Here is a 115,343-nt window from a genome sequence, read left to right on the forward strand (position 1 = left end):
GGTTTTTTAATCTCTGTAGACAAGTCTCTGAAAAACAAGGGGTTTGTCGACATCCTGAAGAGAGTGCCGTAATGGCACTCTCTTTATCTTTTTCGATGGTGATTAGATTGAATCCATTTGAAAAAAAGCAAGCAAGCTGATTGCACATATAGATAAACGGTGAAAGAGTAGAACAGATTCCATCCTTTGTACGTAAAAACACCAAAACAGACAAAGATCCATTCAAAGCAGATGCCAAAAAATGAGCTAATCAGCACATAGAGCGCGGTGGAGATACCTCTAATGTGCAACCGTTCGTAAAGATATATATATAAGTAGGCAAAGGGCGGATAAATGAACTGCAATACAACATCCATCAATTCGACCTTAGGGGTATCATTGATATCGTAATAATCGAAAGGGGCTTCCCCGACCAGGACATCCATGATTTTGGCGGAGGTGAGGCCAAATACCAGGATCATGATGATGATTGTGGGCGGAAATTTTCTTCTTAAGGGGATGAGTAGTGCGTTGCTACAGATGAGCGTAACAATAATAAACCATTCCCTACTACCGAAGTGTTCAGGCAGGGGCAGGATGCTCATCGGGGGTACACTTCTTTCTCGGTTAAATGACGAAACCCTTTCATGATTAATAAACATACGAGAAGGAATACGAACCAAGCGGCTATCAATCCTGTTATCTGCCAGTTTGTAAATATCAGAATACCGACCGATCGTAGCGCAGCATCAATGAAAGCAAGAATAAGCGCGCAAGCAAATGCCGCAAAAATTTTCACTAAAAACGTATGCAATTTTAAGTAAATCTGCAGAAAAAATAAGATGAGAACAGGATATAGGATAAAGCGGATAAACATATATGAAATGGCTTTCTCGCTATCAGTTGAGACTGAAATCAGATTCAAATTCGCGGAGATGATGCCGAACACCACGATGTGCAAGTATACCACGATCATAAAATTAAAAATAAGTTCGTTAATGAGCATGTTTTTAGGCAATAAAACGATGACCATAAGAACAATGATCGTAGCAGATAGGCAGGTTGCAAGTATCATAAGGCGCTCGTCTCTTTCGTGTATAAAAGTAAGGGTTTACCATAGGATCGCCCAGTTGGAAAATCCTTATTCTGGATGGGTACCCTCACAAAATCTAGAGGAGAAGCCGAATATATTAAAAGTAAGATTTTAAAGGAGGTAAATTATAAAATGAGAAAAAAATGGTTAGTCATCGCATCCTGTGTACTGGCAACAAGCCTAATGGCGGGATCGGCATTGGCAAAAACGGAAAATGGCAATGGCGCAGTGAAGAAAGCGGAAGTATCAGATGAGGGCAATGCTGGTTCGGTAAAAGTAAACGTTGATCTCAAGGTGAAAGTTGATGAGAAAGAGACCGTTACATCCGATACTTATGGAAGTCAAGGTCACAATGGATACAAGGGACTGCTCAACGCGATCAATAATGTGAAGGACAAGCCTGCCGGGGCTGTTATTGCTGATCTTCTATTGACGAAGTACGAAACTCACCTTACAGCTGAAATGAAAGCTGAACTTGAGGCGATTAAAGAGAAGGACGCGGCTTTGTCGGCAGTTGCCGATATGTTGGATAAGAACGGAAGCGTAACTGATGCGGTTTATGTGCAAAAAGAAGCGATTACCGCTAATATTACCAATCTTGATTCTTACAAAAAGCTCGGCAAATTGTATGAGAAACTAGGAAAAAAAGGCGTGAAATTGTATGTGAACGGTGAAGAGCCTTCTTTTGAAGTAGCTCCGTTCATCCGCGAAGGCAACACGTTAGTGCCGTTCCGGGCTATTTCCGAGGCTTTAAAAGCAACTGTGAGCTGGAACGCAGAAGAGCGTTCGGTTACCGTTACACGCGACGGTATCACAGTGAAACTCTTCATCGATAGCAAGACTGCTACAGTCAACGGCAATGAAGTGACGTTAGAGGTTCCGGCGGCTATTGAAAACGGCAGCACGGTTGTGCCTGTTCGTTTTGTGAGTGAAGCCTTAAAGGCAGCCGTGAAATGGGAGTCCGAAACGCAATCCGTAGTCATTTACGAGGAATAGTCAAGTTTGATTAAAAGCCAAGAGCCATCGAGTTAGTTGATGGCTCTTTTTACTTTTTTGGTGGCATGATGACGGATTAAAATGATGTAAATCACGTCGAGAATCAGGATGAGAATATATAAAATCAATAGAAGTATCGATTTTGGATAAAGGGAATAAAACAAGATGGACGCGCAAAGCGTTCCGGCCAATTTGGAATAACCGATATAAATGGATTGCCCCAGCGTTCCTTGTCTTATCAGCATGACAATAAAGAGTAAAGACATCATAAAATTCATACCGAATCCGGAATACTTCCCCTCCCAATCATGAAATTCCAATGTGATCCCTAGATTAATAAGAAAAGCAGCGGCAAGTGAAGAAAACAAGATGGCGTATTTATATCTGAAAGCGGAAGGGAATATCCCCTTGGAATACCGTATGAATAAAAGCAGGATGATACAGTCTAACCCAAACCAAATGACATTAATCGTAAATTGGACCGGTTCGTAAGGGAACATAAAGGAAAATATAGCTTCCCATGTTATATTCGCACATAATGCAGCAAAGGGTATACCGACTTTACGGTCTTCCAAGCTTTTCAAAATGATCAGGATATAGGTGATTGTCCAAAAAAAGCCTAAACCCATTTGCAGAAGCCGTTCAACGGGGAAAGGAAGCAGTTGCTCCATCATATTCTTTCACGTCCCTTTATGAATGTTAGTAAGACCATATGATGAATCCGGACGAGTTATGAGTCGAATTTAAGAAGCTGGCACCCGTGAGGGTGCCATTTGCTATTGTATAGCGTTATTCCCTCTTCTCGCGCTTAGGTGCTTTCTTTGCTTTGGAGCATGTCAGGCAGTACCGCCGACCGTAGGATTTGGCATAGGTGACGATTTTTTTAATGATGGCCTTATCTTCCAATTTAGTGAACGGACAAGGGTCGGGACACGTGTTTACTTCCAAAATCCATGGCGTCAGGCTGCTGTCTACGGCGATATCGAGTCCGAGTTCATTCATGGCCGGATAGGTGCGGCTGAACTGTGCGGCTGTTAATCGGGCCAGATGATGCATCTTCCGAATAAGGTCATCTGTCTTTTCTTTTCCTGCTTCCGGTTCAATCAGGTCGATCGCAGAGAAAATCGTGCCGCCCTGGCTTCCGTTCGTTACTGCTTTACGAGGATGGGCGACACGTCCAGCCGTTCCGGTACACTCCCACTTGCCTTTTGGATTTTTCTGAATCATAACGCGAAAATCGAAGGGGCGCTCTTCATGCCGAAGCACGTGGATGCCTTTTTGAATTAAATAGGGTTTATGCCCGATGCGCCGCTGTATCGACTGGAACAGGTCATGAAATGTCTTGAAAATCAATGCTCGTCGGCCGCTTTGATATTGGAAAGCATCCTCTTTCTTCTCAACCCGCATGACACCAATGCCCAGCGATCCCCGGTCGGGTTTCACATACACCATTCCGTAGCGCTTCAGCATGGCATATAGCCGATTGCGGCTGAAGGGGCGAGTAGTAGGGATATGCTTTGCCAATTCCCGATTGTGCAGCAAGAGTCGGGTCTTGACCAGTTTGCTGGATACATATTTTTGCGTATTCTGCATGGACCATAACCTCCTTTTCCATGAATAACTAATTATTTATCATCATACGGAAATGTCTGAATATAGGTGATAACTGGGAAAAGAACGCTGCGCTTGCGGGACGCATATGGTATATAGACAAAAGTCCTGATGAAATCGGGAGGAAGGCAGCGGTGTCCATGCAAACAAGTCTTCAGGAAATTCAGGAAACAATCGGTCGGATGGAACGACAGTTTCCTTGGTATAAGGAACAAGTTGCCTTTCAACGAGGGAAGCGGGTAGGGGATGCAGCTTTGGAGAGTTTGCCTCTGATTACGGCTTCCATGTTGGAGGCGCACTATTATGCAGCGAATAATCCTATGGCGGAGCGCATCGATCTCCATCGTTATCGGACTTCGGGTACAAGTTCCGGTCGGCGCAAAACGATTTTTTACTCGGAGTCCGATGAAGAAGCTTATATGCGGATCAAGCTCGAGGTTTTCCGCACCATTCTTGGAACGGGTACATATCGGACAGCGCTGGCCGATATGGGTACAGGGCATGCGGAGGCGACAGCTGTAGAAGTATTTCGCCGATTGGGCATGGAAGTGGAGTCATTGTCGTTTCAATTGCCCATTGAACAGCATATCGAACGGTTAGCGAGCTTTAAGCCAGAAGTTCTATATACGATGCCATCGATTTTGGATCGCATACTGCTTGCATCGGGCGACCCGGCAGCATACGGAATCCGCCATATCATTCTGGTCGGGGAAATTGCTTCACCGGGCTGGAGAAGCCGTGTGGCGGAACGGATGGGTATTGGCGTGGAGCAAATTACGGATACGTATGGCTCCATCGAGATTGGGACAATCGCTTATTGGTCCCATGTGCATGGCAGATATTTGTTTGCAGAGGGAATCATTGCCGAAGGGGCCGGCACGGATGCGCTTGGGGAAGATTTGGAGCCGTTGTCGGACGAGAAGGAGCAGGTGCTTATCTTGACGTCGACAGTGAGAGATTCCTTTCCTGCTCTGCGTTATGTGACCTACGATGTTGTGCGTGACCTGCGTCCCATCCTGGTGAATGGCTCACTTAGGCAGAGCTTTCAAAGCATGGTGAAAAGAATCGGACCGGATCTAAAGCACGGTGAAAAAATTAGCATTTACGACATCGAGGATGTGGTCTACCGCCATCTGAGCGAAGCGAACGTCCGGGTAAAAGTATCGGGGAATTTGCTCCAAGTGTATGTGTATAGCCCAAATGCGGCTCCTACCGTACTAGCGAGCATTCGAAACGATTTGGAGCACCGGATTCCCGAAATAGGCACGATGATTCAGTCCCGAATTCTTGAGGGGATTCAAGTCAACGGGGCTGCTTTTGACGATTCGCTTACGCGGAGTGCAGTTAAAAACAAAAAAATATTTTATACGTAAAGGAGGGATGCATAATGAAACTCGAGGGAGGTATCGCTCAGGCGATCGGCCGTACGCCGCTTATTCGACTTCAGCAGCTGTTCCGCGAGGAGCCGTTTCAAGTATTCGGCAAGCTGGAGTGGATGAATCCCGGCGGGAGCGCCAAAGACAGGCCTGCCTTATATATGATCCGGGAGGCCATACGGCGTGGGGAGATTACAAGCGATAGCGTCATCGTGGAATCCAGTTCGGGCAATCTGGCCATTAGCCTTGCACAGTTGTGCTGCTATCTGGGGCTTCGGTTTATTTGTGTCGTGGATCCGCGTACTACAGAGCAGCATAAGCAGATTATCCGCAGCTTCCACGGGGAAATCGATGTGGTGACGGAGCCGGATGCGGAGACGGGGGAATTCCTGCCGGCGCGAATCCGAAGGGTAGGGGAACTGGTCCGGCAAATACCGAAGGCTCACTGGACCAATCAGTACGGTAACCCAGACAACGCTTTAGCCCATGCGGAGACGACAATGCAAGAAATCGGGGAGCAGCTCGGGCCGATCGATTATTTGTTTTGCGGTGTTAGCTCATGCGGAACGATTCGCGGATGTATGGAAGCGATTCGCAGCCGTCAGTGGCCTACGAAGATTGTTGCGGTGGATGCGGAAGGCAGCGTCATTTTAGGAGGGGAGAAGGGTCCCAGGCGATTTCCCGGGCTAGGTGCCGGGATCACGCCCGGTCTTTACCGGCATGATGTGGCGGATCTCGCCCTGCATGTATCCGACGTCGACTGTGTACGTGGCTGCCGTGAGTTGGTGCGCTATGAAGCGATTTTGGCAGGGGCCTCGTCGGGAGGCGTGATTTCGGCTGTGCGCAAGCTGAGCGACAGCATACCCGATGGAGCCATTTGCGCCGTGATCCTGCCGGATCGGGGCGAGCGGTATTTGAATACGGTCTATAATGATGAGTGGGTAAAGCAGGAACTTGGCTATGATCCCGGCTCCTTCAGCGGAGGATTAAGCCATGATTTATTTGCATGATGATCATATTCGTCAGATCGGCACCGATTGGCGACAATTAACCGACATCATCCGGGATGTGGTGCGGATTAAAGATAACGGGGATTGCGTGTATCCTTTGAAACCCTATTTGCGATTCCGCGAGCCGGCCAATCGGATTATTGCCATGCCGGCTTTTGTCGGGGGCGATATTCATTTAGCAGGGATCAAGTGGATTGCCAGCTTTCCGGGTAACGGTCGCTTGGGCTTGCCAAGGGCGCATAATACGATCATATTAAATCATCCTGCTACTGGGGAACCTGTTGCATTTATCCACAGCGGTTTGCTAAACGGGTTACGGACAGCTGCAGTCAGCGGAGTGATGCTTGATGCTTATTGCGCAGCTAAACAGCCATCGGAGCTGCGGCTAGGGATCATCGGATGGGGGCCCATTGGTCGCTTGCATCTTGATATGTGCGCCGACTTGCTAGGGGAGAAATTGAAGCGGGTCATGATATTTGACTTGAAAGGGATTGACCTGCGCACGATACCTGAAGGCATTCGAGCGATTACCGAAATTGTCGACGATTGGAGATCTGTATACAGAGCTGCCGACGTGTTGGTTACTTGTACAGTGGCTACGGAAAGATATATCGACGAGGCGCCGCCTGTTGGATCGCTGCTGCTCAATGTATCGCTTAGGGATTATAAACCGGAAGCCGTGGCACAGGTGAAGGCGGTCATTGTCGACGATTGGCGCGAGGTATGCCGGGAAAATACGGACATAGAGCTGCTGCATCTCCGGTATGGTTTGAAGGAATCCGGCGTCCGTACGTTATCGGATGTCGTTTGCCGTGACGGACTGGCTGAAATCGCTGCAGAGGAACCGGTTTATTTCAACCCGATGGGCCTCGGCATATTCGATATTGCCGTGGCGGGTTTCTATTGGCGAGAAGCAATGCGGCTCGGAATGGGTGTGGAGCTTGGAAGTTCTCGCTAGCCGTTGAGAGAATCAGGGGGTGCGCTGGCCTTTAGAGGCGGCGCCCTTTTTGTGGTACAGGAAATTGAGAATTCATTTTCGAACTACATATTTGTTCGTGGGCGTGTGGCTGATGTTTATTCTTAGGGGGTCCGTCTACAGGTTGATTTGTTCCTTTATCCACATTTTTGCCCACAATGTCCACAGATGCCAAAGTCCTGCTGTGCATAACTTTCCTTAGAGATGTCAACATATCCACAACTCGATATATCCACAAGTAAATGAATGGGACTAGATGACCTCAGCTTTATTGGTATGGTAAAATATTCCCATAAATTATAAGATCAGAAGAGAGGGAGCTTTAATTAAACGAGAACATGGCATTTACTCATCCGAACGTATGGTTACTTATTTCGACGCGATATTTGCGATCGCATTAACGCTGCTGGTTATCGAAATTAGAATACCGGAGCACTCGCAACATGAAAATCTGTTGATGATTCTAGGGCATGAGTGGCCCAAGTTCATTAGCTTTCTGATCAGTTTCATGATCATTTCCGTTGTCTGGTTCAATCATCATACGATGTTCCATTACATCAAAAAGATCGATCATATGCTCATATTATTGAATATGGTCTTACTTCTGAATGTCATAGCGATTCCATTTTGTTCATCAATCCTTGGAGAGTTTGCCGAGGCGGGCGACGAGAATTCCAGAATTGCAGCGCTTGTTTACGGCGGATGGATTACGCTGGGGGGAATCCCTTTTAATTTAATCTGGAATTATGCGCTGAAGCACAGAGAGCTTTTACACGATGGCTGTGATATGGATGATTTATTCAACATGAAGAAGCATTTTTTCCGGGGACCTTTTTTATACTTATTTGTAACTTTGTTGGCCTTGCTGAATGCCTGGGTCAGCATCCTTGGATTTGCTTTCCTTATCATTCTTTACTTCTTGCCTGCGACGCTTTGGATTAGGAAAGAGAAGCGAGGAATTTCCAATTAAATCTGATTCATAAAAATTTTAAGCCAACTTTTATCTCGGATTCAGCTTCCATTCTCAGTTTGTTCATAATTGGGGTGTAAGCTTGTTTCGAAGGATAAGGATAGGAGTGGGCAAGAGATGATGATAAAAAAATTAGCCGGTCTGTGTGTCATTATTCCAATGTTACTAAGCGGTTGCGGTAACCAGCCGTCAGCAGGAAGTGCAGCTGCTGCAGCAAGTACGGAGCAGCCAGCGCAGCAGCAAAGCCAGAATCCTGCGGCAAGTTCCAAGCCAGGCGGTCAGAATAGACCCGCGATGAGTCAGCAGCAGCGCCAAATGTTTGGAACGTTCCAAACGCTGCTCCAGATGGATAAAGCCGAGGGGCTCGCCATTACGAAGGAGCAAGCGCAGGATATGCTGCCGACGGCTCAAGATATCGTCACCAAGGGCGAGCTGACCGACGATAGCAAGACGAAGCTGCTTGAAAAGCTAACGGATACGCAGAAGAAATTCGTCGAGGATGCGGCAACGCGCATGAATAACCGAGGCAATGGCGGCAATGGCGGCAATGGCAAAAAGAATGCGGATGCCGCAGGTTCGGTGAAGAATGCCGATCCATCCGCCCAACCGGATGCAACTCAGCCGCAGGACGCAGCAGGGAAAGATCAAGGCCAGCAGCCAACCCAAGGACAAGGTCAAGGCAATGGCAAGCAGTCTGGCACTCCAGGCAACGGAAACGGAAATGGAAATCGCCCGGCCGGCGAGAAGCGAGATCCGGGTAAGCAATTGATTGAGCTATTACAGAGTAAAGTGAATTAATGGACTTAGAAGAGCCCCGCTTAAGGCAACTTAAGACAGGAGGCTCTTTTTATTTTATAGAAATAATGCATGAATCCGATTTGGTGTAAATAGGGATCTCCTTCAATCTTTCTGAATCTTAAATGTGCTATAATCTTCTTAGATTTTCCAAACAGCAGAAAACAAAGAAAAAGGGGCGTAAACAATGAATCGTAAAAATGTGATCACAATGGCTGGCTTATTCGTGCTAGGACTGGTTGGCGGAGCTGGTCTTATGTTGAATAACACAGCCTACAACGCGGTTAAGCAAGCAGTTGGCGGAGAGAGTACGGTAAACGCTGTAGGAAATATTCAAGGCGCAGCTGGCACCGTGAATATCAACGTGCAATCCATGGATTTAGAAACGGCGATGATGGCCGTTCAATCCAACCGGGCAAATTTATTGGAGGAGCAGCTCAAAACGCAAATCGAGGAGGTTCAAAAGAAAAATAAGCAAATTGCATCGCTGAATGATTTGCTGGCAGCTTTGAAATCGATTAGACCTGCGAATGCGAATGATGCTGTGGCATTATCGGCCGACATCACAAGCAAATTTGCGGCGGCAGGCGTTACGGCTCCTACTGCCGCTAAGCTGAAGCAAGGGGAAATCGACAAACAGATGGACACCATTCGCGGGCAGATCGACAGCATGAGTAACTCGCAACAGATGGATATGCTTCGCTTGCAATCGTTGTCAAATAAACGCAATGAAGCCTTTGACTTGATGACGAATTTCATTAAGAAGATGGCGGATAGCCGCAGCAGCGTTATTGGCAACATGAGATAGTGCAATGCAATCCATTGCCATATTGTTAAGAGATCAACCGCTTCTATATGGAGTGCCGTTTCACGAGCTGGAGACCGCTGCAGCCAAGATGGAAACATTAGTTGTTCCTGCCGGGGGGCGATTGATCGAAGAAGGCGCGTTAGAAGAGACTTGTTACCTGATCACTGGCGGCCAAGTGCGCGTCGTGACGAACAATTTAATCGGGGAAGAAGTGACGCTTGCAGAGTTCGGTCCCGGATCGGTAATCGGAGAAATCGGACTGTTGTGGAACGAGCGCCGAACCGCGGGTGTGATGGCTTTATCGGAGGTTACTGCCGTATGTTTGCGGCGGGAGGCGTTCGCACAATTGGCGGAGGCAAGTCCATTATTCTATGAAAGTATTCGCATGTTCGCGGAGATTCGGTATGTGCATGGTCTGCTGCGCAAAGCTTCGATCTGGGCGCCGATTCCGGATTCGGAGCTTCGCGGCTTGGCTGAAATTACAGTAAGGCGGCAAGTCCGGCGCGGTGATGCCGTGATTCGCGAGGGTGATGCGTCCGAATACTTATATATGATCGGCTCGGGTCGCTTTGAAGTCAGCGCATCCGGCCGCAGGATAGCGGTACTCAGTGCAGGTGATTACTTCGGGGAATTGGCGCTCATGTCGGATACTCCGCACGCTGCGATGGTTAAAGCTCTAGAGGATGGCGAGCTGCTCTTGATGGGAAAAGCCGAATTTGCGTATGTTTTGCAGCAATATCCGCCGATTTTGCACCAATTTGCTGAGGTTGTCCACATTCGGCGCCCGGATATAACGCTGTCAGATTGGTATGCATCTCGATTATCGATCATGAGCGATGTGCCGGATCCGTCTTCGTCCGAGAAACAGCCGGATCCCGACTCCATGATGTCGGCCAGGTTGAAACGGTACTGGGTAGACGGGATGTTGGGTATGAGCGGCTTGTTCATCTTGCTGACGGTGATGTCGATTTGGCAGAGCCATCCGATATGGCATATAGCGGCGCTTGTCGTCGGGGGCTTCGTAGGACCGGTTTCGTTCGTCCTGTATATGAGAAGCGCCCAATTGTTAGGATTCGGTTTCTCACGCTTAGCCTGGATATTCGTTGCTACTGCAATTGTCGCTATCCCATTAGCCTGGTGGCTGGAAAGACTGTGGGTTTTTCAGGGAAGCGCGGAGGCTTCCTTCGGCCATTGGCAAGCTCCGCTAGCGGTGGCCGTCATCGAAGAAATAGCCAAACTGCTAATCTGCAGTTGGCTGTTGAGGTTGAAGCGGCATCGCTTCTTAATGGATGCAGTCGTGTTCGGTGCGGCCGCAGGGATGGGCTTTGCTGCTGTGGAGAGCGTTATTTACGGCTGGTCGCATTGGTCGAACGGCTCGACGATCAGTATGCTGGCGGTATTAGCCGTAAGAGCGCTGCTCTCCCCCTTTGGCCACGGGACGTGGAGCGCCATTGCCGCCGTAGGGCTATGGTATGTACTGACGAAGGGACAGCTGCTTCGCTGGCAGTCTGCACTTCTGGCGATGAGCTTTTTTGCCATCGCTTTGCTTCTACACTTCTTGTGGGATTATCAAGTGGCTAGCGGCTTCTGGCGCATGCTCCTCATGCTAGCTGTAGGCGCAGCAGGCCTTCTCGTCCTTGCCGCGCTGCTTCGCTCAGGCCGCTATGCAGAGCAGCAAGCGCTGCTGCGCATGAACCCCGGGCTGGAGCCGACCGTGCCGTCGGCTGCCAGGCGTGCGGAGCAGCTGCAGTGCGAGGCATGCGGCACGCAGTCGCCGGCTGTTGCGCGCTACTGCGCACGCTGCGGGCAGTCCTTGCGCCTGCGCGCATGAACAAGAGCACCGTCCCGGAAGGGATCGGTGCTCTTGGCTGTTGTAGAACCTTATACCCGCTGAAGCGTTAGATGCCAGCTGTCGGAGCGGCTTAAAGATCGGGTGTTTCTAGCTGTGTTCACTGCACTGACGAGTAGAAAAATCGTAACCGCAGACCCGGTCGTATTGTTAAACAATACTTTATTGGGTCTCAAATCCCCAGAGCCACCTCTTGCGATAAACGTACCAGGAGAGGGCTGCGCCTCAATTTTAATAGCGAAAGCATCATTGTTAAATAAAAAGTTAAGATCCCTCAAAATGAGCTTTTGTCGATTTGGTACGTTGATCACGATTTGCTGGAGCAAGATCGTTTTACGAGCTCCCACAGCAATTGAAGCATTTCCGCCGACGATGCCATTAAGTTGAAACAAATTGTCCACCCCCAAAGAACTTGTACGAACTTGCAATTTAGCATATTCAACAAGTTCTCATAAGGAGAGGGTGAAAGCATATCATTCGGTGAAAATGGTGTACTGCCTTTTAGGGTTACGCTACATATTTCTCGAGAAGGTTCCAGTAATTCTCTTTCCAACCGTTCGCCAGATGCTCGCCTTGACCTTCCGGAAAACCGCTATGGTCAAAAATCAGCAGGGTGTCGGCGCCGTGCTCCTTAAGTTCGAATTTGACGATCGAATAGATGCCAGCTTCCCAATTTGCCGCTCGCCATGCTTGTACGATTCGCTCATTAGGGATAAGTTCAATATTCCGGCCTACGATCATACCTCCGAAACAAGAGAAGGTTCCTCCGGCTTCCGGGCTAATATCGGTTGGAGCGCCTCCTGTGACCTGGCTGAATTGCTCGGAAACGGTCAACGCTTCATAAACGCGAGCGGGGCTTGCTTTAAACGTAACTTCTTGATGGATTGATGTGATAGACATCCTTGCGTTCCTCCCATGTAGATGTTGACAGTAGTGATATCGAGCGAGGTATTAACCGGCAACGCTTAACTGCTTGTCCTTATTGATCAACCATTCTTCCAGTTGTAATACCGTCATGCTCTTCAGCATATCGGCATGGTCATGAATGGCATGGTGCCACATAGCAGCTTCAACCTTGTAGCGATTTTCGTCCTTAGCTGTAAATCCGCAATTGCAAGATAATGTAGTCATTATATAATCTCCTTTTATTCCAAATGGTGGTTTAATGCATAGCCTTAACGGACCAAGGATCGATGCCAGGATCCCGGCCTTCCGCCAAAGTTTGAAGGCGCACGGTGTAGTGACTCCAGCCCTGCACGTGAGAAGCGACTTCTTCGACCGGCAGGCCGTAATGCGTCAGTATGAGAAGTGTGCCATTGTCCTTAGGCGCAAAGCGGAACTCCACCGTGCTTGAACCGGGAGGAACAATCTTCGACTTCTCCCATCCCCAGCTCATCACAATCTTCTCGTTAGGGATGATTTCTTGATACTCGCCCATGGCAATGTCATGGCCATTGACATCAATGCGGTACTTACCGTTGATAGCGGGCTCGAGCAAAATATGGCTGCCCATCCAACGCACCATTTTTTCCGGATCGGTAAAAAAGGTGAACAGGATCTCCGGACGGCATTCGATGAACACCTCTTTGACGATCTGTTCGTTATTTTGAATCTGACTCACGTTGTTTCTGTCTCCTTTCTTCCTCTTCTGCAGCTTCCTTCAGGCGCATCAAGCTATCATCCCAGAAACGGTCGATATACTGTTTCAATTCGGCAAATCCTTCCCTCCTAATGGAATAATACCGTTTGGTTCCGTCTCTCCGGACAACGACCAGCCCGGATTCCTCAAGAACCTTGAGATGCTGCGAAACTGCTGGAGCTGAAATGTCAAAGTGTGAGGCAATGGCGCTTGAGGTAAGCTCCTCATTGCGAACGAGATATAGAATATCCCGGCGCCGCGGCTCGGTAATGGCGTGAATGACTTTTTCGATCATGCGATTATTTTAGCATACACTTAATTAAGTGTAAACTTAAATTATGTTTTTTTGGTTTGTTATATTTTGGCTTAGGTTAGTGAAATTATTTATGGATTACTTAATTTACAAAGTGTAAATTACTTCACAATTTAGTCATTTGGTTGTATAATGAAACTGTTCTTAAGAAGATCAAATATCCAAAATTCCAGAAGGAAAGGTCTGATATACAATGGGACGTTTAAGTGGAAAAGTAGCGATCATTACTGGCGCAGCGCTCGGTATGGGTGCGGCGGAAGCGAAGCTTTTTGCTGAGGAAGGCGCTAAAGTGGTAGGCACGGATATCAAGGACGATGTGCTGCAGGAGGTCATCGCTGAAATCAATGCAAGCGGCGGCGAAGCCATCGGCTTTAAGCATAATGTCGCTTCAGAGGAAGAGTGGAAGCAAATCATTCAAGAAACGGTGAACGCTTTCGGTAAAGTGGACATTCTCGTGAATAATGCGGGCATTTCTTCCACGAAGACGATCGCGAATATCGAGATGAGCGAATGGAATCGCGTGATGGATATTAATTTGTCGGGGTGTGTGCTTGGGATGAAATATGCCATTCCTGAGATGCAAAAAGCGGGCGAAGGCTCAGTCGTTAACATTTCTTCCATCGGCGGCATCGTCGGTATGGCCGGATCAAGCCCTTATACAGCAGCCAAAGGCGCACTGCGTGCCTTGTCCAAATCTGCCGCGGTAGAGTATGCGAAGCAGAACATTCGCGTCAATTCCGTGCATCCGGGCATTATCGTCACGCCGATGACGGAGCCTTCTATGAAGGATGCAATGCCGTATTACCAAACGTTTACGCAGCTTCCTTACTTCGGCAAACCGGAAGATGTCGCTTATGGCGTCTTGTTCCTAGCCTCTGATGAATCCCGCTTTATGACAGGCTCGGAGCTTGTTATTGATGGCGGTTGGACTGCGCTTTAAAATTTAGAAAATGAAAAACCTCCAAATCCTGCTTAAAAACGCGGTTTTGGAGGTTTTTTGCTTTACGACACCTCTACAGGTGCCCGCCTTTTCGAACAGGGATTTGTTTATAGGGTCCCCGGATCGACAGGTTCATCAGATGAGCGGCGATTTCCTCTTCGGCATATGGCATATTGTTAGCGATCCACCAAATGACGACTTCCAGGAAAGCAGACTCTACATACTTGACGACAATTTCTCTAGTAGCGGTTAAATTGCGGTCATCCGGTTCGGTGAAATCCACTCCTCGGGATATGAACTCATGGATGACCTGTTGAAGCGAGGCGGCGAAATAAGGCACCCGATTTCGAACCAAGAGCGCGTAATAGACATAGAAATTCTCCGCGATTTGATGAAACAACCGCACGAAGCTGGGATGCGGCTTCCCGCTTAGCATGTCGAATTCAGCGGGATCGCTGTCAGTAGCGAACAGCATTTTATGCCGCAGATCCTCCAAGATTTCGTCAATATACGTTTCGACAAACGTTTGCTTATCTTCAAAATGCAGATAGAACGTGGCTCGTTTGATGGTAGCGCGGTCTGAAATTTCTTGCACCGTGATCGACTCGAAATCCCGTTCCTCCATTAATTCAATTAGTGCTTTCCTTAGCAGCTGGTGCGTCCGGACGACGCGAGGATCTTTTTTCTTCATGTTCATTTGGTGTGATCCTTACTTGGTTTAAAGGGTTTTTATTCAAAGAGCATTGTATCGCGTTTGCCATGGTCTGTAAAATGCTTAGCAAAAACATTTCGGGGGAGACGGAGTTCCGTCGCTCGATGATGAAACGGTTTGCCCAGCGGGTGCCTCTTCAAAGGCGACAAGCGCGTGAGTGGCATGGCTAAGTATAGCGCCTGCACGGGTAGAAGCGGCTACTAAGACTGCTTCGAAAATTTCTTCGCGCGTCCCCCCGAGCGCTTTGTATTTTTTTACATGGTTATCGATACAGTAAGGGCAGCCGGTTACATGAGCAACAGCGACGGCGATGAGCTCTTTCATTTTCAAAGGGATCGACTCCGAAGTGTGGTAGATATCCTTCTCGAAAGATAGAAAGGAAGCGGCGGCTTGCGGTGCAAGCTTCATAAGATCAGGGATTCGATTTAAATTAGAGCTGTCGTAATAAGGGTTCACGGTTATACCTCCCATAATTAATTCATCGATTTACGTATGATTTTATGGGATATCTGCCGCGAGTTCTGTGATAAAATCACACTTGCTGCTCCAAAATATCAATCAGAATGCCGCGGTTCTCGATTGTAATTTTTCCTCTGCTTAATGCGATAGCGCCTTTATTCGCGAATTCGTTCAAAATCCGTGTGATGACTTCACGGGCGCTTCCCAGTTCAATTGCCAGCCGCTCGTGCGTGATTCTTACCGAGGCACTGGAGGCTGTAGAGGATGCGATCAAATATTCTGCAACGCGGTAGGGAATGGATTGAAATGCAACGTTCTCGAGCAGAGTCGTCACGCTTGTCATTCGCTCTACAAACTGCTTGTAGATGAACTTTCGTACAGAAGGATAGGTGTCCATCCAAGCGCGAAATAAAGCGACGGGAAGCAGCAAAACATCCGTTTCGGTTTCAATTGAGACTGAAGCTTCATACTCCGTTTCGCCTAAAATGCTGGCCATCATAAGCACACAGCATTGGCCGCTGTGCACACGATACAACGTGATTTCTCTGCCGGCCGCGCTTAATTTGTATACGCGGACCCATCCGCTAAGTATAAACATGGCATGATCCAACACATGCCCTTCACGGATGTTATGCGGAGTGGAGGGCTGAGCGGTTAACGTTTCGGCGAATTGCCAATCGGTATGCGGGATATTTGCGAAGCAAGGGAACGCCTCTCGGATTTGCTCAATCTGCTGCTCGTTCATAGATAAGCTCCTTAATGGATGAGGATTTATTGTAATTCTGCACAAAGTACCCGAGTCCCTTCCAGAAATTACCCTGCGCCAGCCGCTGATGATTTTCACATAATCACTGTCCGCAAAGTGGCATATTAGTATCAAATCCACTGACACAGGGAGGAAAATGTCTCATGAACTACATACGTATCATAGTGATGGTAATAGCTATGCTGTTGGGGCAAGCAACACTTGCCTCTGCAGATGGAACTTACCATTTTGGCTTTAAAAAAGCTTCAAAAGGGCAGCTTCCCTCAATTGATGAGGAAGGCTTTAAGCCGCTTCTCCAGAAATATGGCGCTATTTTTACAGGAGACTTGGCGGCCAAAGAGCTTTATTTGACCTTCGACAATGGGTACGAGCAAGGCTATACCGGCAAAATTTTGGACGTGCTCAAGGAAAAGCAGGTGCCGGCAATCTTTTTCGTAACAGGGCATTATATCAAGACGGAGCCGGATTTATTGAAGCGCATGGCGCAGGAAGGCCATCTTATCGGCAATCATTCGTGGAGCCATCCGGATATGAGCCAAATATCCCCGGACCGTATCCAAAAGGAACTGGATCAGGTCAAAAGCGGTGTGGAAGCCGCAACGGGACAGAAGGAAATGCGCTATCTTCGCGCTCCGCGGGGGATTTTTAACGACCGGTCCTTGGCTGTCAGCAAGCAATTGGGCTATACGAATGTGTTCTGGTCCATCGCGTATCGGGACTGGGAACCGAAAAATCAGAAAGGTTGGCAATACGCTTATCAAAATGTGATGGCGCAGCTGCACCCGGGAGCTGTCATCCTGCTGCATTCGGTCTCCAAAGATAATACGGAAGCACTCGGTAAAATTATTGATGATGCGAGAAGCCAGGGCTACCAGTTCAAAAGCTTGGATGAGATGAAGATCCGTACGCCGTAGCATCCATAAGAGCATGAGATAAGACAGGCACCCTAAAAGGTGTCTGTTTGGCATTCCTCAAAGTCGGATTCTGAGCTACAATAGAATCATAGTTTTGTAGTAGAGGAGGGCCGCTCGTGTCTTTCGTATTCAATGCCCATGAATATCCGGAAACACCGGGTTGTTACCTGATGATGGGCGAGGCGGGAAACATACTCTATATCGGCAAATCTATTAATCTGCGCAATCGGCTGCGCTCGTATTTTCAGCATTCCGATACCCGCAGGAAGATCCGGCAAATGGTCCGGGAAATCGCCAAGATTGAAGTTGTGCTCGTGAATAATGAAGCGGAGAGCTTGCTTCTTGAAAATAATTTGATTAAGCTTCACAAACCGCCTTATAACCGAGCCTTAAAAAAAGAAAAAAGCGGCTATGCCTACCTGCAGCTAACCAGAGAGCCTTTGCCAAGGATAGAAGTCTATTATCGGAATCAGCGCTCATTACCGGAAAAGGAAATGGTGTCGAGGGGCGCCTATCAGCGGCTTGGTCCCTATAAAAGCAGAAGGTTTCTTGAAGCGCTTATGGAATTTGTGACGAATCATTATGGTCTGCGTTCTTGTATGACGCTGCCCAAGCAGGCCTGCTTGCTCTACCATATTGGCAAATGCAGTGGCGTCTGCGCGGGTCATATTTCCCAAGCGGAATATGTGGATAGAGCTCATCAAGCCGCAGCTATGCTGGCCAATGAAGGACGAGCTCTGATCGAGGCAATGACGGCCAAGATGGAGGCCTACGCCGAGAATCTTCAATTCGAAAAAGCTCAGAATATGCTCCTCCATATTCGCAATTTGGAGCAAGTCCCCGAGAAGCAAATTGTCGACCGCGAGGATATGATCAACCAGGATGTTATTTATTTTGGGGACCGAGGCGTGATCGTAGCCAAAGTCCAGGAAGGCATGCTTCGTGAATTCCAACTATTTGAAATGGATACGGCCATACAAGGTACTGAGTGCGATCGGTTTCTTTTATCCTTATACACAGAACAGTGGCCGGATGAAATTATTCTTAATACGATAGGCGATATCCGCCAGGTACGTGCATTCATGCGTCGAAGAGGGGCCAAGAATCTTGCGATTACGCTGCCCAAACGTGGCGTCAAACACGATCTGCTTCAGCTTTGCAAAAACAATTACGAGTACCGAATGAGCGTACAAGTGTAAAATCTATGTAACAAACCCCTGCCGTTTCCGGTAGGGGCTTGATGTTTTATGCGTCTTTATTTAGATAATTCTCAATCGCTGCTTCCGATTTCTTTTGCTGCAGCCAGGTTGTGGAGAGCGTCGATATTTGTTGATTGGTCAGTGTTTGCTTAATTTCTGCTTTCTTTTCGTCCAGTGTAGGGGTAGAAGCGGCTTTATGGTCAGTTACCCGAATGATGTCATAGCCGTTTGCCGTTTGAATGGGGGCGCTTGTTGAGCCCGGTTTCAAGGCGAAGGCCGCGGTTTCAACGGCAGGATCAATACTTCCGCTCCCGCTGGAGATATACCCCAGATCTCCGCCTTTATCTTTAGTGGCTGTATCCATGGATTTCTCCTTCGCCAGAGTCGCGAAGTCCCCTCCATTTTTCAATTCTGCCGCGATGGCATCCGCTTCTTCCTTGGTCGCAACGGTAATGTGGGACGCTTGAATCTGTTCAGGCGTTTTCAAAGATTCAAGATTTGCATTATAGTACTGTTTAATCTGATCATCGGTGATTTTCACTTGAGGTGATAAAATCTTATTCAAAAGAACCTGCGTTTTTAGATTTTTTTTCAAGTCGTCCAATGTCATTCCATAGGAAGTCAATGTTTGTTGGAACTCACTATCGGAAGCAAACGATTTCCGGACGGATGCAAGTTCATTATTAATATCATCATCCGTGGCTTGGATACCTGCCTTCTTGGCTTCCTGATTAATAATTTCATCGCTGATCAAAGAATCGAGCGTTTGCTTCCCGCCGCTAGTCAGCATGGCATCATAGAGCTGGGTATTGCTTATATTGACGCCATTTACCTTGGCTACGGGCGTTTCTTTCAAGGTGCTGGCGCTTTTCAGAACTGGGGGGAAGAAAATCGCATAGATAATAAGTGCAACGATCAATAGGCTTGTTATTACAACCCATTTTCGATCTGCTTGCTTAATATTCATTTATTTGTACTCCCTTCTTAATCCGCGAGATGTAAATCTTTCTGAAACCATTATGCCTAACGATCCTGAAGATGAGTTGAAAGCAAACTGAATGTTTGGTGAATGCAGGCCCTTAATTTGACATGGGGGTTTTGAATTTAATTTGTATGCAAATTAATTGTTGACAATGTTAAATGGAGTTGTTAAGATGTAATCATAAAGATTGTTAACAATTAAATAGGAAACAAATAATGTGTAATTGATGACCGAAGATAGCATTTATCAGTAAAAGGAGGAGATGGATATGCATCACAAAGCAATCATTATCGGAACCGGACCTGCGGGGCTTACCGCTGCTATATACTTGGCCCGCGCCAACCTTTCGCCGCTCGTGATTGAAGGGGTTCAACCCGGAGGACAGCTGACAACGACAACTGAAGTGGATAATTTCCCAGGCTTTCCGGATGGAATTATGGGACCGGAGCTCATGGAGAACATGCGCAAGCAGGCATTGCGATTCGGTGCCAACATCGTCTCGGGCCGGGTTGTAGGCGTTGATTTATCCAACCGCCCTTTCACTTTGTCCTTAGAGGGTGGCGGTGAGTTGACGGCTGATTCCGTCATTATCTCCACGGGAGCATCCGCCAAGAAGCTTGGCATTCCCGGAGAGAACGAAAACATCGGCCGCGGGGTCAGCACATGCGCAACTTGCGACGGGTTCTTTTTCCGGAATAAGAAGATCATCGTCATCGGCGGAGGCGACACGGCTATGGAGGAGGCGCAGTTCTTAACGAGATTCGCATCCGAAGTGCGCGTCGTTCATCGGAGAAATGAACTGAAAGCATCAAAAATCATGCAAGACCATGCCCGCGGCAATCAGAAAGTTGCTTGGAGTTTAAACCGGACACCGCTTGAAGTCGTTTCGGGTCCACTCGGTGTAATAGGACTGAAAGTGCTGAACAACGCTACCGGGGAGGAAGAAGTTCTGGAGGCAGACGGTATTTTCCTCGCGATCGGTCATACGCCAAATACAGGTTTTCTCGATGGCCAATTGCCAACCGATGAGCTTGGCTACCTGAAAGTCATTCCGGGAACCTCACAGACTGCAGTGCCGGGGGTGTTTGCCTGCGGAGACGTACAGGACCGCATTTATCGTCAAGCTATCACATCTGCAGGGAGCGGCAGCATGGCAGCGCTGGATAGCGAAAGATTCCTTTCGGAATTGCAGTTTCACGAGACAGTCGTACAGATTTAATTCACATATAAAACAAATAGGAGGCTTTTAAACATGACACAATTACAAGAACGCACAGGGGTAGCGACATTAGGCGGAAATCCGATTACATTACTGGGGCCGGAGCTTAAAGCAGGGGATCAAGCGCCAAACTTTACAGTGAACAAAGATCTGATGACCGAAGTCAGTCTTTCGGATTATGACGGTAAAGTGAAATTGATTTCGGTCGTTCCATCCCTCGATACGGGGACTTGCGATGCGCAAACGCGCCGGTTTAATGTTGAGGCTGCCAAACTGGGTGACAATGTCGTGATCCTTACGATCTCGGTGGATTTGCCTTTTGCTCAGAGTCGATTCTGCTCGATTGCCGGCATCGATAAAGTCGTTGCGCTTTCCGATTACAAACACCGCGCTTTCGGTGAGGCGTACGGGGTATTAATTAAAGAAGTTCAGCTGGATCAACGGGCTATCTTCGTGTTGGATGCCGACAATAAAGTTCGCTATGTGGAGTATTTAAAAGAAATGAGCGCGCATCCGGATTATGAAGCTGCATTGGATGCTTTGAAAGAGTTAGTATAAGGAGAAAGTAAAAAGAAGGCTCTACCCATTGTCGGATTTCGGCATGGGTAGAGCCTTTTTAACTGGAGTAAGTTATTGAAACGAAGGCTTGGGTTTCGCAGTAGACGTTACCCGGGCAGCTTGCGGGCTTTTGCCGCTTTCCTTCGTGTTGCGGGTTTTGATTTTATTTTTCCAATAACTCATAATGATAGATGTAATCGCGATGGATAGAATCGAGTACATCCCTTTCAGCAGGCCTGCGGTCGATAAGCTGATCAATACAACCAGACAATCGATGGCAAAATTGACCTTGCCCGGGTCCCAGTTCAACTTACGCTGCAGGTAGAGTGCGAGAATTTGCGCCCCACCCAGCGAGGAGCCGTTCATGAACAGCAAGCTGACGCCAAATCCGATACTGACGCCGCCGAAGACAGCGCCTACGATGTCCGAAGGGTGGCAGCATATGGTCCACTAGAGTCGTCATGAGAGTTAGCGTAATAACGGAGCCGATGGAGTAGAGGGTAAATCTCCAACCCATGGTCATCGCCGAGAAGAGGAAAAAGGGAATATTCAATGCCAGGAACGCTGTCACGAAAGGGAAGTGAAGCACATAGGACAGGCTGAGCGCCAGCCCAGCGGTACCACCGGTTACGGCGTGCGTGTGCTTGAGTACAATTAGCCCGATCGCCGTAAGCATACAGCCAAGCAGTATGCACATACATTTACGCATCATAATCAGCTCTCCAATCTGGAAATTCGTGTATGAATCATGGAAATTTCATTCATTTGTTACCTTTTCTCACATGATATAATAGGAGAGCAAGGGGCTTATATAGAAAACTGAACAGAATGGATGCCGTAATTCGTAAGATTGCATCTTTTTTGGCTAAAAAAACTTCATTTTGAAGGTTGGGTTATTCGAGTGGATCCATTAGACATTGCTCTCCTCAAATTGTTGCAGGAAGATGGGCGGATGACGGTAAGCGAGCTCTCCAAAAGACTGTCCCTCAGCAGGCCCAGTGTATCGGAACGGATACTACGATTGCAGGAAAAGGGAGTCATTCAAGGGATAAGCGCCAAAGTATCTCCGGCTGCGGTGGGCAGGAACACCATCGTGTTCATACAAATCAGCGAACTCAAAATTTCATACCATGAATTCGAACAAAAAATCGCCAAGGACCTCGATATCATCGAGTGTCACCGCTTAACCGGAAGAATCGACTACATGCTCAAAGCAGCCGTCGGCAGTATGACTGAGCTCAATCAGCTCGTGGAGCGGCTCATGATCTATTGCAGCTTGAACACGTCGGTCGTCTTGGCATCGCCTGTGGCGAATCGGCTGATACTGCCGAAGGAGAAATGAAAAAAAGAACTCGATCCACCTTGGGGTGGATCGGGTTCTTTTTTTGGTGGGTTGGTAACGGCTTACTGGTGAGAAGGGATGTGGTGAGTCATGTGGGAGGAGGGGTTGTAGCGGCCTTTTTGGGCGTTACAGGTGAGGAGGAGCGGAGAGTGCGAGTTTGTAAGGTCTTTGAGGGGCGTTACAGGTTGGAAAAGCGGGGTTCCACGCGGGGAAGAGGGTTGTAGCGGCCTTTTTGGGCGTTACAGTGAGGAGGAGCGGGAAGAGCGAGTTTGTAAGGTCCTTGAGGGGCGTTACAGTTGGGTGTGAACTGGGATTTGTTGCGCAGATAGGCTGTTACATGTAACGTGTTAAAGATCTCAAAAATAAACAACAGGAAAACCTCCCGCTAATATGCCGCAAAACCCCTCTTGGTAGCAATTAGCAGGAAATTCTACAGGTAATTATAGCTTGAACATAGGCCGCATCGCATAAACGGTTGAATTAACAGGAGGAATTCCTGCTATAGGCTGCCAGCTTCAGATGGTGAGTAAAATTAGCTGGAGGTTTTCCATCTATGCTTACTGAGGGACATAGTGGAGCTGACCAAGCCGGGCGCGGCTGACGCCGCCCGGCTAGATCAGCTTGCTGCCCTTGTGCATGGCGGTGCCGCACAAGGGGCACGCCTTCGCCGCGCGCTGCGCTTCCTGCGGCGAAGAGATCCGCGCCCAGGCGTTGCACCGCTCGCCTGGGCATACCCAAGCCGCGACCCGCTCGGCCGCGGCTCTTGGCTTCGCCCCGGCAGCGGCTTTGCCGGCTGCCGTAACAACAACAGCCGCCTGCTTGCCGCGGCTGGCTGCAACCCCAGTGTCCGCGCCAGGGAACGCGGACACAAGAAAGCGGGAAGGCTCAGCCTTCTTCCCGCGAAAAAACAATGGCGAGCTGATCAGCAGCTCCGCCTTCGCCCTGGTGACGGCGACATACGCGAGCCGCCGCTCTTCTTCCAGCGCGGCGCCGGCCTTGTCGCGCTTAGCAACACCCGCCATCTGTACATCGTCCAGATGGCCCGCCTCTAGTGCCGAGCTATGCGGCATGTTGCCCTCAATCGCGCAGAGCAAATAAACGATAGGGAATTCCAGTCCCTTCGATTTATGAATCGTCATGAGCGAGATTTTGTCCGCGGCATGCTCTCTTTTCAATAAACTCATTTCGGTGCGTTTTTCCGCGACCTCCTGGATAAAATATAAAAACTGCTCCACCGTATCGAAACGCTTGGCTGACGATTCCAGCTCGTCCAGCGTTTCCCGCAGCATTTCCCGGTGATGCGTGAGCTTGCTGCGCTTGTTCGTCTCCAGGAACGCGTCATAGAAATCTTTCCGGATCGCTTGGATCCCATCAAGCGGCTTCATTTCCGCAAGCGACTTGATGAGCCGTATCCGGTTCTTCAGTTTTTCTTTTTGAAAATCCTTCAGCTGCGGCAAGCCGAGCAAGTGGATGAGCGGCCACTTTTTAGCCTGAACGGCTTCTTGCTCTTGAATAATCCGCATCCCCTGCTCGCGCCCGATATACAGGCTCGGCAGCACACCTTCCATCGCCTCAAAGTTGCGCCGCTCATGGGCAAGACGGAGGTGGTCGATGATCGGTTTCACCATCCATTGATCATAGAAGGAGTCGGTGCTGCCGTAATCAACGAATGGCAGATTGTGAAGGATCAGCTGCTCAATAATCGCCCGGCTGTTGCTGGCCGTCCGATATAATACGGCGATATCGCCGTAGCTGCCGCTGTCTGTCTCCACTCTGTTCCGAATATCGCTGATCAGCCACTCTGCTTCGTCGTCACTGCTTGTCGGCCGAATGTACTGGGGCTTGACCTCGCTCTGCTTGGTCGCAAGGAGTGTCTTGTTTTTACGCTGGACGTTATGCCGGATGATCGCATTACCCAGACCGACAATGCTGGAAGATGAGCGGTAATTGATATCGAGCGTAACGGTTTTGGCCGTTTGATACTGCTCATGAAACTGTAAAATAAATTCGTTCCGAGCCCCATTAAATGAGTAAATGGTCTGGTCATCGTCCCCGACAACCATCAAATTCTGATGGTGCTGCGCAATCATTTTGATGATTTCATACTGTACAGTATTCGTGTCCTGAAACTCATCGACACTAATATATGTGAATTTTCGCTGAAGCGAGCGCAGCACATCGGGCTGTTCTTTCATCAACTGATAAGCTTTGACCAAAATATCATCGAAATCGAACTTATGCTGCTCCATTTTCCATTGTTCATATTGCATGAAAATTTGCTTTACTTCCTGCTCTTCTTCCGTCTTCTCCGGGAGGTCTTCGACCTCGATCAGCTGCATTTTGTAGGAGGAAAGCAAGGAAATCAGCACCTCGGGCTGGTAGGTGTCCTGCAGTCCCATGCTCAGCATGATGCGTTTAATCACGATCTGCTGATACCTGCTGTCACTGAGGATGTCCTGATTGAAGCCATTCATCCGGAGCGTTCGGAGGCAGAAAGCATGGAACGTTCTGACCTGTATGAGACTAGACAAGCTGCTATCAAGCCCTGGCATCAGGGCAAGCCGCTCTCTCATTTCTTCTGCCGCTTTCTTCGAGAAAGTAATGAGCAACAGATTTCCCGGATGAACACGGTGAACTGCGAGCAAATAGGCGACTCGGCAGACCAGAACGGTCGTTTTCCCGGATCCTGCACCGGCCAGCGTAAGCAGAGGCCCTTTGAAATGGCGAACAGCCTGAACCTGCGGTTGGTTCAATAAGATCCCCTGCGTCTCCAAATCACGGAAAAAGTATGCATCGTCGTCATCTGTATCTGACACAAAATCTCGGCTAGTCGTTAATTGCGCCATACGCGCATGCGGGATGGTCCGGTTACCGGGAAGACCGGCGCCGAACGGTGTCGGGTGTAAAGTATGTTTCATCATGTCATCACCTGCTAATGCGTTACTTAGAATATACATTCTACCACATTTGCAAATGAAGTAGGGGAGTGTCATATTAACAAGTAACACGATGTTTCGTTCCTCCCAAAGCGAAAGGAGATCTGCACGCATGATCCTGTCTAACGTCAAGGAAATATGGAAGCAGTTTCTGAAGCATGATGTGTTAGGGCTTTCTGCGCAGTGTGCGTATTATTTTCTGTTATCGTTGTTTCCGTTTCTTATCTTTATTATCAGTCTGCTCGGATACTTGCCGTTTTCCACTAAGGACGTCATTGCCTTGATAAGAGAGTATACGCCGGGCGCCGTGGCAGGGTGGTTGGAGGAGACGGTTGCTAGTCTGCTGGATGTGAAGCGGGGAGGCACGCTTTCTTTCGGTTTGATCTTGTCGCTAGGCAGCGCCAGCGCGGCGATGAATTCCATTGTACTTGCCGTAAACAAAGCGTACGGGCTTCCTGAGCGGAAAAGCTTCATTCACTCGCATTTTTTAGCGGTGCTGTTGACGCTGGGGATGCTGATTGTCATTGCTTCGGCGCTATTGTTAAGCGTGTTCGGGCAATGGATCGGCGTTTGGTTGCATACGCATGTCCATGTGCCTGCGGCTCATATCCATATTTGGAACAATTTTCGCTGGATCGTTAACTTCATCATTGTGTTCATTGTCTTCATCGGCATTTATTACATAGCCCCGAATACCTGTTTAACGTGTAAAAGCGTGCTCCCAGGCGCGCTGTTCGCTGATGTTGGCTGGCAGGGCACATCGCTGGGGTTCTCGTACTACGTGAACCATTTTACGAACTATAGCGCTACTTACGGCAGTCTTGGCGGCGTCATTGTGCTGATGACGTGGTTTTACATATCGGCATTGATCATTATCGTCGGCGGTGAAATTAACGCCATGGGGCACATGCGCAGGCAGCTTAAGAAATCATAGATAGCGTTTGAAAAAGAAATAGACCTCTCTCTGAGTCATTCAGATGGAGGTCGTTTTTGTTGGCTGGTTGGCAGAGGCTCCCTGTGCCAAACTAACTTTCCTTAAGGATAAGCGCGATTTTCCGCGTTAAAAGGTGAAAAGTCCATGAATGGGGCGACTTAGTACTGTTTTTTAGCGTTAAAGTCGTCAGTTATATTGCCACCTGAGCATTAATGGAAGGTTAAGCAGGTTTTTCATTGTTAAAGTGTCTTGGAAGCATGAGAGGCCGGGAATTAGCGCTGTTTTTCCGCGTTAACCACGGTAGATTCACACATCCGCACGTCTGCCGGCAGGGTACTAGAACGGCTTAATTCCGTACTCCTCGATCTTCCGATACAGCGTCGTGCGGCCGATTTGCAGGAGCGAGGCCGCCTTGCTAAGGTTCCAGGATGTCTGCTTCAGCGCCCGCTGAATCGCTGCGATCTCCACGTCGCGCAGCGACATGGAGGCAGCAGTTGGCACATCTGCGGAAGCCCCAACTGCCGAGCTCGCAGGCTCAATGTCATCGAGCCTAATATGCTGCGCGCCGATCGGTCCTCCTTCCGCTAGGAAGCAGGCCTGAATCAGCACGCTGTTCAGCTCCCGCAGATTACCGGGCCACGCGTGCTGCAGCAGCTTTTGCTGCGCCTCGCTGGTCAGAATCGGCGTCGCGTAGCCGCTGCGATTCAGCAAATGAAGCGTCAGGCTCAGCAGGTCCGTTCTTTCGCGCAGCGGCGGCAGGTGAAGTTGGATGCCCTTCAAGCGGTAAAACAAATCCGCGCGAAACCGTCCAGCCTTCACCTCCTCCGGCAAATTCCGATGCGTCGCCGCGATGATGCGTGTATCGACGCGCCGGCTCTTGGTGGCGCCTACCGGTGTGATGGTGCCTTCCTGCAGCACGCGAAGCAGAGCGGCCTGCGCGCGAAGCGACATGTCCCCGATCTCGTCGAGGAACAGGGTGCCGCGGTGCGCGGCTTCGAACTTGCCTTTGCTGCCGTCGCGGCTCGCGCCGGTGAAGGCGCCGCGCTCGTAGCCGAACAGCTCGCTCTCGACGAGCGTATCGGGAATCGCGCTGCAGTTTACGGCAACAAAAGGCTGCGCTGCGCGCGCACTCGCCGTATGGATCGACTGCGCGAACAGCTCTTTGCCGGTGCCGCTTTCGCCCAGCAGCAGCACAGGATGCACCGTGAGCGCGGCCTTCTGCGCGAGCTCTTTGGTCTGCACGAAGCCGGGACAGGTGCCGGCGATGTCGTGGAACCCGTACAAGCGATCTTCGTCCGCTTGTACGGGTTTTTGAACGGCGACGGAACGCCAAACCTTGTGACGTTCGTCCAGTAAAGTCTCCACCGCGAAGCCCTTGGCGCCGGTGAACTCCCGGCCAATCGCGTCTTTGCCCAGAATCTGAAGCGCAGCTTGATTCGCCCGCAGGATGCGATTGTCGCTATCGAGGGACAGCAGCGGCATGGCGTGCTGTCCCATGGTATAATCCAGCTCCTTCAACGTAAGGAGATGTTCTTTTTTGGATGCTTCCAGCAGCAACCGATTCTGCAACGAATCGGCCGCCAGACACGCGAGTATTAGGGTGTAAGCGTGGTAGCTTTCCCTTTTGCCGCTAATATTAATGACGCCAAGCAGCTCGCCCGTCGGACTGAACACGGGGGCCGATGCACACGTCAGAAACCGATTAGCTTCGAAATAATGCTCCTCCGCATGAACGCGAACCGGCTTTTGTTCCGTTATGGCGACGCCGATGGCGTTCGTGCCTTTTCGCTTTTCGTCCCACGAAGCGCCTACTTGAAGTTGTACCCTCTGCGCTTGTGTGGCGAAGTCCGGGTCGCCCACCGCGTGGATAATCGTACCCTGCGCATCGATCAGAAGCGCAGTTTGCTTCGATTCCTGAATGAAGCGGCTGCAAGTATCGAACACCTGCCGGGTATGCGCAATGATCGGTGCATTTTGTTTGACAAGTTCCCGAAGGCCGTTCTCGGCAATCAGGACATCGTGAACGGGCTCAAACGGTTTGAGCCCATATTCTTGACAACGCTTCCACGATTTTGCGGTTATGTCTGAGAAGTCGGTAGTGAACAGAGATGACAATCCAAACACCTCCAACCCGAAGATTCACGTTTCTGATTTAATCATAGCATAAAGCCCGGGCGATGGGATAAGCGGTCGGACGATTGTACCAAAATGAAACATCTCGCTGTTCCATAACGTGACAACCGATTCGCTCTCATTCGGATCAAAGGCCTTTCCTTAAGCCTTTTTTGAAGTTGGCACGGTTTATGCTAAATGTATGACGAGGCTAATGAGGCCAACTTCACTAAGAAACCCGAAAACTCTAAGGAGGCTGTTACGATGATTTATGCGCAACCTGGACAACAAGGATCGAAGGTCACGTTCAAGCAGCGGTATGGCAACTTTATTGGAGGTTCATGGGTAGAGCCGGTCAAAGGGCAATATTTTGAAAATGTTTCCCCGGTGAACAATCGGATTTTCTGCGAAATTCCCCGTTCGACGGCGGAGGATATTGAACTGGCGCTGGACGCGGCGCATGCGGCTAAAGAAGCCTGGGGACGCACCTCTGTCGCTGAAAGAGCGAATCTGTTAAATAAAATCGCTGATCGGATGGAGGCGAACCTGGAGCTGCTCGCCGTTGCCGAGACCTGGGATAACGGCAAGCCGGTCAGAGAAACGCTTGCAGCCGACGTGCCGCTGGCAATCGATCATTTTCGTTACTTCGCTGGCTGCATCCGTGCGCAAGAAGGCGGACTCAGCCAACTCGACAACGATACGGTGGCGTATCATTTCCATGAGCCGCTGGGCGTAGTCGGCCAGATCATTCCTTGGAATTTCCCACTGCTGATGGCAACATGGAAGCTTGCACCTGCACTTGCTGCCGGCAACTGCGTCGTTCTGAAACCAGCGGAGCAAACGCCTGCGTCCATCCTTGTCTGGTTGGAATTGGTCGAAGACCTGCTGCCGCCTGGCGTGGTCAACGTTGTAAACGGTTTCGGGCAGGAAGCTGGTAAACCGCTTGCGTCGAGCAGTCGAATTGCGAAAATCGCATTCACCGGCGAGACAACGACCGGCCGTTTGATCATGCAATACGCCTCCCAAAATATTATTCCCGTCACACTGGAGCTGGGCGGCAAGTCGCCGAACCTGTTCTTTGAGGACGTCATGGCGCAGGACGACGCATTCTTGAACAAGGCGATCGAAGGTTTTGTTTTGTTTGCGCTCAACCAAGGGGAAGTATGTACATGTCCTTCCCGTGCACTCATTCAAGAATCCATTTATGATGCATTTATGGAAAAAGCTTTGAAACGCGTGGCCGCCATTAAGCAGGGCAATCCGCTGGATACCGAGACGATGATCGGCGCTCAAGCTTCGACCGAGCAGGTTGAGAAGATTTTAAGTTACATCAATATCGGACAGCAGGAAGGCGCCGAATGTTTGATCGGCGGGGGCCGTGCTGCCATGAGCGGGGATATTGTCGACGGTTATTATATTCAGCCGACTGTGCTGAAAGGCCATAACAAAATGCGCATTTTCCAAGAGGAAATCTTCGGGCCGGTCGTATCGGTTACGACATTTAAGGATCAAGAAGAAGCGCTGGCAATTGCTAACGATACGCTGTACGGCTTGGGCGCCGGAGTCTGGACGCGCGATATGAACACCGCTTACCGCATGGGCCGCTCCATCGAAGCGGGTCGCGTCTGGACCAACTGCTACCACGCCTATCCGGCTCATGCTGCTTTCGGCGGCTACAAAGTGTCGGGTATCGGTCGTGAAAATCACCGTATGATGCTGGATCATTACCAACAAACCAAGAACTTGCTTGTCAGCTACAGCCCTAACGCGCTGGGATTCTTCTAAGAGGCGGCGGACGCTATGGCGGACACGGAACCCGTCGTTCTAAAAGTCATTTGCACCGATGCCGCTTCGCAGCTGATTGATACGCTGCAAGCGAAGCATGGGCCTGTGATGTTCCATCAGTCCGGAGGCTGCTGTGACGGCAGCTCGCCGATGTGTTATCCGCAGGGGGAATTCCTCCTTGGCGATCAGGATGTGTTGCTGGGCGAGATTCACGGCGCCCCGTTCTATATGAGCAAGGCACAGTACGAGTATTGGATGTACACGCAGTTGATCATCGATGTGATCCCTGGACGAGGCGGCATGTTTTCCTTGGAGGGACCCGAAGGGCTGCGTTTTCTCACACGCTCGCGTGTGTTTACACCAGAGGAGCTGGCGATCCTGAAATTGCCGTAAGTCTACTGACCGAAGAAGCTGTTTGAAAGTCATGCGCAGGCCATGATCTTCAGGCGGCTTCTTTTTTTACGTCCGGGCACAGGACGGTCGTTAGCCCTTTTTCTTGACATAATATCCTTTTGTGAAAGCGTTCCATGCCTTTTGCAATTTACGATCGTTTTGCTGGCCGGCGAGTTCCATGCATTCAATCTAATCGATTAACGAACATGGGTCGTTATTAGAGCATAACTTTGACGCTAATTTATTGGGATGAAGGTTCAAGAGGGGCTCGAACGAACAAAGGTCCTAAATTTAAGAACAATAGAGTCAATTTCATAATTCAAAAGCCTTGCCACATAAGGGTTTGCAGCATCAAAGAAAACAACTACCTCCCCAAGTCTAATTTTGGGGTGTTAGGGAATTGAATGGACTTCCCAAAAAAAACCACAAAAGAAATCACTTTTGTTGATAAGTCTCTCGCCTGAAATATGAAATTCGCAGTTTTGTTAATAATTTCTGTAATGGTTATAACTCCTTGTGGACAAAACGGACTTTTATTATGAAATTGACTCCATATGGTCTTAAATTGTTAATGATATCGCCGTGCGATAGCCCAAGCTCAGCATCTGGCATCATTACCGGTTATGAGGGCGGAACATTCCGGTTTTCGGCTGCTGCCCCAGCATGACATCGCGAGAGCGGTTGTCCCTGAGCAGTTTCGGCTGCTTTTGCGACAGTTTTTTATTTCATGGAAGTCATAAATTCCTGGAAGGCAGGAGAAATTAATGAAAAATGTCAAACTATGGAGGGGGCCTCATCTTGAGTCATACAGCAAATAAACTGTCCATCTTCGCGCTGGGGGGCGTAGGCGAAATTGGCAAAAATATGTACGTCATTCAATACGCCGACGATATTGTCGTTATCGATTGCGGGTCCAAGTTTCCGGATGAAAGCTTGCTGGGGATCGATTTAATCATTCCGGACATTACGTATCTCATTGAAAATAGTCATAAAGTCCGGGCTTTGATCATCACACACGGTCACGAGGACCATATCGGGGGCTTGCCCTATATTTTGAAACAATTAAATATGCCCATTTATGCAACCCGATTAACGCTTGGGCTTATCGAGGTCAAGTTAAAAGAGGCCGGGCTGCTGGCGGATACGGAGCGGATTCTGATCAACTCGGATTCGAGTCTGACATTTGGATCGATAACGACAACTTTTTTCAAAACGAACCACAGCATTCCTGATTGTCTTGGCGTCGTGTTCCATACACCGGAAGGCAATGTCGTACATACGGGTGATTTTAAATTTGACCTGACCCCGGTAAACAACCAATATGCGGATCTTCATCGGATGGCCGATATCGGTAGGAACGGGGTGCTGGCGCTCTTATCCGAGAGCACGAATGCAGAGCGTCCGGGCTTCACGCCGTCAGAACGCCTAGTTGGCGAATCGATTACGGAAGCTTTTATCAAAGCCAAGCAAAAAGTGTTTTTATCCACATTCGCTTCGAATGTTCATCGGCTCCAACAGGTCGTAGTTGCTGCGCTGCTGACCAATCGCAAATTGGCGCTGCTGGGACGCAGTATGGTGAATGTGGTCAAAATTGCTTCCGAGCTGGGGTATCTTACCATCCCCGAAGGCATGCTGGTTGAAGCCGGGGAAGTGAACCAAATGGCGCCTGAGCGCATCGCGGTGCTATGTACCGGGAGTCAGGGAGAGCCGATGGCTGCGCTGTCCCGGCTTGCGAGCTCCAATTACCGGCAGGTGGAAATTTTGGCTGGCGACACCGTCATCTTGGCGGCTTCCCCGATTCCAGGCAATGAGCGAAATGTATCGCGGACCATCGATAATCTGTTGCGGTTGGGGGCCAAAGTCATTTACGGTTCCGGATCGGTTACCGGCATGCATGTTTCCGGACACGCCAGCCAAGAAGAGTTGAAGCTTATGCTGTCGCTAATGAAACCGACTTATCTGATTCCGATCCACGGTGAGTTCCGGATGCTTCATCATCACGGTCTATTAGCGGAGCAGGTAGGTGTAGAGCCGGCCAATATCTTTATTTTGAATAATGGGGATGTAGTCGATATCGAGCAAGGCGAAGCGCGCCAAAGCAGAAAAGTGACTGCGGGGAACACCCTTGTAGACGGCTGGGGCATCGGCGATGTAGGGAATATTGTCTTGCGCGACCGCAAGCATTTGTCCGAAGACGGTATTCTTGTTGTCGTCATCACGCTTAGTAAAGCAGAGGGGCGTATTGTGTCTGGACCTGATATCATCTCTCGCGGATTCGTTTATGTGCGGGAGTCGGAGAGGCTTCTGGATGAGGCTAGCCGTATCGTTGCGGACACGATTACGAAACTGCAGGCAGAGAACGTTAGCCAATGGAATTCGCTTAAAATCAGTGTGAAGGAAACGCTAGGCCGGTTTCTATATGACCAAACGGGAAGACGTCCCGTCATTTTGCCCATTATCATGGAAATTTAGCTCGCCTTTTTCCAAGACCCTCCAAGACCAAAGTCCAGTCTCAAACTAAACCAGAGTCAGTTATAGAGGCTCTTTATTTTAGTTAAACTGGAAATAGATAAAAATTAAGGATCGGTTTGGAGGCGCGTCGAAATGGAATGGATAAGCACGCTCTTTGAGCAATATGGGTACTATGTGTTATTTCTCGGATTATTTACCGAATCGATAGCCTTGCCTTTTCCGGGGGAATTGGCAATGGCTGTATCCGGTCATATGGCTGCGCTGGGGAGTTTTCATATCCTATTCGTCTTCCTATGCTCTTATCTGGGAGCGATCGTGGGTACGATAATCACGTATTATCTGGGCTATAAGCTGGGCACTCCGTTCTTTGAAAAGTACGGCAAGTTCTTTTTTATGAACCAGGAGCGAATCGCTAAGATTACACAATGGTTTGATAAATATGGGAATAAGCTGCTGTTCGTCAGCTATTTTATCCCCGGGCTGCGGCATTTCACGGGCTATGTGTCCGGCATTCTCAAAGTACGGTTACGCACATTCTGCTTGTATAATTTCACGGGCGGATTTCTGTGGGTGTTGACTTATGTCATGATCGGCCACCTGTTCGGCCATAAAATAGAACAATTGCTCCACCTTATTTCACACTATGCCACGGTTGCTATTCTGGTTGCGGTTATCGGAGTCGCGATTGGATTCTACGTGAAACAAAATAAATCAGCGATTGTGAACTGGATACGAGCTCGCAGAAAGCCGAAAAAAGTCGGCGGCCGTGCGGCAACCCGGAGAATGAAACCAAGATCGTTCGACAGGCCTTGAAATAAGGGGGCAGCTCAGCCCCTGGTAATCGGTATGCGTCATATCCTCATAAAGCAGCATTCACATTTAATTTCCTCTTGCTTACGGCAAACGATACGATGGCCACAACGAAACTCAGTAAAATCGTCCCGCTTGCGACCCACGGATTATATTGAACTGTAGACATTGAAGTCACGACTGCGCCTCCCAATCCGGCACCTGTTGCGAGTCCTAAATGAATAACGGAAGTGTTTAAGCTTAGAACCAAATTGGAAGATTGAGGCGCCTGTTGGATAAAGTAAGTTTGGATGGCGGGAGCGATGACGAACATGGACAAAATCCATATCGTAATCACCGCTATGCCAAGCGTAAATGATGCGCTAAGCAGCGGTAGCAAGGCCAAGGATAAGGCCTGAGCTGCCAATCCGTATAAAATCATTCGTACGGCTCCCCATTTGTCTACGCCATAACCGCCTATACGAGAGCCAATCGCGCCAAAAACTCCAAAAACCAGCATCGCAATCGCGATATCGGACGTATTCATCCGAAGGATCGTTGCCAGAAAGGGGGTCAAGTACGTATACATGACCGAGCCTCCGGCTTCCCTGAAAAAGGTGACGAACAGTCCGGCGAGAATGACCGGATTGGCCAATATGAGGAACTGCTGTTTGAATGAGACCGGAGCATCCCCTTCGATTTCAGGAAGCAGATAGATCATTCCAATCAGGATGAACAAGCTGATCATCGCGAGCAGGATAAAAATAATCTGCCAATTAAACCAATGGGTCAAAGCGATACCGATTGGGACGCCAAGCACCATGGCGCTGCTAAATCCAAGAATTACCGTACCCATCGCACTTCCGATTTTTTCGACAGGCACTAATTTACTAACGGATCCGAAAGTGACAACGAGGTATACGCCTGCGCTCAGCCCCAAAATTATTCGGGATACAAGCAGCAGTGTAAAATTGAAGCTTCCGAAAGAAATCAAGCAGCCTAGGATGAATACCGATAAGGAAGCGATCAGCATTTTTTTACGCCCTACTCGGGAGGTTAACGATACCAGGATCGGGGTTCCAATGGCAAAAGCCAGCGAATAGGCCGTAATTAATTGTCCGGCAAGGGCAACTGAAATGCCCATCTCGCCAGCAATCACATTTAGAATTCCGGCGACTACCAATTCGGATGTGGCGGTCAGGAAGACTCCTAAAGTAAGAAGATATATAAGCATACGTTTCATAATCATGTTCCTTTCTGTCGACCCTTTTTAGGTGAATCGGGAACATGGCTAGCTCATGAGTCCCGCAATCGCTGACGCCGCCACGTCTGGCAGCGCGCTTGTTGATTTAGATTATAATGGAGCAAGTGAAACGATGTAAGAACGCAAAGTATTTGGATATGATCCAACTATTTTGATTTACTAACTAAAAGTAAGCTTGCGGCGGCCTTTTTAACCTGCAAAAAGTTATACCTAAATGATCAAACCTATTGGATTATTCCCCTGGAATCCCGATGATAGAATGGTCTTCTAGACTATTTAAGTAAAGGGGAATGACTATGATTGCCAGAGATGACTATCCTCGCCCGCAATTTGTTAGAGACGCTTGGATGACCTTAAACGGAACTTGGGACTTTGCTGCAGATGATAGGCATGTAGGTCTTGCAGAAAGATGGTACGAGACTGATTCGTTCGACCGAAAAATTTGTGTCCCGTTTACTTATCAGAGCCAGTTAAGCGGTATTCAAGAGCATACATTTCATGATGTCGTTTGGTACCGGCGCTCATTTAAGATTCCTGCAGAACATTCGGGAAATAGAGCCATCCTTCATTTCGGAGCTGTTGATTACGATGCGAAGGTATGGGTCGACGGTCAACTCGTATGCAGCCATCAGGGGGGCAATAGTTCATTTTCCGTCGATATCACGGACGTTTTGAAGGGTGAAGAACATAATATCGTAGTGAGAGCGCAAGATTATTTCGAAGATTTAACACTGCCGCGTGGGAAGCAATATTGGAAAGAAAAGGGCGAAGTCATGTGGTTTACCAATATGACAGGGATCTGGCAATCGGTATGGATCGAGTTCGTGCAAAACGTATACTTGGAGCGTGTTCGCTTTACGCCGCATCTGGACACGAATGAAATTGAAATCGAAACTTTCATCGAAGGCTTAGCGAGGGGACAGCACGTCGATTTGTGCATAGAGATCACATTTGAAGGTGCTTTTATAGCGAAAGAGATCATTCGGGCCGGGGACGAGGAGAGCAGGCGTATTCATCTAAAGGATTTCAACGATCACGGGTTCGGGAGATGGTGGTCGCCGGAAAAACCTAATTTATACGATGTGCAATTTACGTTGCTGCTGGACCGCAGTCCCATCGATCGGGTGACAAGCTACTTTGGCGTTCGCAAAATTTCCATTGAGAATGGAAAAGTATGCCTCAATAACAAGCCGTATCAAATGAAGCTGGTGCTGGATCAAGGCTACTACCATGACGGTATCTTGACTGCGCCTTCGGATAATGCCATTCGTCTTGATGTAGAGTTATGCAAACAAATGGGTTTTAACGGAGCAAGGAAGCACCAGATGGTAGCCGACCCTAGATACTTGTACTGGTGTGACAGGCTTGGTTTGCTCGTGTGGGGCGAGATGGCCAATGCCTACAAATACTCGGAGTCTTATGCTTACAAGATGACTAGCGAGTGGGGTGAAGTGATCAAGCGGGATTATAATCATCCGTGCATTGTTGCCTGGGTGCCTCTGAACGAAAGCTGGGGAGTTCCGGACATCTGGAATAATGCTAAACAGCGCCACCATGCGATGTCTTTGTACCATTTTACCAAATCGGTGGATACTACTCGTCTTGTTCTCTCGAACGACGGCTGGGAACATTGTTTATCGGATCTGTGTACGATTCACGATTATGCACATGACCGGGCGGTCCTGATGGAGCGATATTCAAGTATCGAACAGGTAATGAGCGATTTACCGGCCAAAAAATTCATTTATGCCGAAGGGTATCAATATGGCGGGGAGCCGGTACTGGTCACGGAGTTCGGGGGTATTAACTTGAGAGTACTGCCTGAATCGCCCGTTGTTACGCCGTGCGCTGCCGATGAGCGCCAATTCCTGGGGCAGCTGGTGGATGTCATACACCCCATGGTTGTGTCCGGAATGCTGCAGGGGTATTGTTATACGCAATTAACCGACACGGAGACGGAAATTTGCGGATTGCTCACTTGGGACCGAAAGCCTAAAATTCCGCTCAGTTTAATTCGGCGTATCAATGAAGGAGAGCTCGTAGACGAGTTATAATATTGTAAATTTTGGAGACAATCATTTCCGAGCCCCCTGACTCCGCTATGGACATATCTATGCTATATTTGGATGACAGGATAGGAGGAATGGTGAGTGCCTAGGATTCGGCAATGGATAAGCTACAGCTTTCAATGGCAAATCAGGTTTCTTCGAAAATTTACGGTCAAGGAACGGTTGTTTCTTACCTTTCTGACGATCTCGATCATTCCCCTGGCAATAGCGGCAGGAGTGTCCTTTGTATACTCATATAGCGATACTATGCAAAAAAACGAATCCACCTCGATGCAGCTTATTCAGCAGATTAGAGTCAACACGGAATTGCTGATGGCGAACTATGAAGCCTTGCTTCAGGCGGTAGCCAATGACGATATGATCCAGAGCGGCATGAAACAGGCGGCAAGTCTCAGTAAACTTCAGCAATATAGCTTGGACGATTCGATAAAGAAGATGCTGAATGCCAAGTTAATGAACAATCTGGCTGTCGAAGGAATAACCGTTTCACTGCTTGACAATGAATACGCCATGTTTGCCGGCAGCCGGATGGTTCCTCCAATATATACGGACACCAACTTGTATAAACAAACGATTTCAGACTCGAAGAAAGGCTTTACCTGGCTCCCTCCTCATCTTAATGAAGTGGAGGGATTTTTCCAGACGGGAAACAAAATATTGAGCGTTTCCATGCCGATTCAGGATCGCTGGAGGGGAACAAACTTCGGTATGGCCGCACTTGCCATCAACCCAAGCGTGTTTAGTCATATTTTCGCCGGTCTGGCAGAATCTGAACTAGGAAACGTCGTCATCATAGACAATTCCGGGACTACCGTATATACCGACAAGCCAAGTGAATGGGGAGAGCCTTACCAGGATGTGCAGCTGGCTGCGTCGCTTCGCGATGATTCCCGGGATAAAGGCAGGTTTGATTACAAGACTGCGGATGGGAAGAAATTCATGATTTCGTTTACCAAGATCAGAGAGAACGGGTGGACCATTGTAAATGAAATATCTTACGATTATTTGCTAAGCAGCATAAGAAAGATTAATTTGTTTACGATTGTCCTATCCATTTCTATTATGGTGTTGTGCGGATATGTGGCTTTGCTAGTGTTCAAAAGCATATTCGGCAGTATTTATGCACTGATGCAATCCATGCGCAGCCTGGAGAAAGGAGATTTTCAGCTCTCGTATTCACCGGAAACGGGGAGGGATGAAATTCAGCATTTGACCGCATCTTATTATCGGATGGTCGAACGGTTAAACGATGTGATTAATCAATTGTATCGGGAAAAACTCATCAAGCAAGAGATGCAAATTAAAGCTTTGAAAGCGCAAATCAACCCGCATTTTTTATACAATACGTTAGAGACGATCTCCAGCTTGGCTAAAATCCACGGCGTGCAACCCATCAGTCGAATGACGACTTGGCTGTCGCAAATCTTTCAATACAGCATCGCCGGAGAGGAAGATTTTGTCGCTCTAAGAGATGAAATTCGTATCTTGGAAAACTATCTGAAGATCATTCATATTCGTTTTGGGGACAAGATGTCTTTTGACATTGAGATTTCGGAGGAGTTGCGCGATTGCACCGTTCTCAAGCTGATCCTGCAGCCTCTTGTAGAGAATGCCGTGCTTCATGGGATCGAACCAAAATTGGAACCGGGAAATATCCGAATCCGGGCACTAAAGCGAGAACGCCTGCTCCATCTCTCTATTGAAGATGATGGTGTCGGTATGAATGCTGAGCGCCTCGAAGAGCTAAAAGGCATGCTGACGGCAGTTGAGGAGCAGCAGCATAAGTCTTTGAACGGAATCGGTCTGTTGAATGTGAAGGAAAGGCTATGGCTCATTTATGGGCGAAGCTCCGGACTGGAGATATCCAGTAAGGAAGGAAAAGGAACGGTCATCGAAATTTCACTGCCTCTTTCCGGGCAATTATGAAATGAGTGAAAGCCATGTATAGAGTGATGCTTGTGGAAGATGAAAAGATCATTCGAGAAGGACTTAAGATATCCTTGGACTGGGAACAGTTTGAATTGTCCGTTGTCGCTGAAGCAAGAGACGGAATTGAAGGGCTGGCGATCGCCCGTGAGGTTCGTCCGCATCTGATCTTCTCCGATATTCGCATGCCCGGCATGGATGGCCTTGAATTCGCGCAGAACGTTCTGCAGGTGCTGCCGGATGTGAAAATCATCATCATTAGCGGATATAAAGATTACGATTACATCCGCCAATCGCTGCAATTGGGCTTGTTCGATTATTTGCTGAAACCGATCGACCAGGAAGAGCTCGAACGCGTCGTTCAGAAAGCCGTCCAGCAAATTCATAAAGACGAGTCCAGCAAGCAGATGAACATTGAGACCAATTCGCTTATTCGACAAAGCCGGAATGTCCTGCACTCCGCTATGTTAAATCGGCTGACTCTAGGTGATCTTGACCCGTTGCAGCTCCCTAAGACGGACCCTTTCCTGCAGGGTCTAACCATGGAGAGCTATATGTGCGCTGTACTGCGTATCGAAAATCTCCAAGAAGCCGTTCGCGGTCGGTTTGAAGGGGATGAAGCCGCGCTTCTGTTCAGCCTGTTGAATATTTGTGAAGAGTCTGCAAGCAAGGATACGTTCGTTTTTCAACAATATGGCCTGAACAAACAGATTACATTGCTCAAAGGTATGAAATCATCCAGTGAGGCTAAGGAAGCGGAGCACTTTCTGCAATCCTGCCGGCGTCTTCTGGCTAATATCAAACAATTTGGCAAGATTGAGGCCAATATCGGCATAGGACAAGCACATTCCGGATGGAAACGGATCCACAGTTCCTATGTCGAAGCTTGCGTCGCTGTCGAGCAAACGACTTTCGCTGAACACGGTCAATTGAAGCTTGCAGAGACTAAGTCCGTGCACAAATCAACCGTTCTGACGACCCCGGAATTCGAATCGCTCCTGCAAGACGCTATCAAACAAAGGGATGAAGAGAAGATTAGGGGCTTTATCACCGCATTGTTTCATTCAACGGAAGCAAGGAATGCTACCCGGAAAGAGGTGTTTGACACCATGGGTAGGATGGTTGCTTTCGTCAACCAGATCCACCCTCATGATGAGGACTTGAACCGCGGTAAAGATTATTTGATGAATCTTGAATTCAATCTATTCCGTTCTTTCGATTCCATAGAGGAGATCATAGGCTGGATGTATGAGTATGTTGCGGTTCGTCTTAGTGGCGGAAACCCTGTTTACCCGAACTCGCACGTACTCATTCAGCGTTTGAAAGATTATGTGACAGATAATTTCAGCTCCGACCAGGTTTCGCTTTCCTTCTTATCCGTCAAGTTTGGTATGAGCATCTATCAAATTTGCCGCTTGTTTAAACGCGAGTTTGGTGTAAACTTCCACGTCTATCTGACTGAACTGAAAATGCAGCGGGCCAAAGAATACTTGCGCGGCACGTCGATGTCGGTGCAAGATATTGCATACCTGGTCGGCTATAAAGAGTTGAAATACTTCTTTAAGGTGTTTAAAAAACAATCGGGACTAACTCCCTCTGAATATCGCAACCATCGTTCTTAACCTAATTTGTCTAATTCGTCGCTCATCTAGAGCGACTTTTTTTGCTAGTCCCCCAAAAGTGACGCAAACCTTCGAAGTTAATTCCGATTACTTTTGGGGGAGCCCCCACATATCTATACAGTTTAATAGTGCAAAAAGGTATACCTCATAGGTCAAAAGTGTCGGATAATATCGAATCGAACCGGATGCTATAATCGGGTATATCCATTGATAGTACTAAATTAACATGAGAGGGAGGGATAAGGATGCCTGCAAGCAGTAATAGGTTAAGCAGCAGAATGGACCGGTGGGCGCCAATGATCTTCATAGCACCGACCGTGATCGTCATTTCCTTTTTAATGATCATTCCGTTCATATACTCTGTATACTTGAGCACACTATCCTACAAACTGACGCTGCCTTCCAAAATGATCCATTTTGCGGGGGTTGAAAATTTCATTACTATATCGAAGGAACCCGCATTTCGGAAAGCCATCTGGTGGACGTTCGAATTCGCCGCGGTTGCAGTAGTCATACAAGTTACAATTGGCATGGCGATGGCGCTTGTATTGAACAGCAAGGCATTCGGAAAGAAGAAGAACGTATTCAAGAGTCTTTTTATCATGCCGCTTATGCTCGCCCCGATCGTATCGGCAAAGATGTGGTCGTTACTATTTCAAGTCATTTACGGGCCGATCAATTTTGTTGTGACGCAGCTCGGTTTTTCGAAAATCAGTTGGAGCGGTGAAGTATTGCCGGCCAAACTATCCATTCTCCTTGTTGATATCTGGCAAGCATCGCCTTTCTGCATGTTAATCCTGCTAGCTGCATTGAAAACGGTGCCAAAGGAATTGACAGAAGCGGCAATGATAGATGGGGCGGGTCCCGTCCATATCTTCTTCCGTATCACATTGCCACTCATTCGCAATTTTATCGCGCTCGTCGTATCGATTCGCGTTATGGATGCTCTTCGTGTGTTTGATAGCGTTGTTGCCCTCACTAACGGTGCTCCCGGAGGGGCGACGGAGACGCTGGCTACTATAACTTACAAGACAGCTTTCCGTTATGCGGATATCGGCGCCGGCTCGGCAGGCTCCATCTTGTATTTCCTGTTTATCGTGGTGTTCTCGCTTTGCACCTTTATCCTTCTGCAGCGTAAGGCAGTTACCAACTAGAGGGGAAATCAACCATGAAAACTACTGTGAATCGCCTTGTTGTCGCTGGTTTCCTAAGCCTGTTTACGTTATTCTTCATGTTTCCCATTTATTGGACGTTGACTACATCCATGAAGCCGAAAGAATCAATCATCAAGCTTCCTCCCGAATGGTTTCCGCTTCATTTTACTTTTACGAACTATTCGGATGTTTTCACTCAGAATCATCTCCTGCATACATTTTTCAACAGTTTGATAGTTGCGTCCGTTACAACCGTGATTACTGTTGTCATAACCGCTTTAGGGGGATACGGTTTTTCCAGATTTCGCTTTCGAGGAAGAAGCTTCTGGGTATATACGACCATTATCGTGCGGATGATACCCGGACTGCTCTTCATCATTCCGTATTACGTCATGTTTCAGAAGGTTGGATTGCTCGACAAGCTATCGGGGTTGATTATTGTAGATGTAACTGCTGCTCTGCCGCTGGCCATTTACTTATTCATGGGATTTTATAACGAAATGCCCTCCGAAATATTCGAATCCGCCACAATGGACGGTTGCTCCGAATATGGGAAATTTACCAGAGTAGCTTTGCCGCTGGTTACCCCGGGCATTGTCGTTACTTCCATTTTAGTATTCATTGGCGCTTGGAATGAGTTCTCTTTATCCCTGATATTAACGTTCTCCGACGATAAGAAGCTGCTCCCGCTTGCCATCAGCAGTCTGATTGAAGTGCAGAAGGATACGCCCCTTGGGACGCTTGCAGCTGCAGGAACGATCGCCATGATACCGACGGTGATCCTGTCCTTGACAACACAGAAATATATCGTCGAAGGCTTCACGGCAGGCGCCGTTAAAGGGTAGGGGAGCAGCGCTATTCTTAAGGGAGGTGATTTCGTACGGCGAACAGATAGGAAAGCTGTATGAATAGTTACTGATAACAAGTCGATTGAGTCGATCAGGAGGGTTGAATATGGTAAAAATGATTAGTAAACGGAGTTTTATGTTGCTAGGCACAGCTATTATTGTGAGCGGCGTCATGTCGGGCTGCACGTCAGCAAAGAATGATGCCGGTACGGGGGATAAAACGAAAAGTTCCAATGAGGTGGCCAGCCCTGCTGTTAAAGTAGAAGGTCCGGACGTGTATGGGATCAAACTGACGGACATGGATGCAGGCGGTACCCTGAAGAATCAGTATAAAGGTAAAAAGATCATTGTCGCTACGATGGCTGGAGATACGGAAAAGGCGCTTAAAGACGCAGCGGAATATTTCCAGAAGGCATCCGGGGCGACGGTTGAGGTTCAAAGCTTCCCCGCGGAATCGTATATGGAGAAAATTCAGCTTGATTTGCAGGCTAACAAATCTTTCGATGCGGTTGTCATGCCGGTTGCGCTCATTCACGGTTTTGCCGAGGGAGGACTTGTACAAGACCTGAAGCCTTACATTAATAACAAAGATCTCGTTAGTCCGAGCCTTGCTCTAGACGATTTTATTCCGAGCCTGCTCGATATCTATGGCAATTATAAAGGGAAACTGGTAGCATTTCCTTACAAGCCGGATTCGCAAATATTCTTCTATCGGAAAGATATTTTTGAAGATCCTAAGATGAAAGAAAGCTTCAAGGCAAAAACCGGGAAAGAGCTAACCGTGCCCCAAACACCGGAAGAAATGCTGGAGGCAGCCAAGTTCTTTACCAAGAGTGTAAATCCTGATTCGCCTGTTACCTATGGGTATAGCACCATGGCCGACAACACATCCAGTCGCTGGATCTGGACGAATCGTCTTGCGGCATTCGGTGCCAAAGATATTGATAAGGATTTCAAGCCGGCATTTAACAATGAAGCCGGTCTGAAAGCGCTGCAATTTGCAGTAGACTTATCCAAGTATGCGCCAAAGGAACTTCTTACCCTGCATTGGGACGAAGCGAACACCTTGTTTACCAATGGCGAAGTAGCCATGATGGAACAGTGGCCCGGACTCATGCAGGCGGCGGAGTCGGATAAATCGAAGGTGAAAGGCAAAGTAGGGTACGCTGTGACACCTGGCGGGGCACCAACTATGGGTGGATGGTCCGCAGCAATGACTTCCTCTACGAAAAATCCGGAATTGACCTATAAGTTTTTGGAGTATATCACTTCAAAAGATTTAGAAGTGTTGAAGATCAAGAACAACATGGATCCGACCCGAACATCAAATTATATGAGACCCGAATTGAAGAAACAGTTCCCTATGTATCCGACCTTGCTGGATTCGTTAACGAAAGGAAAAATATTGGCTGACCCTGACGTTCCGTTTGTCTCTCCGAAGCTCAATGATATCATGGAACTTAATATCCAATCTGTCTTGCGCGGTGCGATTCAGCCGAAGAATGCATTGGAGAATATGGAGAAAGGCTTCACTGAAGTCATTGCCTCTACCGGGATCACTAAGAAATGAGTTAAGACAGCCTCTTTTGTAATTGTACCAAAATTATGCGTACAGAAAAGCAGAGAACTTGTGCCGAAAGGGCATGGTCCTCTGCTTTTTGCTGTGATTATATTCGGCAATACCAGGCCCAGCAGCTATCCAAAAATGAGCAGCTTTCGTTTCTGATACCTATCGTTAGAAAGTCTTTAATGAGCTTCATTCATTCGCTATAATGAAACAAAGCTCCGCAAAGTCCAGATAGGAGGCGTTGTCAGTCCGTTATGATAGTAATCACTCATTGGATCGGTTTCGTTCTTGGTATGATGATCGTTGTTTCCACCATCGGAAGTATTATTGATACGTTGATCGTAACTCGAAGTGTTGAATCTCGAATTACTATCGTTTCTTGGGAGATAACCCGTTATATTTTCAAATTGCTCTCCTACAGAACCACGCTCTACGAAAAAAAAGACCGATTGCTTTCCTTCCGCGGACCTGCATCGCTCCTGACAACCTTGGGATTATGGATCGTATTGTTTGTTATAGGCTATGCACTGATGTTCTGGCCATTTACTGAGGGAAACTTCGCGACAGCACTTAAGCTCTCAGGCTCTTCTTTCTTTACACTTGGTGTTGTTTCCTCACCGGATGGGGGCCCGACAGTATTGGAATTCGCAGCTGCGGCTACCGGAATGATTACAATCGCCCTTCAGATTGGGTATTTGCCAACCTTATATAGTTCATATAACAAACGAGAAGCTCTTGTAACGGCATTAAGTATTCGCGTTCGCAGAATTGCATGGGGCCCGAACATTCTCAAGCATCATTATAAAGAAAATGAGATGTCCACTATGCCGACTTTATTTGCGGCTTGGGAAATTTGGGCTGCCGATATTACCGAATCCCATGTCAGTCACCCTTGGCTCATGGTATTTCGCTCTCCACATAGAATGAACTCATGGGTGACAACATTGCTTTCTGTTATTGATGCAGCAGCTCTCTATTTGATCTTGAATCCCTCTCAGGCTCCTGCAGAAGCAAGGCAATGTCTTCGTGCCGGCATCACCTGTTTTCAGACCATTTCGGATTCAATGGGATTCACCGATGAAGTGAGCAGAGCTAATAGTCCGCAGGAAGCAACGCTGAGTTATGAAGAGTTTTTGTATGGTCTTCAATATTTGGAAACCAGCGGTTTTCCTATCGAGATATCCAAAGAAGAAGCTTGGCAACAGTTCCGCGCTATGCGCGCAAAGTATGAATTGTCCGCTTATGAATTAGCCGATTTCGCCTTCGCAGTCCCTGCTCCTTGGTCTGGCATGCGGGATAAAATGACTCCAGAGACCATACTCCCTACGATTCCATTGCCGAATAAAATCTAATCATTCATCCGTGTCTAAAGACCTCGATAGTCTTCTGTGCCGCTTCGCGGCGGGGAGGACGTGTGGCTCACTATTCTTAGCGAGTTCGACCCTATGGGACGCTGATCGACGCCGGAACGACGCGTAGAAAAAGGCAGTGTGGTGAGCCAGAGCGAAGCAATAGTGATTGTTTCATCGTTACAGACGTAGAAGTAAAATGGAATCGTGCCCATAAGCATTTCCATCGTTACTGATTTGAAATGGGCAGATGTCACACCTAATTTCCCCCTTAGTCGCAAATGGAGGGGGTTACATGCAAAAAAACCGTCAGGTGATAACAACACCCTGACGGTTTTTCTTAGTTAAATCCGTTCAACTTTCAGCAGGTTGGTCGTGCCGGATTTTCCAAGCGGAATGCCGGCGGATACGATCGCTAGATCGCCCTTTTTGACGTAGCCGAGTGTCTCCGCCTGCTGGATCGCGGAGCGGATCAACGCGTCCGTGGAGTCGCAGGTTTCTCCGTGAATCGGGATCACGCCCTGCACCATGCTCAAGTAATTGATCGCATATTCGTTCGACGTAATCGCCAGAATGGGCGACTCCGGGCGGTATTTCGCGATCATGCGCGCAGTGAAGCCGCTCTCTGTTGGCGTGAGTATCGCTGCTGCGTGCAGCTTGTTCGCCGACGATACAACGGCCTGGCACAGCACCTCCGTCACTTCGTTATTCGACTCGAGCTGCGCGTCGACCAAGGAGCTGCGCTCCATCGTCTGCTCGACGCGTTCGGCGATGGTCGCCATCATCGTCACGGACTCGACGGGATACTTGCCTGCGGCCGTCTCGCCGGAGAGCATCACGACGTCGCTGCCGTCGAGCACGGCATTCGCAACGTCGCTCACTTCAGCGCGCGTAGGGCGCGGATTCCGCTGCATGGAATCGAGCATTTGCGTCGCTGTAATAACCGGCTTACCTGCCAGATTGCATTGGCGGATCATTTCTTTTTGGGCGATCGGCACTTCCTCCGTAGGAATCTCTACGCCCAAATCGCCCCTAGCCACCATGATGCCATCGGAGGCTTCAAGGATGGAAGCGAAGTTTTCCATGCCTTCTTCGTTCTCGATTTTCGAGATAATCGGCGTGAAGCCCGCGCCGTGCTGCTCCAGAATATGGCGGACTTCCCGGACGTCGTCCCCGTTACGAACAAACGACATCGCGACAATGGAGATATTCTCCTCCACGCCGAATTTCAAATGCATAATGTCCCGTTCCGTCACTCCCGGCAAGGAGGTGCGGACACCGGGCAAGTTCACGCCTTTGCGCTGCTTCAGCACGCTTTGATTCAGGACGCTGCACATAACTTCGGTGCCGTCTATCGTCTCTACTTGCAGCTCGATCGAGCCGTCGTCGATCAGCACCAGATTGCCCGGCTGCACATCCTGGGGAAGCCCCGGGTAGTTAACGGACACGCGGCTGGAATCGCCGATGATCTGTTCGGTGGTGAGGACGATCGTGTCGCCTTTTTGCAAATCGTAGGAAGCGTCCTTCAGTTGTCCGATTCGGATCTCGGGTCCTTTAATATCCATCAGAATCGGAATGGTTACGCCGAGCTCACTGGCGGCTTGGCGCACTCTCGCGATGCGTCCGCGATGCTCGTCCAAATCGCCGTGGGCCATATTCAGCCGGGCAACACTCATGCCGGCGCGGATTAGTTCTTTGAGAGTAGGGACGGAATCGCAAGCGGGTCCCATGGTGCAAATGATTTTCGTTTTACGCATGGTGGAAGAACTTCCTTTCGTGTAGGACTTTCGATTTTCGATTTTGGCTTCATTTTAGACCTATTTCTCCCCAAGTTCTATGAAATATAGTATGCTATATATACTATAGTATGAAATGGGGTTTCGGCATGCGGGTCACGACGTTCACGTATGACAAAACGAGCAATTGGTACATCGAAGAGCAGGCACATAATCCATACTGGACGCTCGTTCTGGTTACTTATGGCAAGTGCGTATATTGGATTGGCGGGGGTAATGCCGAGAGGAAGCAGGTGCTCGAGAAAGGGCAATGGCTGCTCATTCCAAGCGAAACCCCCTATTATGGAAAAAGTGTGCCTACGCTGCTTCATGAGAAGTATGTAGTACAATTTGCCACGGATGGACTGGTCGAACCGCTACCTCTCTTACAATCGAGGACGCACGAGAGCAGGATGACAGGCAAGTACGATTTGATACTGGACCGTCTTCGTCTCATGCTTCAGCAGTGGCAAGACAAACAGCCCTATTATCAGACGCTGTGCGAAGCGCTGCTAAAAGAGCTGTTTGTTCATTTGCATAGGGAGTGGGATCAGGCCGAATCCACGAACGCCACTGTGCAATTAGTCGAGCAGATGAAAGCTTACATTCAGAATCATTATCGCGAGCATGTGACCAAGGAGGCCTTAGCCATCTGCATTAGCCGTTCGCCGAACTATGCCGCCTCTCTCTTTAGCAAGGTGACTGGACAGACGATCAGCGATTTCGTGAACGCCACCCGGATCAAAACGGCCGTCTACATGCTCAGACATTCCGCGCTGACTGTAGCGGAGATTTCGGAATTTATCGGTTACAGCGACCCGTCTTACTTTTACAGGGTATTCAGACGACTGACGGGGCTAGTGCCTACGGACTTCGTTGCTGACCGTGAAACGGTACGTAAGTAAGGGGCTAGCGTATTAAGATTACATGGTACCGCCGCCACGCCTCACTTCAGGCGGGATTTGCTCAGGCCCCTTATCGATATTGCGATAAATGAATGTGCCGACACTCGCTTCATCGAACTTCTGGAGCTGCATCGTTTTGGTCCAAGCCGTCACGACGACTTCCTGATCGCTCGGTACATCCGGGTTGGGTACAGCAAGTACGCCGGCGCCGGCTTTCTTGAAATTGGTCAGATAGCGAAGCTTGTCCAACAGATCGGCGTTCGCATCCGGATGATAGTAAATAATAATGTCGCCATGCTCCAAATTATGGACAAGCTTCTCATAAGGAGGCTTTTCCGTATAAAAGCCAAACTTCAAATCATGCGGGCTATGCGTGCCGGAGGTTGGAATGGTCATTTCGTATTTCAAGGGCATTTCAGAATGACCGCGACCGTAATCCTTGTCGGCTGTTACCTGAATAGGCGCGTTGAAGTTCAGCTTTTCGATGCTGTATTTGGTAGAAGACTGCTGGATGAGTGAAGTTCCGATGAACAAGACGGCTAAAGTCAGAAGGACATGGGAGATCATCAGCATCTTTCTATATTTATTTTGCAGGACTTGCTTTTCCGCCTTTTTCAATCGGCTTGTATTCGCCTTGTTCGTTCGGATCGCCAGCACGTAGCCGACAATCGCAAGAACAACGATCATAATGCCTATATAGAGTAAAATGGAGATGAGATCGGGGCCCTGCTGCATTGAAGAATGGTCCATTAGACATAAACTCCTTTGGAAAAGTAATAAAATAAAGATATCAACACTACATATTGTAGTTTTGTTGGAGGGAGAAGTCAAACGGGTTAAAGTGGCAGCAGCCGTTTAGCACGCAGTGAGGCTCTAAAAAGTAATTGCTAAGGAATGGGGAAGTGTGTACAATGAGAATAAGCGCTTAACCTATTGTTTGTAAAAACATATCTTGCTTATCTATATTTTTTATGAAACGCTTAAATATTACTTTTAACGGTATCATTTGCCTCATGCTTGTTCGATACCATCAATCATCGGTATCGGTTCGAATGAATGGAATTTCGGCTCGAAAGATTAAGCGCTTAATTTATTTTGTGGGTGATATCTATGGGAACAATCCGGTTAACGATGGCTCAAGCTTTGCTGAAGTACTTGGATCAGCAATATATTTCGATTGACGGTGTTAGTACCAAGTTCGTTCATGGTGTATTCGGTATTTTCGGTCATGGCAATGTTACCGGGATCGGAGAAGCGCTGGAGAGAAGTCCGGGAAGTCTGACGTACATACAGGGCAAAAATGAACAAGGCATGGTTCATGCTGCAACCGCTTTCGCAAAACAAAACAACAGGACGCAAATTTATGCTTGCACAACTTCAATCGGCCCCGGAGCTCTAAACATGGTCACGGCAGCGGCTACGGCGACTGTCAACCGGATTCCGGTGCTGCTGCTTCCCGGAGATAACTTCGCGACGCGACAGCCGGATCCGGTGCTGCAGCAGCTCGAAGTGAGCGGAGATTATAGCATCTCCGCGACAGATGCATTCAAGCCGGTCAGCAGATACTGGGATCGGATCGTTAGGCCGGAGCAGCTGATGTCTGCTGTGCAGCAGGCTATGCGGGTATTAACGGATCCTGCGGAGACAGGGGCGGTGACGCTCGCCTTGCCGCAAGATGTGCAAGCGGAAGCTTATGACTATCCGGAAGCGTTTTTCGAGAAGAAAGTTCATTTTGTAGAGCGGAGGCTGCCGTCGCCGGACGCGCTCGGACGGGCGGCAACTGCGATCGCGGGCAAACGGAAGCCGCTGATCATCGCGGGGGGAGGCGTCCTTTACTCCAATGCGATGCAGGAGTTGCATAAGTTCGCTCATGCGTTCGGTATTCCGGTCGCCGAGACACAAGCTGGCAAGAGCTCGTTACCTTGGAACGATGAGCTGAATGTCGGGGCCGTCGGCGTAACGGGAACGCTGGCCGCTAACTTGATTGCGAAGGAGGCGGATGTGATTATCGGAGTCGGCACCCGGTATTCCGACTTCACGACTTCTTCCAAGACGGCATTTGCGAACCCAGATGCGGTATTCGTGAATATCAATATTAGCGGTTTCGACGCATACAAGTTATCCGGGGTCGCTTTAACCTGCGATGCCAAAGAAGGGTTAGCCTCGCTGCGGGAAGCGCTTCAAGTCCTTCAATACCGAAGCGGTTACGCCGTGGGGGAAATCGCTTCGCTCAAGGCGCAGTGGGACGCCGAGGTCGACAGGTTATATGGATTGGAGTGTACAGAGGGTTTATCGCAGACCCGGGCACTGGGAATTATTCAAGAGACCCTTGCACCGAACGCCGTTATCGTATGTGCGGCGGGCAGCCTTCCGGGCGATCTTCACCGCCTCTGGCGACCGGCCGAACCGAAGACGTACCATATGGAATACGGTTTTTCCTGTATGGGTTACGAAGTAAGCGGCGCCTTCGGCGCAGCGCTTGCCGCACCGGATCGTGAGGTATATGCCATTGTCGGAGACGGCAGTTATCTGATGCTTCACTCGGAGCTGGTGACGAGCTTGCAGGAAGGAAGGAAAATCACAATCCTGCTCTTCGATAATCACGGCTATCAATGCATCCATAACTTGCAGCGGGGACACGGCAGCGATGGGTTCGGCAATGAGTTCCGCTACCGCGAACAGACGACGGGACGCTTAACAGGCAGTTTCATGCCCATTGATTTTGCCGCCAATGCCCGCAGTCTCGGTGCAGCAGCGTATAAGGCGTCTACTGCTGAGGAATTGCAGGGAGCGCTTCACCAAGCGAAGCTGGAAGAAAAAACGACATTAATTGAAATCTCGGTCATACCGGGAACGAATACGTCCGGTTACGAATCGTGGTGGAACATCGGCGTACCCGAAGTGTCCGCCAGCAGCAAAGTAGTCCAGGCGCACCAAAGCATAAAGGATCGGTTGAAATCAGCTAAATCCATTTAAACGATGATGAGAAGGAGGTCGGCACCCTTGTTAAAATTTCCGTTTCGACTGGGAGCACACCCCATTAATTGGGTTGGAGAAGATGTAAAAGAGCACGGTGACAACACCACCTATGAGCAAATCATGGATGAGATGCAGGCATTGGGCCTGTCCGGCACTGAAATGGGCCGGAAATATCCGACGGATATCTCCATACTGAAGCAAGAGCTTGCCAAGCGAGATCTTCAGCTTGTCTCGCAATGGAAGTCAGTACTCTTTTCAGATCCTTCATACCGCGATGATGAACTGCAGGCGTATAGAAAGCATGCTGAGTTTTTGCAGAAAATGGGCAGCACGGTCATTAGCACTTGCGAAGTCGGCGGTTCGCTCCATTTTGACCCGCGCCGAACGCCGAATGAGAAGGAAGTGCTGCGGCTTGGCGAAGCGGAGTGGAATAGCCTGGCGGAGGGACTGAACGCTGCCGGTGCTATCGCCAAGGAATTAGGGCTTAAGCTGACTTATCATCATCACGGCGGGACTGCTGTAGAAAGCCCGGAAGAAATAGATCGATTGATGGAGCTAACCGATCCTGGGCTTGTCTATCTGTTATACGATACAGGTCATGCATATTACGGAGGCGCGGATCCGCTCTATGTGCTTAGAAAGCACTACGACCGAATTGCCTACATTCATTTGAAGGACGTTCGTCTTCATGTGCTGGAGGAAGCACGCCGTGAACAGGCAGATTTCATCACCTGCATTCGCAAAGGCGTATTTACGGTTCCCGGCGATGGACATATCGATTTTAAGCCGATTATCGGAGAGCTTGTGGAGCGGGGATATAACGGTTGGGCGATGCTGGAAGGCGAGCAGGATCCGGCAAAGTGTCCGGCGTACGAATATGCCGCAAAGGCATTGAGCTACTTGGAAACGTTGATACCAGCGAAAGCGGGGGAATAAAGCATGACCTATTTATCTTTTCAGACGGACAAAAGCTTGGATTTCACGGCGATCGGCAGACTTTGCATCGATTTGAACGCCAATGAAATTAATCGCCCGATGGAACAAACGAGCACCTTCACCAAGTATGTCGGCGGTTCTCCCGCCAACATCTCGATCGGCATGTCCCGCTTGGGCATGAAGACCGCCTTCATCGGCAAAATTGCGGACGATCAGATGGGACGCTTTATTGAAGACTACTTGACCCGCAACCATATTGACACCAGTAACGTCGTGATCGACCGAACAGGTGCTGTTACAGGGCTGGCATTTACTGAAATCAAAAGCCCGACCGACTGCAGCATCCTGATGTACCGCAACAATGTGGCGGATCTGCTGCTCACGGCGGGAGAGGTCCAGGAGGAGCTGATTGCAAGATCCAAAACGTTGTTGATTTCCGGAACGGCGTTGGCTCAAAGCCCCTCCCGAGAGTCGGTATTCCAAGCGCTTCAATATGCGAAAAAGCATGGCGCCGTCATCGTTTTCGACCTGGATTACCGCCCGTATACATGGACATCTGCGGAAGAAACCGCCGTGTATTACAACTTGGCGGCGGAAAAGTGCGACATCATTCTCGGTACTCGCGAAGAATTCGATATGATGGAGCGGTTCGAGCGCAATCCGGATCACATCGATCAAGTGACGGCTTCCAAATGGTTTGATCACTCGGCTAAGATCGTCGTTATTAAGCACGGCAAAGACGGCTCCATCGCATATACGAAAGACGGAATGAGCCATCGGGCAAAGACATTTCCGGCTAAAGTTGTGAAGACATTCGGTGCAGGCGATTCTTACGCCGCAGGTTTCTTATACGGAATTATGCAAGGATGGACGCTGGAGAAAAGCATGGAATACGGCAGCGCTGCGGCCTGTATCGTTATCTCCAGCCATAGCTGCTCGGATGCAATGCCGACTTCGGCGCAAGTGGACGATTATATAGAACGTTGCAATAGAGGGGAAATAACCGTTTAACGATAGTAATATATTGCCACTCAACAGGCGAATAACGAAGGGGAGTCCTTACTATGACACAATTGTTAAAAAACTGGATCGGCGGGCAATGGGTCGATTCCAAGGCGCAGCGGTCCGAACCTGTTTATAACCCGGCAACGGAGGAAGTGCTTGCGTACGTGCCTCTTTCTGTCAAAGAGGATGTAGACCTGGCTGTTGCAACGGCGGGTGCTGCTTTCCAAAGCTGGAGCCGCACACCGGTTCCTCGCCGTGCCCGCATCCTGTTTAAATATCAGCAGCTGCTGGTGGACCATTGGGAGGAACTAGCCAAACTCGTCACGCTGGAGAACGGAAAAAGCTATAACGAAGCGCACGGCGAAGTGCTGCGCGGGATCGAATGCGTCGAATTCGCCGCCGGGGCGCCTACGCTAATGATGGGGAAACAACTTCCCGACATCGCTACCAATCTGGAATCCGGCATGTACCGGTATCCCATCGGCGTTGTTGGAGGGATCACTCCGTTCAATTTCCCGATGATGGTTCCATGTTGGATGTTCCCGCTTGCCATCGCTTGCGGCAATACATTCGTGCTGAAACCGTCCGAACGGACACCGCTGCTTGCCAACCGCTTGGCGGAGCTGTTCCAGCAAGCCGGGCTTCCTGATGGCGTGCTGAACATCGTTCACGGCGCGCATGACGTTGTGAATGGAATTTTGGAGCATTCGGACATCCGTGCGATATCCTTCGTGGGCTCGCAGCCGGTTGCGGAGTATGTATACAAGACGGCATCCTCCTATGGCAAACGCGTCCAAGCGCTGGCCGGCGCCAAAAATCATTCGATTGTCATGCCGGATGCCGATCTGGAGCTGACCGTTAAGGAAATCGTGAACGCCGCATTCGGTTCGGCGGGAGAACGCTGTATGGCTTGCTCCGTCGTCGTCGCGGTCGGAGAGATCGGTGATACGCTCGTAAGCAAACTGGTAGAAGCGGCCGATCGCATTACAATCGGTAACGGATTAGAAGACGGCGTATTCCTGGGGCCTGTCATTCGCGGTCCGCATAAGGAACGGACGCTGAAGTACATTGACATCGGCGAGAAGGAAGGGGCTCTTCTGATCCGTGACGGAAGGAAAGATTCGGCTTCGGACGAGAACGGATTTTTCGTCGGTCCTACTTTGTTCGACCAAGTGCAGTGCGGGATGAAAATATGGGAGGACGAGATCTTTGCCCCTGTGCTTTCGATAGTACGCGTGAATAGCCTGGAAGAGGCCATCGAGCTCGCTAATCGTTCGGAATTCGCTAACGGTGCCTGCTTGTTCACGAAGAGCGGCGGCCATATGCGCCAATTCAGAGAGTCGATCGACGCAGGCATGCTGGGCATCAACCTGGGCGTGCCGGCCCCAATGGCCTTCTTCCCGTTCTCAGGCTGGAAAAAATCGTTTTACGGCGATCTGCATGCGAACGGCACCGACGGCGTAGAATTTTACACGCGGAAGAAGATGGTCACTACCCGCTGGTAAGCGAAAGCTAGCCGGCTCCATTTTTCCAATCGGAGGTTGATCATCTCATGGCCCTTGTTTCCATGGTACAGATGCTGCAGAAGGCGCTGCAGGAACGATATGCAGTCGGCCAGTTTAATTTGAACAACCTCGAGTTCACGCAAGCGATTCTGCTTGCGGCGCAGGAGGAGCAGGCCCCTGTTATTCTTGGGGTCAGTGAAGCCTATATCCCGTATATGGGAGGGCTTCCGTGTATTGCCGGCATGGTGAAGTCGCTGATGGAGCATTACCAAATCACGGTGCCAGTTGCGCTTCATTTGGACCATGGCTCTACTTACGAAGTATGTTTGCGTGCGCTTCATGCCGGGTTTACTTCGGTTATGATTGATGCTTCGCATCACGCTTTTGAACATAATATTGCGTTGACCAAACGTGTTACGGAAGCGGCGCATACGCTTGACGCATCCGTAGAAGCGGAGCTGGGGCGCATCACGGGCAGGGAAGACGACCTTCTCGTGGATGATGCGGAGGGCATGTATGCCGTGCCGGAGGAATGTAACACACTCGTACTGGAAACCGGCATTGACTGTCTGGCTCCTGCGCTAGGTTCCGTGCACGGACCGTACCGCGGTCAACCGAAGCTTGGATTCGAACGAATGGGAGAAATTCAGCGCTTAACGGGGCTGCCGCTTGTGCTTCACGGCGGAAGCGGGCTGCCTGAGGAGGAGATCCTTCAGGCGATTTCGCTCGGGACAGCCAAGATCAATGTGAACACCGATAATCAAATGGCTTGTACGGCTGCGATACGAACTTACCTGAACGAACATCCGGAAGCTTATGATCCCAGGAATTATTTGATCCCGGCGCGAGAAGCGATCAAGGCGGCAGTTCAAGCGAAAATTCGATTGTTTGGCAGCTCAGGAAAAGCGAAAGTCAGTGCTTACGAAGCTAGTTTTGCTAAAGTAAAACGCTAAGGAGATGCAACATGAAACAAGTGAGAGTAGGCATTATTGGCGCCGGACGTATTGGCAGGATTCACGCCGACAACTTGCTGCGCATGCCAAATGTACAAATTGTCGGCGTCAGCGACCTGTTCGCGGGTCCTGAACTGGAAGCGTGGGCGGCGGCAAGGGGAATCGGCATGCTGACGAAGGATAGCCTCGAGTTGATCCATCATTCGGAGATCGACGCGTTATTTATTTGCAGCTCGACGGACACCCATGTTCCGATTATTAAGGAAGCGGCGCAAGCCGGAAAACATATTTTTTGCGAAAAGCCCGTCAGCATGGATCTTGCACAGACGGAAGAAGCGATTGAAAGAGTTCGTAAGACCGGTGTTAAGCTGCAGATTGGTTTTAACCGCCGCTTTGACCATAATTTCAAGCGCGTGCGTGAGCATGTGCTGGCAGGGACGATCGGGGAGCCGCATATCGTCAAAATTACTTCCCGCGATCCCAACCCGCCGCACCAAGACTACATTAAGAATTCAGGCGGTCTGTTTATGGATATGGCGATCCACGACTTTGATATGGCACGTTTCCTGTCAGGCAGCGAAGTGACAGAAGTATACGCGCAAGGCAGCGTCCTTGTGGATCCGGTTTTCGCCGAGTATGGCGATGTGGATACGGCCGTCGTATCGCTCCGTTTTGCGAACGGTGCGCTTGGCATCATCGATAACAGCCGCATGGCGGCGTATGGGTACGATCAGCGCGTGGAGGTTTTCGGCTCCAAGGGTTCCGTGAGCGTGGCGAACGATCACCCGAACACGGCGGTCGTCAGCACGTCCGGCGGTGTTATGTCCGACAAACCGCTTCACTTTTTCCTGGAGCGATACAACGAGGCTTATATCGAGGAGACGAAGATGTTTATCGACAGTCTCGTGAACGGCACGCCGCTTCCGGTTGACGGCAACGACGGCCTTCAAGCGGAGCGGATCGCACTTGCCGCCAAGCTGTCTCTTAGACTCAATCGCCCCGTTAAAATAAGTGAAGTCGATGAGCTTCGCGTTCAATTGGCTTGATCCTTAATCATACTCAGGGAGGCAGATATCGTGCAGAAATTTATCGTATCCCCCGAACAGCAAGCAGGATCTGACGGAACCGTTCTCTCCATCACTCCCGAAGCGGCGGGATGGTCTTATGTAGGATTCGAAGTGCTTCGTTTATCGGAAGGTCAGGCCATAAGGCGGGAAACTGGGGATCGCGAGGTTTGCTTGGTGCTCTTGAGCGGCTTGGCTGACATCGTAACCGATCAGGAAACATGGAACGGCATCGGCAAGCGAATGAGTGTATTCGAGAAAATACCGCCTTACTCTGTCTATATACCTAACAAGGACAGTTATGAGATTCGTGCGCTTACCGCGCTTGAGGTGGCTGTGTGTTCGGCGCCTGGACGCGGAGGGTACGGGGCGCGGCTCATTGCGCCAGAACAAGTCGGTTTCGAAATGCGCGGTTACGGCAATATGGAGCGACAGATCCATAACATCCTTCCGGAGCAAGAACCTGCAGACAGCTTGCTTGTTGTCGAAGTGTTTACTCCGAATGGACATTGGTCCAGCTATCCGCCGCACAAACATGATCGGGATGCGCTGCCGGAGGAATCTTTGCTGGAAGAAACGTATTATTTTCGCGTTCAGCCTGAACAAGGATTTGCCATACAGCGTGTGTATACGGACGACCGTTCACTCGATGAGACCCTTATTGTTAAAGACGGGGAGGCGGTTATCGTACCGCGAGGCTATCATCCGGTTGCGGCTCCGCCGGGTTATGACGTGTATTATTTAAATGTCATGGCAGGCCCGCATCGAACGTGGAAATTTCATAACGACCCCGACCATAACTGGCTCATGCGTCCGCCTGCGCAGAAATCGCTCTAAACTATTGCAACCAAAGTTCAAAAACAGCATAATAGGACAGGGGGATGAGCGTTCATCCCCTTTTTGTACCACATAAGAAAGTATAAGTTTTCGGTTCCCGAAAACCGCTTTCTTATTGGCGATAAAACCTACATCTAAACGCGGTCGCTCATCTTTGAATGGCCTCGATAGAGGTTTTCTCATAAGGACATTACGAGCTATACGCAAGGAGAAGCGAGCATGAAGGCAACCATTTATGATGTGGCTAAAGAGGCGGGTGTTTCGATCGCTACGGTTTCTAATGCCATTAACGGCAAAGGAAAGATCAGCCAAAAGCGGCGTGAAGAGATTCTTAAAGTCATGGAACGGTTGCAATATCAACCTAGTCTGATCGCATCTGCTTTGATGGGAAAAAAAACGTTCACACTCGGTCTTCTCATACCGGATATTTCAAATCCGTTCTTTGCTGAAATTGCCCGCGCAATCGAGGATCAAGCCCATCAAAACGGCTACAGTGTCATTATGTGCAGCACGGACAATAAGGACGAACGGGTTGAACGATATATTACGCTGCTTGAGCAAAAAAGCGTAGACGGGATCATTATTGGTACAGGTATTGAGAATATGGAAATTTTGAGTCTTCTTCAAAATAAGTCGATTCCGATAGCCATGATTGCCCGTGAAGCTTCCGCATTGGCTGTAGATACGGTTGTGGCCGATGATTTTGTGGGCGGCATGTTGGCTGCGGAGCATCTAATCTCCCTGGGACACCGGCGGGTTGCGATTCTTGCGGAGAACTTAAAAGTAAGCAGCAGCCGTGAAAGAATTCGTGGATTCAAGCAAGGTATGCATGATGCGGGGATATCTTTCAGCGACGACAACATCATTATCTGTGAATATAAAGTGGAAGAAGGCAAAAGAGGCATTCAAGAGCTGCTCGGACGCAGCTCTGCTGAACATCCAACGGCAATCTTCTGTTGCAATGATTTATTGGCTATAGGCGCGTTGCAGGGTGCCAAAGAACTCGGCTTGCGCGTACCGAAGGCGCTATCCATCGTCGGATTTGATAATACGATCCTGGCTACCGTGACGGATCCGCCGCTGACGACCGTTTCCCAGCCGATGGAGCAAATGGGAAAGCTCGTCTTCAACCTGCTGATCGACAATCTGGAGAAAAAAGATGGGATCAAACAGCGTATCGTGCTGCGCCCTGAACTTATTATTCGGCAGTCGACTATGCCATTGGGAAACTAACTAGTAACGTTAGGCTTACATCTATCGGTTAAAAAAACTATTGCTAATGAGCCGGGAATCGACTAAAGTAAAGCCAAATGAATAGCAACACGGGTGCTTGATGAAGTCAGGCTGAGATAGCGGCCCTATGCCGCTGACCGTTAATCTGATCTGGGTAATGCCAGCGTAGAGAACATTGTGCGATTCTTCGTATGCACTTATCTTATGCCTGCCCTTACCCGGCGGGCTTTTTCGTGTTCGCTGAACATTTTACAATTTTATTAAAGGAGTCGATGAACAATGGGCAAAGCACAATCCGCTTCAAAAGGTTTAAAACTGACAGACATCCTGGTCACCATCGTGATCGCTGCAGTATTCGGCGTGATTTACAGAATATGGGGCCCGATGTATGATGTGTTGAAACCGCTCGGTCTTCATGTCGAGCAGTTGAGCTATGGCATGTGGTTCATGGCGGCGACATTTGCGTTTCTGGTTATTCGGAAGCCGGGCGTCGCACTGCTCGCAGAGGTTGCTGCAGCAACGATTGAAGCTTTATTTGGAGGTTCGTGGGGGGTATCCACACTCGTATACGGTGTACTGCAAGGGCTCGGCGCAGAAATTATTTTTGCTCTTTTCTTGTACCGTAGAGCGAATGTCGGGGTGACGGTATTAGCTTCTTTTGCTGCGGCCGCATTGTCCCTGGTCGTCGATTATTACTATGGATATATTGATCAGCTGACGTTCTGGAACTACTGCCTGTTCATTGGGCTCCGTCTTGCCGGCAGCGCACTGATCGCAGGTGTATTCGCTTACTATTTGGCGGCGGCGCTTGATCGTACCGGTGTGCTGAACTTGCTTCGTCCCGTTTCGAAGAAAGATTACGAGACATTGGGGTAGGACGATGAGTCGAAGCGAAGGATTAGGCATTAAGAATCTTAGGCTCAAATATCCCGGAGAAGATGTCCCCCTGCTGTTCCGGGGAATTTCCTTATCGGTCGAGCCGGGCGAGAAGGTTCTCCTCCTAGGGCCGAGCGGCTGCGGTAAGTCGACGCTTCTTCAAGTACTAAGCGGTATCGTTCCGGATATTGTGGAAATTCCGCTTAAAGCCGAGGAACTTCGGACGCCAAGCCGTCCCGGTTATGTTTTTCAAGACCCCGATACGCAATTTTGCATGCCGTATGTAGATGAGGAGATTGCGTTTGTCTTAGAAAATTTGCAAGTCCCGCGTGAGCAAATGCCTGCGCTCATCGATCGCTATTTAGAGATGGCCGGCCTTCGTTTCGACGACACCCACACCCCGATTGGGCAGCTATCTCAAGGGATGAAGCAGCGGTTGGCCATTGCGAGCGTACTTGCGCTCGAGCCCGATGTGCTATTCCTTGATGAGCCGACGGCACTGCTCGATGAGGAGGGCACGGAGCAAGTATGGGACACCATTCGTACAGTCTGTGGCGACAAAACGCTCGTGATCGTAGAGCATAAAATAAGCGGGATTCTCGACTTCATCGACCGTCTGATTGTCATCGGGCCAGAGGGTCAATTGCTAGCGGACGGCAGACCGCAAGACATTTTTAGCACCTGCAAACAACAGCTTATGGATTATGGGATTTGGTATCCGGGCGTATGGGATGAGGTTGAGCGGAGGCAGGAGCAAGTGGTCAAAGACTACACAGAACTGACGCCGGTCATGACCTTACGCGACTTCTCAGGCTTGCGTGGCAGGCAAATCAGGACCTCTGTGGATAACTTAAGTGCTTATCCTGGGGACTGGATTGCGGTTACTGGGGCTAATGGTGCGGGCAAAAGCTCGCTGCTGCTCGCCATCATGCGCTTGATCCCGATCCAAGGAACCTGCTGGATTGAGGGTGTAAAAGGGACAAAAGTCGAGCAGCTCGCCGAGCGCGTCGCCTTTGTGTTCCAGAACCCGGAATTCCAGTTCGTCACCCATTCGGTTGAAGACGAAATCGCCTATTCGCTGCCGGAGGGCGCCGGTCAGGAGGCGGTTGAGGCGCTGCTGCGGCAGTACGACTTGCATCAGCTGCGTAATCGGCATCCGTTCCAGCTATCGATGGGTCAGAAACGCAGGCTCAGCGTGGCGTCTGCACTGGTGCGCCAACCCCGCGTCCTGCTGCTGGATGAACCTACCTTCGGGCTGGATGCGCGCAATACGTTCCGTATGCTGGAGCTGTTGGAGCAATTGCGTGCGAGCGGCACGGCGATCGTAATGGTGACGCACGATTCGGAAATCGTGAGCCGCTATGCAACCCGCGTCTGGCGGGTCGAGGTGGGCGAAGTGAAGGAAGCGGCGAAGAGGCCGCTGCCGACGCAGGCGAAGCCCTTTGCGGAAGGGGAGGCGCTGCTGTGCAACTAACGTTCGCGTATCGTGAAACATGGCTGCACCGGGTGAATCCCGGTGTGAAGCTCATTCTTGCGATCGTCATGTTCATCGTCGTTGTGCTTACGCACAATCTCAATACGATGATCTACTTAACGATCGGCGCGCTTCTGCCGCTCACGCTGTTCTCCGGGCATCCGCTGAAACGGCTGCTGCTTTATGCCTCGCCGTTTCTGTTGATATTCCTTTCATCCTCCGCCGGGATGATGATGTTCGGCAATGGCGATACGCTGTGGTACCGGCTTGGCTTCATCCGAATCACTGAAGAAAGCTTCTACCGCGGCCTACATCTGGGGTTCCGCGGCCTGCAGGTCGCTTCGGTGGGGCTGCTCTTCAGCTTGACGACGCGGCCCGTCGCGCTGTTCTATGCGATGATGCAGCAATGGAACATAGCCCCCAAGTACGCTTACAGCTTCCTGGCGGCATTGCGCATGGTTCCCGTCATCCTCGAAGAGTTCCAAACCCTTCGGCATGCCCTGAAGGTGCGTGGTAAGAAAAAGCGCAGCGTTTTCACCGGCTGGTATATTACGCTCCGCATGTACGCCATTCCGCTGCTGGCGCAAAGCATCCGCCACGCCCACCGGACAGCGGTTGCGATGGAAGCCAAACGCTTCTCAATGCAGAGACAGCGCACCTACTATTACCGGATCTCCTACTCAGCGTGGGATTTAGGCTATATCTTGTACTTTGCCCTGGTTCTTTATTTAGCGAATTGGTTAGGGACGACATGGCCGCTCCTTCTAGACGCCATGGACGTCCGGTAAAACAAAGAAAGAAACCTCTCTTGTGAAGGTCAGACGGCTTATGCCGTTCCAACCTTACAAGAAGGTTTCTTTTTTGTTTGTGAACTGTAAAATGGCCTATCCGCCCCATTTCAGCATCATGGTCAAATTGCAGTTAGGCGCACCTTCCCGAGGTTCGATCATAAACTGAACACCGCTCGGGGTGAAGCTCGTGGCGACGAGCGATTCGCAGCCGAAAGCGTGGACGATCCGATTCACTTCTTTCTGATCGCCGATCTGCGCGGCAGTCATGATCTGCTGGGCAGTTTGTTGGTCGGATAACTTGCCCAGCACGATAGAGGCGTCTTTCATCAGCTTCTGACAGCTAGCGATGGAATGCGATAATATGGTCGTGCTCACAGGCGGAAAATTGCGATTCCAACCCCAGTAGGGCAGCGGGTAAACAACTGGAGGGAGTGGAATACGCAAATCCTGATAAAGAGTTTGGGGCTGCTGCAGGCAGTAAGAAGGAGGATAATTCATCGATGAACTCCTTATTATTTTTGTCGCTACGTCACACCAATATATGTAAAACCCAGGTTGGTGTGCATAGAGACTTCAGCCCAGCCTTACAAGACAACACCAAATTCATCCGCAAGCCCCTGCAAACCTTCAGGGGTAACGCGGACAGCCCGAACGCCCTCCAGCCGCTCGATCCAGCGGAGCTCAAATAGCCGCTTGGTCAGGGCAGCGCCAAGCGTTCCGGACAAATGATGGCGTCGTTCGCTCCAGTCGAGGCACTGCCGCGCATAGTGGCGCCGCCGCTTGCGCTCCTCTTCGACGTCGACGCCGAAAAGCGCCAGCCGCTGCTTCCCTTCCGGGCTAAGGATGAAATCCTTGCCCTCTTCCTGCAGCAGGCCTAATTGCAGCAGCCGGTCCGTCAAGGCTACGCCGACCTGACCGGCTAAATGATCATAGCAGGTGCGCGCATAGCGCAGCGCCCGCAGTTGGTCTGATTCGCGCAGAGAGCGAATCGGTTTTGGCGAGGCGATGGCTTGCAGCGCCTCTAAGGCATAGGCCACCTCTGCGCCAGCGAGGCGGTAATATTTGTGCCGTCCATACGATTCATGGACGAGCAGGCCCCCTTCCACCATCTTCGACAGGTGGGAGCTCGCGGTCTGCGGCGTTATGCGCGCGGCGCGGGCCAGCTCGCTTGCCGGCAGCGATTTGCCGCCGAGAAGGTGCAGCAAAATCGCTATTCGCGATGGCTCGCCGATCAGGGATGCCACTTCAACGATATTCGGGTTGGTACACATGGATTTCAACCTCCTGTATCCTATATTCATATTTCGATGTGCAACGAAAACAATCCATCATATAATTCAATTATTGAGCATAAACAGTGGATTCATACAATCACAATTCGAGCATAATAGAAATGTGATTGCAAAGCAATAGCGGCTTTTTTGCGGATGTTTGAAGGCTGGCTGCAGGGGGAGAAAACAATGAATCGATATTTGTACGGATTGCTTGTTGTCGTAACAACATCTTTGATGGGTTCATCTTTTGCCGTCGGTAAAATGGGGTTGGCTTATTTCTCGCCGCTGTTGTTGGTGGGCTGCCGGTTTACGCTGGCCGGTCTGATTATGGCTTTGGTCGTGAGAAGAAGACCGCATCCGGGTGCAATTCGACAATGGGGTAAAATCTTGAGCGTAGGGCTATTTCAGACCGCCGGTGTGATGGGCTGCATATTTCTAAGCTTACGGACCATTACGGCGGGGGAGTCTTCCATTTTGACATTTACCAATCCGCTGCTGGTCATCGTGCTGGGAACGCTGTTCCTAGGTGCAAAATATCGAATTTCTCAATGGATAGGTGTCATTATCGGCTGTGTAGGCGTATTTATCACTCTGGGAGTTCACATGCAGCTGCAAATGGGTACGCTGCTTGGGATGGGATCAGCCATTTCATGGGCTATCTCCACACTGCTCATTAAGAAGTGGGGAGCCAGTCTCGATGTCTGGGTCTTAACCGCATACCAAATGCTGTTCGGCGGGCTGCTTCTGCTTGTATTTGGCTTGACCATGGAAACACCGAAGCTAATTATAGGCGTATCCGCACTATGGATTCTGTTATGGTTGGCCATTATGGCCTCCATTGTACAGTTTGCCTCATGGTTCTATCTGTTGAAGCAAGGAGATCCCGGCAAAACGAGCGCCTTCCTGTTCCTCGCCCCTTTCTTCGGGGTTTTATCCGGCTGGCTGCTGCTTGGCGAAGTTGTTGAGTGGTACGTTTATGCAGGTGGCTCGCTCATCCTCATCGGTATTTTCCTTGTGAATTGGACGTACTCCGCCCGAACTCAGCAAGAAACGAAATTGGCTTAAAGGGGGTCCCGCCAGCCGCGGTCGTCCTTCTCATTAGCTAAGCCTCCAAACATTGACTTACATTAGAGGACATTGTATTCTTAGCTGAAACATTAGCGGACATTTGAAATGAAATCTCAAAAAACGGTCCAATCAGCCAGATGAATGTTGCCTGAATGGGTGACGCGAGTTGAACCTGCATTTTTTATAATTATCCTCATCAAGATGAATGGGATGGTGGATGATAAAATGACAGATTTTCAAATGGCTTATTTTTTGTTGGTTGCGATTATAGTAGCTCTAGTTCAGCTTAGAGAAAGACGGGTTCGGGGCTGGACAATATGGATCATCCCTGTGTTGCTGACCGTGGCAACCATTCAAGATGTCATGGTCATATGGTATGACTATGTACTTACGCCTATCATTTTAATACTAGGATTGGGCGCGGGTTTGTTCCTGGGGGCCGTACGGGGAAAAATGACCCATATTCGAAAAAATCCTGAAACGGGCAAATGGACAATGCAAAGTTCGTGGGCTGCTTATCTGATGTGGATTGCCGTATTTGGAGCGGGGATCGCTACAAAGTCAATGGGTAATGATATTCATCTCATCAGAGGTTTTCTACTGATGGCCAGTTTAGGCGCTGTTGTAATGAGAAGAATTTGGATATTTTATATTTATAAAAAATCTGCGGCAAAAAAATAGGACCGCGATGAAGCCATCGGAATGCTTGAGGCCTTAAAGCATTAAAGATCTTGGCCGGGAGTGATAGCATGAAATCGCAAGTCTACGACAAAAATATCATTGTCTACGCTGGGAAGATTACGACACTGCTAATTAACACTTATACAATCATTTCTTATTTATTCTCTACAACGTTGAGCCTCAAGGCGATGTGGATATTAATGCTCTTCGGAATTTTAGGCGTTCTGCAGATAGGATTTCATAAGGATGTTTTCACTCGGAGATCCCTGCTGCTGATCAGTATGGAAACGATATTCATTGTAGTGTTGTACGTATTCGTCGTCATCCAAGTTCCCCAAGTGGTGCTGTTATTTTTACCGCTTATTTTTTGGTGCGGACAAATCCTTCCGCTAAAATACAGTCTTGTTGCTTTAACGGCATTATTTTTCCTTGCCCTCATAACCGGTCACGTCGCAGGCGTTCCTCTTGATATTTCATTTGCAGTATTAAATCCGACGCTGCTGCTTGCTTATTTTCCTGGATGGATTATCCGTCAGGAGAGAAACAATTCGATTCAGACGCAAAAAATGCTCGAGCGAATTCACAAACAACAATCCGAATTGGAAAAAGCCCATATCGAGCTCATCAAATATACGATGGATGCCGAGGAACATGCCGTGATCAAGGAACGAAGCAGAATGGCGGGGGAAATCCATGATACGATCGGGCATTCCTTAACCTCCATTATTCGCGGTCTGGACGCATGCCGCGAGCTGATTCACAACAAGCCGAATGAAGCCGACTCCTTCTTGTTTGCCATGCGGGGCATCGCCAAGGAAGGGCTGGAAGACATAAGGCGTTCCGTTAGATCCGGGCAAGATATGGAGAAATGGTTTTTAGACAAAGATTGGCATTCTATACTCGAACGGTTTGCGCAACAGGTCACCCAGGGGACAGGGATTTCGCTACGTATTTTGACACCAATTGAAATCCCGATCAACACCAGATATGCTGCTTTTCAGTGCATGAAGGAAGCTGTAACCAACGCCATACGTCATGGCCACGCAACCGATATTTCGTTTATCCAAAGAGACACTCCTTCGCAATTCATTGTAGAAATTACAAACAATGGTCTGGTGCCCCAACTGCCCCTAACCCATGGTGTTGGTCTATCTCAGATGAGCACCCGTATGCAGAATACAGGCGGTAAAGTTGAATACACAGTGAATAACAATACTTTTCAAATCGTACTATCATGGCCTAAAAGTGTAAGAAGGGAGGTAAGTACGGGGTGAGTCCAAAGTATCGTATTGTGGTTGCAGATGATCAAACGCTGATTCGCAGCAGTCTGGTCGTCGTGTTGGAGAATCAACACGATATCGAGATCGCAGGTCAAGCTGTCAATGGGCATGAGGCGATTGTTCTCGCCGCAGAGACTGGGCCGGATTTGATTTTAATGGACATCCGAATGCCGGTGATCGACGGAATCGAAGCTACCCGACGGATCCTTTCAGAGTTTCCTGACATCAAAATTGTCGCTTTGACAACTTTTGAAGAGGATGAATTGATCGAAAGCTGCATGTCTGCTGGAGCTGTCGGTTATTTACTCAAAGATTTGACGTCGGAAGAATTGATTAGCTCTGTCCGCTTGATTCGTGCCGGTGGGTCGATCATGCCCACTTCATATGTGAAGCGCTGGGGAAGGAAAATTGGATCGGAACCGGTACATCACAGAGAAGACAAAGCTGACGTCCATTTAACCGAACGGGAACGAGAGGTGCTGCACCTATTAATGGAAGGCTGCAGCAATAAAGAAATGGCAGGAAGAATGTACGTAAGCGAGACTACGATTAAGAACCATCTCTCCAGCATATTTGCTAAAATGGAGGTTCGGGATCGTACGCAAGCGGTGATTTTTGCCACTCAGAACGGTCTAGTCAACTAGCACATTTCATGTATGGTAACCTTATCATTTGAGTAAGGAAAAGGCTCTAGGAGTAGTTTTCCTAGGGTCCACTTTTTATAAAATTAAGATCCATAGCTCGTTGCTGTGGATCTTTTTCTGTTTTGGTTGGTTTATAACTTTGTTACCAGTCTTGTTTTGGTGGCAAATGTCTATAGATATGTACATCATCTGATTCCATGGAGGTTCATCGTTTGAATAATAATGGTGTCTCTGGTACCAAATGAATTAAGCCGAGTCAAAGCACCATCGTTGGCAATGCCTCATACAATGATCAAGGTCAATCGCCTATTTCATTCTAAGCGGAGGTAAAAAAATGTATACGAGTCAACAGATGATGCCTTACACAGGAATGCCGAACATGTACGGTGGTCAACAGATGATGCCTTACACAGGAATGCCGAACATGTACGGTGGTCAACAGATGATGCCTTACACAGGAATGCCGAACATGTACGGTGGTCAACAGATGATGCCTTACACAGGAATGCCGAACATGTACGGTGGTCAACAGATGATGCCTTACACAGGAATGCCGAACATGTACGGTGGTCAACAGATGATGCCTTACACAGGAATGCCGAACATGTACGGTGGTCAACAGATGATGCCTTACACAGGAATGCCGAACATGTACGGTGGTCAACAGATGATGCCTTACACAGGAATGCCGAACATGTACGGTGGTCAACAGATGATGCCTTACACAGGAATGCCGAACATGTACGGTGGTCAACAGATGATGCCTTACACAGGAATGCCGAACATGTACGGTGGTCAACAGATGATGCCTTACACAGGAATGCCGAACATGTACGGTGGTCAACAGATGATGCCTTACACAGGAATGCCGAACATGTACGGTGGTCAACAGATGATGCCTTACACAGGAATGCCGAACATGTACGGTGGTCAACAGATGATGCCTTACACAGGAATGCCGAACATGTACGGTGGTCAACAGATGATGCCTTACACAGGAATGCCGAACATGTACGGTGGTCAACAGATGATGCCTTACACAGGAATGCCGAACATGTACGGTGGTCAACAGATGATGCCTTACACAGGAATGCCGAACATGTATGGCGGTCAACAGATGATGCCTTACACAGGAATGCCGTACATGTATGGCGATCAACAGATGATGCCTTACACAGGAATGCCGTACATGTATGGCGATCAACAGATGATGCCTTACACAGGAATGCCATCCCAGATGGATCCCGACCCACAGATGATACCTCATCCTGGTCTCGTTGAAGCGAAGCAGATTGCTCCAAACCAAATTGAAATTGTGTATGATCAGCGGGCGGACTTAGGAACAGCAACAAATATTTCTAACTATTGGATTAGAAATAATCAGCTGAGAGCTGCCGATATTGCGAATTTGGGGAAAGACGACATGATCACTGCAACAAATGGGATAAGTCCTACAATGGGAATGATTACAGCCACCGACAATTCAAAAATGAGATTTGTAATGACATTTAGAGCAAATGCTACAGCTGGTGTTCAATACACCGTTCTACCTTGCTTTGTTAACTTAGAGGGAAGAAGTGGCTTTATGGGAGAGAATTGGGGCCCATTCAGTAAGAATACCTTTATAGCAAAGTAAATTTCAAAAGGGGAGCTACAATGTAGCTACTTCGTCGTCTTTATGGGGTAGGGCCACATGCCCATCAAGTTAGGATGAAAAGAGCTAAATTGGATCAGGCTCAAGGGTGAAACGATAATATGCATCCCGTATCTTTGTTCTTAGCTTGATGGGCATGTGACGGGACCCCTAAAATCATGAAATTTTTAATAACCCACCCTTTGCGGGCGGGTTATTTGCGTTATGTCGTACCAACGTGACGTTTTATGACTGAGCGTGACGAAAAATGAAAATAATACCTTTGGAAAGCGCTTTACAAATAATTATCAATCACATATAATCATAAATGAGAACAAACAATCAATTGCATGAACGTTTATGCGCAAATTCATCGTGTGGAATAGGGGGGATCGTATTGCTGTTTGAGGAAGAACGTCAGCAGAAGATCGCCGATTATGTTCAAACAAGGGAGCGAGCCTCCGTTCAGGAGCTGGCCCAACATTTCCAAGTATCCGAATCGACAGTTCGAAGAGATCTGAAGATTCTTGAGGAAGAAGCCAAGCTTCGTCGTACGCATGGAGGAGCTGTAGCTTTTGTCAGCGATAATTCAGAACCTACTTTCGTGGAAAAAGAAGACCGCTATCGTTTGCAAAAGGAATTAATAGCCAAAGAAGCCGCGGCCATGGTTCGAGAAGGGGATTCTATTGTACTCGACTCAGGGACTACCACTTATTATTTGGCAAAGGAATTAAAAACATTCAAGAAGCTCACCGTGGTAACCAATTCCGTTGCGGTCGCGCAAGAATTGTCTGCGAATACGGGAATTGAGCTGATTCTTACAGGCGGTACCTTGCGTCATGAAACGCTTGCGATGGTAGGCCCGCTCGCAGAGAAGGCACTTGAGTCCGTGCATGTCGACAAAGCTTTCGTGGCCATCAATGGTCTGGATCCAGTTATCGGACTGACAACGCCGAATATGCTCGAGGCTTCAACGAAACGGGCTTTCTTCCGATCAACCAAGCAGGTCATTTTACTGATGGACCACAGCAAATACGGAAGAGTTTCTTTTGCCAAGGTCGCCGATTTATCCGAGATCGATCAGCTTCTGACGGATGACGGTATTTCGGACAACGCTCTAAAAGAGCTTGATAATGCCGGTGTTACTGTTACCGTCATACAGACGGGGGTGAAGAAGTCATGAAGCCACCTGTTTTGACGATTACACTCAACCCGGCCTTAGACAAAACGGTAACCGTAGAAGATTTCGTCCTTGGCGGACTCAACCGGATTAAGGAATGGAGAATGGATGCGGGAGGCAAAGGGATCAATGTTGCCAAAGTGTTGAAGCATTTTTCCGTTGATGTGACGGCTTGGGGCTTATGTGCAGGGCGCCAGGGGAACGTGTTGACGGATACGCTTACGAGTCTGGGCATCCCGAACTGGTTTGTTCAGGCGAAGGGTGAGACGAGAACGAACTTGAAGGTGTATGTCGAACAGACCCAGGAAACAACTGAGCTGAACGAGCCGGGCTTCACAGTGGACGATGACGTGTTGAGTCAATTTCTTGACCGTTTCAAAGCGGATGTTCGCAATATGTCACTGGTTGTGCTGGCGGGCAGCTTGCCGAAGGGGATACCGCCTGATTTCTATAAGCAGCTAATCATCATTGCAAATGAGGCAGGCGTTCGGACTGTACTGGATGCTGATGGGGAGCCTTTCCTTCATGGCATCGAGGCTGCGCCTTACGTGATCAAGCCGAACATTCATGAGCTGGAGTCGTTCTTCGGAGAAACCTTCCGAACGGATGAAGAGATTATCGATGGGGCAAGAAGATTGGTCGCTAAAGGAATAACTTATGTAGTCGTTTCTTTAGGCGGTGAGGGATCCATCCTTGTAACGGAGAAGGAGGCCATCCGCGCCAAACCTGCTCCAATCACTCCGCTAAGTACCGTGGGGGCAGGCGATTCTATGGTAGCTGCGCTTATTTATAGCATGCTGCGTGGGATGTCGCTCGAGGAAACCGCCAGATGGAGCTCAGCTGCAGGGACGGTAACGGCTTTGAAGCCTGGAACACAGGTTTGCACGCTTGCTGAAGTGGAAGAAATACTAGGCAGCGTTAACATATGGTCTATTCCACAACTAACAAATTCGAACTGAATGCGGGGGGCGTCTTATGAAAAAGATTCTTGCTGTTACTGCTTGTCCAACCGGTGTTGCTCATACGTACATGGCCGCTGAGTCGTTGGCTAAAGCAGCTAAAGAAAAAGATATTCCGATTAAAGTAGAAACCAGAGGTGCCGTCGGCGTTGAGAATGAGTTTACCGAGCAAGAGATTGCCGAGGCTCATGCCATTATTGTTGCTGCGGATACGGATGTGCTGGAGTCCCGCTTTGCCGGCAAGCCGGTTGTAAAAGTGCCAGTGGCGCAGGCGATCAAAAATCCGGCAGGCCTTCTCGATGAAGCGCTCAGCAAAGAGGCTGCTTCTGCCGGCGATTATATGAAGCAGGTCGAACAGTCCAAAGCTCAGCGCAGCGCTTCACGGACCGGAGTGTATAAGCATTTGATGACGGGTGTGTCGAATATGCTTCCATTGGTTGTCGCAGGCGGTTTGCTGATTGCGCTATCATTTATCTTCGGGATTCATGCTTTTGAACAAAAAGGTACCTTTGCTGCATCTTTAATGGATATTGGTGGTGGAGCGGCTTTTGCTCTAATGGTACCGATTTTGGCGGGATTCATCGCCTTCTCTATTGCTGAAAAGCCAGGTCTGGCGCCAGGTCTTGTAGGCGGAATGCTCGCTTCAAAAATTGGTGCAGGCTTCCTTGGCGGCATCATCGCCGGATTCCTTGCGGGCTATGTCGCGAAGCTTTTGAAAGATTACATTAAGATGCCTAGAAACTTTGAAGGCTTAAAACCGATTCTGATTATTCCATTGCTGGCTACTGGGATTACGGGACTTTTAATGATTTATGTGATTGGCGAGCCAGTGAAAGCGATTATGGATGGTTTGACAGTATGGCTCAAATCTCTTGGATCCACCAATGCGGTTCTGCTCGGTATTTTACTGGGAGCGATGATGGCTTTCGATATGGGCGGTCCTGTGAATAAAGCGGCGTATACGTTCGCTGTAGGGTTGTTGGCAAGTGATGTTTATGGTCCGATGGCTGCCGTGATGGCTGCAGGTATGACGCCGCCGCTTGGCTTGTGGCTGGCAACTATCCTGGCTCCGAAGAAATTTACGAAGGAGGAGCGGGATGCGGGTAAAGCGGCTTCCGTACTCGGAATTTCGTTTATCACCGAAGGTGCCATTCCGTTTGCCGCAGGCGATCCGTTCCGCGTGATTCCTTCAATCGTGGTCGGCTCCGCTTTAACAGGCGCTTTATCCATGCTGTTCGGGGCTACACTGCGCGCGCCTCATGGTGGGATATTCGTCCTGCCAATTCCGAACGCGGTTGGCCACGTTGCCTTGTATGCTTTGTCCATCGTTGCAGGAACTGTTGTAACGGCCATCGTGCTGAATATATTGAAGAAGCCTGTCAAAGACTAAATTTTTAATATAAAAATAACCAAACATGAAGGGGGAGGCAAACATCTCCCTCTTGTATATTTAGGAGGATGTCCATATGAATATTCAAGCGCTGCTAAATGAGCAAAGCATTTTAATCCCATTGGAAGCAACAAGCAAAGAAGCATGTATGCAATCCATGATCGATGGACTTGCAGCCGCGGGCTGCATTACGGATAAAGCTGCATATTTGGAGGCGGTTTTGAAACGCGAAGAGACGGGCTCGACAGGTATTGGCTTCGGCGTCGCAATTCCGCACGGGAAGTCTAACGGAGTCAGCAAGCCGGGCGTTGCTTTTGCCAAGCTGGCACAACCGCTTGACTGGAAATCGCTCGATGAGAAGCCTGTAAGCATTGTTTTCATGATCGCTGTGCCGGAGGCTGCGGCGGGCAATGAGCATTTGCAAATTTTGATCGCGCTCTCCCGCAAGCTGATTGACGAGCAATTCCGCGAAAGCTTGCTGCAAGTAACCGAAGCACAGCAATTGATCACGATTTTACAAACTATCTAAGAGGGGATACCTACAATGATTTCAAAGGAACTTACGATCCGGAACGAATCCGGCTTTCATATTCGCCCTGCCCAGCTGTTTACGGAAAAAGCGGCATCTTTTCAATCAACCGTAAAGATTCAATATATCAATGAACCCAACAACGTAATCGTAGACGGGAAAAGCATTCTTGGTCTTATGACGCTGGGGCTGGAAAAGGGCTCTGTCATTACAGTAACAACAGACGGGCCTGACGAACAAGCGGCGCTTGATGCTCTGGCTGAACTGGTTGACAGCGGCTTTGGAGAAGCGTAAAAACGATTAGGACAGTTTGAGGGATAGGAGGAACTGATATGACGGAGAAAATACTGCAAGGGCTTGGGGTATCGGCCGGCATTCGCACAGGTAAAGCATTCGTGTACGAGCCTGTGCGGCTTACGGACATAGAGAAAAAGAAAACGCAGGATACCGCCTTAGAGATTGAACGGCTTCGGGGAGCTAAATCTGCCTGCGAGGCTGAGCTGCATGTTCTGATCGAAAAGGCACAGCGCATGCTTGGGGAAGAAAAAGCCGTAATTCTGAAAGGGCAGATCAGCTTTCTGCAGGATCCCACCTTTTATCCACCCATGGAGAACTTAATTACGGGCGAGCAATTAACGGCCGAAAGCGCGATCCATCAAGTGGTCACGCAGGTTGCCGCTTTGTTTGAAAGCATGAAAAATGAATATATGCGGGAGCGCGCGGCGGATGTCCGTGATGTAGGAAACAGGCTGTTCGCTCAACTGAGCGAACGCAAAGGAACGCAGCTGTCGGATATCGCGGAGCCGGTCATTCTTGTGGCCGATGATCTGACACCTTCCGATACGGTTCAGTTAGACAAAAATCTGGTGCTCGGGTTTGTCACCCGTATTGGCGGAAAGACTTCTCATACCGCTATTTTGGCCAACTCATTAGGGATCGCAGCGATTCTGGGGCTGGGGGAGGGGTTAGATCAAATCCAGCATGAAGATGAGCTTCTGATTGACGGTTCAACTGGAAGCTGCATTGTAAGCCCATCGGCGCCAACTAAAGAATCGTACCATGCGCTCATGCTGCGCGATGAAGCCGAAAAGGCCGAGCTGCAGGCGTATGTAGAACTAGAGGCTGTCACGAAGGACGGTTTCCGCGTAGAGCTGGCCGCTAACATCGGCACAGTGGAAGAATCGGCGAACCTTCTGAGCCAAGGGGCTGAAGCGGTTGGTTTATACCGCACGGAGTTCCTCTTTATGGGTCAGACGCAAATGCCGGACGAGGAAACCCAGTATAAGGCTTACCGGCAAGTAGCGGAAGCCATGAAAGGTCGTCCTGTTGTGATCCGCACGCTCGATATCGGCGGCGATAAGGAGCTTCCTTATCTGGATCTGCCGAAAGAGATGAATCCTTTCCTAGGCTACCGGGCGATTCGACTTTGTCTGGACCGCAAGGAACTGCTTCGTACCCAGCTTCGGGCTATTTTGCGAGCAGGAGTTTACGGGCACGTAAAGATCATGTTTCCGATGATTTCGGGCATGGAAGAATGGCGTCAAGCGAAAGCGATCTATGAGCAGACCCGCGAACAGCTTAGCGTTGAAGGAATTCCTTATGCGGATTCTGTAGAACTGGGGATTATGATTGAAATTCCGTCGGCGGCATTGCTCGCTTCCAGATTTGCCAAGGAAGTAGACTTCTTTAGCATCGGAACGAACGATCTCGTACAGTACACGGTTGCCGTCGATCGTATGAACGAGAAGGTATCCTATCTATACGACTATTTCCATCCCGCAGTTATCCGGTTGATCAAAACGGTTATCGACGCTTCAATCGATGCGGGCAAATGGACCGGCATGTGCGGCAGTATGGCCGGAGATCCGTTGGCTGCGCCGCTTTTGCTCGGCTTAGGCCTGCATGAGTGGAGTATGGCCGCGACTTCGCTTTCCAAGGTGAAGAAAGTGATTACTGAATTGAACCGCAGCGATTGCGCGGCTTTAGCGGAAAGGATCTTGGAGATGGACACGGCGGCCGAAGTCAGGGAAGCGCTGCTGGCGTTCAAATCATAAGACGTTCAAGAAAAAAGGGCTATCCCCAAGGTCAATTTGACCTTATGGGATAGCCCTTCGTTTTTTATTAGTGCAGCGTTACATAGCTGGTTGCTTGCTGGCCGTTTGGCAGCACGCCGGTTAATTCAAAGGAAGTTACGTTGCCTGTTGCATGCACAGTGCCGTCTGGGTCGATACTTACGGTGCCGACAGCACCTTTGCTAGGATCGCCTTTGATGTTGTTTGTAGTAAATAGCATACCCAAAGCGAAGTTATAGGATTGAATCTCGTCTTTTTCATAGGTGATGCCGTAATTGTCAGTAATGCTCAGATCCATTTTATCATAAGCGTCAAAGGAATAGACACCGCCTGTTACGGTCTGTTCAATCGTCGCATTGCCAGCTTTAATGTCTTTCGCATTAACTGCGTCGCTTTTCACGGTGACAGTCACGTGCAGTTGCTTCGCGGTGCCGTTGCCGATTTGAACCATCAAGCTGATGTCAGCCGTTCCTGCTTTGTTACCAAGTACATAGGCATGGTGATCGGCGGATAAAGCGACTTTTGCAACACTTGGATCGGATGAATGTACGGATTGTACGATTCCCGGAACGGCTACAGTCTCGCCTGCGGATGTTGTTACTTTAACTACAATTTCTTTAGCTAGCTTGCTTTGTGCAGGATCTTCAGCGATAGCTTTTGTAGCAAGCAGGTTTTGGCCAGTTGCAGCCTCTGTCAACCCGCTATCGATTACATTGGCCAATGCGTAATTGCCAACAATTGTCGTATTTCCTGTGTCCGCCGTTGGCGCAGCTACGGTAAATTTACCGGTTGCTGTTTGAATGGTAGAAGCATCTAGACCGCCTAAGGTTACTGTATAATCTCCTGCGGCAAGTGCGCCGCCAGTTGCGGTTAGCGTAGCTGTCTGACGGTCACTGGACCATTCTGTAGTCGTGTTGACGAATGTAGTCCCATTATTTAAAGTCAACGTCGCCTTGCTAGTATCCACTTGCTTGTTCAATGCTACTTGAACTTTCTGATTGTCGGAAGCGGCTTTCACGCTAGTTACCGAAATCAATGTTTGCTTTTGGAATGCATCTTTAGCGGTATAAGAGCTGGAAACGAGGTCCGCTCGAGTAGCAGGTTGGTCGCCAGCTTTGCCAGCTGCGTGAATGCCAAGATCAGTAGCTTGTTTTACCGCGTCGGCATACCAAGGTGAACCGGTTGTGCTTACTTTTTTGCCTAAACCTTTTAGTAAAACCGTATCAAGCTGGCCAGTCGTTACGGGATCGCCCGGAAGGAATGTCGTATCCGTGACGCCATCGATCAGGCCGGCTTTTTTCGCGGCTTCAATATAAGGAATCGCCCAGCCGTTTGTCGAATCAGCGGCTTGAACATCAGAGAAGCTGGAAACTTTCACAGTAGAGTCAATTGGAATCCCATAGATCAGAGTGGCTACTTTGGCGAATTGAGCTCTAGTCATGTTTTGTGTGATGCCGAATGAGTTATCGGAAACACCTTCAAAAATGCCGGCCGAAATCATAGCATCAATCTTGGCTTTCAAACTCGCGTCGATGCCGGTCAAGTCTGTAAAGTCAGCAGAGGACTTGGTAGCTGCAGCGGCAGTTGCGGGATTGGCTAAAGCGGCCGAAGAGAACATGGAAAATGCGACAGCAGCAATAGCGAGTGTCGTAAGTTTGTTAGGCTTCATAATACCTCCTGGAAGTTAAATGATAGAATCATAAAATGGATCTAGCTAGCTTTCATCGTGCAAGTTGTTTTGTAGCTATAACTATACTTTGCATGATGGGGAGCGTCATTGTCAAATTGTTGGCAATCTCGCCAGATGAGCGACAAAGGTGATTGCGCTAGATTCATAGCGATAATGAGAATGATAATTAACCTCACCGACTAACAAATAGTGAGAATGATTATTATCATCATTTACTAACTTAAATTTATTCACTTTACAAATGTTAGTAAAATGCGTATAATCAGTTCAACACCACATTCGAACGAAGGAGGCTGACACCATGGGTAAATGTGCATGCGGCAACACTCAAGATGCTCAAGGAAACTGCGACGGTTCACACGCAAAAAAAGATAAGTAATTTCAAGTCTACATATAGAAAAAGGATTCCGCGAACAAATTCGTTGGGATCCTTTTTGTTTTTCAAGCCGAGCTAATAGGCGCGCTACGGGTCGAACGAACGAGCAAAGGGCCGTTACTTAACGCCTGAAAGGCCCTTTTTGGGCGCTACAGCCGGCCGAGTTCGGCATTGCAGTTTTGTAACGCCCCAAAAGGGTGCTACGGGTCGACCGAACGAGCAAAGGGCCGTTCTCAAGGCCTGAAAGGCCCTTTTTGGGCGCTACAGCCGGCCGAGTTCGGCCGTGCAGTTTTGTAACGCCCCAAAAGGGCGCTACGGGTCGAACGAACGAGCAAAAGGTCGTTCTCAAAGCCTGAAAGGCCCTTTTTGGCTGCTTCAGCTGGCAGAGTTCGGCATTGCATTTCAAACTCGTGTAATCGAATGTGCAAGAATCGTGATGTATGTTTGTTGCGAAAGGCAGATTCCTCGTGCACAATAGAACTAGATAGAGGAACTTGTTGATGTGGAAAAAAAGGAGTGGCTGATTCATGGATGTGAAAGAAGCGATTCGCCATCGGCGCAGCATAGGGAAAGTCAAAGTGGATGCTGTGGACCGAGCATTGATTGAGGAAATACTGGAAGCTGGCGTGTGGGCTCCGAATCATTGCCATACGGAGCCGTGGCGCTTCTGGGTGATGACGGGAGACGGCCGCAAGCTGCTGGGGCGCGCTTATGCGGAAGTCGCAGCAGCCGAGGCGGGAGCGATCCCGGAAGAGGAGCTGGAGCAGCGAAAAAGCGCTCAAGAGAAAAAAGCGTTCCGCGCGCCCGTTGTCATCGCGGTAGCGGTGTCGCCGTCAGCGCAGCACCCGGTCGTACCTGAAATTGAAGAGTACGCAGCCGTGCATGCTGCTGTTCAAAATATGCTGCTAACCGCTCATGCTTTAGGGTTAGGCGCAGTTTGGCGCTCCGGTGCCCCGGCTTACCATCCGAAGATGCGGGAGACATTCAATCTCCAAGGGAAAGAGGAGATGGTCGGTTTCATCTATATCGGTTATCCGGATATGCAAGCGCCTAGAGCGGAGCGGGTACCATTCGAGCAAAAGACAGTATGGGTCAGTGAGTAAATACAAACGGCAAAGGAGCTGCCCCGAAGGTCGGATAAGACCGGGGCAGCTCCTTCTTTTTTCTACAGGATAAATTCAATTTCAATTGGAATTTATCCAATAGATTGATCGCAGGCAACGCTATACTAACTATTCCGTTGGATTCTGTCCAATTAGATCGGCTTACAGGGAAGCCGAAGAGTAGAATTGAGAATTTCAATTGGATGATATCCAACAGATGTATATAAAAACTGGTTGCAAATCGAATTTTAATGGATGTTTTCCAATGGAGCTGAGCCGCTAATTATGTCATTGATACTTAGCTGCGATTGGCTCTATCGAAGTTGCCTTATTTTTTAAGCGCGACAGCGACTTGCGCCGCGACTTGCGCATTGTGGTACACAAGCGCGATGTTCGTTTCCAAGCTGCGGCCTTCGGTCAGCTGTTTGATCCGCGCGAGCAAGAACGGCGTTACCTTTTTGCCGGTAATGTTCTGATCTTTGGCTTCAGCCAGCGCTTGCTGAATGACGGCTTCGATCTCCTTGTGGTCCATGGCGGACTCGGCTGGAACCGGGTTGGCGATAATAGCGCCGCCGTTCAGGCCAAGCTCCCATTTCGTCCGCAGCATGCCTGCCACTTCGGAAGGCTCATCGAGGCGGAAGTCAACGCCATAGCCGCTTTCGCGGGCGTAGAAGGACGGGAACTCACTCGTTTTGTAGCCGACAACCGGCACGCCGTGAGTTTCTAGGAATTCGAGCGTACGTCCGATATCCAGGATGGACTTCGCTCCGGCGCAGACAACGGCAACGTTCGTTTGCGCGAGCTCGGTCAAGTCGGCGGAGACGTCCATCGTCACTTCGCCTTCACGGTGCACACCGCCGATACCGCCGGTGGCAAACACTTCGATGCCGGCGAGCGCAGCGCCGATCATAGTTGCAGCTACGGTCGTCGCGCCGATCTTGCCGGAAGACAAAATGTAAGGGAAGTCGCGGCGGCTGACTTTCTCCACGTTCTGATTGGTGGCGAAAGCTTCGAGCTCCTGCTCGTTCAAACCGATCTTGATTTTGCCGTCCATGATCCCGATAGTCGCCGGAACGGCGCCGTTGTCGCGGATGATTTGCTCGACTTTTTTGGCCATTTCGATATTTTGCGGGTAGGGCATCCCGTGGGAAATAATCGTCGTTTCCAAAGCAACAATAGGCTTATTACCCGCTAGCGCGTCTTTTACTTCATCGGTAAATGTTAAGTAGTTGTTCATGTTTAGTCTCCTTTTTAAACTGCCTTTATTGTGGATATCGTTTGAATGAGTTTTTCTTCGTTGAGTTCTTTGGCAACGGAATCTGCAGTTTGCAGTGTAATGTGCGAAGCGGCGATACCGTACGTGCAAGCTTCCATATATGATTGATGGTGCAGAACGCCGTAAGCGATTCCTGCGACGAGAGCGTCTCCCGCCCCCGTCACTTCCACGACATTCGTCGGGATCGGGGGGAAGAGCTGGCTGCCTTCCTCGCCATGATACATGACGCCCTTGCTGCCCAGCGTGATGAAGACATGCTGTACGCCGCGCTCCCGGATGGCTTCAGCCAGCTTGACGAGGTCAGGGGCCGCAGTAATGGCGATGCCGGCGAGTTCGCAGGCTTCCTCCAAATTCGGAAATAGCGCCGTCACTCCCTGCAAGTGCCTAGGGAGTTTTTTTGCTTTTTCCGAGGAGACAGGATCTATGAACAGCGGGACAGACTCATCGCTGCAGCGTTTAATCAATTCTGCCAACGTTTCAGCCGGTAAATTCGTATCGGCGATTACCAGCTTGGCAGCTGCGATGTGGGACCATTTTTCCCGGAGTAATAAAGCCGAGAACTTATCGTAAATTTCCATATTGGCGAAAGCAAGAAACATCTCACCGGTCGCATCGAGCAAAGCCGTATACGTACCGGTTTTCTCGTTAGGCAGCACGATCGACTGACTAACGTCAACGCCGCGCTTTTTCGTCTCTTCGAGCACCCACTGACCGCCTTTATCGTCGCCGACAATGGTGAGCAGGGCGGCTTGGCAGGACAAGTTGGCCAGCGTTTCCGCAATATTGCGGGCAACTCCGCCGCAGGACTCTGTGACCGTCACGGGGTTCGACGAAGCAAGACGTATGGCTTGCTTGCTGTTAGCCTTGCTGTCCAAGTTCGCGCCGCCGATGCACATGACCGTACTTTCGTCAGCTGTAACATAAGCGCGCCCTCGTATAATGCCTTTCTTCATCAGCGCAGCGATGTAGCCGGCAACGGCCGATCTGGATATGCCGATACTGCTGGCCATTTCATGTTGGGAGATGAAGGGATTTTGGCGTATGAGCGCTAAGATTTGCTGTTCCCGATCCATGAGCTGCTCCTTTCCCTGATAGTCTACATTCAGTTTAATGCATTTATAAACTTTTGTCCATATTATAAACAAATGTTTGTTTTAAATGGCTAATTAGAAAAGGAGCCTGCCCCGCGAACCGGAACAGCGCTCCTTTATCATGATCAAATCGGTTGGTGCCCAGGCATTATGCACGTGAATTCCTCGAGCGGCTGACGAGTCCGAGCAGTCCCAGTAAGCCAAGCAGTCCCACATAATTTCGAGTGGAAGCTGGCTGCGCTGCTGTGTTATCGGCCAGAGTTTTGTAAGACGTTGGCGGTGTAAGACCGTAAGAAGCAGCATGACTGCTTGAATCTGACAGCGTGCGAACGCTCCGATCCGCTCCCGGCATGCCGAAGGGGTTCGTATTGAAGAACGTCGGCGAACCTTGTTTAGCAGCGTCAATGCGTTCCGTTTCCGAAATGACCTGCTGCACACGAGAATGCGTGTGGTAGTGATGAGCTGCAAGCAGAGCGGATATTGATAAAAAAGAAACCAAGGCAAGCTTCACAAAACGGGGAAACATATTCCATACCTCCAAGCACGGTGTCTGGTTTTGCTTAAGACCATGTAGGTATTGGATAGTGTTCCCTTGGTTCTGGAAGTTATGTATCCTTGGTTCCCAATTAATTATTTTGTCACATTGACGACAATCGTTGTTTTCATATTCGAATAAGAAACAGTGATTCTTGCTGAACCTTTGCCAGTCGCTTTAATGATGCCATCCTTCACGTCAGCAACCAGAATGTTGGACGAGGTCCATAGAGCGGGCTTCGTCACATCAAGTTCAGATCCATCGGTATAGGTAGCCAAAGCTTCAACTTCTGCACTACTGCCTTCGCGTAGATCGACTTTGACCACATCGGTTTTTAAATATTTCAAAGTATCAATTTCTACAGGAATGGAAACCGATTTGCCGCCAAAAGACGCGGTTATCGTCGTCTTCCCGGAGCCCGTCGCGGTGAAAAGCCCGTCGCTCACCGTACCGAGTTTGTAAGACGATACCTTCCAAGTCGCTGAGCCTGTGACATCTTTGGTCGTTCCATCAGACAACGTCGCTGTCAGTTTTACTTGCGTTTTTGAACCACTTTTGGTTGAAATGTAGGCAGTGTCAGCATCCAGTGCTTGAATCACGCCAATTTCAATGGGTATGGTGACACTTTTGCCGCCATAAGAGGCTGTGATTGTTGCTTTTCCTCTTGAAACCGGCGTAACAACCCCTTTGGCTACGGTTGTGATCGTGGCGCTGCTTGTTTTCCATTCAGCATCGCCTGTCACAGTGCGGGTAGCGCCAAGCGCATCCGTTGCTGTGAGCACGATCGTTCTCGTTTCATTTAAGTCAAAAACAAGACTCGTCACGTTTGCCGTAAGATCGCTCGCCATATCCACCTGGACGGTGAGTGTAACTGTTTTCGCATCCAATTGCGCCGTTAGCGTGGCTTCACCTGAAGCCACGGCCTTCACTTTGCCGGCATCGACCGTAGCGACTTTGGCGTTGCTGCTTGTCCAAATGACATCCGCCGTAGCGTCTTTCGATGTCTCGTCGGTGTAAAGGGCTGTTGCTGTTAACGTGACGGCATCGCCTTTTTTCATGACCAGCTTCTCTTGGCTGATGGTCAAGCTTTTCAGGACACCAATGGATACTTGAACGGCGGTTGTGCGCGTTCCGTATTTAGCTGTAATCGTGGCTGTACCCGTACTGATTCCTGTAATGTAGCCGCCGCGCACTTCAGCGATATCTTTGGAGCTTGTCGTCCACTCCGCTTTACTTGCGACATCCTCTTCGCGTCCGTCTTTATAAACTGCTGTAAGCGTTAATTGCTCTGAGCCGCCAATCTGCAAATTGACGATTTTCTTGCTCGGTTTGATGAGGTTTGGAATATCCACTTCCACGAGGGTCGTGGTTGTTTTACCGCCGTAGGTCGCGGTTACTTTAGCGATTCCGGCTTTATAGGTTTTTATAGTCCCTTTGGTTACATAAGCAACTGTTTCATTGTCGACCGTCCACACCGCGCGGTCCGTTACAACCTCGGTGCTGCCATCGGCATAAGTAGCCCGTAATGTAAGAGTGTGCTCGTCTCCTGTCTTCAAGGAAACCACATCTTCATCGACAACCAATCTGCGAGGTACTTCAACATCTACGGTAGCTTTAACCGTCTTCTCGCCATACTTTGCAGTAATGATCGTTTCGCCGATGGCATGAGCGATCAGTTTGCCGCCCGAGACTTCAACAATATCCTTATCATCGGAAGACCAGTCGGCGAGGGATGAAACGTCTTTGGTCTTTTCCGCTTCAGTCGGAGCGTCCGCATAGGTAGCAGTAAGCGTAAGCGTACCTGTAGCATCCTTTTTAAGCAAAAGACTTTGTGTATTCAAATCAAGCTTGAGGGCGTTGTCCACATCGACGGTTATCGTCGTTGTTTTGGTGCCATAGCTGGCGGTTAAGGTAGCTTTTCCCACGCCATAGCCTTTGATGGTGCCTTTAATGGCATCGGCTACTTTGTCTTTATCCGTTGTCCAGACAGCTTTCTCCGATACGTCGGAAGTTGTGCCGTCCGGGTAGGTCGCGATGAGCTCGACTTTTTCCGTATCGTTCGTTAATAGGGAAACTTGAGTCTTCTTCGCATCGATACGACGTACGACTTCCACGTCGACCGGAAGTGTCAGGCTTTGGTTCATATATTTGATCGTGACAATGGCGCTGCCGGGACTTTGTCCTCTTACTAAACCGTTGGTTACCGAGACTACGGAGCTGGCGTCAATGGTGTAGTCGGCTTTGTTCGTAACATCTTCGGAAGTGCCATCGTCATAGTAAGCTGTGATGCTCAATTGGTAAGTTGCATCCAGACGCAAATCCAAAGATTGCTTGTCTTTCGTCAGGGATTTCACTTTTTTCGTGACGGTTACGTTCACGATTTCGGTTTTCCCCATATAGGTGGCCGTAATAACGGCTTTACCTTCTTTTTTAGCGGTTACGACACCTGCATAAACAGAGGCGATATCCGCCGTCCCGGAAGTCCAATCCGCTTTGACCGTCGCGGTTTCGGTTGCGCCGCTTACATAGATGGCCGTAGCCGTCAAATTAGCTGTATCTCCGACTTGCAGAACGATCTCGTTCTTGTTGAGCACCAGCTTGGAAATTTCATCGGCTGCAGAGGCGATGCCTGCAACTGATGTTTGCGTGGCTAAGATCAAAATAAATACGAATGATAACCATTTGCTGCGACTAAACTTCATGATTGATTACCTCCACGTTGGACTCCTTCCAAATCAAAAAAATGAAAATTATGGAACTTCATTTATATCGGTTTGAAACAGCTCAAAATGAATAGTGAAAAACAGAATACCCTAGACCGTTGAAGCCATCGGCCCAGGGCATGTATTTGCTTTTTAATACGATCAAATTTTATCTCTTTACGACATTGAAATTATCTTCAATCAGCAGCCAGTTCTGCGGAAAACTAAGCCCCAGCTTCCAGTAGCTGATGCCGCGCAAGCCGAGTTCCTTCATCAAGCGGAATTTGGCCTGAATGGAACGTGCATCCTCGAACCAGACGGTGTGTTCTTTGCCGGCATCGTCCCAGTAATTGAAGTGTGGCGCTTGTGCGGTATGGTCGTATAAAATTTGTGCGTTCCACCTGCGCGCCAGACGGATGGCTTCTTGGGGACTGACGGCTTTGGCGAAAGGGCCGCCTTTGACGAAGGGCAGCGTCCAGTCGTAGCCGTACAGGTTTTGCCCCATCATGATTTTGGAGGCAGGCATCTCGGTGATTGCATACTCCAGCACTTTGCGCACAGGCCCGATCGGAGAGACGGCCATTGGTGGTCCGCCGCTGTAGCCCCATTCGTAGGTCATAATGATGACAAAGTCAGCAATTTCGCCATGTGCCTTATAGTCGTGGGCCGTATACCATTCGCCTACCTGGGAGGCGCTTGTTTTGGGCGCGAGCGCCGTGGACATCAGATAACCTTCTTGATGAAGCTGTCCTGCGGCTTTGCGGAGGAAAGCGTTATACGCATCGCGATCGCCGGGTAACAAATGCTCAATGTCAAAATGGATATCCCGGAACCCATACTGCTTCGCTGTAGATTTAATTGTGTCGAGCAACCGGTTTTGCACCGTTTCATTCGTAAGAAAAATGTGTCCCAGTTCGGCGCTGAACTGGCTACGTTCCAAATTCGTGACAACCATCATCAGTGTGACGCCTTGCTGTGAAGCTATAGAGCCGAGGTCGTCCAGAGGCGGAGCTTGCAAGGTACCATCCCTTTGGATGCGAAAGCTGAAAGGGGCCAAGTAGGTCAGGTGAGGGGCTGCTTCTCTAGCCGATGCCAATAATACGGGAGACACGGCCGTTCCGTGGGGCTCCAAGTAAGCATTGACTTCCGCCTTCGGACGCGGAAACGGGGGGACATACAGGCGAAAGCCTGCTGAAAGCGATTGATTCGGGCGAAGCCCATTAACCGAGATGAGCGTTTGCAGGTCAACGCCTAATTTACGGGCAATGAGATAGAGACTTTCACCGGGCTGAACCCAGTAATAAGAGCCGACGATCGGAATGACCAGTGCCTGTCCGATGACCAGTGATTCATTTGGCTTGATTTCATTGGCTGCAGCGATTGTATCCACAGATACACCGTAAGTTTGTGAAATTCGATACAACGTTTGTCCCTTCTGGACTACGTGAATTTGCATGGGGGGATCCTCCTCGTATAGGGCCGGAGAGCAAAACTCTCTCCTTTTTTGGCAGTTATCATTGCTTTACCATATTCCCGCGGGGTGGAATGGGTGTATGTCTATTTCATTTTTCAAGTAAAGAGTAGTGAGGCGTCGGTAAAATGCGGTATACTCGTAATTAGGAATCGCTTCCACACAATAGGGAGAGGGGTAGATGATTCATGAAAATAGCTATCGTTTGCTTTGACGATTTTACCGATTTGGATGTATTCCTGCCGTGGGATTTGCTGAATAGAGTACGGTTAGTCGGAGGAATTACCGATTGGGAAGTAAAATTAGTAGGAGCCGAACCCTCGCACGTGTCCATGGCGGGACTTAGAATCCCGATGCAGGGGGAGGTTGAGGAGGCCAATACATCGGATGCCGTCCTCTTCGCGAGCGGAAAAGGCGTCCAAAGCTTGTTCCGGGACCCTGCTTATCTAAGCCGATTTCAGCTTTCCCCGGATAAGCAATTGATCGGTTCTATGTGCTCAGGTGCTTTGCTGTTGGGAGCTATGGGCTTTTTAACCGGGAAGCGGGCTACAACCTATCCGACTGCGGCCCATCAATTGGCCGGATTTGGCGTAGAAGTGGTCAATGAGAGCTTTGTCAACCATGGAAACATCAGTACGGCAGCGGGATGCTTGGCCGGACAAGATTTGTCCTCTTGGGTGATTGACTCATTGATGGGGGAAGAAATGACCCGGCGCGTTCTGGAGACGGTGCAGCCTGTCGGCAAGGGGCTAAATATTGCTCTATAGCTTAGTGGGATAAATGAAAAGGAGATCCGTGGCCGGTTGCTGCGGATCTCCTTTTTTATGAAACGTTCAGGATCTCGGGTTGCTGGTGTTTTAAAGCGGTTTTTCCGCGTTAATCCCGGGAGATGCGGTAGCATTGCTGGTTTAAGACGTTTTTTCCGTGTTAAAGTCTTGGATATGACCGATATATCCAAGAAGGGTTTGCTTTAACGCGGTTTTTCCGTTTTAACCGACGCCGATGCGGTAGCACTGCTGGTTTAAGACGGTTTTTCCGCGTTAAAGTATGAGTCGACGCAGCGTCCAGGGTGAGCCCTATAATCCCAGCTGCCGCAGATATTCCGCTGTTTTCTCCGGCTGCGAAAGCGGGAAATTGTGAGCAGCCGGAATTTCAAGCGTGCGCACGGAGCGCACAGACTCCGGCAGCCGGTACACCCGATCCTGGGTGCCCCACAGGATCGAAACCCCGTCCTTTCGCAGCTGCGCGTCCTGCGAAAGGCGGAAGCTCTCTGCGCGCGTAAGCGCAGAGAGGGTTTCCGCAGTCGTCTTCCGCACGCGCGGCGACTGCAGCTCTTGCAGGACATAAGTGACATACGCCTGCGGTATGTCACTTATGTCAGTGAAGCAGCTCTGCGCGAGCAGCTGCTTCTTAAGGCCGGGCGCGCGCAGCTTGCGCAGCGCGGCCTCGGTCAGGAACGCGCTCCGGTACATCTGCGGAGCGCGGTGCAGGACAGGCTGCAGCAAATGCAGCCTGTGGATCCGTTCCGGTACGCGCGCGTAGGCGTGGGCAGCCAGCAGGCCGCCCAGCGAATGGCCCACGAGCGTAACCGGGGTGTCGAAAGAACGAATCGCCTCTACGAGCGCGTCGATATGGCCTTTCAGGACGTCCCGCCCGTGGTGATAGGGCGAACGTCCGAAGCCCGGGAGGTCGACCAGACAAACGGTCGACTCGGGGAACTGCTCCGCTAGCGGTAGCATGCAATCCGCGCCGCTTAAGGTGCCATGCACGAAGACGATGGTACTCGCTGCAGTGGCAGCCGTGTATCCCTTTTTCTCTTGATCTAGTGTGCCATTCTTCCGTTGATCCATCCGATTGTCCAACTCTTTGTCCCTCGAGCCATCCTTTGTTCTGTCGGACATACGGTCACTTGCGCTACCCAATGCGCCATCCTCATCGCGACTCGCTCCGTTTCGCTCCAGCGTCGCTAATGGGCCTCTTCTCCCACGCACATATCCGTTCGTATCCACTCGCGAATGTACGAGTCGAAAATCGAGATCTGCGATGGTGGCCGGCATGATCGAGGCGTTCACAGCATGTGCCAGACCGTATCGGTGCTGGAGATCACGAGCAGCAGCCAGGGGATAGTTTTGATCCACCTTGACGATAAAATCCAGCGATTCCTTCGGAATCCCCAGTTTCCGGCCGATGGGGCTGCCAAGTACTTTGGAAAGTATACGAGGCGAGATGGAGCCGATCGGTTTGCTCACTCGAAGCTCTTTCGTAATGCCTGTTACTAACTCCGTCATAGAAGGGCTTTCCTTCTTTTCATCCAGCAAATAATAGGTCCCGGCAACGGGATGAGTCTCATGGGCAAGAGCGCCTAGGAAAGAGGCGACGTGGTCCACATGAACGAGCGGCAGCCAATGCGAAGCTCCGCCAGGGACAATGCCCATCATTTTCCTCGCTGTGGATTTTACGAGAATGCCCAGCCCGCCGGTTTGCACGGTCTCGCCGTGCTCCGAGCTGCCGATGACGACACTTGGATGGACGACGGAAAGGGGAAAGCCGGCTTGCTTTGCACCCTGGCGAATAAGCAAATCGGCAAGGAACTTCATTCGCTCGTAAGGCGGTTCCTGCTCCAGACGGGCGATAATAGGATCCGGTGAATGGATGTTATCGTCGTTAAAAGGGCTTTTAAACCCGACGAGATGAATGAAATGCTGCAGTCCCTTGCGCTTATGAATCTCCTCAGCCAAGCCGAGCATTTCCTCCGCTGCTTGCAAGAAAACGGTGCGCGCTTCGTCTTCGCCCAGCAAAATATCCATGGGCCCCCCGGCATGAATGATGACATCCGCCGTCTGCGCCAGAGCACGGTTTGACTCGCTCAATCCTAGCTCCGGCGCGCTCAAGTCCCCGATGACAGCGGTTATGCGCGCAACTTGCTCACGTCCCAACCCGATCTGCCTGCATACTTGTTCCCACTTTGCTTTGGATCGTACAAGAACTGTGATTGTGTGATTCGCTGGGGAAATTGCAAGCTCCTTCAATGCATACATGCCGATAAACCCCGTGCTTCCTGTCATGAAAATGTGTGTCATCAAATTCGCCTACTCTCATCAATTTTTAGTACTTAATAGTACTAATTTGGGGTAAAAAAAATTACTTTAGCAATAGCGCTAAAGTGGGAAAAGACTGCTCCAACATCGTAGAGTCTTCGCTCGCATGCTGCAGGAATAATCCGCCTTCTATCGCCGCGACGATGAATTGTGCAGTGGGTCTGGCCGGTAGATCGGCTTTGAACTCTTGTTTCTGAATCCCTTCAAGAACTAATTGTTCCACGATGTCAATTTGATCACGGAAAAATTGGCCCACCTTTTCGCGAATCGTTTGAGCCTCCTGCGGCATCTGTGTATAGAGGGTGATAAAGGGGCAACCGCCTAAGCATTCCATCTCTTGGTGGGTCAACAGATGCAGGATCGCTTGGAAGCGTTCTTGCACGGTGGAACTCGACCGTTTGGCCATATCGCGGATCATTTCCGAATAGGTATGTATGAGCTGATCCATGATAGCGGCCAACAGATCGTCCTTGCTTTTGAAATAATAATAAATGTTCGTCTTTGATACTTTGCTCACTGTTACGATTTCATCCATGCTGGTCGCGAGATAACCTTTTGACAGGAACAAGGTGGTAGCGACTCGGAGAACAAGATCGCGGTTGCTGGGTTTATTTTTTTTCATCATACTAGTACTATAAAGTACTAAAAAATCTTTGTCAAACTCGGCATGCATATCCTGCTCAGGAAAGAAGATAATAGGATAACTGGAAACTTATTCATAAGGATGCTGTGCATGGTTCATAAACCGCGTCGGTACATCGCACTTGTCAGCTTACTAGGCACTACGCAAATACATCAGCGGAACCCGCTTATTGTTGCCTGGTGGTCGGCCGCCTTTCCGGGGTTCGGTTACCTGCTCTTAGCGAAGTACTTCAGGGGCTTTATGCTCATTGGGTGGGAGATGTTCATCAATTCCAAAATGCATCTGAACGAAGCGATGGTGTTCACCTTTCTAGGCCAATTCGAACGAGCTGGTGAGGTGCTCGATGTTCAGTGGATGTCACTCTATGCGCCCGTCTATTTATTTTCCATTTACGACAGCTATCGAACCTCTGTAGATATGAATCATCATTTCATCTTGGCTAAAAGGGAAAATGCCCCCATACCTAATTTTAAATTGGGCGGTATGGAAATCAATTACTTAGATAAACGATCGCCGTGGGTATCTATCGCTTGGTCTTTGCTAATGCCGGGCATGGGGCAGTTATATACGCATCGCATCCTTAACTGTTTTTTCGTTCTTGCGAGTTGGATCGTACTCTCCTATTTTTCACATTTGCTTCAAGGAATTCAATGTATGCTTATGGGGGATTGGGCCCGAACCGCAAGTGTAGTGGAGATGAGGTGGCTTTTATTTTTGCCTTCTTTCTACGGATTTGCCGTTTATGACGCCTATGTGAGTACGGTCGAATATAATAAGCTATTTGACCACGAACAGATTCGTTGGCTGGAATCGGGTTATCAGCCTTCCCGGTTTCCATTTCCGAAATCTCCGCGTCTAAAATGAGGGTGAACAAGCATGCATGTAGTCTCATCTTTTGACCATTCCATATATTTGGAGCTGGCGATTACTGCGTTGGAAGAAGCGGGTATTCCTAAAGCGCATATATACGCCATACCTTTGCGTCGCAGATCCGAAAAGCCGAAACTATTCGATACCATCCATCGTTCAGACGGGATGAGCCTTTTCGATGCAGGTACGGCTTTGGGAACGGCTCTGGCGGTAGTGGGCTCCTCTTATGGTTTTAAGTTGAAAGGCGGGCCTATTCTGTGGGGGATCATCGGCGCGATTGTCGGGTTTACCCTAGGAATGATTATTGATGTGTTTCACAAGAAAAAGAAACAAAACCCTAAGTCGAGCCATAAAAGCACGGAAGTCGTCGTACTCGTTACCTGCACCAAGGAGGAAGCCAAGCAGATTGAGTCCATCTTTTGGGAGCATTATGCCTTTGGCGTTGCGGTGTGTGAATAAACGGGCTAAGTGTGCAGGCCGGCAAAAATTGTTGGATAGACCGAGCGATGATCATGTGATCACCGCTGGGTTTTTCGTCGTTTCAGGTCCCTTTGTATACAACGAAACAGATATAATTTAAAATAATATTGGGTAATATTTCCTTGTTTTTTGCTGGGTGCGGAAAGGATGAAAGGAACCTGATGACCCAAACGATTGGCATGAAAGTCATCAAACGACTTGGTTATGCAGCAAGCGTACTTACAGTTGTTCTCTGGATTATTTTTGTATGGATAAATCCTTATGCTGCAGGCATGAATAGGAGCAGCACAGTCATTACTTTCGCCATGCTGGTCCTTCCGGCTGTGGTTTGTATGTCAGGCTTATTCCTAGCAAGAAGCAGTCTTATACTAGCAGCTTTTATTTGGGGGCTTCCATATAGTTTATATATGCTGCTGACTCCAAGTATTTTTCTATTGTTTGGTATTACAAACTTCATGTATTTACTATGTTTTATAGGGTTCAGAGCAAATAAAGTAAAATATTGATTTTAAAACATTTCATTTTCTCAGGTAGAAAGATACCGCGTACGGGAGGCGTTATATTAGCGAATCTAAGTACGAGGCAGGAAGTCGATTCGATCATAGGCAACGATCCATTTTATGTGAATCATGTTGCGAATTATGAAATCATTGAATTCCAACCTACGATGTTTGATGAGGAATTCTCGGTATTTATGAATAACGCGTATACTTAGGGGGAATTGGATGAGGTTGCTTCATTTCAGCGAAGAACCGAATATTGAAATATTCGTACCGAGGGTCAAAGCAAACAGACAAAATATGCCCCCAGTGGTGTGGGCCATTGATCAAGAACACGCGTTTACCTTCTACTTCCCAAGGAATTGTCCCCGAATTGTCTACTCAAAATCAGAGGGGATTAGTGAAGAAGATCAATTGAAGTTTTTTGGGCTGAGTCAATCGGATACAATCATCACTGTCGAGTCGGGGTGGTATAAGGCAATTAACGAAACGACGATGTATCGATATTCCTTGCCGGGAAACGGTTTTCAGCTGTTTGACGAGACGGCGGGGTACTATATTTCGGAACGGACGATTAAGCCTCTAGCTGTAGATCCCATAGATAATCTTATTGAAAAAATCACAGCAATGAACATAGAAATCAGATTTACTCCAAACTTACATCCGTTAAGAGAAGCTCTTTTGAATTCGACGTTAAAGGATTTTGGCATACATAGGTTTGACAATGCGAGGAAGATGTAGGATGGAGTGGCTTAAGGTGTTGAACCGGGTTCGGAGTGACTTAACTTACTATCTTGATGCGCACCAGAACAGGCATAATCGAATATTACATTACTTTGCTTTCTTATCCGCATTCATTGCCTGGATTTATTTGTTTATAGATATAAAAGTTACAATTGTGCTTGCGATATTGCATTACTTGTTTTCCTGGATCGATCATTTTTATTTTGAGGGGAATAAACCGGCAGCATTCCGGTATCCGTTTATCGGCATTTATGCTGGATTTACTTTCGGCTCGCTTAAGCATTTCCATTCCGGCAATGCCCCGGAAGGTTCGACTGACCGCTGCCTGGACTGCGCGGTAGAAGCGACATGCCCTTACTCCGCGATGAAATTCTATTTAAGCGAGGAGTTTAAAGGCTGGGCGCGCCACTTCACGCCGGAGCTGACGAGGGAGAAGATCGTGAAAGGGCTGCGCGAAACGGATTACGGACGCTGCGTGTATCGGAGCGATAACAACGTAGTTGACCACCAAGTCGTTAATATGGAGTTCGAAGGCGGAGCAACCGCAATGTTCAGCATGTGCGGCTTCACCTTCGAGCAGGAACGGCGCATCCAAGTGATGGGAACGAGAGGCGAGCTTCGCGGATACAGCGGTCAAGAAAGCTTGACCTCGGCGGCCGCATCCGTACGCAGCCATTTAATGGCGTTTGCGGCGGAAGAATCCCGCCTGAACGGCGGCAAATCGATCGACTTGGCCGAGTATGCGGAGTCGCTGATGGCGAAATCTTAAAACAACAGATCTGCATGGCAGATGGCAAAGCCTCATTCACTTTTTTGTGAGTGGGGCTTTTGGCTTGAAATGAGTCTCCCGAACGGAACGATAGTACCTTATATGCGAAAAAGACATCAAATGATGTTTCCGGGGGAACATGAGTGCCTTATTTGAACAAAATCGGGGTTTATTGCAGTCGAAGTGGAGAATAAGTGATCGACGTTCCGCTGGCTATCAATGAGAGGCGTATTTTAACAGGATAGCGCATCGTTGTTCCCTCACCCTGAGCTTCTTTTTATGCCTAGGAGGTCATTGGCAGAATACGTTGAATTCATATTATTATGAAAATTATGGATATAGATGTAAAGAGAATAGACGGGAAAAGAAGGAAATAAATAATTGGAGGAGCTCGCTCGAATGACGATTATAGCCATATTAGCAGCTATCGCTGTTGCTATTTTAATTTCAATTTTCCTCGGCCCATTTGGAGGAATTCTATTACTTGCTACTATTTTCGGTCTGGTGTTTAGCACACATCAAAGAAACAAGAAAATATATGATGACCTGCAAAGAATAAAAGAGCATTTGGGTATCGTAGATCGAGACGATTTTAATATGACTAACGAAGAGATTGAACATGAATTAGAGCAAGAGGAACAGGAAGATTCCGAAGAAATGAATCAGATTAACGAAGAGATCGAGAAGGAGCTTGAGCAGTACGCGGATGAGAAGGGTGAACACGATAAAGGTCGGAAATCATAATTTTTAATCGATCCTGTGTGAGGATGATGAAGAAGTAATGAGAATTCTAAGCAAATATGCAGTTATTATTATTTTTATGGCTATCCAAATGCTGCTTGCATTTCCTTCGAACAAAGCTTTTGCGTGCAGCTGTGCGGGAGTAAGCGTTGCTGAGAGATTAAACAGATCGAACGCTGTTTTTACAGGTGAGGTAATTGGCATAGGCAGAAGTGTAAACGGCGAAATAGGCAAACTCAGGGAATATACGTTTCAAGTGCGTAAATCGTGGAAAGGCGCCACGGATAAACAGATAACCATATATAGTTATGACGGAAGCGAGGCTTCCTGCGGGTATTCCTTTGACAAGAGGCAGACTTATTTGGTTTATGCTTACACCGGAAAAAATGGATTACTAGAGACTAATTTGTGCAGCGGTAATCTAAAAGACGCCGATGCAAAAGCGGATTATGCGCTACTGGGTGCGGCGCCGCACGTTTTCGGCGAAGATGTAAGTGCTCGTCAAGAAGAGATGAGTTATGGCGACGGATGGTTGCCAGAAGTAATTTGGTATATTGTTGGTTTTATTGTTTTGCTTGGTATTGTTATATTAGTGATATTCGTTAGAAGAAAACGGGAGTAGCAGATAAATCCGGAGCTAGTGCTGCCGGGTAATGGATAGCGCTTTGATCCTTGCGATCAGAGCGTTTTTCCGTTGTTCGAGAGGGATAATTTTAGCTAAATCGGGCATATTGGGAGGTATTATGCTGACCAAGGGGGGATTATGACCAATGACATTCGAACGCGTTATTTTGATTATTGTATGGGGAATTGGTTTGATTTTGATCCCGCTTACCATCCCCAAGGATAGAATGCGAGAGGCCGCTCTCGTATTTTTAGCGAATCAAATGATCACTTGGACGCTAAGCGTGCTTTTTGTAGAAATGGGTTTGTTTGAAAACCCTGTCCGAGAGTTTCCGAAAGCGGCAGGGATAAACTTTACGAATAATTATTTGCTTTATCCGCTTAGCTCAACGCTCTTTTATTTATATTATCCCAAGGAGAAATCGCCAATCATCAAAGTCTTATATCAGGCATGCTATGTTGCAGTAGCTTGTATCTATGTGCAAGCTATAGCCACTTACACCAATTTATTCAAATACGTGCATTTTAACGCCTTTTATAATGGGCTAGTGTTTTTTCTAGGCATAAACGCTGCAAGATTCTATGGATATTGGTTCTTCAAAAAGTCTCATGGGGAAGGATAGAATTGCCATATGGTACTTACGCTGGAGCGAATCATATTTATAACCGTATGGGCGATATGTATCGTCGGCTTGCTCTTGGTGCCAAAGCATCGCAGACGGGAAGCTCAAGTCGTGTTTTTATTTCAACAATATATTACCTGGCTTCTGGGATTGATTGTCGTACAGAATGGTTGGTTGGAGTATCCCGTAAGAGAGCTGAGATCGAACCAGACAAGCTTAACCTTTGAGTTTTTGGCGTATCCCATCGTTGCTGTGTATATGAATTTATATTACCCCACCAAGAAAAGCGCGTGGATCCAATTGTTATATGTGGCGGCTTACCCGGCAGGCATCACGATCATCGAGCATTTCATCGAAAAATACACCCAGTTGATTGACTACCTTTCTTGGAAATGGTACTGGACGTTCTTAAGCATATTGGCGACTTTGTTAATATCTCGAGGGTTCTATGTGTGGTTCTATCGTAAACCCGTAGGTAATAAGAAAGGTTAAAATAAGAAAAGGGGCTGATTCTCCGGTGGATATAATACGGAGAATCAGCCCCTTATTGTATGAAACCTTATACGTTAGTCAAGTATTGGTTCAAAGTCGCCTTGATCAGTTCCAGACGGCCGGATTGGTTCACGATGTTGTTGTTGGCCAGCGCGTAAGCTTCGAGCGTTTTAAAGTTCGCTTTGCCGGACACGATGTCCGCGCCGATGCCGGTTTTGAAAGACGCATAACGCGTATCCAAGATGTTGTCGAAAACGCGGTCTTCGATCAGTTTCGCCGCCACTTGCAAGCCGCGGGCGAAGGAATCCATGCCTGCGATGTGGGCATAGACTACATCAACCGGTTCGAACGACGTACGGCGAACTTTGGCGTCAAAGTTCACGCCGCCGCGGCCGATGCCGCCTTCGTTAAGCAGGATCTCGTACATCGCGAGCGTCGTCGCGTAGAGGTCCGTCGGGAACTCGTCGGTATCCCAGCCGAGCAGCATATCGCCTTGGTTCGCATCGATAGAACCTAGTACGCCATTAATTCGCGCTACACGCAGCTCGTGCTCGAATGTATGACCTGCGAGCGTTGCATGGTTCGCTTCAAGGTTTAATTTGAAGTGCGGCAGCAGATCGTATTTTTGCAGGAACGAAAGCGTTGTTGCCGCGTCGAAGTCATATTGATGCTTGGATGGCTCTTTTGGCTTAGGCTCGATCAGGAACTGGGCGTTAAAGCCGATTTCCCCAGCATAATCGACAGCCATGTGCAGGAAGCGGGCGAGGTTATCCAGCTCCAGGCCGAGGTCGGTATTGAGCAGCGTTTCGTAGCCTTCGCGGCCGCCCCAGAACACGTAGTTTTCGGCGCCGAGTTCTTTGCCGTGCTCAAGCGCCTTTTTCACCTGTGCAGCTGCGTAGGCGAATACGTCGGCATTGTTCGTTGTAGCTGCGCCGTGAACGAAGCGCGGGTTCGTGAACATATTGGCTGTATTCCAGAGCAGCTTTTTGCCGCTGGATTTCATGTTGTCTTTGATCAGCGCCACGATCTCGTCGAGGTTGCGGTTCGTCTCCTGCAGCGTGCTGCCTTCAGGCGCGATATCGCGGTCATGGAAGGCGAAGTAGTCGACATCGAGGATGCGGAGCAGCTCGAAGCATGCTTCGACGCGGGCTTTGGCCAGATCCATACCGGTGTATTGATCCCAAGTGCGAAGCATAGTTCCGCTGCCGAACGGGTCGGCGCCATTCGCGGAGAAGGAGTGCCAGTAAGCGATTGCAAAACGCAGATGTTCACGCATCGTTTTACCAAGAATGACTTGGTCGGGATTGTAGAATTTAAAAGATAGCGGGTTGCCGGACTGCTTGCCCTCGTACTTGATCGTTTGAATGTTATCGAAGTAGCTCATGAATTCTCCTCCTAGTTTTCATTTGGGTTCCCCGCAAAGTTATGTATAAACTCTTATCGAAGTAATTCGGGTGAGTTTAGACGCCGACCGAGTCTTTGACTCGCTGCGGTTGGAATTTACTTCAGAGCTTGGCGTCACTTTGTGGGGGAGAGTATATGCTTATGCAGCCATCATAGCATCATTCGCAAAGTTTGTAAATTCATTAAACAAACTTAGTTCGTGCAACAATAATCTATTCATGGTAAAATCATTTCAACCATCGAGGATGGCAGGCCGCTTCACAGAATGAGCGTCTCGAAGCTTGTAAGGCCCTTGTTGGCCTTTACAGCTGGGCTGGGTGCATAATTTGTGGTTGTAGCACCCTTTTTGGCGCTTACAAGTGGAGGAAGCCGTGAAAAGTGGCTCCATGGCAAGTTATAAGGTTCATTTTGGCCGTTACAGCCCTTCTGGGTTGCTGATGCATGATTGTAGCGCCCTTTTTGGCGCTTACGGCGTATAGATAGATTAGATTTTGAGTAGTGTGGGGGAGCATCATGAAACAGACAGGCGACTTAAACCTGGTGAAAAAAATAAATAAATCGATCGTGCTGCACCATATTCGCACGGATTCTCCGATTTCACGCGCACGCATCGCGGAAATTACAGGACTGACGAAGGCGACCGTGTCAAGCCTCGTGAACGAGCTGATCGAAAGCAGCCTCGCTCACGAGATCGGCGCCGGAGAATCGAGCGGCGGGCGCAAGCCGATGATGCTGCTGTTCAACGGCTCGGCCGGATACGCCATTGGCGTGGACCTCGGCGTGCATGATATCTTGGCCGTGCTGACCGACCTCACGGGCAAAGTGGTTGAAGAATACAGAGTGCAGCATGACAATGCCTCTGTCCAGCAAGTCGTCGGGCTCCTTAAAGCGAGCATTCGCGAGCTTATTCACCGCGCGCCCGACAGCGTCTATGGCATTATCGGCATCGGTATCGGGGTGCCGGGCATTTGCGACGAGAACGGCAACCTGCTGTTCGCGCCGAACCTCGGGTGGGAGAACGTTCCGCTGCAGCAGCTTGTGGAAGCGGAGTTCGACATCCCGGTCGTCATCGACAACGAAGCGAATGCGGGCGCAGTCGGAGAAAAGCAATTCGGCGCCGGCAAGGACACGGCGAATCTGGTCTATGTCAGCATCGGCATCGGGATCGGTGCCGGGATCATTATCAAGGGCGAGCTGTACCGCGGCGCGACCGGATTTTCCGGCGAGATCGGACACATCTCGATCCAGCACGACGGTCCCAAGTGCCGCTGCGGCAGCTTGGGGTGTTGGGAGCTGTATGCTTCCGAGCATGCGCTGCTGGAGCAGGCTCGGATCGAGCTCGGCGTGGCTGCGGATCTGGATTCACTGCTGCGCAAGGCGGATGAAGGAGATCCTGCAGTAATCCGGCTGTTCGAGCAGCTAGGCTACTATTTGGGCGTAGGCGTAGTGAACATTATCAACGGCTACAACCCGGACTTCATCATTCTGGGCGGGCGATTGGCCGGAGCTGAGAAATGGTTGATGCAGCCGCTGCTTACCCTGCTGGAGAAGCGTTCCCTGCCGCATCCGCGCAAACAGCTGAATGTGGAATTTTCCGAACTAGGCGATCGTTCGACGGTACTTGGCGCTTCATCATTCGCGATTGCCAAGTTTTTTGCCTCGACGCGGGTGTCTCTAGACCCAAATTAACTTTATAAGGATTGACCGGAGGACTGTACCTTCTGTAAAATGAGGAAAGCCCAGTCGTTGACTTGGCATTACATCATTCATATGGAAAAGGACTGGAATCAACGATGCTTCTGCGTTCACTTATTATTTGTTCTTACCTGATGGCCGCCTACTGGGCTTCCTATCACTTCCCATCAATGAAGATGGTGTTTTACCCGACGCTTGGCGCGTTCAGCTTCTTATTCATGCATCGCGTAGACGAAATCAAAGATTTAGGGCGGATCATTATCGGAGCGATTGTTTCCGTAACGATCGGCAGCCTTTTTTATAGCATCAGCACCGGGGCGGTTTCGTTTTTTATCACAGCGATCGTCACGATTTCATTAATTAAATTTTTCAAATGGAATGCGGCGCCGATCATGTCCGTATCGCTCATTCCATACTTTGCCCATTCGGCTTCCATCTGGGCGCTGCCGGCCGCCGTGCTGGCATCGTTGGCAGGTTTGCTGGTGCCGATCTGGCTCATTGGCAAATTGGAACAACTGCCTATAGTCGCAAGATGGTCTACGTTGATGGAGCCGTTGCGCGGAAAACTGACGGCGGTTAAGAAAGAAATGTAAGCCGGCCACCGGCTAAATCAAACCAAAGAAAGCGAAAAGCAGTGATAGACTGCCTTTCGCTTTTTATTGCATAAAGAAGTTTAACAAGGAGAACGAATATGATTCTACACAAGGGTGAAACCCTGTTTCGCCAAGGGGAGTCGGGGCCGCTATACCATCTGAAAAGCGGACTGCTCAAGATCGTCCGGTTCCATGAAGACGGCAACTCAACGCTCGTTAACATCATTGTGCCGAATGAGACGATTCCCCATCACTCCCTCATTAGCCCCAATCCCTACTATGGGACCGCTGTTGCGCTTGTGACCAGCGATGTTGAGATGATTTCAGCAGCGGAATGGTATCGGGAACTAGAAGAGAATCCAGACAAATGCCGAACCATAGCTCTTCAATTGCAGGACAAATTGCGGATGATGCAGCAACGGATCGACCAATTAACCGAGGTAGCTCCTGCCGAAAAACTAAAGAAATTGCAGCGATGGTTCCAAACTTACATCGCCCCGGAAGCATTGACTGACGTTCTGACGCAGGAAGAGATCGGTCAGTTCATCGGTCTGCGCCGTGAAACGGTCAATCGCCTTTTGAGGGCGGATTCGGCGGCGAAAGGCAATAACTAAAGCGTTCAAAAGCATTTCAAGGCAGTCAATTAACCCAAGCATCCTGACATTAACGCTGAAAAACCGCGTTAAAACTCTGAGTTCGCGCTGGAATGGACGGTTAACGCTTAAAAACGTGCTTAACTCCATGTTAGGCAGTCAATTAGCCCAAGCATCCCGACATTAACGCTGAAAAACCGCGTTAAAATCAGGAGCTCACGCTGGAATAGTCGGTTAACGCTGAAAAACGTGCTTAATCCACTATGCTGCCGTTGCGAACGCCGCCTAACCCTACAAACTGCCGGCAGGGCCGAAAAACTCATAACGCCTGTCGGCCTCCGGAACGCCCCAAACCCGAAGCGCTTCATTGATTGCTTTCATGAAAGGGGTAGGACCGCAGAAATAGAAAGCGGCTTCTCGGGTCGGCAGTACGTTTTGCAGCCAAGCCAAATCGATGTAGCCTTCTTTATGGTAGGTTAATTGCGATTTGTCGCGATCCGTCGGTTTCTCGTAGCACCAATGTACTGAAAGCTGCGAATGCTGACTGGCGAGCTCTTCTACATGTTCGCGCATGGCATGCATTTGCCCATTCTGTGCCGCATGGATAAACGTGACTTGTCGCGTCGGATGGTTGGCCACAAGTGTGTTCAACATACTAATCATCGGAGTTAGTCCAACCCCACCGCTGATCAAAACAACTGGGCGCTCATCTTTTTGATCCAGGGTGAACGAACCCGCAGGTGCGGAGAGCAGAAGTTCCCCGCCTTCTTCGACATGATCGTGCAAATATACGGATACTTTACCGGCTGGCCGCGCTTCAAGGGCGTCTTCGCGTTTAACGGAGATCCGATAATACGGTTTTCCAGGTGCATCGGAGAGACTATACTGGCGGATATGCGTATTAGATTCTCCAGGGATATTAACTTTAACGCTCACATACTGTCCGGGTTCAAACGCGGCGACAGCCGTTCCATCTTGAGGCGTAAGATAGAAAGAAGTAATTACATCGCTCTCTTGGACTTTCCGCACCACTCGAAAAGGCTTGAATTCCGCCCAGCCGCCATACTGTTCCTCTGCTTGCACATACATGTCCGCTTCCACGCTTATAAAAGCGTCCGCGATAACGCCGTAAGCTTCCGCCCATGCTTGTAAAATGTCATCCGTCGCCGCTTCGCCGAGTACGTCTTTGATAGCGGCGAGCAGCGTTTGCCCGACTATCGGGTAGTGTTCGGCCTTTACGCCAAGGCTCCGGTGTTTATGGGCAATCTGTTTCACAACTGGCAGAATAGCCTCTAACCGATCGATATGCTGAGCTGCCGCGTACACGGCGTTAGCTAGTGCGGTCTGCTGCTTGCCTTGTTTTTGGTTGGCGTGATTGAATATATTTAGCAGCTCGGGATGTCCGGTGAACAACAGTTCATAAAAACGTTTCGTGATCGCAGTTCCATGCACTTCCAGAACAGGAACGGTTGATTTGATTATCGAGATTGTTTTATCGTTTAACATAAAGTTTCCCCTCTCGTGTGTTGGATTCATGCCCCCAGTATAAACAAAGCGGGAATGGGGCCGTGTGATTTCAATCACACCAAAAGGCAACGATCTGTGTCCGTCCGATACAAGATGGGATGGGCCCAAAGGGTCGCATATTGGATTTCCTCCAATAGAACTTCATAAAAACCACCTTCACAGACGAAACCGTTGGATTTTCTCCAATAGATTGTTGGAGGTAATCGGCTTTTAAAGGTGCTTTCACTCAAAGCATTGGATGTTTTCCAGTCAAATTGATAAATAACCGTGAATTTCATGCGACTGCTGTATATAATCCAACAACCACGCGGCAACGCCGAACCCTAAAATGGATCGCAAAGGAATCGGCAAAAGAAGCGCTAATTTTGGTATACTATAGAGAAACTTTTCCAATCCAATACGGTTATGAACAGGAGCGCATTTACATATGCCTGACTGGTCTTATCACTCTGTATTTCGACCTTTGTTATTCCGCCTACCGGCCAAAGCTGCGCGAGATTTCACACTTCATGCTATGGGCGGGTTGAGTCGCGTTCCGGGAGGTACCTTTGTCATTAAAACAATGGGGCACATGGAGCTGTCACCGATCCTCGCCGGCGAGTTGGCAGGTGTGTCTATCCAATGCCCGGTTGGGCTTGGCGGCGGTTTAGATCCGCACGGTACGGCTCATAAGGCATTGGCTCAGTTCGGTTTTGGCTTCATCGAAATCGGCCCTGTCACGGTACGGGAAGTTTGCGGCCCGGACGAAGTCCTGAATCAAGGGACAGGGGGCTTCAGCGAGAAGAGCCCAAGTACGCAGATCCGCAGGGATGAAAAGCAGGAAGCCATCGTGTACCCCGATGGCTATGCGAATGACGGCGTCGACGCGATCGTCCGGCGCCTGAGCAAAGGCACCGGGCATCGCCTGCCGCACTTCGTGCGGCTGCGGCCGATGCCCGGGAGCACGCCGCGCGAGGCGCTGCTTCAGCAGCAGGAGATGCTGCTGAAGCTCGCGCCGTACGCGGCGGGGTACTACATCGATGGCCTCGACGAAGGCTGGCCATCGAATGATGCCGTAGCGTACCTCGCGGAGGTACGCCGGCTCGCCCTGACAGCGGCCTCGGGGAAGCCGCTGCTGCTCTACCTGCCGCAAAGTTATCCACAAGGGATGCTGCGGCAGTTGGTTGAAACCGCCGAGCTGCGCAGCTGGGGCGGTGTCGTTGTCGGCGACGCGGAGCGCGAGGGCGACGGCCACAGCATCCGCGTCGGCGGTGCGGAGTCGCTCAGCGCTGCGCTGAGCTGGGTGAGTCTGCTCCGCGAGGCGCTGGGCGAGCGGAGCGCGATTGTCGCGGCCGGCGGCGTGCACCAGCCGCAGGATGCGCTGGAGCTGCTGGCAGCAGGCGCGACCAGCTTACAGCTGCATAGCGGGCTGGTCTATGCGGGGCCGGGGCTGCCCAAGCGGGTGAACGAAGCGATTCTTTATGAGCGCATTCGGAATACGGAAGTACCCGAGACGCCGTCGTTCTGGGCGAATTGGGGCTGGATGAGCCTGCTGGGCATCGGCATGATGATCGGCGGCGTGCTCGCCTGGCTGATTGCGGCAACGAGTGTGCTCCTGCCATATGATGAGACGTTTCTAGGCGTCAGCCGCAACGTCATCGGGCAATTCAACCCGCATCTCCTGCATTTCATGTCCCATGACCGGATCACCCTGGCAGGGACGATGATCGCCATCGGCATCTTTTACAATCAGCTTGCCCGTCATGGCTTAAGGGTCGGACTGCATTGGGCGCGAACGGCGCTGCTTACCTCATGCGCGGTAGGCTTCAGCAGCTTTTTCCTCTATCTCGGTTATGGTTATTTCGATCCGCTTCACGCCTTAGCTGCCGCTATTTTACTCCCGATGCTGCTGCTAACGCTGCGCGGTCTCAAGGATCGGCCCTCACGTAAGCCGCCCGGGTTGTTCAACGATCCCGTTTGGCGCAGAGCGCAGTGGGGGCAGTGCTGCTTTGTCGCGCTTGGTTTTGCTTTAGCGATCGGGGGGCTGACGATCTCTTTCATCGGCATCACGTCGGTGTTCGTCCCGACCGATTTAGCTTACATCGGTTTAACGGCCGAACAGCTTCAGGCTTGGAATGAGCGGCTGATTCCGCTGATCGCACATGACCGCGCTGGCTTCGGCGGTGCTTTATTTTCATTAGCTGTGGCGATCACGGCATCAGCGCTATGGGGTGTCAACCAGGGGGAAAGCTGGGTATGGTGGACCTTTTTGTGGGGCGGTCTGCCAGGGTTCGCGGCTGGGCTGCTCGTTCATTTTCATATCGGTTATACCGACTTCGTACATTTGCTTCCTGTTTATATCGCTGTAAGTCTTTATGCAGCGGGGCTTTATTTGATGTATCCATTTCTGGTAGGTCGAGCAAGCCAAACAACTGTAGCTATGATCCACGATTCTTATCATTAGGAGAGACTTTGAGCTATGCTCGAAGATTCTTATAGGGCAGGTGATACAATGGAGAAAATCGCCATTATTTCAGATATTCATGGGAATATGCCTGCTCTGGATGCTGTTCTGGCGGATATTCGGCACCGTCATATTTCTCGCATTCTATGTCTTGGCGATCTGGTGGGTAAAGGTCCCCATTCCGATCTGGCGGTAGATCGCGTGCGTGAAGTTTGCGATGCCGTTATCCAAGGCAACTGGGACGATTTCATCGCCAAGCCGACGGAGGATCCCACTTTAAGATGGCATCAAGTCAGATTGGGAGCCGAGAGAATAGCATACCTGCAGAAATTGCCCTTTTCCTATGAATTTTGGATGAGCGGAAAATATATAAGGCTATTTCATGCTTCACCTAGAAGTGTTTACGAACGTATTCAGCCATGGGATCCTGTGGAGCGCCGCTTATCCATGTTCGAGTCTTCGCCATTGTGCATGGAGCCGTTGCAGGCGGAGGTGGCGGGCTATGGCGATGTCCATAATGCCTATCTTCAAAACTTGAATGGGCGCACCTTATTCAACACAGGTAGTGTAGGCAACCCGCTCGATATGACGCAGGCTTCCTATGCAATTCTGGAGGGGAATGAGGGAAGCAGGCTAGCCGCGGCGCTGAATATTCAGCTGGTACGCGTGCCTTACGACATTGAACTTGCCGTACAGCAGGCCATTGACGAGGAAATGCCGGATCTGGAGCCTTATTTGTTAGAACTGCGTACGGGACAATATCGAGGGAAAAAGAAATGAAACCGGGGACGAGGAGAGACAACTGCATGAATCACACCGAATTGAAAGGGCTTCGAGCCCAGATTGATGAAATTAATTTGAAACTGCTGGATTTGTTGAATGAACGAGCCCGAATTGTTGAATCCATTGGTGCCTATAAAAGAAGCGCCGGTATTCAGGACGTGTATGACCCAGGCAGAGAGAGGGAAATATTCGAGCTTCTATGCCGTCACAACAAGGGTCCTTTCGATGATGAAATGATCAAAAACATTTTTAAACAAATTTTTGATGAATCCACGAACCTTCAACATCGCCAGAAGGCGTAATTGTTTAAGAGCGGGTCAAGCAGCAGAATGATTTCTGCCGTCTTGGCCCGCTCTGATTTTTAGCTAGAGGATTGAAATTACAATGATTTCCTTTTACCTATATATAACAAATGAGAAGAAACACCCAGAACAGAAGGATCTGAAGCCGTCGCGATCAATAATTGAGTCAGCTTCGCGTACGCTTCGTCGCCTTGTTCCGCCCAGTATTGTTTTTGATCACTTGTGAGAACGGCGCCCAAATTAGAGGAGCCAATAAGCTCAATTGTTTCAAAGCCGTGCTGCTCCATGAACGGTTGGATTTGATCGACATGGAAGTAATAAGCGCCGGTGAACCGTCCCGCATCCTTATGATTAAAGACGCCTGTTTCGTTAAACCGCTGGATGGCGTCTATCGTATCATTCGGCTTCCATGCTTGCGGAAACTGCAAAGAGGTCAACAGCATGCGAATGCGCGTTTGAAAAGCGACAAAAACGATGCCGTCTTGCTTCGTTACCCGGAACAATTCCTTTACGGCCGCAATACGTTCCTCTTCTTGTTGCAGATGATACAAAGGACCCATCATAAGGGAAGCGTCATATTTTTCATCCGGAATTCTGTCTAAATGAGCCGCGTGCCTTACATGAAAACCATCAAAATGCTCCGCTAACGACAGCTCCTCGGCTTTAGCCTTCGCGATATCTACTAATTTAGGAGTAAGATCGGAAAGGGTTACCTTGTAGCCCTGTTTGGCTAGCTCCATGGCATATTTTCCAGGACCGGCGCCATTATCCAATACATGACCGGTTGCAGGCAAATACTGCTTCATAAATGCCAATTCACGGTAAACTCTAGCGGTTCGCGATCCAACCTTCCCCATTCGTCAAAACTGGAATAATACGCAATCACATTTTCCATCTGCTTACACCTGCCTTAGCTCAATTTGGTCGTTGAAAATAAAAAAACCTACCGCCTCCAAAAGAGGCGATAGGTTGTGACCTTCGCGGTACCACTCTTCTTGATTCGCCGTTCAATAGCGCAGCGGCAAATACCTTAGAACCTGATGACGGAGGCGACCCGTTAAGATCTACATTGATTCGATCTTACCGCTCATGGGTGAGTTCAGGAGACTCTTCACTGTCTCGCACCGGCCGACAGTTCTCTGGATCATAGTTACTCCTTACTAGTCCCGATCATCGCGTTTAGCTATGTGTTTGTAAATTATATGTAGTATACAACTTCTAAATAATTCCTGTCAATTGCATGTTGCAAAACCGATGTGCAGGGGCGGCGAGACCCGGGTCTTTGTTGTCTCTGATTTTATTACGAGACTGGGATCCTATGTGCAGTGTTACTCCAACACTTTTTTATCCCTAACCTTTTCAAATTTCTTTAATCTTTTTCAATTTCTACAAGATCTATTTTCTTTTGTTCAACACCTGTACTAATCTCCATTCGACTTTTGCATGTTCATCAATCATTTCTCGATGTGTCACAGAAAAGTCCACCTAATGTCGTTTCAACATAATTGTATTCGTACAAGCCTCTCCAGCTCCTTTAATAAAATAATCTTATTGTTTACGATCCCTGTCCCGATAGTTTCAGTTAAACTGCCTTGGCGTACGTTACTTCAACGATCAGGAGGCAGGTAGCCGCGGCGCCTGCTACACTCAATAACATTTGATACACAAAATTGAATTGTGAAAAAACACAAACTGGCCTTACAGCATTTGTAAGCACCAGTTTATTGTTTTATTTTGATTATCGGTCAACTAAGTCGTATCCAGTGATATAGGGTTTTAAAAAGTCAAAAGCATTTGGATCGTTGGGGTCGATGAATTGATCGATGACAACACCACTTTTGGGGCTAATGACCATGTGTGATTTATCTTTTTTGATTACTAAGGCTGGTAAGTAGGCCTCCTTACCCTGCAAACTTACAAGAGTGCCGTCCACGTAGGTGTTATCGGGCAGCTTGACGTTTTTATCTGTGATACAGATGTTTCTTATTTTCTTAAGATCTGAACCTTCCTCAGGAACGCAAGCGTCCTCTACATGTTTGTTCAATATGACATATTGATGCTCAGGATCCCACTTGACCTCTTTTCCCATCATTTCGGCTACAGTCCTCAGCGGAACATACGTAGTTCCATTATAAATAAACGGGGAAGCATCCTCAGGAAAAACGACCTTTTGATTATTATTGAAAATGCCTTTTATTGTATAGTATACCTCTATCATCTTTCCTCCAGATGCATAGGCTTGAATCGATCCGAAGAATAGTGTCCCGCAGATAAAACCGATTAGCATTTTTTTCATATGCTTGCCTCCTTTTATTTGTAATAAATTATTAAAATTGGAAAAAATATTGACAATACTCTATATTGATTATACCATAATATGGAATCTATTACAACAAAATGGAAGTTTTTGATTATGATTACTAAGTTTCGTAAGGGAACTATCCTAGGTCTTGTATGCGGTATAGCTATTACCGCCACTTCGGTTGCATCCGCTTTTTTACAGGAAAACGATAGCGATGAACCCACTCCGCCACCAGTAACGGCGAGTGAGAAAGAAAAAGATAAGTATAAAAAAGAGCTGCTTGCATGGGCTGAGAAAAACAACAAAATTACCTATTTGACCCCTGAAAAAACAAAAGGCTCAAAAATCAAACTAAATGGAAAAGATGTTCAGCTACCTGAGGATGCCTTCCTTGACGGCTTGCTAGTTTCGTATGATTCGCAAGATTTTAATCAGAAAGACCTACCAGGACTAGTCATAAAACGTGGCAGCTCGGACATCGTAGTTAACCCCAATTCAGGTAAAGTGCTTATGAGAAATTATGAGTCACACCTTTCTAACAATAAAAGCGTTGTAGATTCAGAACCTTTTGACTTTTTAAAGGGGATTATCGTGGAATAAACAGCAATAACAAACTTTAAAATTGAGGAGAGAGCTACATGGTAAAAAAACAACTATTTTCGTTCTTGGTTATTTTAAGTATTTTTATTTCGGTATATTCACCTGCATCCGCTCACCACTACCGTTGGACAACCATGAACCCTGATTTGCAAGGAGGAATTGTCGGTAATTCTACAGGACCGTTCAATTATCTCAATTACTTTCATGAAGTTGGAAATACGGTATCGGTAGGCACTCCGACTGCAATATCCTCCAACGTAAGTGCCGCAATAGGAAGTTGGTCCATAATCCCGCTTAAATTTACTAGTGCAAGCGACGGTCAAGGGGATATCAATGTCAAAAGTGTAGCTGGTGGTTGCGGTGGGGGATCCGGCTGTTACAAGTTAACGGCGATGATCTCAGGTCCCAGCAATCATAACGCGAATTACGCGTTGCACGCTGAGATAATCGTACCCTCCGAAAATAGCGGAAGTGATCTGACTTTTATGATTGCTCATGAACTTGGACATGCTATTGGTTTGGCTGAAGCTTACGGTGACACACCAGGTGCGCCAGCATGCGCATCCTTCTCGACCGTCATGGATTCTTGTAACCGGGTGCTTCCAACATCTATTGATAAAAGTGATGTAGAAAAAACGTATGGTGGTTTAACTGGCGGGGCAACCAATATCACAACGAGTTGGAGCAGCAACACGCTTAATGTCCAGTGGAAAGATAATTCTTTAGGCGAAAGATACTATCAGGTCGACTATTACAAAGTATCTGGTGGTTCAGAGTCTTTACTATTCTCTAGAAATGTTTCTAAAGATGTTGGGTTAATTAAGGGAATAACAACTGCAACTTTCTACAATTACAGCGATAAAACAATCTTAGAAAATTCATTCTCTAAAGCAAACTACAGTTCTGGCAATTATAGAGTAAAAATCAAACCTTATTACACGATGTATGCAAGATATGGTGTATCCAACCAAATCGACTTTTCATTCTAGGCATTCATAATTCAATATTTGGACGAAAAGTACTTTTCGGATTCTCAGATAGTAGGGAAACCCATGCTTTCTCAAAGCGTCGGTTTCTCTTTTTTGTTTTCAAGTACGGTTTGAAAAGATTTCTAAGATAGCAATGTTATCAGGGTATGCGTTATAAACCGTCGCTTGGTCTTGGTGAATTTATAGGCTCTTTTAGTTGTGTCAAGACACTTTCGGAAAGGTAATAGGTTAATTCCCACTCTGTCCCAAATGGGTTGAATTTAGAATTTTATGAGGCCTTAGAATGTTTAAGGTAGATTTGTTAAGGGTTAGCGTAATCAAATGCTCGGCAGGGGCGTTCGTTATTGTAAAATTGAATTTATCGACCAAAAGTAACATCCTTATTTTTGGCATCCAAATATTCAAGTTGAGCTAGTTTTATCAAAGGAGAGGGATCGGAAATGCCTGTCTCTCTGTTAAGGCATTGAATAACCCGATGCTGTTGATTTCTGAAAGTGGATTATGTGAAATATCCAGGTGTTGAAGTTGGCGTGCGACGGGCTTTAATGGATCAAGTTGGGACAGGTTTCCTTCTGATGACCCGCAAGTAGTTCTTCATCCTCTTCCTCCTATCGATTAGTGTTTATAAAAATATGACGCTTACGAAAGGGTTTAGTTACGTTTTATTCCCAAAGCCATTGTTGATCGCATAAGAAATGTTAAACTGTATCCAGATGATTCGAGTGAATTCACGATGAGGAGAGAGCTTTCAATGAATCCAGCGATCCGCCGCATGCAATCCTTGTTGAACTATCCCAAACGACACCTCCGCGCGAAGCTTTTCTTATTTTTCCTGATTGTCGCGATTATTCCGCTGAACATTCTCGGTTATTTGTCCTACGCCAAATCGTCGCAGATCGTGCATGCGCAAATCGGCCAATACGGGCAATCCGCCATCAATCAACTGCAAACGCAGCTTGACGCTTATTCCAGCCAAATGCAGATGACCTCGCGCTATATTTATTCTTATTTGCTCGATCCGCTCAACAATACGCTCCACGAAGAGGAGCCTGGCAGCTATTCGAATTTTCTAGATCAAAAAAATTTCGAGCGGTTTCTCGACGCACATAAAACGATGGAATCGACGGGGATCTATCTGATCACGCAGTCGGGCTATTATTACGGCTCCCCCCAGATCAATGTCGACCGGCTTCGCCAGTCGGACTGGTGGCGATCCATCCCCAGCGGGCTGCATGGCGAATATTGGACAGGCTTTCATGCCCCGGATTATTATATCGCCCGCAATTTGAATTTGCCGCAGCAGGTGATGGGCTTCGTGTTCCCGCTTAGCAGCCAGTTCGGGTCGTTCACGAACGGGTTTATTTTCATCGAGGTTGATGCGACGAAGGTGCTGGATTCGTTCCGGATGCTGGAAGGGGAGCTGCATTCGTTTATTTCAATCCGCGATGCGTCCGGCCGATCCATTTATGAAACCCCGCAGGCAGCAGCGGCCAAAGCCGACGATCTGGTCTGGATGAAAACGCTGGAGTCAAATAAATGGACGGTGGAGATCCGAACGCCTTATGGGCAGGTGTACCGCTCGGTGAACGTCATTCAGCCGTTGACGGCTGGGGTTATAGCGGGTACGCTGCTGCTTGCGCTCATGGTCTCTTATCTGTTTTCCTCGCAAATTACGAAGCGGATCAAACGGCTCAAAAATAAAATGGAACTCGTCGGCATCGGCAAGCTGCATTCGCGGATTGATCTCGAATCCGAGGATGAGCTCGGACGGTTGGGCAGCAGTTTCAACAGCATGGTCGAGCAAATTCAGACGCTCATCCAGGAGGTCACGAAGAAAGAGCAGCTGAAGAAAGAGGCCGAGCTGCGCGCTTTTCACTATCAAATTAATCCGCACCTGCTGTTCAACACATTGAACTCGATCCAATGGCAGGCCAAGCTCAAAGGGGACGATGAGATCAGGCAGACGATTTATCATCTGACGAAGGTGCTGGAAGGCAGTCTCATCACGACGCAGGAGCTGGTCCCCCTGCATAAGGAACTGCGTACCGTCGAACATTATTTGAAAATACAAGAGGTGCGCTACGGCGGTGCATTTGATTTTCAATTGTCGCTCGAGGAAGATTTGAGCCACTATTTGATTCCGCGCATGACGCTGCAGCCGCTGCTTGAGAACTGCTTTTTCCACGGCTTTGAGGATGGGGAAGGGACGATCAAGCTTACGGTTGCCAAGGAGAAAAGCGATCTGGTTATCGTCCTTGCCGACAATGGCGAAGGCATACCGGCGGAGCGGCTTCCTACGCTGCTTGACGAACAGGCGCCGCGGCCCAGTCGGGGCGGACTTGGCTGTTTTAACGTGGATCAGAAGTTCAAGCTGCATTTTGGCGAGCGGTACGGAATGAAGATCGAATCGAAAGAAGGCGAAGGGACGACGATTACGATTCGTTGGCCGATCACGGAGGCAGTCCCGACGGTTTAGTAAACCGCTTTCAAACAAAAGACCAGACAGTTCGAACAAAATGGCACATAGCTGCGAAAAGTCCGTATAAGTTGACACGATAATGCGAACAAAACGCCATTTTGAAACGCTTACAATCCTCTTATAATGAGAACACAGGCAAGGAACTAGAACAGGGGGAATGTACAGTGAAAAGAAAACTCCGTTACAAGCTAGCGGCACTCGCTATGACAGTAGGACTAACATCCGTGCTGGCGGGTTGCAGCAGCAGCCCGGAGCCGAAAGCCGCCGGCGATTCGGGTGAGAAGACGAAACTTGTTGTCTGGATCTGGGAAGACGCCAAGAATGTGCTTGATTTGAATATGCCGGCGTTCAAGGAGAAGTACCCGAATATCGACGTCGACCTGCACGTGCTGGCGCAGTCGGACGTTTATCAGAATTTCCTGATCGCCGCGAGCTCCGGTGACGCTGTTCCGGACGTCGTTAATCTGGAAACGCTGCGCCTGTCGCAAATGGTGCAAACCGGCGGCCTGCTTGATATCAGCAGCAAAGTAGCGCCGTATAAGGACAAAATGAACGCCTATAAATGGGCGGACGCGACGCAAGACGGTAAAACGTACGCGATGCCATGGGACAGCGGTCCGGTCGTGATGTTCTACCGCAACGATATGTTCAAAAAGGCGGGATTGCCTTCCGAACCTGCGGAAGTCGCGGCTCAGCTGCAGACCTGGGACGACTACATGCGGTTTGCAAAGCAGCTGAAGGAGAAAACGGGCTATGCCATGATGGCCGATTCCCGGACGAAAACAGATGCAACGTTCTTCGGGCAAATGCTGTGGCAGCACGGGCTCTGGTATTTCGGACAAGACGGCTCGGTACAGCTCGACAATCCCGAAGTCATCAAGATGGGCCAGTACTTCGTCGACATGGTGAACCAAGGGTATGTTTTTGAAGCTAAGCCGTGGAGCGACGCCTGGTACAACTCTTTTAAAGAAAACAAATTCGCCACTGTTGTCGGCGCTTCCTGGTATGATGCACTGCTTCCGACACAAATCGATCCGGACGGCAAAGGCAACTGGTCTGTCGCCCCGATGCCGAAATGGTCGAAGGACGACAAGTACGCAAGCGCTATCGATGGCGGCTCGAACTTGGCGATTAACAAGAATTCCAAGCACCCGGAAGAAGCGTGGAAGTTCATCGAATTCATGCTCGGCAACAAGGACTCCCAGCTGAAAATGATGAAGGACGGCGGGCTGTTCCCTTCGCTTGAAACGACGTACAGCGACCCTGTTTTCCAGGAAAAAGTGCCGTACTTTAACAATCAGCCGGTCCGCCAGCTCTATGTGGATGCGGTGAAGAAGGTGGCACCGATCGTGTATACCAAGGATTACCCGCTTGCCAATGAAATGGTCATTAATGCATTTGCCGAAATCTTCTTGGACAATAAGTCCGTAGAGAGCGTCTTTAAGAAAACAGCCGATCAACTCCGGCAAAAAACAGGCCGCAAGTAACTCTACGTTAACGCGGATCACTCAGCAGCAACAGCCCTCTCTCCCAGACATACTACATCCCAGACAAACAACTAAGGGAGACGGGGGCTATTTGCTGCGCCCAAAAAAAGAATGCCCCACAAAGTGACGCCAAGCTCTGAAGTATATTCCGGTTACTTTGCGGGGGCCCCAAATGATAAGGAGGAGGAAAAATGCAGCAAAACGCCTATTGGAAATGGCAGCTCAAAACAGCGCCTTATGCGTTCGTCGCTCCGTTCGCAGTCAGCTTTTTGCTGTTTACGCTGATGCCGTTCGTTTACTCGATTTATTTGAGTTTTACGAATTGGCAAGGGCAAGCGGAGAAGACGTTCGTCGGGTGGAGGAATTACGCCCACGTGCTGCAAAGCGGCGATTTCTGGAATTCCGTGTTTAACAGCGCCGTCATTTTCGTCCTTTATGTGCCTGTTATGCTGCTGCTTGCGCTCATCTTTGCCGTGTGCCTCAGCAGTGGATTGATGAAAGCGAAAGGCTTTTTCCGCACGGTCTTTTTCATTCCGAATATTACGTCGGTCGTCGCCGTATCGTTCGTGTTTCTGCTGATTTTTAACACGAGCAAAGGCGTTCTCAACCAGTTGCTGCTTGCTGGAGGGCTGATCCATTCGCCGATTCCGTTTCTGGAGACGCCCTGGTGGGCGCGGATATCGGTTGCCTTGCTCGTCATTTTCCGCTGGACCGGGTACAACATGATTCTACTGCTCGGCGGCTTGCAAAATATCCCGAAATCGCTCTACGAGGCGGCGAGGGTGGACGGCGCGAATGCACTGCAATCGTTCTTCTACATTACGGTGCCAATGATGAAGAGGCTGCTTGCCTTTTGTACCGTTTTGTCGACGCTCGGGACATTCTCATTGTTTACTGAGCCGTTCATCTTGACGAATGGAGGACCGGCCAAGGCGACAACGACGCCCGTGGTGCTCATTTACAAGGAAAGCTTCCAAAACTTGAATTTCGGTTATGCCTCGACGCTGGCGATGTTTTTCTTTATTTTGATGATGGTCTTATCCGTGGTTCAGCTTCGGCTGTTTCGCGACAACGATTAAGAGAGGAGGGTGCATGGTTTGAATAACAAAGAAAAGGCACTCTCGAGTCTCCTGTTTGTGTTATTTCTGGCGCTGGCGGCTTTGTTCCTGTTTCCGTTCGCGTGGATGATCAGCTCGTCGCTCAAGGCGAGAAATGATATTTTTTTGACCCCGCCGGTATGGATTCCAGACGTCCTGCATTGGGAGAATTACACCCAACTTTTTGCGGAGCGTCATTTTGGGAACGTCATCCTGAACAGCTTGTTTACGGCGACGACGGGGACGGCTGGTGCGCTTTTGTTTTGCTCGCTGGCGGGATTTGCTTTTGCCAAATATCAATTTCGCGGCAAAAGTCTGTTGTTCGGCCTGGTGCTCGCATCTCTCATGGTGCCGATGGAATCGTCCATGATTCCGCTGTTCATGATTTACCGCAAACTGGGAATGATCGACAACTTGTGGGGCGTCATTTTGCCGAGATTGACAAGCGCTTTTGGAATTTTTTACATGCGGCAGTACTGTGCATCGATTGAAAATGAACTGCTGGAAGCGGGAAGAATCGACGGCTGTTCCGAGGTGCGGATGTATTTCCGGCTGATTGTGCCGATCCTGCTGCCTGCCTTTGCTTCGCTGGGCATTATTTTTTTCGTGGAAGAGTGGAACAACTTTCTGTGGCCTACCGTATTGCTGCGTTCGCCGGAGCATTTGACGATTGCCGTTGCGATCCGCGCTTTGGAGGCTGGCGTCCGTACGCCTTATCATCTCATTATGTCGGGCTCGGTCATTAGCATTATGCCGATGCTGGCGATTATTTTCATATTTCAAAAGCAGCTGATCATGGGTCTTATGGACGGCTCTGTGAAAGGATAAAATAGTGTTAGCAATCCGTCTGGATTTCATAGGAGGCGACACTAGTGGCAAACCAAACGATCAAGGTGCTTATTGTAGACGATGAACTTATCGTTCGAAAAGGGCTTCGCGCGACGATCCCTTGGGAACGTTACGATATGGAAGTCGTGGCCGATGCGGCCAATGGCCTGAAAGGCTGGGAAGCGTTCGTGGCGCATCAGCCGGATGTCGTCATTACGGATATCGTGATGCCGAAGCTGACGGGGCTGGAATTGGCGCAAAAGGTGAAGGAGGCCGCGCCCCAGACGCATGTCCTGCTGCTCAGTTGTCATGAGGACTTCGCTTACGCCAAGCAGGGCATCAAGCTGGGAGCCTCGGGTTATGTGCTGAAGACGGACATGGACGAAGAAGAAATGGAAACGTATTTGCGGCAGTTCCAGGAGCAAATTCATAAACGGCAGTCGACTCAGGGCGAAGCCGCCGATGATGCGGTCGTGGATGCGAAAGATCAGATCGCCTATATTGGCGCATGGCTTAGTGGCTTTTATTCCGCCGAAGAGATGGGGAAGCAGCTCAGGAAGTGGCTGGACGGCGAGTGGGGTTGGATGAAAACAGGCTGCTTGGTTTACGGGGTTGCCGGCGAGTTGGAACGGTTGCAGGACTCGGAATGGGAGCAAGTATTTGAGCAAGGCTGCATCTGTATCCCGTGTGGAGCGGAGAAACGGCTATTCCTTTGTGATGACGCACGAAGCGATGCGCTCGAACTGACATGGCAGGAGGCGAAAAGCCGAATCGGATCGCTTAACTGGACGCGTTCAGGTCCTGTTACCGATCCGCAAGGGTGGATGGACGCAGTAAGGAAATCTTATTCGGATCTGCAGTCTGCCTCGTTGTACGATCTTGCTTCAGGGAGATGGCCGGAGCCGATTGCCAAAGCCGTGCAGTTGATTACCTCCGGAGAATCCGATTCGTGGTCGGTTGCTGAGCTGGCGGACCGGGTCGGGCTGAGCCGGAGTCATTTCAGTACGTTGTTTAAGAAGTCCGTCGGGGAGAATTTTATCGATTTTCAAGCTAAATACAAGCTGCGGAAGGCCGATGAGCTGCTGCTGAACACCGGGCTTACGGTGAACGAAATTTCCGATCTTCTGGGGATGATCGATGCGAATTATTTCAGCAAATGGTTTAAGCGATGCACAGGCCTGACGCCAAGCCAATATCGTGCGGACAAAAGGACGAATTCGACCGGACAAAAGGGCACCTGAAGGACCGGAACCGGTCTAACCGAACGACAATTTGACACATAAATGGCGTTAGAATTCCGTTCTTTTGCACACCAAATCCCTTTATACTAACAGCAATTCAAAGCGAAATCATAGATAGATCACCATCATGACAGGGGGCGAGGACGTTGACAACCGGATTTCGGGCGGAAACGAACGATTGGGAGAACTTGCAAGTGCTGCAGCGAAACAGGATGAAGGCGCGCAGCTACTTTCATTCTTATGCGAATAGAGAAAGCGCTCTCACTTATGAGAGAGGCCATTCACCATGGTACCGTTTGTTGAACGGGACTTGGAAATTTGCTTACGCGCAAAGCCCGGCGAGCGCGCCGGATGGCTTTTATACGGAACATTACGAGGATGAG

At 49.2% G+C, this 115,343-nt stretch carries 108 protein-coding genes, 3 pseudogenes, 1 riboswitch and 1 other annotated feature (1 of these 113 running past the window's edge); of the genes and pseudogenes, 76 read left to right on the forward strand and 35 right to left on the reverse strand.

Annotation, left to right across the window (positions count from 1 at the left end; genetic code table 11):
- Positions 1 to 580: 580 nt before the first annotated feature.
- Positions 581 to 1,054, reverse strand: a complete 474-nt coding sequence (locus ACFQZT_RS09885; RefSeq protein WP_379299144.1) for a hypothetical protein — start codon at positions 1,052 to 1,054, stop codon at positions 581 to 583.
- Positions 1,055 to 1,204: 150 nt separating this feature from the next.
- On the opposite strand from ACFQZT_RS09885, the gene ACFQZT_RS09890 reads away from it, so the two are divergent.
- Positions 1,205 to 2,068 carry a copper amine oxidase N-terminal domain-containing protein gene (locus ACFQZT_RS09890; protein WP_379299146.1) on the forward strand — a complete coding sequence of 288 codons (864 nt, stop codon included), beginning with the start codon at positions 1,205 to 1,207 and terminating at the stop codon, positions 2,066 to 2,068.
- Between the two features lie 32 nt (positions 2,069 to 2,100).
- Here the strand turns inward: ACFQZT_RS09890 and ACFQZT_RS09895 are convergent, their stop codons facing one another.
- Together ACFQZT_RS09895 and ACFQZT_RS09900 are read right to left on the reverse strand one after the other, a co-directional pair.
- Positions 2,101 to 2,742 carry a transmembrane-type terpene cyclase gene (locus ACFQZT_RS09895; protein ID WP_379299148.1) on the reverse strand — a complete coding sequence of 214 codons (642 nt, stop codon included), beginning with the start codon at positions 2,740 to 2,742 and terminating at the stop codon, positions 2,101 to 2,103.
- A gap of 115 nt (positions 2,743 to 2,857) precedes the next feature.
- Positions 2,858 to 3,661 (reverse strand): YheC/YheD family protein, encoded by an 804-nt coding sequence (locus ACFQZT_RS09900; protein WP_379299150.1) that lies wholly within the window; start codon positions 3,659 to 3,661, stop codon positions 2,858 to 2,860.
- A 158-nt stretch (positions 3,662 to 3,819) separates the two neighbouring features.
- Here ACFQZT_RS09900 and ACFQZT_RS09905 point away from each other — a divergent pair, with 158 nt between their 5' ends.
- The 7 genes from ACFQZT_RS09905 to ACFQZT_RS09935 all read left to right on the forward strand — a co-directional run bounded on the left by ACFQZT_RS09905 (position 3,820) and on the right by ACFQZT_RS09935 (position 11,445).
- Positions 3,820 to 5,052 (forward strand): phenylacetate--CoA ligase family protein, encoded by a 1,233-nt coding sequence (locus ACFQZT_RS09905; RefSeq protein WP_379299615.1) that lies wholly within the window; start codon positions 3,820 to 3,822, stop codon positions 5,050 to 5,052.
- Between the two features lie 14 nt (positions 5,053 to 5,066).
- Positions 5,067 to 6,065 carry a 2,3-diaminopropionate biosynthesis protein SbnA gene (gene sbnA / locus ACFQZT_RS09910; RefSeq protein ID WP_379299152.1) on the forward strand — a complete coding sequence of 333 codons (999 nt, stop codon included), beginning with the start codon at positions 5,067 to 5,069 and terminating at the stop codon, positions 6,063 to 6,065.
- The gene (locus ACFQZT_RS09915; RefSeq protein ID WP_379299154.1) at positions 6,049 to 7,023 is read left to right on the forward strand and encodes a 2,3-diaminopropionate biosynthesis protein SbnB; all 975 of its coding nucleotides are present in this window, start codon (positions 6,049 to 6,051) and stop codon (positions 7,021 to 7,023) included. The genes sbnA and ACFQZT_RS09915 overlap by 17 nt, the downstream gene beginning before the upstream one ends.
- Before the next feature lie 379 nt (positions 7,024 to 7,402).
- On the forward strand, positions 7,403 to 8,011 hold the full coding sequence (locus ACFQZT_RS09920) for a TMEM175 family protein (protein WP_379299156.1): 609 nt from the start codon (positions 7,403 to 7,405) through the stop codon (positions 8,009 to 8,011).
- 117 nt (positions 8,012 to 8,128) lie between these two features.
- The gene (locus tag ACFQZT_RS09925; RefSeq protein WP_379299158.1) at positions 8,129 to 8,809 is read left to right on the forward strand and encodes a hypothetical protein; all 681 of its coding nucleotides are present in this window, start codon (positions 8,129 to 8,131) and stop codon (positions 8,807 to 8,809) included.
- 184 nt (positions 8,810 to 8,993) lie between these two features.
- Positions 8,994 to 9,614: a hypothetical protein gene (locus tag ACFQZT_RS09930; RefSeq protein WP_379299160.1), complete on the forward strand. Its 621-nt coding sequence runs from the start codon at positions 8,994 to 8,996 to the stop codon at positions 9,612 to 9,614.
- A gap of 4 nt (positions 9,615 to 9,618) precedes the next feature.
- Entirely contained in the window at positions 9,619 to 11,445 is a 1,827-nt protein-coding gene (locus ACFQZT_RS09935) for a cyclic nucleotide-binding domain-containing protein (RefSeq protein WP_379299162.1), read from the forward strand.
- A gap of 50 nt (positions 11,446 to 11,495) precedes the next feature.
- Here ACFQZT_RS09935 and ACFQZT_RS09940 read toward each other — a convergent pair whose 3' ends face one another.
- The 5 genes from ACFQZT_RS09940 to ACFQZT_RS09960 all read right to left on the reverse strand — a co-directional run bounded on the left by ACFQZT_RS09940 (position 11,496) and on the right by ACFQZT_RS09960 (position 13,397).
- A complete protein-coding gene (locus tag ACFQZT_RS09940; protein ID WP_379299164.1) occupies positions 11,496 to 11,855 on the reverse strand; it encodes a hypothetical protein in 360 nt (119 codons plus the stop codon).
- Positions 11,856 to 11,970: 115 nt separating this feature from the next.
- Positions 11,971 to 12,363 (reverse strand): SRPBCC domain-containing protein, encoded by a 393-nt coding sequence (locus ACFQZT_RS09945; protein ID WP_379299166.1) that lies wholly within the window; start codon positions 12,361 to 12,363, stop codon positions 11,971 to 11,973.
- Positions 12,364 to 12,414: 51 nt separating this feature from the next.
- Positions 12,415 to 12,594, reverse strand: a complete 180-nt coding sequence (locus ACFQZT_RS09950) for a hypothetical protein (protein WP_379299168.1) — start codon at positions 12,592 to 12,594, stop codon at positions 12,415 to 12,417.
- A gap of 31 nt (positions 12,595 to 12,625) precedes the next feature.
- The gene (locus ACFQZT_RS09955) at positions 12,626 to 13,084 is read right to left on the reverse strand and encodes an SRPBCC family protein (protein WP_379299170.1); all 459 of its coding nucleotides are present in this window, start codon (positions 13,082 to 13,084) and stop codon (positions 12,626 to 12,628) included.
- Positions 13,065 to 13,397 (reverse strand): ArsR/SmtB family transcription factor, encoded by a 333-nt coding sequence (locus tag ACFQZT_RS09960; RefSeq protein ID WP_379299172.1) that lies wholly within the window; start codon positions 13,395 to 13,397, stop codon positions 13,065 to 13,067. The genes ACFQZT_RS09955 and ACFQZT_RS09960 overlap by 20 nt, the downstream gene beginning before the upstream one ends.
- A gap of 211 nt (positions 13,398 to 13,608) precedes the next feature.
- On the opposite strand from ACFQZT_RS09960, the gene ACFQZT_RS09965 reads away from it, so the two are divergent.
- The gene (locus tag ACFQZT_RS09965; RefSeq protein WP_379299174.1) at positions 13,609 to 14,355 is read left to right on the forward strand and encodes an SDR family NAD(P)-dependent oxidoreductase; all 747 of its coding nucleotides are present in this window, start codon (positions 13,609 to 13,611) and stop codon (positions 14,353 to 14,355) included.
- A 73-nt stretch (positions 14,356 to 14,428) separates the two neighbouring features.
- Here ACFQZT_RS09965 and ACFQZT_RS09970 read toward each other — a convergent pair whose 3' ends face one another.
- From ACFQZT_RS09970 to ACFQZT_RS09980, 3 genes are all read right to left on the reverse strand, one after another.
- Positions 14,429 to 15,052: a TetR/AcrR family transcriptional regulator gene (locus tag ACFQZT_RS09970; RefSeq protein ID WP_379299176.1), complete on the reverse strand. Its 624-nt coding sequence runs from the start codon at positions 15,050 to 15,052 to the stop codon at positions 14,429 to 14,431.
- Between the two features lie 78 nt (positions 15,053 to 15,130).
- Complete coding sequence (locus tag ACFQZT_RS09975; protein WP_379299178.1) at positions 15,131 to 15,523, reverse strand: carboxymuconolactone decarboxylase family protein; 393 nt, start codon at positions 15,521 to 15,523, stop codon at positions 15,131 to 15,133.
- Positions 15,524 to 15,599: 76 nt separating this feature from the next.
- On the reverse strand, positions 15,600 to 16,271 hold the full coding sequence (locus ACFQZT_RS09980; RefSeq protein ID WP_379299180.1) for a Crp/Fnr family transcriptional regulator: 672 nt from the start codon (positions 16,269 to 16,271) through the stop codon (positions 15,600 to 15,602).
- Between the two features lie 164 nt (positions 16,272 to 16,435).
- Between ACFQZT_RS09980 and pdaA the strand changes: the two genes are divergently transcribed.
- Both pdaA and ACFQZT_RS09990 read left to right on the forward strand, forming a co-directional pair.
- On the forward strand, positions 16,436 to 17,206 hold the full coding sequence (pdaA, locus tag ACFQZT_RS09985; RefSeq protein WP_379299182.1) for a delta-lactam-biosynthetic de-N-acetylase: 771 nt from the start codon (positions 16,436 to 16,438) through the stop codon (positions 17,204 to 17,206).
- A 116-nt stretch (positions 17,207 to 17,322) separates the two neighbouring features.
- Positions 17,323 to 18,405 carry a GIY-YIG nuclease family protein gene (locus tag ACFQZT_RS09990; protein ID WP_379299184.1) on the forward strand — a complete coding sequence of 361 codons (1,083 nt, stop codon included), beginning with the start codon at positions 17,323 to 17,325 and terminating at the stop codon, positions 18,403 to 18,405.
- Positions 18,406 to 18,451: 46 nt separating this feature from the next.
- On the opposite strand, the gene ACFQZT_RS09995 is transcribed toward ACFQZT_RS09990, so the two are convergent.
- Positions 18,452 to 19,372: a peptidyl-prolyl cis-trans isomerase gene (locus ACFQZT_RS09995; protein ID WP_379299186.1), complete on the reverse strand. Its 921-nt coding sequence runs from the start codon at positions 19,370 to 19,372 to the stop codon at positions 18,452 to 18,454.
- Positions 19,373 to 19,655: 283 nt separating this feature from the next.
- On the opposite strand from ACFQZT_RS09995, the gene trxB reads away from it, so the two are divergent.
- Together trxB and tpx are read left to right on the forward strand one after the other, a co-directional pair.
- Positions 19,656 to 20,606, forward strand: coding sequence for a thioredoxin-disulfide reductase (trxB, locus tag ACFQZT_RS10000; RefSeq protein ID WP_379299188.1), 951 nt, complete (start codon positions 19,656 to 19,658; stop codon positions 20,604 to 20,606).
- A gap of 33 nt (positions 20,607 to 20,639) precedes the next feature.
- Positions 20,640 to 21,164, forward strand: coding sequence for a thiol peroxidase (tpx, locus tag ACFQZT_RS10005; protein ID WP_379299190.1), 525 nt, complete (start codon positions 20,640 to 20,642; stop codon positions 21,162 to 21,164).
- Positions 21,165 to 21,236: 72 nt separating this feature from the next.
- Here the strand turns inward: tpx and ACFQZT_RS10010 are convergent, their stop codons facing one another.
- Together ACFQZT_RS10010 and ACFQZT_RS10015 are read right to left on the reverse strand one after the other, a co-directional pair.
- Positions 21,237 to 21,530: a YitT family protein gene (locus ACFQZT_RS10010; protein ID WP_379299192.1), complete on the reverse strand. Its 294-nt coding sequence runs from the start codon at positions 21,528 to 21,530 to the stop codon at positions 21,237 to 21,239.
- Between the two features lie 127 nt (positions 21,531 to 21,657).
- Positions 21,658 to 21,876, reverse strand: a pseudogene (locus ACFQZT_RS10015) (YitT family protein); the annotation flags it as partial.
- Between the two features lie 189 nt (positions 21,877 to 22,065).
- On the opposite strand from ACFQZT_RS10015, the gene ACFQZT_RS10020 reads away from it, so the two are divergent.
- Positions 22,066 to 22,506, forward strand: coding sequence for an Lrp/AsnC family transcriptional regulator (locus ACFQZT_RS10020; protein ID WP_379299194.1), 441 nt, complete (start codon positions 22,066 to 22,068; stop codon positions 22,504 to 22,506).
- Positions 22,507 to 23,117: 611 nt separating this feature from the next.
- On the opposite strand, the gene ACFQZT_RS10025 is transcribed toward ACFQZT_RS10020, so the two are convergent.
- Complete coding sequence (locus ACFQZT_RS10025) at positions 23,118 to 25,427, reverse strand: UvrD-helicase domain-containing protein (protein ID WP_379299196.1); 2,310 nt, start codon at positions 25,425 to 25,427, stop codon at positions 23,118 to 23,120.
- Between the two features lie 127 nt (positions 25,428 to 25,554).
- Between ACFQZT_RS10025 and ACFQZT_RS10030 the strand changes: the two genes are divergently transcribed.
- Positions 25,555 to 26,376, forward strand: coding sequence for a YihY/virulence factor BrkB family protein (locus ACFQZT_RS10030; RefSeq protein WP_379299198.1), 822 nt, complete (start codon positions 25,555 to 25,557; stop codon positions 26,374 to 26,376).
- A 336-nt stretch (positions 26,377 to 26,712) separates the two neighbouring features.
- On the opposite strand, the gene ACFQZT_RS10035 is transcribed toward ACFQZT_RS10030, so the two are convergent.
- Positions 26,713 to 28,491 carry a sigma-54-dependent Fis family transcriptional regulator gene (locus ACFQZT_RS10035; RefSeq protein WP_379299200.1) on the reverse strand — a complete coding sequence of 593 codons (1,779 nt, stop codon included), beginning with the start codon at positions 28,489 to 28,491 and terminating at the stop codon, positions 26,713 to 26,715.
- A 261-nt stretch (positions 28,492 to 28,752) separates the two neighbouring features.
- On the opposite strand from ACFQZT_RS10035, the gene adh reads away from it, so the two are divergent.
- The 4 genes from adh (at position 28,753) to ACFQZT_RS10055 (ending at position 33,951) form a co-directional block, all read left to right on the forward strand.
- Positions 28,753 to 30,273 carry an aldehyde dehydrogenase gene (adh, locus tag ACFQZT_RS10040; protein ID WP_379299203.1) on the forward strand — a complete coding sequence of 507 codons (1,521 nt, stop codon included), beginning with the start codon at positions 28,753 to 28,755 and terminating at the stop codon, positions 30,271 to 30,273.
- A 15-nt stretch (positions 30,274 to 30,288) separates the two neighbouring features.
- A complete protein-coding gene (locus ACFQZT_RS10045; RefSeq protein WP_379299205.1) occupies positions 30,289 to 30,666 on the forward strand; it encodes a DUF779 domain-containing protein in 378 nt (125 codons plus the stop codon).
- A gap of 771 nt (positions 30,667 to 31,437) precedes the next feature.
- Positions 31,438 to 33,138, forward strand: a complete 1,701-nt coding sequence (locus tag ACFQZT_RS10050) for a ribonuclease J (protein WP_379299207.1) — start codon at positions 31,438 to 31,440, stop codon at positions 33,136 to 33,138.
- Between the two features lie 132 nt (positions 33,139 to 33,270).
- Entirely contained in the window at positions 33,271 to 33,951 is a 681-nt protein-coding gene (locus ACFQZT_RS10055; protein ID WP_379299209.1) for a DedA family protein, read from the forward strand.
- A gap of 46 nt (positions 33,952 to 33,997) precedes the next feature.
- Here the strand turns inward: ACFQZT_RS10055 and ACFQZT_RS10060 are convergent, their stop codons facing one another.
- A complete protein-coding gene (locus tag ACFQZT_RS10060) occupies positions 33,998 to 35,170 on the reverse strand; it encodes an MFS transporter (protein ID WP_379299211.1) in 1,173 nt (390 codons plus the stop codon).
- A gap of 311 nt (positions 35,171 to 35,481) precedes the next feature.
- On the opposite strand from ACFQZT_RS10060, the gene ACFQZT_RS10065 reads away from it, so the two are divergent.
- The 7 genes from ACFQZT_RS10065 (at position 35,482) to ACFQZT_RS10095 (ending at position 45,729) form a co-directional block, all read left to right on the forward strand.
- Positions 35,482 to 37,245, forward strand: coding sequence for a glycoside hydrolase family 2 protein (locus ACFQZT_RS10065; RefSeq protein WP_379299213.1), 1,764 nt, complete (start codon positions 35,482 to 35,484; stop codon positions 37,243 to 37,245).
- A 96-nt stretch (positions 37,246 to 37,341) separates the two neighbouring features.
- Positions 37,342 to 39,186, forward strand: coding sequence for a cache domain-containing sensor histidine kinase (locus ACFQZT_RS10070; protein ID WP_379299215.1), 1,845 nt, complete (start codon positions 37,342 to 37,344; stop codon positions 39,184 to 39,186).
- Between the two features lie 14 nt (positions 39,187 to 39,200).
- The gene (locus ACFQZT_RS10075; RefSeq protein ID WP_379299217.1) at positions 39,201 to 40,808 is read left to right on the forward strand and encodes a response regulator; all 1,608 of its coding nucleotides are present in this window, start codon (positions 39,201 to 39,203) and stop codon (positions 40,806 to 40,808) included.
- A gap of 245 nt (positions 40,809 to 41,053) precedes the next feature.
- Positions 41,054 to 41,962 (forward strand): carbohydrate ABC transporter permease, encoded by a 909-nt coding sequence (locus tag ACFQZT_RS10080; RefSeq protein ID WP_379299219.1) that lies wholly within the window; start codon positions 41,054 to 41,056, stop codon positions 41,960 to 41,962.
- 14 nt (positions 41,963 to 41,976) lie between these two features.
- Entirely contained in the window at positions 41,977 to 42,807 is an 831-nt protein-coding gene (locus tag ACFQZT_RS10085; protein WP_379299221.1) for a carbohydrate ABC transporter permease, read from the forward strand.
- 109 nt (positions 42,808 to 42,916) lie between these two features.
- Positions 42,917 to 44,380 carry an ABC transporter substrate-binding protein gene (locus tag ACFQZT_RS10090; protein WP_379299223.1) on the forward strand — a complete coding sequence of 488 codons (1,464 nt, stop codon included), beginning with the start codon at positions 42,917 to 42,919 and terminating at the stop codon, positions 44,378 to 44,380.
- Between the two features lie 251 nt (positions 44,381 to 44,631).
- Positions 44,632 to 45,729: a hypothetical protein gene (locus tag ACFQZT_RS10095; RefSeq protein WP_379299225.1), complete on the forward strand. Its 1,098-nt coding sequence runs from the start codon at positions 44,632 to 44,634 to the stop codon at positions 45,727 to 45,729.
- A 14-nt stretch (positions 45,730 to 45,743) separates the two neighbouring features.
- On the opposite strand, the gene ACFQZT_RS10100 is transcribed toward ACFQZT_RS10095, so the two are convergent.
- Both ACFQZT_RS10100 and pyk read right to left on the reverse strand, forming a co-directional pair.
- Positions 45,744 to 45,983, reverse strand: coding sequence for a hypothetical protein (locus tag ACFQZT_RS10100; protein WP_379299227.1), 240 nt, complete (start codon positions 45,981 to 45,983; stop codon positions 45,744 to 45,746).
- An 87-nt stretch (positions 45,984 to 46,070) separates the two neighbouring features.
- A complete protein-coding gene (gene pyk, locus ACFQZT_RS10105) occupies positions 46,071 to 47,483 on the reverse strand; it encodes a pyruvate kinase (protein ID WP_379299229.1) in 1,413 nt (470 codons plus the stop codon).
- 128 nt (positions 47,484 to 47,611) lie between these two features.
- On the opposite strand from pyk, the gene ACFQZT_RS10110 reads away from it, so the two are divergent.
- On the forward strand, positions 47,612 to 48,406 hold the full coding sequence (locus tag ACFQZT_RS10110) for a helix-turn-helix transcriptional regulator (protein ID WP_379299231.1): 795 nt from the start codon (positions 47,612 to 47,614) through the stop codon (positions 48,404 to 48,406).
- An 18-nt stretch (positions 48,407 to 48,424) separates the two neighbouring features.
- Here the strand turns inward: ACFQZT_RS10110 and ACFQZT_RS10115 are convergent, their stop codons facing one another.
- Complete coding sequence (locus ACFQZT_RS10115; RefSeq protein ID WP_379299233.1) at positions 48,425 to 49,156, reverse strand: thioredoxin-like domain-containing protein; 732 nt, start codon at positions 49,154 to 49,156, stop codon at positions 48,425 to 48,427.
- Positions 49,157 to 49,516: 360 nt separating this feature from the next.
- Here ACFQZT_RS10115 and iolD point away from each other — a divergent pair, with 360 nt between their 5' ends.
- From iolD to ACFQZT_RS10170, 11 genes are all read left to right on the forward strand, one after another.
- Complete coding sequence (gene iolD / locus ACFQZT_RS10120; protein ID WP_379299235.1) at positions 49,517 to 51,382, forward strand: 3D-(3,5/4)-trihydroxycyclohexane-1,2-dione acylhydrolase (decyclizing); 1,866 nt, start codon at positions 49,517 to 49,519, stop codon at positions 51,380 to 51,382.
- 27 nt (positions 51,383 to 51,409) lie between these two features.
- Positions 51,410 to 52,321 carry a myo-inosose-2 dehydratase gene (iolE, locus tag ACFQZT_RS10125; RefSeq protein WP_379299237.1) on the forward strand — a complete coding sequence of 304 codons (912 nt, stop codon included), beginning with the start codon at positions 51,410 to 51,412 and terminating at the stop codon, positions 52,319 to 52,321.
- Between the two features lie 3 nt (positions 52,322 to 52,324).
- Positions 52,325 to 53,332 carry a 5-dehydro-2-deoxygluconokinase gene (gene iolC, locus ACFQZT_RS10130; RefSeq protein ID WP_379299239.1) on the forward strand — a complete coding sequence of 336 codons (1,008 nt, stop codon included), beginning with the start codon at positions 52,325 to 52,327 and terminating at the stop codon, positions 53,330 to 53,332.
- Between the two features lie 53 nt (positions 53,333 to 53,385).
- On the forward strand, positions 53,386 to 54,831 hold the full coding sequence (locus ACFQZT_RS10135) for a CoA-acylating methylmalonate-semialdehyde dehydrogenase (RefSeq protein WP_379299241.1): 1,446 nt from the start codon (positions 53,386 to 53,388) through the stop codon (positions 54,829 to 54,831).
- A 47-nt stretch (positions 54,832 to 54,878) separates the two neighbouring features.
- The gene (fba, locus tag ACFQZT_RS10140; protein ID WP_379299243.1) at positions 54,879 to 55,784 is read left to right on the forward strand and encodes a class II fructose-1,6-bisphosphate aldolase; all 906 of its coding nucleotides are present in this window, start codon (positions 54,879 to 54,881) and stop codon (positions 55,782 to 55,784) included.
- Between the two features lie 11 nt (positions 55,785 to 55,795).
- On the forward strand, positions 55,796 to 56,830 hold the full coding sequence (iolG, locus tag ACFQZT_RS10145; protein WP_379299244.1) for an inositol 2-dehydrogenase: 1,035 nt from the start codon (positions 55,796 to 55,798) through the stop codon (positions 56,828 to 56,830).
- Between the two features lie 30 nt (positions 56,831 to 56,860).
- On the forward strand, positions 56,861 to 57,685 hold the full coding sequence (gene iolB, locus ACFQZT_RS10150; protein WP_379299246.1) for a 5-deoxy-glucuronate isomerase: 825 nt from the start codon (positions 56,861 to 56,863) through the stop codon (positions 57,683 to 57,685).
- Positions 57,686 to 57,904: 219 nt separating this feature from the next.
- Entirely contained in the window at positions 57,905 to 58,918 is a 1,014-nt protein-coding gene (locus ACFQZT_RS10155; RefSeq protein ID WP_379299248.1) for a LacI family DNA-binding transcriptional regulator, read from the forward strand.
- Positions 58,919 to 58,997: 79 nt separating this feature from the next.
- Positions 58,998 to 59,109, forward strand: a riboswitch (TPP riboswitch).
- Positions 59,110 to 59,197: 88 nt separating this feature from the next.
- Positions 59,198 to 59,794 (forward strand): ECF transporter S component, encoded by a 597-nt coding sequence (locus tag ACFQZT_RS10160; RefSeq protein WP_379299250.1) that lies wholly within the window; start codon positions 59,198 to 59,200, stop codon positions 59,792 to 59,794.
- A gap of 4 nt (positions 59,795 to 59,798) precedes the next feature.
- Positions 59,799 to 61,268, forward strand: a complete 1,470-nt coding sequence (locus ACFQZT_RS10165; protein ID WP_379299252.1) for an ABC transporter ATP-binding protein — start codon at positions 59,799 to 59,801, stop codon at positions 61,266 to 61,268.
- Positions 61,259 to 62,056, forward strand: coding sequence for an energy-coupling factor transporter transmembrane component T family protein (locus tag ACFQZT_RS10170; protein WP_379299254.1), 798 nt, complete (start codon positions 61,259 to 61,261; stop codon positions 62,054 to 62,056). The genes ACFQZT_RS10165 and ACFQZT_RS10170 overlap by 10 nt, the downstream gene beginning before the upstream one ends.
- Positions 62,057 to 62,152: 96 nt before the next feature.
- Here the strand turns inward: ACFQZT_RS10170 and ACFQZT_RS10175 are convergent, their stop codons facing one another.
- Positions 62,153 to 62,557: a YuzC family spore coat inner layer protein gene (locus ACFQZT_RS10175; RefSeq protein WP_379299256.1), complete on the reverse strand. Its 405-nt coding sequence runs from the start codon at positions 62,555 to 62,557 to the stop codon at positions 62,153 to 62,155.
- Between the two features lie 86 nt (positions 62,558 to 62,643).
- Positions 62,644 to 63,330 (reverse strand): ArsR/SmtB family transcription factor, encoded by a 687-nt coding sequence (locus tag ACFQZT_RS10180; protein ID WP_379299258.1) that lies wholly within the window; start codon positions 63,328 to 63,330, stop codon positions 62,644 to 62,646.
- Positions 63,331 to 63,519: 189 nt separating this feature from the next.
- Here ACFQZT_RS10180 and ACFQZT_RS10185 point away from each other — a divergent pair, with 189 nt between their 5' ends.
- From ACFQZT_RS10185 to ptsP, 11 genes are all read left to right on the forward strand, one after another.
- Positions 63,520 to 64,398, forward strand: a complete 879-nt coding sequence (locus ACFQZT_RS10185) for a DMT family transporter (protein ID WP_379299260.1) — start codon at positions 63,520 to 63,522, stop codon at positions 64,396 to 64,398.
- A gap of 228 nt (positions 64,399 to 64,626) precedes the next feature.
- Positions 64,627 to 65,082, forward strand: a complete 456-nt coding sequence (locus ACFQZT_RS10190) for a hypothetical protein (RefSeq protein ID WP_379299262.1) — start codon at positions 64,627 to 64,629, stop codon at positions 65,080 to 65,082.
- 68 nt (positions 65,083 to 65,150) lie between these two features.
- Positions 65,151 to 66,356: a sensor histidine kinase gene (locus tag ACFQZT_RS10195; RefSeq protein WP_379299264.1), complete on the forward strand. Its 1,206-nt coding sequence runs from the start codon at positions 65,151 to 65,153 to the stop codon at positions 66,354 to 66,356.
- The gene (locus ACFQZT_RS10200; protein WP_379299266.1) at positions 66,353 to 67,006 is read left to right on the forward strand and encodes a response regulator transcription factor; all 654 of its coding nucleotides are present in this window, start codon (positions 66,353 to 66,355) and stop codon (positions 67,004 to 67,006) included. The genes ACFQZT_RS10195 and ACFQZT_RS10200 overlap by 4 nt, the downstream gene beginning before the upstream one ends.
- A 334-nt stretch (positions 67,007 to 67,340) precedes the next feature.
- Positions 67,341 to 68,642 carry a hypothetical protein gene (locus ACFQZT_RS10205; protein ID WP_379299268.1) on the forward strand — a complete coding sequence of 434 codons (1,302 nt, stop codon included), beginning with the start codon at positions 67,341 to 67,343 and terminating at the stop codon, positions 68,640 to 68,642.
- A 394-nt stretch (positions 68,643 to 69,036) separates the two neighbouring features.
- Positions 69,037 to 69,822, forward strand: a complete 786-nt coding sequence (locus tag ACFQZT_RS10210; RefSeq protein ID WP_379299270.1) for a DeoR/GlpR family DNA-binding transcription regulator — start codon at positions 69,037 to 69,039, stop codon at positions 69,820 to 69,822.
- A complete protein-coding gene (gene pfkB / locus ACFQZT_RS10215) occupies positions 69,819 to 70,778 on the forward strand; it encodes a 1-phosphofructokinase (protein ID WP_379299271.1) in 960 nt (319 codons plus the stop codon). Before ACFQZT_RS10210 ends, pfkB begins: the two co-directional genes overlap by 4 nt.
- Positions 70,779 to 70,794: 16 nt before the next feature.
- On the forward strand, positions 70,795 to 72,168 hold the full coding sequence (locus ACFQZT_RS10220; protein ID WP_379299273.1) for a PTS fructose transporter subunit IIC: 1,374 nt from the start codon (positions 70,795 to 70,797) through the stop codon (positions 72,166 to 72,168).
- Positions 72,169 to 72,244: 76 nt separating this feature from the next.
- The gene (locus tag ACFQZT_RS10225) at positions 72,245 to 72,697 is read left to right on the forward strand and encodes a PTS sugar transporter subunit IIA (protein ID WP_379299275.1); all 453 of its coding nucleotides are present in this window, start codon (positions 72,245 to 72,247) and stop codon (positions 72,695 to 72,697) included.
- Between the two features lie 15 nt (positions 72,698 to 72,712).
- Positions 72,713 to 72,991 carry an HPr family phosphocarrier protein gene (locus ACFQZT_RS10230; RefSeq protein ID WP_379299277.1) on the forward strand — a complete coding sequence of 93 codons (279 nt, stop codon included), beginning with the start codon at positions 72,713 to 72,715 and terminating at the stop codon, positions 72,989 to 72,991.
- Positions 72,992 to 73,029: 38 nt separating this feature from the next.
- Positions 73,030 to 74,751 (forward strand): phosphoenolpyruvate--protein phosphotransferase, encoded by a 1,722-nt coding sequence (gene ptsP / locus ACFQZT_RS10235; RefSeq protein WP_379299279.1) that lies wholly within the window; start codon positions 73,030 to 73,032, stop codon positions 74,749 to 74,751.
- A 67-nt stretch (positions 74,752 to 74,818) separates the two neighbouring features.
- On the opposite strand, the gene ACFQZT_RS10240 is transcribed toward ptsP, so the two are convergent.
- Complete coding sequence (locus ACFQZT_RS10240; protein WP_379299281.1) at positions 74,819 to 76,438, reverse strand: S-layer homology domain-containing protein; 1,620 nt, start codon at positions 76,436 to 76,438, stop codon at positions 74,819 to 74,821.
- A gap of 924 nt (positions 76,439 to 77,362) precedes the next feature.
- On the opposite strand from ACFQZT_RS10240, the gene ACFQZT_RS10245 reads away from it, so the two are divergent.
- Positions 77,363 to 77,938 (forward strand): nitroreductase family protein, encoded by a 576-nt coding sequence (locus ACFQZT_RS10245; protein WP_379299283.1) that lies wholly within the window; start codon positions 77,363 to 77,365, stop codon positions 77,936 to 77,938.
- Between the two features lie 328 nt (positions 77,939 to 78,266).
- Here the strand turns inward: ACFQZT_RS10245 and ACFQZT_RS10250 are convergent, their stop codons facing one another.
- From ACFQZT_RS10250 to ACFQZT_RS10270, 5 genes are all read right to left on the reverse strand, one after another.
- Complete coding sequence (locus ACFQZT_RS10250) at positions 78,267 to 79,175, reverse strand: pseudouridine-5'-phosphate glycosidase (RefSeq protein WP_379299285.1); 909 nt, start codon at positions 79,173 to 79,175, stop codon at positions 78,267 to 78,269.
- 14 nt (positions 79,176 to 79,189) lie between these two features.
- The gene (locus tag ACFQZT_RS10255; protein WP_379299287.1) at positions 79,190 to 80,287 is read right to left on the reverse strand and encodes a carbohydrate kinase; all 1,098 of its coding nucleotides are present in this window, start codon (positions 80,285 to 80,287) and stop codon (positions 79,190 to 79,192) included.
- 166 nt (positions 80,288 to 80,453) lie between these two features.
- Positions 80,454 to 80,831 carry a hypothetical protein gene (locus tag ACFQZT_RS10260; RefSeq protein ID WP_379299289.1) on the reverse strand — a complete coding sequence of 126 codons (378 nt, stop codon included), beginning with the start codon at positions 80,829 to 80,831 and terminating at the stop codon, positions 80,454 to 80,456.
- A 104-nt stretch (positions 80,832 to 80,935) separates the two neighbouring features.
- Positions 80,936 to 83,542 (reverse strand): Ig-like domain-containing protein, encoded by a 2,607-nt coding sequence (locus ACFQZT_RS10265; RefSeq protein ID WP_379299291.1) that lies wholly within the window; start codon positions 83,540 to 83,542, stop codon positions 80,936 to 80,938.
- A 169-nt stretch (positions 83,543 to 83,711) separates the two neighbouring features.
- Entirely contained in the window at positions 83,712 to 84,998 is a 1,287-nt protein-coding gene (locus ACFQZT_RS10270) for a LysM peptidoglycan-binding domain-containing protein (RefSeq protein WP_379299293.1), read from the reverse strand.
- A 203-nt stretch (positions 84,999 to 85,201) separates the two neighbouring features.
- Here ACFQZT_RS10270 and ACFQZT_RS10275 point away from each other — a divergent pair, with 203 nt between their 5' ends.
- Positions 85,202 to 85,780, forward strand: coding sequence for a DJ-1/PfpI family protein (locus ACFQZT_RS10275; RefSeq protein ID WP_379299295.1), 579 nt, complete (start codon positions 85,202 to 85,204; stop codon positions 85,778 to 85,780).
- Positions 85,781 to 86,089: 309 nt separating this feature from the next.
- On the opposite strand, the gene ACFQZT_RS10280 is transcribed toward ACFQZT_RS10275, so the two are convergent.
- Both ACFQZT_RS10280 and ACFQZT_RS10285 read right to left on the reverse strand, forming a co-directional pair.
- Positions 86,090 to 88,093 carry an alpha/beta fold hydrolase gene (locus ACFQZT_RS10280; protein WP_379299297.1) on the reverse strand — a complete coding sequence of 668 codons (2,004 nt, stop codon included), beginning with the start codon at positions 88,091 to 88,093 and terminating at the stop codon, positions 86,090 to 86,092.
- 61 nt (positions 88,094 to 88,154) lie between these two features.
- Complete coding sequence (locus tag ACFQZT_RS10285) at positions 88,155 to 88,784, reverse strand: TetR/AcrR family transcriptional regulator (RefSeq protein WP_379299299.1); 630 nt, start codon at positions 88,782 to 88,784, stop codon at positions 88,155 to 88,157.
- 60 nt (positions 88,785 to 88,844) lie between these two features.
- On the opposite strand from ACFQZT_RS10285, the gene ACFQZT_RS10290 reads away from it, so the two are divergent.
- The 11 genes and pseudogenes from ACFQZT_RS10290 (at position 88,845) to ACFQZT_RS10340 (ending at position 94,597) form a co-directional block, all read left to right on the forward strand.
- Positions 88,845 to 89,618, forward strand: a complete 774-nt coding sequence (locus ACFQZT_RS10290; protein WP_379299301.1) for a hypothetical protein — start codon at positions 88,845 to 88,847, stop codon at positions 89,616 to 89,618.
- A 12-nt stretch (positions 89,619 to 89,630) separates the two neighbouring features.
- Complete coding sequence (locus ACFQZT_RS10295) at positions 89,631 to 90,083, forward strand: hypothetical protein (protein WP_379299303.1); 453 nt, start codon at positions 89,631 to 89,633, stop codon at positions 90,081 to 90,083.
- Positions 90,084 to 90,265: 182 nt separating this feature from the next.
- Positions 90,266 to 90,610, forward strand: coding sequence for a hypothetical protein (locus tag ACFQZT_RS10300; protein WP_379299305.1), 345 nt, complete (start codon positions 90,266 to 90,268; stop codon positions 90,608 to 90,610).
- Positions 90,607 to 90,819, forward strand: a complete 213-nt coding sequence (locus ACFQZT_RS10305) for a YciI family protein (RefSeq protein ID WP_379299307.1) — start codon at positions 90,607 to 90,609, stop codon at positions 90,817 to 90,819. The genes ACFQZT_RS10300 and ACFQZT_RS10305 overlap by 4 nt, the downstream gene beginning before the upstream one ends.
- 10 nt (positions 90,820 to 90,829) lie before the next feature.
- A complete protein-coding gene (locus ACFQZT_RS10310) occupies positions 90,830 to 91,345 on the forward strand; it encodes a DUF6886 family protein (protein WP_379299309.1) in 516 nt (171 codons plus the stop codon).
- A 1-nt stretch (position 91,346) separates the two neighbouring features.
- Positions 91,347 to 91,604 (forward strand): annotated as a pseudogene (locus ACFQZT_RS10315) (Mpo1-like protein); the annotation flags it as partial.
- A gap of 6 nt (positions 91,605 to 91,610) precedes the next feature.
- Positions 91,611 to 92,117: pseudogene (locus tag ACFQZT_RS10320) on the forward strand (gfo/Idh/MocA family oxidoreductase); the annotation flags it as partial.
- Between the two features lie 399 nt (positions 92,118 to 92,516).
- Positions 92,517 to 92,861, forward strand: a complete 345-nt coding sequence (locus ACFQZT_RS10325; RefSeq protein ID WP_379299311.1) for a hypothetical protein — start codon at positions 92,517 to 92,519, stop codon at positions 92,859 to 92,861.
- Between the two features lie 37 nt (positions 92,862 to 92,898).
- A complete protein-coding gene (locus ACFQZT_RS10330) occupies positions 92,899 to 93,480 on the forward strand; it encodes a hypothetical protein (protein WP_379299313.1) in 582 nt (193 codons plus the stop codon).
- Positions 93,481 to 93,628: 148 nt separating this feature from the next.
- Positions 93,629 to 94,105, forward strand: coding sequence for a CBO0543 family protein (locus tag ACFQZT_RS10335; RefSeq protein WP_379299315.1), 477 nt, complete (start codon positions 93,629 to 93,631; stop codon positions 94,103 to 94,105).
- Positions 94,106 to 94,114: 9 nt separating this feature from the next.
- Entirely contained in the window at positions 94,115 to 94,597 is a 483-nt protein-coding gene (locus ACFQZT_RS10340; protein ID WP_379299317.1) for a CBO0543 family protein, read from the forward strand.
- Positions 94,598 to 94,664: 67 nt separating this feature from the next.
- On the opposite strand, the gene xylA is transcribed toward ACFQZT_RS10340, so the two are convergent.
- Positions 94,665 to 95,981, reverse strand: coding sequence for a xylose isomerase (xylA, locus tag ACFQZT_RS10345; RefSeq protein ID WP_379299319.1), 1,317 nt, complete (start codon positions 95,979 to 95,981; stop codon positions 94,665 to 94,667).
- Positions 95,982 to 96,514: 533 nt separating this feature from the next.
- On the opposite strand from xylA, the gene ACFQZT_RS10350 reads away from it, so the two are divergent.
- From ACFQZT_RS10350 to ACFQZT_RS10360, 3 genes are all read left to right on the forward strand, one after another.
- A complete protein-coding gene (locus ACFQZT_RS10350) occupies positions 96,515 to 97,690 on the forward strand; it encodes an ROK family transcriptional regulator (RefSeq protein ID WP_379299321.1) in 1,176 nt (391 codons plus the stop codon).
- Between the two features lie 104 nt (positions 97,691 to 97,794).
- Positions 97,795 to 98,289, forward strand: coding sequence for a hypothetical protein (locus ACFQZT_RS10355; protein WP_379299323.1), 495 nt, complete (start codon positions 97,795 to 97,797; stop codon positions 98,287 to 98,289).
- 98 nt (positions 98,290 to 98,387) lie between these two features.
- The gene (locus ACFQZT_RS10360) at positions 98,388 to 98,903 is read left to right on the forward strand and encodes a Crp/Fnr family transcriptional regulator (protein ID WP_379299325.1); all 516 of its coding nucleotides are present in this window, start codon (positions 98,388 to 98,390) and stop codon (positions 98,901 to 98,903) included.
- Positions 98,904 to 99,173: 270 nt separating this feature from the next.
- Here ACFQZT_RS10360 and hmpA read toward each other — a convergent pair whose 3' ends face one another.
- Positions 99,174 to 100,388 (reverse strand): NO-inducible flavohemoprotein, encoded by a 1,215-nt coding sequence (hmpA, locus tag ACFQZT_RS10365; RefSeq protein WP_379299327.1) that lies wholly within the window; start codon positions 100,386 to 100,388, stop codon positions 99,174 to 99,176.
- A 667-nt stretch (positions 100,389 to 101,055) separates the two neighbouring features.
- On the reverse strand, positions 101,056 to 101,541 hold the full coding sequence (locus ACFQZT_RS10370; protein WP_379299329.1) for a hypothetical protein: 486 nt from the start codon (positions 101,539 to 101,541) through the stop codon (positions 101,056 to 101,058).
- Positions 101,542 to 101,568: 27 nt separating this feature from the next.
- On the opposite strand from ACFQZT_RS10370, the gene ACFQZT_RS10375 reads away from it, so the two are divergent.
- From ACFQZT_RS10375 to ACFQZT_RS10385, 3 genes are read left to right on the forward strand one after another with little or no spacing between them, the layout of a single operon-like run.
- On the forward strand, positions 101,569 to 102,852 hold the full coding sequence (locus ACFQZT_RS10375) for a hypothetical protein (RefSeq protein WP_379299331.1): 1,284 nt from the start codon (positions 101,569 to 101,571) through the stop codon (positions 102,850 to 102,852).
- Between the two features lie 48 nt (positions 102,853 to 102,900).
- The gene (locus ACFQZT_RS10380) at positions 102,901 to 103,632 is read left to right on the forward strand and encodes a metallophosphoesterase family protein (protein ID WP_379299617.1); all 732 of its coding nucleotides are present in this window, start codon (positions 102,901 to 102,903) and stop codon (positions 103,630 to 103,632) included.
- Between the two features lie 26 nt (positions 103,633 to 103,658).
- Entirely contained in the window at positions 103,659 to 103,937 is a 279-nt protein-coding gene (locus tag ACFQZT_RS10385) for a chorismate mutase (protein WP_379299333.1), read from the forward strand.
- A 77-nt stretch (positions 103,938 to 104,014) separates the two neighbouring features.
- Here ACFQZT_RS10385 and ACFQZT_RS10390 read toward each other — a convergent pair whose 3' ends face one another.
- Both ACFQZT_RS10390 and ACFQZT_RS10395 read right to left on the reverse strand, forming a co-directional pair.
- A complete protein-coding gene (locus ACFQZT_RS10390) occupies positions 104,015 to 104,743 on the reverse strand; it encodes a class I SAM-dependent methyltransferase (RefSeq protein ID WP_379299619.1) in 729 nt (242 codons plus the stop codon).
- A 148-nt stretch (positions 104,744 to 104,891) separates the two neighbouring features.
- Positions 104,892 to 105,120, reverse strand: a binding site (T-box leader).
- A gap of 555 nt (positions 105,121 to 105,675) precedes the next feature.
- The gene (locus tag ACFQZT_RS10395) at positions 105,676 to 106,233 is read right to left on the reverse strand and encodes a stalk domain-containing protein (RefSeq protein ID WP_379299335.1); all 558 of its coding nucleotides are present in this window, start codon (positions 106,231 to 106,233) and stop codon (positions 105,676 to 105,678) included.
- A 117-nt stretch (positions 106,234 to 106,350) separates the two neighbouring features.
- Between ACFQZT_RS10395 and ACFQZT_RS10400 the strand changes: the two genes are divergently transcribed.
- The 8 genes from ACFQZT_RS10400 to ebgA all read left to right on the forward strand — a co-directional run.
- Positions 106,351 to 106,839, forward strand: coding sequence for a hypothetical protein (locus tag ACFQZT_RS10400; protein WP_379299337.1), 489 nt, complete (start codon positions 106,351 to 106,353; stop codon positions 106,837 to 106,839).
- Positions 106,840 to 106,877: 38 nt separating this feature from the next.
- On the forward strand, positions 106,878 to 107,828 hold the full coding sequence (locus ACFQZT_RS10405) for a matrixin family metalloprotease (RefSeq protein WP_379299339.1): 951 nt from the start codon (positions 106,878 to 106,880) through the stop codon (positions 107,826 to 107,828).
- A 751-nt stretch (positions 107,829 to 108,579) separates the two neighbouring features.
- Positions 108,580 to 110,304: a sensor histidine kinase gene (locus ACFQZT_RS10410; RefSeq protein WP_379299341.1), complete on the forward strand. Its 1,725-nt coding sequence runs from the start codon at positions 108,580 to 108,582 to the stop codon at positions 110,302 to 110,304.
- Between the two features lie 167 nt (positions 110,305 to 110,471).
- Positions 110,472 to 111,794 carry an ABC transporter substrate-binding protein gene (locus tag ACFQZT_RS10415; RefSeq protein WP_379299343.1) on the forward strand — a complete coding sequence of 441 codons (1,323 nt, stop codon included), beginning with the start codon at positions 110,472 to 110,474 and terminating at the stop codon, positions 111,792 to 111,794.
- A gap of 191 nt (positions 111,795 to 111,985) precedes the next feature.
- Positions 111,986 to 112,873, forward strand: a complete 888-nt coding sequence (locus tag ACFQZT_RS10420) for a carbohydrate ABC transporter permease (RefSeq protein ID WP_379299345.1) — start codon at positions 111,986 to 111,988, stop codon at positions 112,871 to 112,873.
- Positions 112,874 to 112,882: 9 nt separating this feature from the next.
- Entirely contained in the window at positions 112,883 to 113,719 is an 837-nt protein-coding gene (locus tag ACFQZT_RS10425) for a carbohydrate ABC transporter permease (protein WP_379299347.1), read from the forward strand.
- 44 nt (positions 113,720 to 113,763) lie between these two features.
- On the forward strand, positions 113,764 to 114,960 hold the full coding sequence (locus ACFQZT_RS10430; protein ID WP_379299349.1) for a response regulator transcription factor: 1,197 nt from the start codon (positions 113,764 to 113,766) through the stop codon (positions 114,958 to 114,960).
- A gap of 146 nt (positions 114,961 to 115,106) precedes the next feature.
- On the forward strand, positions 115,107 to 115,343 hold the start of the coding sequence (gene ebgA, locus ACFQZT_RS10435) for a beta-galactosidase subunit alpha (protein ID WP_379299351.1). It continues 2,904 nt past the right edge of the window; the window shows 237 of its 3,141 coding nt (coding positions 1-237); the start codon lies at positions 115,107 to 115,109; its stop codon lies off the right edge, out of view.

The sequence above is a fragment of the Paenibacillus sp. GCM10027628 genome, assembly GCF_042676385.1.
GTDB lineage: Bacteria > Bacillota > Bacilli > Paenibacillales > NBRC-103111 > Paenibacillus_E.

Bases quoted from the DNA above. Each gene is read 5' to 3' on its own strand.
- ACFQZT_RS10300 (WP_379299305.1), top strand. From the start codon at position 90,266: ATGACCCAAACGATTGGCATGAAAGTCATCAAACGACTTGGTTATGCA.
- ACFQZT_RS10245 (WP_379299283.1), top strand. From the start codon at position 77,363: ATGGATGTGAAAGAAGCGATTCGCCATCGGCGCAGCATAGGGAAAGTC.
- ACFQZT_RS10185 (WP_379299260.1), top strand. From the start codon at position 63,520: ATGAATCGATATTTGTACGGATTGCTTGTTGTCGTAACAACATCTTTG.
- ACFQZT_RS09960 (WP_379299172.1), bottom strand. From the start codon at position 13,397: ATGATCGAAAAAGTCATTCACGCCATTACCGAGCCGCGGCGCCGGGAT.
- ACFQZT_RS09895 (WP_379299148.1), bottom strand. From the start codon at position 2,742: ATGATGGAGCAACTGCTTCCTTTCCCCGTTGAACGGCTTCTGCAAATG.
- ACFQZT_RS10095 (WP_379299225.1), top strand. From the start codon at position 44,632: ATGATAGTAATCACTCATTGGATCGGTTTCGTTCTTGGTATGATGATC.
- ACFQZT_RS10385 (WP_379299333.1), top strand. From the start codon at position 103,659: ATGAATCACACCGAATTGAAAGGGCTTCGAGCCCAGATTGATGAAATT.
- ACFQZT_RS10090 (WP_379299223.1), top strand. From the start codon at position 42,917: ATGGTAAAAATGATTAGTAAACGGAGTTTTATGTTGCTAGGCACAGCT.
- ACFQZT_RS10190 (WP_379299262.1), top strand. From the start codon at position 64,627: ATGACAGATTTTCAAATGGCTTATTTTTTGTTGGTTGCGATTATAGTA.
- ACFQZT_RS10290 (WP_379299301.1), top strand. From the start codon at position 88,845: ATGGTTCATAAACCGCGTCGGTACATCGCACTTGTCAGCTTACTAGGC.
- ACFQZT_RS10060 (WP_379299211.1), bottom strand. From the start codon at position 35,170: ATGAAACGTATGCTTATATATCTTCTTACTTTAGGAGTCTTCCTGACC.
- ACFQZT_RS10225 (WP_379299275.1), top strand. From the start codon at position 72,245: ATGAATATTCAAGCGCTGCTAAATGAGCAAAGCATTTTAATCCCATTG.
- ACFQZT_RS10080 (WP_379299219.1), top strand. From the start codon at position 41,054: ATGCCTGCAAGCAGTAATAGGTTAAGCAGCAGAATGGACCGGTGGGCG.
- ACFQZT_RS10420 (WP_379299345.1), top strand. From the start codon at position 111,986: ATGCAGCAAAACGCCTATTGGAAATGGCAGCTCAAAACAGCGCCTTAT.
- ACFQZT_RS10380 (WP_379299617.1), top strand. From the start codon at position 102,901: ATGGAGAAAATCGCCATTATTTCAGATATTCATGGGAATATGCCTGCT.
- ACFQZT_RS10240 (WP_379299281.1), bottom strand. From the start codon at position 76,438: ATGAAGCCTAACAAACTTACGACACTCGCTATTGCTGCTGTCGCATTT.
- ACFQZT_RS10285 (WP_379299299.1), bottom strand. From the start codon at position 88,784: ATGCATGCCGAGTTTGACAAAGATTTTTTAGTACTTTATAGTACTAGT.
- ACFQZT_RS10355 (WP_379299323.1), top strand. From the start codon at position 97,795: ATGCTTCTGCGTTCACTTATTATTTGTTCTTACCTGATGGCCGCCTAC.
- ACFQZT_RS10405 (WP_379299339.1), top strand. From the start codon at position 106,878: ATGGTAAAAAAACAACTATTTTCGTTCTTGGTTATTTTAAGTATTTTT.
- ACFQZT_RS10045 (WP_379299205.1), top strand. From the start codon at position 30,289: ATGGCGGACACGGAACCCGTCGTTCTAAAAGTCATTTGCACCGATGCC.
- ACFQZT_RS09925 (WP_379299158.1), top strand. From the start codon at position 8,129: ATGATGATAAAAAAATTAGCCGGTCTGTGTGTCATTATTCCAATGTTA.
- ACFQZT_RS10160 (WP_379299250.1), top strand. From the start codon at position 59,198: ATGGGCAAAGCACAATCCGCTTCAAAAGGTTTAAAACTGACAGACATC.
- ACFQZT_RS10340 (WP_379299317.1), top strand. From the start codon at position 94,115: ATGGTACTTACGCTGGAGCGAATCATATTTATAACCGTATGGGCGATA.
- iolC (WP_379299239.1), top strand. From the start codon at position 52,325: ATGACCTATTTATCTTTTCAGACGGACAAAAGCTTGGATTTCACGGCG.
- sbnA (WP_379299152.1), top strand. From the start codon at position 5,067: ATGAAACTCGAGGGAGGTATCGCTCAGGCGATCGGCCGTACGCCGCTT.
- ACFQZT_RS10275 (WP_379299295.1), top strand. From the start codon at position 85,202: ATGAAAATAGCTATCGTTTGCTTTGACGATTTTACCGATTTGGATGTA.
- pyk (WP_379299229.1), bottom strand. From the start codon at position 47,483: ATGCGTAAAACGAAAATCATTTGCACCATGGGACCCGCTTGCGATTCC.
- ACFQZT_RS10280 (WP_379299297.1), bottom strand. From the start codon at position 88,093: ATGACACACATTTTCATGACAGGAAGCACGGGGTTTATCGGCATGTAT.
- ACFQZT_RS09885 (WP_379299144.1), bottom strand. From the start codon at position 1,054: ATGATACTTGCAACCTGCCTATCTGCTACGATCATTGTTCTTATGGTC.
- ACFQZT_RS10205 (WP_379299268.1), top strand. From the start codon at position 67,341: ATGTATACGAGTCAACAGATGATGCCTTACACAGGAATGCCGAACATG.
- ACFQZT_RS10335 (WP_379299315.1), top strand. From the start codon at position 93,629: ATGACATTCGAACGCGTTATTTTGATTATTGTATGGGGAATTGGTTTG.
- ACFQZT_RS10195 (WP_379299264.1), top strand. From the start codon at position 65,151: ATGAAATCGCAAGTCTACGACAAAAATATCATTGTCTACGCTGGGAAG.
- ACFQZT_RS10410 (WP_379299341.1), top strand. From the start codon at position 108,580: ATGAATCCAGCGATCCGCCGCATGCAATCCTTGTTGAACTATCCCAAA.
- ACFQZT_RS10025 (WP_379299196.1), bottom strand. From the start codon at position 25,427: ATGATGAAACATACTTTACACCCGACACCGTTCGGCGCCGGTCTTCCC.
- adh (WP_379299203.1), top strand. From the start codon at position 28,753: ATGATTTATGCGCAACCTGGACAACAAGGATCGAAGGTCACGTTCAAG.
- ACFQZT_RS10310 (WP_379299309.1), top strand. From the start codon at position 90,830: ATGAGGTTGCTTCATTTCAGCGAAGAACCGAATATTGAAATATTCGTA.
- ACFQZT_RS10010 (WP_379299192.1), bottom strand. From the start codon at position 21,530: ATGAACGGCTCCTCGCTGGGTGGGGCGCAAATTCTCGCACTCTACCTG.
- ACFQZT_RS09965 (WP_379299174.1), top strand. From the start codon at position 13,609: ATGGGACGTTTAAGTGGAAAAGTAGCGATCATTACTGGCGCAGCGCTC.
- pdaA (WP_379299182.1), top strand. From the start codon at position 16,436: ATGAACTACATACGTATCATAGTGATGGTAATAGCTATGCTGTTGGGG.
- ACFQZT_RS10075 (WP_379299217.1), top strand. From the start codon at position 39,201: ATGTATAGAGTGATGCTTGTGGAAGATGAAAAGATCATTCGAGAAGGA.
- ACFQZT_RS10110 (WP_379299231.1), top strand. From the start codon at position 47,612: ATGCGGGTCACGACGTTCACGTATGACAAAACGAGCAATTGGTACATC.
- ACFQZT_RS09945 (WP_379299166.1), bottom strand. From the start codon at position 12,363: ATGTCTATCACATCAATCCATCAAGAAGTTACGTTTAAAGCAAGCCCC.
- ACFQZT_RS10260 (WP_379299289.1), bottom strand. From the start codon at position 80,831: ATGTTTCCCCGTTTTGTGAAGCTTGCCTTGGTTTCTTTTTTATCAATA.
- hmpA (WP_379299327.1), bottom strand. From the start codon at position 100,388: ATGTTAAACGATAAAACAATCTCGATAATCAAATCAACCGTTCCTGTT.
- ACFQZT_RS10330 (WP_379299313.1), top strand. From the start codon at position 92,899: ATGAGAATTCTAAGCAAATATGCAGTTATTATTATTTTTATGGCTATC.
- ACFQZT_RS10220 (WP_379299273.1), top strand. From the start codon at position 70,795: ATGAAAAAGATTCTTGCTGTTACTGCTTGTCCAACCGGTGTTGCTCAT.
- ACFQZT_RS10135 (WP_379299241.1), top strand. From the start codon at position 53,386: ATGACACAATTGTTAAAAAACTGGATCGGCGGGCAATGGGTCGATTCC.
- tpx (WP_379299190.1), top strand. From the start codon at position 20,640: ATGACACAATTACAAGAACGCACAGGGGTAGCGACATTAGGCGGAAAT.
- ACFQZT_RS10400 (WP_379299337.1), top strand. From the start codon at position 106,351: ATGATTACTAAGTTTCGTAAGGGAACTATCCTAGGTCTTGTATGCGGT.
- ACFQZT_RS10175 (WP_379299256.1), bottom strand. From the start codon at position 62,557: ATGAATTATCCTCCTTCTTACTGCCTGCAGCAGCCCCAAACTCTTTAT.
- ACFQZT_RS09950 (WP_379299168.1), bottom strand. From the start codon at position 12,594: ATGACTACATTATCTTGCAATTGCGGATTTACAGCTAAGGACGAAAAT.
- ACFQZT_RS10155 (WP_379299248.1), top strand. From the start codon at position 57,905: ATGAAGGCAACCATTTATGATGTGGCTAAAGAGGCGGGTGTTTCGATC.
- ACFQZT_RS10295 (WP_379299303.1), top strand. From the start codon at position 89,631: ATGCATGTAGTCTCATCTTTTGACCATTCCATATATTTGGAGCTGGCG.
- ACFQZT_RS10180 (WP_379299258.1), bottom strand. From the start codon at position 63,330: ATGTGTACCAACCCGAATATCGTTGAAGTGGCATCCCTGATCGGCGAG.
- trxB (WP_379299188.1), top strand. From the start codon at position 19,656: ATGCATCACAAAGCAATCATTATCGGAACCGGACCTGCGGGGCTTACC.
- ACFQZT_RS10030 (WP_379299198.1), top strand. From the start codon at position 25,555: ATGATCCTGTCTAACGTCAAGGAAATATGGAAGCAGTTTCTGAAGCAT.
- ACFQZT_RS10325 (WP_379299311.1), top strand. From the start codon at position 92,517: ATGACGATTATAGCCATATTAGCAGCTATCGCTGTTGCTATTTTAATT.
- pfkB (WP_379299271.1), top strand. From the start codon at position 69,819: ATGAAGCCACCTGTTTTGACGATTACACTCAACCCGGCCTTAGACAAA.
- ACFQZT_RS10270 (WP_379299293.1), bottom strand. From the start codon at position 84,998: ATGCAAATTCACGTAGTCCAGAAGGGACAAACGTTGTATCGAATTTCA.
- ACFQZT_RS10165 (WP_379299252.1), top strand. From the start codon at position 59,799: ATGAGTCGAAGCGAAGGATTAGGCATTAAGAATCTTAGGCTCAAATAT.
- ACFQZT_RS10360 (WP_379299325.1), top strand. From the start codon at position 98,388: ATGATTCTACACAAGGGTGAAACCCTGTTTCGCCAAGGGGAGTCGGGG.
- ACFQZT_RS10395 (WP_379299335.1), bottom strand. From the start codon at position 106,233: ATGAAAAAAATGCTAATCGGTTTTATCTGCGGGACACTATTCTTCGGA.
- ACFQZT_RS10230 (WP_379299277.1), top strand. From the start codon at position 72,713: ATGATTTCAAAGGAACTTACGATCCGGAACGAATCCGGCTTTCATATT.
- ACFQZT_RS09915 (WP_379299154.1), top strand. From the start codon at position 6,049: ATGATTTATTTGCATGATGATCATATTCGTCAGATCGGCACCGATTGG.
- ACFQZT_RS09980 (WP_379299180.1), bottom strand. From the start codon at position 16,271: ATGAACGAGCAGCAGATTGAGCAAATCCGAGAGGCGTTCCCTTGCTTC.
- fba (WP_379299243.1), top strand. From the start codon at position 54,879: ATGGCCCTTGTTTCCATGGTACAGATGCTGCAGAAGGCGCTGCAGGAA.
- ACFQZT_RS09970 (WP_379299176.1), bottom strand. From the start codon at position 15,052: ATGAACATGAAGAAAAAAGATCCTCGCGTCGTCCGGACGCACCAGCTG.
- ACFQZT_RS09935 (WP_379299162.1), top strand. From the start codon at position 9,619: ATGCAATCCATTGCCATATTGTTAAGAGATCAACCGCTTCTATATGGA.
- iolG (WP_379299244.1), top strand. From the start codon at position 55,796: ATGAAACAAGTGAGAGTAGGCATTATTGGCGCCGGACGTATTGGCAGG.
- ACFQZT_RS10265 (WP_379299291.1), bottom strand. From the start codon at position 83,542: ATGAAGTTTAGTCGCAGCAAATGGTTATCATTCGTATTTATTTTGATC.
- ACFQZT_RS10065 (WP_379299213.1), top strand. From the start codon at position 35,482: ATGACTATGATTGCCAGAGATGACTATCCTCGCCCGCAATTTGTTAGA.
- ACFQZT_RS09920 (WP_379299156.1), top strand. From the start codon at position 7,403: ATGGTTACTTATTTCGACGCGATATTTGCGATCGCATTAACGCTGCTG.
- ACFQZT_RS10390 (WP_379299619.1), bottom strand. From the start codon at position 104,743: ATGAAGCAGTATTTGCCTGCAACCGGTCATGTATTGGATAATGGCGCC.
- ACFQZT_RS10255 (WP_379299287.1), bottom strand. From the start codon at position 80,287: ATGGATCGGGAACAGCAAATCTTAGCGCTCATACGCCAAAATCCCTTC.
- ACFQZT_RS10085 (WP_379299221.1), top strand. From the start codon at position 41,977: ATGAAAACTACTGTGAATCGCCTTGTTGTCGCTGGTTTCCTAAGCCTG.
- ACFQZT_RS10250 (WP_379299285.1), bottom strand. From the start codon at position 79,175: ATGAACAACTACTTAACATTTACCGATGAAGTAAAAGACGCGCTAGCG.
- ACFQZT_RS09900 (WP_379299150.1), bottom strand. From the start codon at position 3,661: ATGCAGAATACGCAAAAATATGTATCCAGCAAACTGGTCAAGACCCGA.
- ACFQZT_RS09905 (WP_379299615.1), top strand. From the start codon at position 3,820: ATGCAAACAAGTCTTCAGGAAATTCAGGAAACAATCGGTCGGATGGAA.
- xylA (WP_379299319.1), bottom strand. From the start codon at position 95,981: ATGAGCTACTTCGATAACATTCAAACGATCAAGTACGAGGGCAAGCAG.
- ACFQZT_RS10055 (WP_379299209.1), top strand. From the start codon at position 33,271: ATGGAATGGATAAGCACGCTCTTTGAGCAATATGGGTACTATGTGTTA.
- ACFQZT_RS10350 (WP_379299321.1), top strand. From the start codon at position 96,515: ATGAAACAGACAGGCGACTTAAACCTGGTGAAAAAAATAAATAAATCG.
- ACFQZT_RS10115 (WP_379299233.1), bottom strand. From the start codon at position 49,156: ATGGACCATTCTTCAATGCAGCAGGGCCCCGATCTCATCTCCATTTTA.
- ACFQZT_RS10050 (WP_379299207.1), top strand. From the start codon at position 31,438: ATGTCAAACTATGGAGGGGGCCTCATCTTGAGTCATACAGCAAATAAA.
- ptsP (WP_379299279.1), top strand. From the start codon at position 73,030: ATGACGGAGAAAATACTGCAAGGGCTTGGGGTATCGGCCGGCATTCGC.
- ACFQZT_RS09930 (WP_379299160.1), top strand. From the start codon at position 8,994: ATGAATCGTAAAAATGTGATCACAATGGCTGGCTTATTCGTGCTAGGA.
- iolD (WP_379299235.1), top strand. From the start codon at position 49,517: ATGGGAACAATCCGGTTAACGATGGCTCAAGCTTTGCTGAAGTACTTG.
- ACFQZT_RS09995 (WP_379299186.1), bottom strand. From the start codon at position 19,372: ATGAATATTAAGCAAGCAGATCGAAAATGGGTTGTAATAACAAGCCTA.
- ACFQZT_RS09890 (WP_379299146.1), top strand. From the start codon at position 1,205: ATGAGAAAAAAATGGTTAGTCATCGCATCCTGTGTACTGGCAACAAGC.